The sequence below is a fragment of the Aquirufa aurantiipilula genome (assembly GCF_019923745.1).
Lineage (GTDB): Bacteria > Bacteroidota > Bacteroidia > Cytophagales > Spirosomataceae > Aquirufa > Aquirufa aurantiipilula.
Genome location: NZ_JAANOG010000001.1, coordinates 57,672 through 173,014 on the forward strand (window position 1 = coordinate 57,672; position 115,343 = coordinate 173,014).

Consider the following 115,343-nt stretch of genomic DNA (forward strand, 5'->3'; position numbering starts at 1 on the left):
TTACTTGGAGGGGATTTTTTCATGGCCATTTATTAGCAATTCAAATCCACGTAATAGCTCCAGATCAATGGGAAAATGCCTTATTTCAACAGGTGGCTCATCCAGAACATTTGACCGCAATTCAATTTTATAAGCATTTTCAAGGGAAGTCGATTTCCTCTGATAAAGAAGTGTATGATACCTTGAATTTGCCCTACATCATTCCTGAAATGCGGGAAGGATTTAAGGAATTTGAGTGGTCGCAAAAGTATCAGTCCGAAGAATTGATTCAATATTCCGACTTGAAAGGATGTCTACACAATCATTCCACCTATTCCGATGGTAAAAATACCTTATTAGAAATGGCTGAGGCTTGTCGAGCACAAGGATTACAATATTTTGGTATTGCAGATCACTCTCAATATGCTGCCTATGCCAATGGCTTGAAAGAAGATCGTGTCATAGCTCAGCAGGAAGAAATTGACCAATTGAATGCGCAATGGAACGATTTCTGTATCTTAAAAGGTATAGAAGCTGATATTTTACCGGACGGTTCTTTGGATTATGATGCATCTGTTTTAGCTCGATTTGATTATGTGGTAGCTTCGGTACATGCCCAGTTGGCCATGGATATAGACCGCTCCATGCCCCGTGTCATTAAGGCTATTGAAAATCCTTATACTTCCATATTGGGTCATCCTACAGGTCGACTATTACTTACGCGCGCTGGTTTTCCATTGCATATGGACAAGATTTTAGATGCCTGTAAGGCCAATGGTGTTAGTATTGAATTGAATGCAAGTCCGTATCGCTTGGATTTAGATTGGCGATACATATATGATGCCATGGACAAAGGGATATATGTTTCCATCAACCCTGATGCCCACCAAATTGAAGGCATCAGAGATATGGAATATGGGGTCAAAGTAGGTAGAAAAGGAGGTTTGTTGCGTTCCTTAACCTTGAATGCTTTGAATATACAAGACTTGAAGACCTTTTTTAAAAAGGCTTAGAAGTTTGGTTTCAATAGGTATTTAGCGTAGAATTCATCAATCACGCGAACTGCTTCGGTGGGGGTATCTACTAAGGAAAATAAATCCAAATCTTCTTCATTGATATTCCCTTGAATTATCATGGTGTTTTTTACCCAATCAATTAAACCTTTCCAATAGTCCGTTCCTACCAATACTACAGGAAAACGGCCAATTTTATGGGTTTGAATGAGGGTTAATGATTCAAACATTTCATCTAATGTGCCAAAGCCACCCGGCATAATGATAAATCCTTGTGAATATTTTACAAACATCACTTTCCTGACAAAGAAGAAATCAAAATTGATATTCTTATCGTGGTCAATATAAGGATTGGCAAATTGTTCAAAGGGTAATTCAATATTTAATCCAACGGATCTACCACCTTCAGTTTTTGCTCCTTTATTACCTGCTTCCATGATACCTGGACCACCACCAGTAATAACACCATAGCCGTGTCTTACCAATTTGGCGGCAATTTCTTCTGCAACTTGGTAATAGGGATTGTCTGGTTTTGTTCTGGCTGATCCGAATATGGAAACACATGGACCAATTTTTGAAAGTTTATCAATGCCTTCCACAAACTCACTCATAATCTTGAAAATCCTCCAAGATTCTTCCGATTTTATTTGTGCCCAGGTTTTGTCTCCAAATGCTTTTTTGATTTTTTCTTCTTCGTGCTGCCGATCGTTCTCCAACATAAATTTATTCTTTTGATACTACGCAAATGTAGGATTTATCCGCTTACCTTTGTCAAGAATTTAGAACTAAAATACAAGACAATGAGCTTAACTTTTGCTGTTGGTGGTGATCACGCCGGATTTGATTATAAAAATGATTTGATTGATTTCTTATCTGAAAGAGGAATCACAGTGAAGGATTATGGTACTTTTTCTGCGGATTCCGTGGATTATCCAGATTTTGCTCATCCTGTGGCTTCGGCCGTAGAAAATGGTGAACAGCGTTTTGGATTGTTATTGTGTGGAAGTGCCAATGGAGTAGCTATTACAGCCAATAAGCATCAAGGAATTCGTGCTGGATTAGCATGGAATGTTGAAGTAGCTAAATTAATTCGTCAACATAATGATGCCAATGTTATTTGTTTACCTGTTCGCTTCATTTCTTTAGAGGAAGCAAAAGCTTGCTTAGCAGCATTTATTGAAACCCCTTTTGAAGGTGGCCGCCATCAAGGACGTGTTGGTAAAATTTCTTGCAGCTAATTCTTTTGGTATAGTTTGGGTGAGATTTGTCGATACGACTTCTTCAAACTAGGTAAATAGACACTCAGTTTTTTGATGTTGTTTTCTGCATCGTAAATATAATCTGGAGCGTCTTTTTCAAAATATTCATGAAGTAAAACTACGTTTTTGTATTGATCCAAATTGGAGAAAAGAGGTTTAGCTAAATCCCAATTAACAAAAGGACCAACCATCTGGTTTCCTAAATATTCCTCAATTTGAGGCCCTAAGACCATCAATCGTTGATTTTTTAAAGTTAATGTTGGATCGGGTATGCGCTCACGATCCTTGTTTTTGACTTCTATTTGCACATTGTACCAGGTTCCTGCAATCAATAACCAAATAGCTATTTCTTTTAAAATGGCATTGCTACTTAAATGAAAAATATTTAATCCAAAATAGGCTAGAGCAGGAAGGAAAAATAGCAAATTGATACGAATCAAGGATGGAACGGTCAAGGTTGCCAACACGGCAGTAATGAGCCAAATTAAATTGGTTTGCTGTCCTTTTTGGGCATTGGAACGAATTCTTCTACTACGTAAAACCAACCAAAATCCCCAAATTCCAATGAATAAAGCAGGAGCAAAAACTCCAGCTATTTGAGTGACTTCCAATTGTTCAGGGACCTGAAATTGAAAAGCCGAGCGTTTAAAAACCTGAATCATGAAAGGTAAATTCCCATTGATCGAGAAAAACAAAATATTTAATGAGAAAACCATTAAGAACCCGATGAACATTAAAACAATTTGTCGTAAGGTGATACCCGAATAAAAGAGTAGACTCAACAAAGCCCAAACAAAGAATAAGGAATAACTCAAGTAAAATAAACTAGCAATGGCGATGTAAATACCAATGAGTATCACACGATCATTGACTTGTAAAGTTCTTTGTTGATAAATAATTTCTCGCCATGCCAGCAATAAGAATGTTAAGCCAACTAAAGCAGGTCCAGGTGCTAAAAACTCTAAGGATAAATGAAAGATAATGGCATACATCAAAAAAGGTAAATACCCAATTTGTGGCATTAACTCAAAGCGCTGTATGGTTTGTTGGAAAATATAGCTTTGATAAATTACGATGATGGTAGATAAATAAATATTCCAATGAACAGGAATGGAAAACCATTGCACAATCTGATAAAATAGAGCGGCTAATGGAGCTGTATTGTCGCTAATGTCCTCATAAATCAAAAATCCTTGATTCAGCTTTTGGCCCAATAAATAATTCTTAATCTCCCAAGGAAATGGAGCTAAACCCCATTGCTGGATATAAAATAAACTTATAAGCCAAATTGCTACCAACAAAAGCGTAGGCAAGATGGAATCAGATTTGAAAATTTGGAACATATTTTTGGAACACCGTCCCTAAATTACGGTTAATCCAATTATTATTCTGAAATTTGTGAGATTTTTAGGTAAAGAAAGGAGAAATATGGAAAGCAAGCGTCAACAAAAGTTTGGTCGACAAATACAAAAGGATTTAAGTGATATCTTTCAAAAGGAATTTAAAGAGATTTTTGGAAAAGGTATGGTCACTATTACGGATGTAAAAATGAGCCCAGATTTATCGGCAGCTCGTTGTTATTTGAGCTTTCTTTTAGTAGAAAATCCTCAGGCAATCGTGGATATTTTGGAAGAAAAAACTAAAGCGATTCGCAATGCCTTAGCCAATCGTATTCGCCATCAAGTACGAATCATTCCTCATTTGTCGTTCTATTTAGACGATACTGCTGCTTATGCAGCTAAAATTGAAGCATTATTTGAAGGATTAGTCATTCCTCCAGCTACTGACGAGGAAGATAAATAAATTGTATTCCCTTGAATCTACCCTTATTTGTTGCAAAAAGGTATTTTTTCACCAAGTCTAAGGCGAGTTTTATCACCTTCATTTCCCGTATTTCCATGCTGGGGGTGGGAGTGGAAGTCATGGCTCTAATTTTGATTTTGTCAGTTTTTAATGGTTTAGAAGAATTTCAAAAAGGTTTATTCAAAACCTATGATCCAGATTTAAAGGTCATTTCTACCAAGGATGCTCGATTTACTCTTTCAGCCCAGCAATTAACAGCTGTAAAGTCATTAGAAGGAGTACGCTTTGTCAACCCTATTTTAGAGGATCAAGCCCTAATTCGTTATAAAAACAAGCAATTGGTGGTTCGTTTTAAAGGAGTGGATGAAGATTTTTTGAAGGCTGAGCGCTTAAAAAAACAAGTGGTGGAAGGAGATTATTTTATACAAAATGGAGAGCATGCCTTTGCTGTAGTGGGAATTGGAGTTTTTCTGAATATGGGTATGAGTTTTGAAGATGTATTTACTCCTATCGAAGCATGGTATCCCAACCATCAGGCCTTAAAGCGTTTCACCGTCAACGAACAATCCATACGAAGTAATCGATTTTTTCCTTCAGGTGTGATGGAAGTCGAGCAATCCTTTGATAATCAAATGATTTTAGTGCCACTAGCTTGGATGGAGGAATTGATGGGAGTTGAAAATCAAATTTCAGCCTTGGAAATTATGGTAGGTGATACAGCTGATGAACAACAAGTAAAATCAAAATTGACATCTTTATTAGGTAACTCCTTTCAAGTTCAGACACGAGATGAGCAACATGCCGCCCTTTTGAAAGCTATAAAGATTGAAAAATTCTTTGTTTTCCTCATCATGGCTTTTGTGATGGGAATTGCCTCTTTCACTTTATTTTATGCTCTTTCTTTGTTGGTGATTGAGAAAAAGAAAGACCTTTCCACCTTGTTGGCCATGGGTTTTACCAAAAAACACATGTTTCAAACCTTCTTATTGGTTGGAGTATTGATTAGCTTTTCAGGGGCTATCATTGGCATGATTTTGGGATACGGTTTAGGCTATATCCAACAGGAATTTGGGATCATATCTTTGGGAATACCCAATTCATTGATTGATGCTTATCCCATTCAAATGCGGATAGCGGATTTCTTGCAAACCTCTTTGGTGGTCATCATTATCACTTTTTTAGCCTCCATTTTTCCAGCTAGAAAAGCTGTAGAAATGACTTTTAAGCGTTCGTAGGTGGATTAAATTCCCCTTCCCACTTAGATACCACGCAAGTTGCTACTCCGTTTCCTGCCACTGACGTTACAGTTCTTCCCATATCCAAGAAGGGGTCAACTCCTAATAACAATGCAATTCCTTCTGCCGGTAAATTAAACATGGTTAAGGTTCCTGCAATAATTACCAAAGATGCTCTAGGGACACCTGCTATTCCTTTGGAAGTAATCATCAAGGTCAACAGCATGGTGATTTGTTGCTCTAAGCTTAAATGTACACCATAAGCTTGAGCGATGAATCCAGTAGCAAAAGTCATGTACAACATGGACCCATCTAAATTGAAACTATATCCTAGGGGTAATACAAAACCTACAATTCTGCGACTGCAACCAAATCGCTCTAAAGCGGCAATGGTTTGGGGAAAAGATGCCTCTGAACTAGCGGTAGAAAAGGAAATTAATAAGGCTTCTTTAAGCTCTTTTAATAAGGCCCAATATGGTATTTTATTGAAAATACAGATTAACCATAAAATGACGACCGTAAAAAATAAAAGGCCACCCAAGAAGCATATCATTAAATAACCATAACTAATTAAGATGCTTAAACCTTTATTCGCTACTACAGTAGTCATGGCCGCAAAAACAGCATAAGGAGCTACTTCCATCACATAATTAACCATCTTAAATACAACTTCGGCTAAGTTCTCAAAAACATGAATTAGCTTTTTTCCTGTTTCACCAATCGAGCCTAAAGCAACTCCAAAGAATAAGGAAAAGATGACAATTTGAAGGATTTCATTTTCAGCTAAAGCCTTGAAAAAACTATCAGGGAAAATATGTAATATGAAATCTTCTAATGTCTTTACTTTAGAGGCATCTATGCCTGTGGATGTTCCAGCAGCAGGTTTTGGCCAAGATTGTAAACTTCCCGGTTGGGTGATATTTACAACAACTAAACCCGTAACCAAGGAGAGTAGGGTAGCAAAATAAAAATATCCAATCGTTTTTAAACCAATTCTACCGACAGCTTTAAAGTCACCTAATTTGGCTATTCCCACCACCAGCGTACAAAAAACCAATGGCCCTACTATCATTTTGATTAAGCGCAGGAAAATTTTGGATATCACTTGAAATCGTTGCGCCCATTCATGACTTTCTTCAGGAGAAAAGGAGAGGAAGAAGTATTCTCCTAAAGCGAGTCCTAGGATGAAACCTAAGATGATTTTTTGAGTAAGGCTTAATTTCATATTGTTTAGCGAAGTGTAAGTAAAGACTTATAAAAAGGTTTGCGGTAGGCAATCATTCCCCAAAGTAAGGGATAAAGTAGAATATCTAAAAATTTGGAGGAAGTGGAATAAGTAATCTGATCAATGACCATGGTTTGATTATTGGCCAGTTTTTCCAAAATGTGCTGATGTTTCCATTGTTTTATACCTAAAGGAATGCGTCTTCCTTCATCGATAAAATAGATTTTATCAGCACTTTCAAAATCTTCCGTAATTTCAGAATCCCAATATAAACTAAAAAAGCCCAATTTGATTTCCAATTGGACTAAATCACCTTTTTTACAACCATCAAATCGATTGATGGAAATAGGAGGGAATGGTGGGGATAATTTGGTTAGTAATTCTTTATCAAATAGAGACCAAACATATTCAATAGGTGAATTTATGGGCGTTTGGACTCTAAATGATGGCATAAGGGTGGATTTACTTAATCATATAACTTACAAGACTAAGTAATGTTGAAAAGATGGCTTTAGCCCCTAGAACAATATATTTAGACCAATGACTGCTTTCTTCATTCAATTGTCCATCTTGTTGATTCTCATCTTCTTTTTTCTGGACCTGATTTATCTCTTTTTTTGCTGAGTTAACTAAAGGCTGCTTGAATTGCTTAGTACTATCTATTCCCACAAAATAGGTTTGTGGTCTCATGGCAGAATATTCTACCAATCCAAAACTACTCGTCATGATGTATATCATGAATACTCCCAAAAAATGAATTGATTTTTTCATGGGTTTAGTCTTTTATTTTCTTTTTTGCTGACTCTAATGCTTGATTTTGAAGAATTAAAGCGTCTTCAGTAGCTTTTTGATCTAATTTATTCTGCTCTTGGTTTGCGAGTAACTTCTCTTTTTCCAATTTAGCTTCTTCCAATTTCTTGGTTAATAATTCCGTTTGCTTTTTGTTTGCCTCTAATTCTCTAAGCAACCTCTCTGCAGACTTCGTATTTTTAATCTTTTGACTTGTCAGGTTAGCTAGTTTTTGCTCTTCTTTTCTTACGGCTTCTTCTAAATTGAGAATTTGAATAAAGTCTTCTAACCAAGCAGTAGCTTCTTTGAATTGAGCATGCCCTGTTTGAATGTAGTCATCAGGACCTAGAGCTATTGAAACAAACAATTTTGTTTTATTATTTTCTTCCGAAATTTTAGAGAGCAAGGGGAATGAGTTCTTGGAAATGGATGAAATACGTGTATCAAAACTGTTGATAGCTCCTCCTTTACCGTTTTCAACTCGACCAAATTTCTTCAAATAGTTTTTCCAGCTTTCAATGGCGTATTTTTCCTCTGAACCAAGATAAGTATAAAAGCCTTCTTTTTTTGAACGTTCAATCTCGGTCATGCCTGAAAATATCTGAGCTTGACTAACGAAGGCGCCGAAAACAAATACCGCTAGGAAAAAATACTTAGACATAGGCTTAATTTGTTGAATATAAAGAACAAAGGTAAATTTTTTAGTCAAAATACGAAATCAATTTACTGGACATTTTTCGGTAAGTGCGAAGACATTTTTTTGGTGAACATCTTGATAAGCAAAAAGTGTCCAAGGTCCACCTTCCTTTATCTTCCATTTCTTACGAATTTCTTCAGGACTCATTGGGAAGTTTCTCGTACTAATATTGGCTTTCCCAGAAGGAATATTGGCTTCAATCCACTTTTTATCTGGATTTCCATGGGCTATTACCTGAAATTGCCTTCCAGGAAAAGTAGCTTCTAGTTTAGTGGATGTATACAAATGGGTATTAATTCCCAATTTATGAAGGGTAGTCCCTGCAATTGATTTAAAAAATCCAGCCTTTAAAATTCCCGCATGTGGCTCATACAAGTATTGATCCAAAGTACTATGAGTAATTAAAGCCTCTCGTTCATCACTCAATTTCCCTTGAAAAATCAGACTTTTCGCTAAACTTAATTCATGAACTTCTAGGATAGGGTCCATGTTGGCATCCTTGGACTTAAGAAAAAGTAATTCCTTAACCTCATTTTTCACACAAATGATCCAGACTCGATCTACCCCTTGTAGGCTTTGTATAGCTCGAGTGATATCGAGTAGTGGACTAGTTTTTATTAATAATTGGGTGCCATTTTCAATCAAAGGTAAAAGTTCAATGGCATTGGGTTCGCAATCTTCCAATAAAATCACTTTTTCACCTTTAGATCCCCGTCTGGCTGGATCCAAGTAGATATAATCCCAATCCAAAGGATGCTTTTTCATATAGTCTATCCCGTCACCAAAAACATGTTGAATGGTATCACCTAATAAGACCTGATGATTGTGCTGAGTAATCTGACCTAATTTTTCATCTCTTTCCACATAGGTAAGGGTATTTCCTTTTTTGGCAAATGCCCAGCTGTCGACCCCCATTCCTCCAGTTAAGTCAATTATTTTTCCATGTACTAATCCAGCTTTAAAAAGAGCAGTATCTTCCGACGAAGCTTGTTCAAGGTTTAGTTGGGGCGGGAAAAAGACATTATTATTTGATATCCATGATGGTAATTTGTGCACCAGCTTTTGTCTAGCTTGAATTTGAGGAACTAACTTTTGTAATGAAATACCGTCAATTTGACCTTTTGACAGACTTAACTGATAAGGATCATCTTGAGCATGTTCTTGAATGAATTTGATTTCCTCTTTGGATAGCATCATGCAAATTAAAAGCCTTATGTTAAATTTCCCATCTAAGACGAAAGGAAATCGATTTTATTGTAAATTTATCATCTAATCTATAATCAAAGCCATGAGTAAGTACAGCATCAAACTTAATGGGAAGAAACATCTAATAGATGTAGCTTCTGATACGCCCCTTTTGTGGGTAATTCGTGATGAAATTGGGATGACAGGGACCAAATTTGGATGTGGTATGGGTCTTTGTGGCGCATGCACAGTTTTATTAAACGGAAATCCGATTCGATCTTGTTCAACACCCATTTCAAGCATCAAGCCCGAAGATAAATTGATAAGTATTGAAGGATTGTCCAACAATACAAGCCATCCAGTTCAATTAGCTTGGATCAAAGAACAAGTTCCTCAATGCGGTTATTGTCAATCTGGTCAGATCCTAACAGTGGCCTCTTTATTGGAGTCCAATCCTAATCCAACAGATCAAGATATCGATACTGCCTTGGCAGGAAATATTTGTCGATGTGGTACCTACCAAGACATGCGAAAAGCGATTCATACTGCCGCCAAAATGATGAAAAGCCAATCTAAAACGAAATCCAAATGAGCGCGAACATAAAAAAGCAAACCTCGAGAAGAGATTTTATCAAGATAAGTGCCCAAACGGCAGCTTTTCTTGCTATTGGTTTTGAAAATTTAGCCAATGGAAAAGGGCTTAAAGTCAAGAATTTGGCTCATGAACCTCATATTGGAGTAGAGATAAATCCATATGTACTAATCAATGAATCAGGTAAAGTAACCTTGTTTAACGCAAGACCCGATATGGGCCAAGGAACCTCGCAATCCATTCCTATGTTGATTGCAGAAGAATTGGAAGTTCGCTTAGACCAAGTAGAAATAGTGACATCCGATGGTTCGGCTAAATTTGGCTCTCAACTTTCGGGTGGTTCTTCTTCAGTAAGTACCCGTTACCTACCTATGAGAACCGTTGGGGCTGCTGTGAAAGAAATGCTTATTCAAGCTGCTGCTAACCAATGGCATGTTCCGGTTAGTGCTTGTTATGCCAAAGAGGGGCGTGTATACCAAAAGAATAAATCCATCAGCCTGGGATACGGTGAATTAGTCGCTTCAGCTGCAAAATTACCTGTACCCGCCAATCCTGTATTAAAAAATCCTGCTGATTTTACACAAATAGGTAAATCGATCCCAAGACCGGAAATTCCTTCTAAAGTGAATGGAACAGCTAAATTTGGTATGGATGTGCTTATTCCAGGAATGTTATACGCCAGTATAGCTCATGCTCCAAGTATTCATGCGAAAGTTAAATCCTATCAAGGGGAAAAAGCCATTGCTAGTCCAGGTGTAAAATTTGTTCTGAAAACTGAGCGTAAAATGCCTCACGCTAGTACAGAGGCTGTTGCCGTTTTGGCTGATTCCTATTGGGCAGCATTAAAAGGGAAACGTTTATTGAATATCGAATGGGAAAGTCCTGCTGCCGAAGATATGAATACTGAAAAGTACTTCAATCAATTGAAAGAAGCAGGTAAAAACCCAGGTTTTGAATACAAAGAATCGTTAACTGGAGATGTAAATAAAGCATTTGCAGGAGCCAATAAGGTTATTGAAGCTTCCTATCAAACACCGTTTTTAGCGCATGCGCCCATGGAACCGGAGAATGCTACCGTCTATGTTCAAGATGGTAAAGTGGAAGTTTGGGCTCCAGTACAAGGTCCCGATTCTTTAGTCACTGAGTTAGCAGCCTACCTAGGTATCAAAAAGGAGAATGTTAAAATCAATGTTACTTTTCTAGGCGGTGCTTTTGGTAGAAAAGCCTATTACGATTATGTATTGGAAGCAGCTCATTTATCCAAACAAATCAATGCTCCTGTCAAAGTAGTTTGGACTAGAGAAGATGATACCCAACAAGGTCCATTCCGTCCAGGTATGTTATCTGTCATGAAAGGTGCTCTTGATGCTCAAGGTAAGGTACAGGCTTTTGAACACCGTTTAAATGGTGCCTCTATTTTAAATCAGGTATTCCAAGTTCCTTTAGATAATGCCCCCGATCCTTGGGCAGAAGAAGGTATCAATTTGCCAGATAGCCCTTATGCTTTTCCAAATAGAAGAAATTCTTTCAGTCTAGTTAAAACTAAAATACCCATCCTATGGTGGCGCTCCGTATATGCTTCTACCAATTTATTTGGTCAAGAGTCATTCATAGATGAATTAGCTCATCAAGCAAAGAAAGATCCTTTGGCATTCAGATTAGAAATGCTAGCTGGTTCTCCTCGATTTGTTGGCGTTTTAAAGAAGCTAGCTGAATTGTCGAATTACCAACAATTAAAAGCCCAAGGTAAAGCCGTTGGTATTGCCATTGCCCGTTCCTTTTCTTCCATTTGTGCTCATGCCATCGTAGTAGAAAAACAAGGGAATGGTATCTTGATTAAAAAAGTCTATTCTGTGATTGATTGTGGAGTAGCCATTAATCCAAGAAATATCAAAGCTCAAGTGCAGAGCAACATTACCATGGGATTAACCGCTGCTATTAAGAATGAAATTACGGTAGTGAATGGACAAACCCAACAAAGCAATTTTCATGATTATGCGGTACTCAGACAAGGTGAAATACCTGAGATTGATGTATTCGTCATGTCAAGTAACGAAGCACCTGGTGGTGTAGGTGAGCCTGGACTTCCTCCAGTAGCTCCAGCTTTGTGTAATGCGGTATTTTTAGCTACCGGAAAACGTGTGAGAACATTACCATTTGATATTTCAAATATCTCATGATCGGACTTCTGTTAGCTGCAGGTACTTCTTCCCGACTAGGGGAGCCCAAGGCATTAATTCAATTAGGTCCGAAAACATTAGTTGAAAGGAGCTTGCAGGTTTTGCAAGTTCCTTTTATTGATCATGTCATTCTAGTTCTAGGTGCTGAAAAAGATGCTATTAAAAATGTAATTTCCCATGATAGTGTAGAAATTATGGAAAGCAAAGAATGGGCCTTAGGACAAGGAAATACATTGTCTGAAAGCATGAGAGCTTTAGCATCCCGACAAGAACCTATTCTTGTTATGCTAGTGGATACACCATTTGTTCAAGAAAAACATATTCAAGCTATCGTCAAAGCTCATCTTGCTAACCCTTCTCAAGTCATAGTGTCCTCTTTTCAAGGTCAGTCTTCTCCACCGGTATTGATTCCTTTTCAACATCAACATAAATTATATGATTGGAAAGGGGATAAGGGCTTTGGTCCTTTTTGGAAATCCCATCCTGACATTTGTCAATGGATTTCCTTTGAGGAGGAATACCGAGATTTAGATACGGCAGAGGATAAAAAGTATTGGCAGGAAAATTGGGATAAATAGTCCAAATAAATCGGAATAATCCTGGGCTAATCGTTTCCCTCCAAGCAAAAATTATTACCTTTGTGCTCAATTGTGTGCTTCCAAGCCATTTCTTACATTAAAATTTACATTGTGGAATCCAACGAAAGCTTACCCACCCTCGAAACTGCCAAAAAATTAGGTTTACTTCCAGAAGAATATGATCGTATTCAGGAGATTTTAGGTCGCAAACCTAACTTCACAGAATTGTCCATTTTTTCTGTGATGTGGTCTGAGCACTGTAGTTATAAAAACTCCATTGTTTGGTTAAAAACCTTGCCTAAGGATTCACCACGTATGTTGGCAAAAGCCGGTGAAGAAAATGCTGGTTTGGTTGATTTAGGTGACGGTTTAGGTTGTGCCTTTAAAATTGAATCACATAATCACCCTTCTGCATTAGAGCCTTATCAAGGTGCAGCAACCGGAGTTGGTGGAATCAATCGTGATATATTTACCATGGGTGCTCGTCCGATTGCCCAATTAAATTCATTACGTTTTGGAAATATTGAATTAGCCAAAACTAAGTGGTTAGTAAAAGGTGTAGTGAAAGGTATTGGTGATTACGGTAATGCCTTTGGTATTCCTACCGTTGGTGGTGAAGTGTTTTTTGATGATTGTTATTCTACTAATCCTTTAGTAAATGCTTTTTCAGCGGGTATCTTAAAAGTAGGTAAGCAAGCATCTGCCATTTCTTATGGTGTTGGAAACCCCGTATTCATTGTAGGATCTGCCACAGGTAAAGATGGTATTGGAGGTGCAAGTTTTGCGTCGGAAGATATCACGGCAAAGTCATCAGAAAAATTGCCTGCTGTACAAGTAGGAGATCCTTTCCAAGAAAAATTGTTATTAGAAGCTTCCTTAGAAATTATTGAAGCTGGTTGCGTGATTGGTATTCAGGATATGGGTGCAGCAGGTATTATCTGTTCTACCTCTGAAATGTCTGCGAAAGGAGAACATGGTATGATCATTGATTTATCTAAGGTTCCGACGCGTCAACCGAACATGAAACCTTTTGAAATTCTATTATCGGAATCTCAAGAGCGTATGTTGATCGTTGTAGAGAAAGGAAGAGAGCATGAAGCGAAAAAGATATTTGAAAAGTGGGATTTAAATTGTGAACAAATTGGTGAAGTGACCGACACGAAACGTCTTCAATTCTTCCAAGATGGACAATTGGTAGCGGATGTTCCTGCAGATGATTTAGTATTGGGCGGAGGCGCACCAATCTATCACCGTGAATACCGTGAACCAGCTTATTACCAAGAGTTTAAGAAATTCAAGATAGATTCAGTTCAAGATTTAGAAGCGGGTGAAATCAGTAAAGCATTTGATTTCCTTATGAATCACCCGAACATTGCCTCTAAAAAATGGGTAGCCGAGCAATATGATTCATCTATTGGACGCGCTAATCGTAATACCAATGCACCTTCTGATGCTGCTGTAGTGAAAGTACATGGTTCTAAGAAATCCATTGTTATCACCGTCGACTGTAACTCGCGATATGTGAATGCAGATCCTGAAGAAGGTTGTGCCATTGCCGTAGCGGAGGCCGCTCGTAATATTGTTTGTTCTGGAGGTGTTCCTGTAGCAATCACCAATTGCTTGAATTTTGGTAATCCTTATGTACCAGAAGTATATTGGCAGTTTGTTGGAGCTATCAAAGGTATGAGAAAAGCTTGTTTGGCATTTGAAACTCCAGTTACAGGTGGAAACGTGAGTTTTTATAACCAATCCTCAGACGAAGGTCCAGTATTCCCAACACCAACTATCGGTATGTTGGGTATTTTAGAGGAGGCGAGCCAAAAAATGACTTTAGATTTCAAAGAAGAAGGAGATTTGATCTATTTGGTAGGAGAAAGTGTGAATGACATTGCTTCTTCTGAATATTTATATTCTTACAAAGGTGTAAAAGCTAGTCCTTCGCCTCATTTTGTATTAGAAACGGAACAAAAAATTCAAGGAGGAGTTGCTAGTTTGATTCAACAATCCTTGATTCAATCAGCACATGATTTATCCGACGGAGGTTTATTAGTAGCCTTGGCGGAATCTTCTTTCCCTCGTCAGAAAGGTTTTGCAATCAATTCTGACCAAAATATTCGTCAAGATGCTTTCTTATTTGGAGAAGCTCAAAGTCGTGTTTTAGTATCAGTTGCACCTGAAAAACAGGTAGCATTTGAAGCGCAATTGAAATCACAAACGATTCCATTTAATGCTTTAGGAGTGGTTACAGGTCATGATTTTATCGTTGATGGACAAATTGTCTCTTCACAAGCTTCAGCCTCAGCTTCATTCCATACAGCATTAGAGAAGGCATTGAATTAATCAAAAACAAATAGAAATGAGCCGTTATCTACTACAGTTTTCGTACGATGGCGGCTTTTTTCATGGATTTCAAATCCAACAAAATGCAGTTTCGGTGCAGTCGGAACTAGAAAAAGCATTAAGTACCATAGCTGGAGTTCAGATTGATTTAGTGGGAAGTAGTAGGACCGATACAGGCGTACATGCTCGACAACAATTTGCTCATTTTGATATTTTTGAGGAGGCGAATCAGCCAAAGGTAGATTGGGTTTATCGATTGAATCGTATTCTACCTGCTAGCCTTGCCATTCAAGCAGTATATCAAGTTCCAGATGATTTTCATGCTCGTTTCGATGCTATGGGGAGAATTTACGAGTACCATATAAGTTTAACGAAGGACCCATTTTCTCGAGAATATGCGTATTGGTTTGAGGCACCTTTACAGTTGGATGCAATGAATCAAGCAGCTCAATTATTTTTGAATCACCGAGATTTTCAAAGCTTTTCTAAGGTAAAAACGGATGTTACGACTTTCGATTGTCAAATAACTAGGGCAGAATGGAGAAAAGAAGGTAATCGGTTGATTTTTACGATTCAAGGAAATCGTTTTTTACGCGGTATGGTTCGTGCAGTGGTTGGGACCTTGATTGAAATAGGCTTGGGTAAATGGGACCAAGCAGATTTAATCAGAATTTTAGCTGCTAAAGACCGAAAACAGGCCGGTAGGGCAGTTCCCGCACATGGATTACATTTAATCGAGGTAACTTATCCAGAAATTACGTTCGTTTCCAAATGTTCATCATAACCTCCATCCAAGTGCTGGCTAGCTGTACCTTGATAGTTTTGGCTTTATAATTGATGCTTTTCTGATTGTATTTACTAATCCAAATTTCTTTGAATCCCAATTTTTCTGCCTCAGCAATGCGTTGATCAATACGAGTTACTGCTCGTAGTTCTCCACCCAAACCTACTTCAGAAGCGAAGCAAATGCTGGAATCGATGACTTTATCTTCATGCGAGGAAAGTAAAGACATACAAGCAGCTAAATCCAAGGCTGGATCATCCACTCTGATACCTCCCGTTATATTCAAAAAAACGTCTTGAGTACCAAGTCTAAATCCTCCTCTTTTTTCCAATACAGCCAGCAACATATTCAACCGTTTGGCATCATATCCCGTAGCCGTTCTCTGGGCTGTGGCATAGGATGTTTGCGTAACCAAAGACTGTATTTCAATCAACAGGGGTCTATTTCCTTCTAAAATAGTACCAATAGCGATGCCCGAAGCAGGTTCATCTCGAGATGAAAGCAAGATTTCAGAGGGATTACTCACAGGTCTCAGGCCATTGCCTAACATTTCATAAATGCCTAATTCTGATGTACTACCAAAACGATTTTTGGTAGTTCTTAGAATTCGGTAAATCATATTGCGATCACCTTCGAATTGGAGAACAGTATCGACTAAATGTTCCAGTACTTTAGGACCAGCAATGGAACCCTCCTTGGTGATGTGACCTACTAAAAAGATGGGTGTTCCACTTTCTTTCGCAAAACGCATCAATTCTAAGGCACATTCTCTAATTTGTGAAACAGATCCTGGACCTGATTCTATTTGATCTGAATAAAGGGTTTGAATAGAATCGATGATGAATAAATCAGGCTCTAAATCAACCAAATGTTTAAAGATTTGCTGGGTATTGGTTTCTGTCAAGATGTATAAATCGTGAGAAATGGGTCCTAAGCGGTCAGCTCTTAATTTGATCTGTTGTTCGGATTCCTCACCAGTAACATACAAAATTTTAAGACCTTGAAGAGAAAGGGCAACCTGCAACAACAAAGTTGATTTACCTATACCAGGTTCGCCACCAATTAATACCAAACTACCAGGAACTATTCCCCCGCCCAATACCCGATTGAATTCTTCATCCGAACATTGAAGTTTGGGACTGCTTTCAAAAGTGATTTCTTGCAATAATTTCGGTACAGGAGCCGTTCTATGAGTGCTTTTATTTTTCCAAACTTCAGCAGGATGAATGGTCGTTTCAATGAGTTCTTCCACAAAAGTGTTCCATTCTCCGCATGCTGGACATTTACCTAACCATTTTGGTGAGGATTGTCCACAAGATTGACAAATAAAAGAGGTTTTGGCTTTGGCCACAGAAATATATTAAGAACCCAAAATTACGCTTTGATTTGGTTTTTCCTTTTTTTTCGGAGTAAAAAGGATAATTTTACAAGCTAATTGAATTAAACCGCCCAATCATGAAAAAGTCAATGAAGTTCAGCTTATTGTTTTTGTTCCTTGTAGGAATGATTTTTCAAGCTAATGCTCAATTTGGAGCTAGGAAAGTTACAGGTAGTATATTCCGTTTTGGAATAAAAGGAGGAATCACTTTATCTTCCATTAATGTTGAAAGTATGACTTTTAGAGGAGCTTCAGTTCCCATAAATGATATCATTAATCAGAATTTGGCATTGAAAACAGGTTATGTAGGAGGAGTTTACGCACGTATCGGACGTAAATTATTCATTGAGCCAGAAGTTTTAGTTACTGCCAAAAATGCAGCAATCAATATTACAAGTCGTAACCAGTCCGTAGATGTAGCCTATACTAGTTTAGATGTTCCCTTACTTTTGGGATACAAATTAGGTCCTTTGCATGTATTGGCAGGACCGGTAGCATCTTATAATTTAAATTCAGATAATACCATTGCACAGGCCATTACATCTGTAGCTTCTTCTGTGTCTGTACGAGATGCTGTTTCTAAAGCATACTTTTCTTATACAGTAGGAGGTGGCCTGGATTTGTTAGGATTAACTTTAGATCTTCGCTATGAAGGAAATTTGACAGATTTAGCTAATACGGTGCCTATTCCTGCAGATGTGAATATTTCTCAAAAAGCTAGTGTGTGGCATTTAACCTTAGGTTTAAAAATATTATAATTAACGTTTTATTGAATGAATGAACAAATAAAGGTGATTCAGGATGAAATTGAGGCTTTTGTCATTTCAAATGAATCTGATGTAGAGCAATTCCGAATTCAGTTTGTAGGTCGTAAAAGTCGATTAGCCAGCTTATTTGATGGCTTAAAAGATGTGCCTGCTGAAAATAGGAGAGAGGTTGGACAAGCCTTAAATCAATTAAAGAATCTGGCAGAAAATAAGTTTAATCAAGCTCAGGAATCATTTGCTGATGCAAAATCAAATTTTGTGGTTCCTTCCGATTTGACATTATCAAGTCCTGTTCAGCAAGGAACCATTCATCCATTGACCTTAGTGCGTAGCCGTATATTAGAAATCTTCAATCGCATGGGATTTTCGGTTTCGGATGGTCCAGAAATTGAAACCGACTTTTACAATTTCACTGCCCTGAATTTTCCTGCGAATCACCCAGCAAGAGAAATGCAGGATACTTTTTTTATTGAAAAAGGAGCAGGAGAAATTCAAGATGATGTATTATTAAGAACGCATACGTCCAACGTACAAATTCGCTTGATGCAGCATCAGAAACCGCCTATTCGTTCTGTGATGCCCGGTCGTGTTTACCGCAATGAGGCAATTTCAGCTAGAGCACACTGTCTTTTTCATCAAGTAGAAGGTTTGTACGTTGATGAAAAAGTGAGTTTCAAGGATTTAAAGGATACACTTTACCATTTCGCCAAAGAGATGTTTGGAAAAGATACGAAAGTTCGATTCCGTCCATCTTATTTTCCATTTACAGAGCCAAGTGCCGAAATGGATATTACCTGTTTATTGTGCAAAGGTGAAGGATGTAACGTATGTAAGCAAGCAGGTTGGGTTGAGATAGCAGGTGCTGGCATGGTAGATCCCAATGTATTGGAAAATGTAGGCATTGATTCAAAAAAATACAATGGATTTGCTTTTGGAATGGGTATTGAACGCATCACAATGCTAAAATATCAAATCAAAGATTTACGCTTATTTACTGAAAATGACGTCCGCTTTTTAAAGCAATTCAATTAACAACTCTTAACAGCAAGCTTTTTTTTGACAGGTTGAATCCCTGTACATTTGATTTTAATTTCTAAAATATGATGAATTTTAAACGCTTAAATAACGTAACTGGCTGGATTGTATTTGCCATTGCTTTAGTTACTTATACACTAACCGTTGAACCCACAGCTTCTTTTTGGGATTGCGGTGAATTCATCGCCTGTTCTTATAAATTACAGGTTCCACACCCTCCAGGAGCACCCTTGTTCCTTTTATTGGGAAGAATGTTTTCTCTATTGGCTTTAGGTGATGTTAGTCGTGTTGCCTTTTGGGTAAACATGCTTTCGGTGATTAGCAGTGCTTTGACGATTCTGTTCATGCATTGGACAATCGTGATGATTGGTCGTAAGGTCATCAACAAATCTTTTGAAGAATTATCCAAGGCTGAAACCTATACTTTATTGTTTTCTGGTGTCGTTGGTTCATTAATTTATACCTTCTCGGATTCTTTCTGGTTTTCAGCGGTGGAAGCAGAAGTATATGCTATGTCGTCTTTCTTTACTGCCATTGTAGTTTGGGCGGCTTTCCGTTGGGAATTGGTGGAAGATCGTGCAGAAGCCAACCGCTGGTTATTATTCATCGCATATTTGGTTGGTCTTTCCATTGGTGTCCATTTATTGAACTTAGTAACATTGCCAGCCTTGGCCATTTTATATTATTTCAAACGTGAGGCTAAGCCTACCTATAAAGGTGGTTTTATCGCCATGTTTATTGGTTTAGTCATTTTAGCCATCATTAATTCTGGAATCATTCCTGGATTACCTTCCATTGCATTCAAATTCGAATTATTCTTTGTGAATTCATTGGGCTTGGGTAATGGCAGTGGAGCTTTGTTTTTCTTGTTTCTAATCATCTTGGTAGTGGTTTTAGGAATTCGCTATTCCTATGCCAAGGGCAAAGAGGTTTTGAATATCGCTTTGTTTTCATTTGTATTCTTGATGATTGGTTATTCCACTTATACCGTCGCTTTAGTACGCTCAGGATATAATCCTCCTATTAATGAGAATGACCCAAGCAATATTTTGAATTTCTTGAAGTATTTGAAAAGGGAACAATATGGTGAGCGTTCTTTGCTTTATGGTCCTGTGTACACAGCTGAAATCGAAGAGTTCAAACAAGGAGAGCCCGTTTATAAGCTGAAAGACGGTAAATACGAGGTTTATACCTACAAGCCGGAATATGTTTACCAAAAGGATCAACAAATGTTGTTACCTCGTGTATATAGTAATTCTCCTCAACATGTTGCATTATACCAAGAGATGTTAGGTATTCCAGCCGGTCAAAAACCTAGTTTTGGAGATAATTTACGCTTTATGTTTACACATCAGATTGGACACATGTACATGCGTTATTTGTTGTGGAATTTCTTGGGCAGAGAAAGTGATTATCAAGATGCTTGGGCCATTAATCCTTTCCAGGATTCTTCCAAATTACCTGATAATTTAGCCAACAATAAGGCAAGAAATAACTATTTCTTTTTGCCTCTCATTTTGGTTTTCTTAGGATTTTACTTGTTATACAGTAAAAATGAAAAGGATTTCCTAATCACCATCTTAATGTTTGTTCTTAGTGGAGTAGCTCTGGTGGTGTATTTGAACTCTCCCCCAGTAGAGCCGCGTGAGAGAGATTATATTTATGTGGGATCCTTTTATTTTATGGCCATTTGGGCTGGTTTGGGTGTCATGCAAATTGGGGAATGGTTGACTAAAATTGTTCGTAGCCCACAATTGAAATGGTCTTTATTGGCAGTATTTGGTCTTTCTGCCCCATTAATTATGGCCCAGCAAAACTGGGATGATCATGATCGAAGTGGAAGATACCATCAAATTGATTTTGCTAAAAATCTATTGAATAGTTGCGCTCCCAATGCCATTCTGTTTACGGGTGGTGATAATGATACTTTTCCATTGTGGTATGTACAGGAAGTAGAAGGCTTCCGTACTGATGTGCGTGTGTGTAATTTATCTTTATTGGGAACAGATTGGTACATCGACCAAATGAAGCGTCAAACCTATCAATCAGCCCCATTGCCTATTGATTTAACTAAGGATCAATTCTTGGAAGGTGTTAATGATCAAATTATGTACAATGGCAATCCGAATATCACAGGAATGTCATTACCAGACTATTTGGATTTGTTACACAAAAATGATCCAAGAATTCAGGCACAGACTCAGTCAGGTGATATGATCAATACGTTCCCTTCAGATTCATTGGTTATACCAGTTAATCCAACGGAAATAGCGGCTAGTAAGTGGTTCCCTAAAGAGTTTACTCCATTCTTGAGTACGAGCATTGGTTGGAAGCTTCCAGGTAAAAATATCTTCAAAGGTGAATTGATTCAATTGGAAGTAATTTCTAACAATGCGAAAACAGGTTGGAAACGCCCTATTTACTTTGCATCTACTTTACCTAATGACCAATATTTAGGATTAAAAGAAAGTATGCAGTTAGAGGGTTATGCCTACCGATTGATGCCATTTAAAATTCCAGGGGCCAAAGACGGATTTGTGAATACTAAAATCATGGCTGATAACTTCTTGAATAAAATGTATTGGAGAGGTTTAAATGATGATAAGATTTACTACCATGGAGATTTCTATTTAGGAATTCCAAGCGTAACTGCTCGTTTAGGGGTATATCGTTTAGCAGATCAGTTGATTCGTGAAGGTAATTTACCAAAGGCTAAACAAGTATTGGATTATTTAGACAAAGTTATGCCGAATAAGGTGATTCCATACGATCAATTCTCAGCTAGTTCGGTAGGTTTGTACTTAGAGATTGGTGATGAGGCGAAAGCCTTGAGCATGGCGAACACCATTATCAAACGTAATTCCAAAGCGATTGATTACTATTTCTCGGAAGATAATGTTCGTTCTCATGATCGTGATATTCAAATTGCGTTCTATGAGATGAATCTGATTGTTTCCGCTTTCAAAGAATCCAAAGTGAACCCAGCTAAATACAAGGAGTTGGAAGAAATTTTCAATAAACAGATTACTCGGATCAATGGGTAATACTGTTGATTTTTATGAATCAAAAAAGAAGGGCTTGATTATTCAAGCCCTTCTTTTTTATTTTTGATTATATGCTGGATTAACTAAACATATCTCGAACCTTGTGGAAGAATCCTTTATCTGATTTTCCAGGTTGAGGAGCAAAGTTTTCTGAGCTTCTTAATTTCTCCAAGATTTCAGTTTCTTCTTTGGTCAATTGTTTGGGTGTCCAAATATTCACATGCACCAATTGGTCGCCAACATGGTACCCATTCAATTCTTTGATTCCTTTGCCTTTTAAGCGAAGAATTTTGCCACTTTGAGTTCCTGCCTCTAAATTAATTTTGGCTTTACCTCCAATCGTAGGAACCTCAACAGAGGTACCTAAAGCTGCATCGGCAAAGCTGACATATAAATCATAAATGATGTTGTTGCCATCACGGTGTAAAACTTCATGCGCTTCTTCTTCAATGACAATCAATAAATCTCCAGCAACACCACCGCGAGGAGGGACATTACCTTTGCCATTCATGGAAAGCTGCATATCATTTGATACACCAGCCGGTATTTTGATGGGGATGATCTCCTCTTCCAATACGCGACCTTCTCCGAAACACACATCACATTTGGCCCCAACGCTCTTTCCTTCGCCACTACAAGTAGGACAAGTAGAGGATGTCACCATTTGTCCTAACATGGTTTGCTGTACTCGACGAACTTGACCTGAACCTTGACAAGTTTGACAAGTTTTTAAGTCAGTACCATTTTTAGAACCATTGCCAGAGCAAGTCTTACAAGCTACATGGCGTTTTACTTTGATTTTTTTCTCAACTCCATTGGCGATCTCTTCCAAATTCAACTTAAGCTTAATGCGTAAGTCTGAACCCTTGCGCTGCCGTCTTCCGCCGCCACCTCTGCCACCAGAGAAAAAGCTTCCAAATGGGCTTTCGTCACCAAAGATATCTCCAAATTGAGAGAAGATATCTTCCATGTTCATATTGCCGCCATTGAAACCTCCACTAGCTGCTCCACCCATTCCGGCATGTCCAAATCGGTCATACTGTGCTTTTTTCTGGGTATTGCTTAAGACTTCATAGGCCTCAGCTGCTTCTTTGAATTTCTCTTCTGCTTCTTTGTTATCAGGATTTTTATCTGGATGGTATTTAATGGCCATCTTGCGATATGCCTTTTTAATCTCCTCCTCAGAAGCTGTTTTAGCTACTCCCAATACCTCGTAATAATCTCTTTTTTGAGCCATTTTACTTATTAATTACCAACCACCACTTTCGCAAAGCGGATGACCTTTTCATGTAACGTATATCCCTTTTCAATCACTTCTATAACTTTACCTTTATCAGCATCCGTAGGAGCGGCAAATTGTGTGATGCAATCATGTATTTCTGCATCAAATACCTCGCCTTTGGCAGGTAATTCTTTTAAACCTTTGGCTTGCAATACCGAATTGATTTTAGCAAAAATCAATTGAATACCCTCCGAGATTTCTCCTTCTGGTGCATTGGCTAAGGCGCGTTCGTAATCATCTATGACAGGAAGTAAATCCACGATCAAACCGGCTGATGCGGTTTGGATTAATTCCACTTTTTCTTTGGCGGTACGCTTTCTGAAATTTTCAAAGTCTGAATACAAGCGAAGGTATTTTTCCTTCATTTCTGCCAACTCATCCGTAGGAGTCTCTTGTGTTGCTGTCTCTTCGCTATCTGTCAAATTTTCCTGATTTTCGGATTGGATTTTCTCTTCCTCTAAGTTATTCTCGTTTTCTTTCTTTTTCATAAGGCAAAATTAATACGCTTTCATAGCCACACAAATCATAAGCCAAAAAGTATTTTATGACAGTTTGGCAGAGATAAGGCAACTTTGTAATTTTAGGGAAATGACTTTAGATCCGAAACAAGTTTCTTCCCTGATTAAAAAAAAGGCCTTTGAGGCAGGTTTTTCCTTTTGTGGCATATCCAAGGCAGATTTTTTGGAAGAAGAAGCTCCTCGTTTGGAGGCTTGGTTGAATCAGGGATTACAAGGAGAAATGGCCTATATGGCGAATCATTTTGATAAACGTTTAGACCCTAGAATTTTGGTGGAAGGCTGTCAGACAGTCGTATCTTTAGTGTTCAATTATTACCCCGATCCTGCTTTAGTTCCTCTAAATCATCATTTTAAGATATCTAAATATGCTTATGGTGAAGATTACCATCGGGTGGTAAAGGATAAAATGCAAATTTTGTGGGATGCCCTTCAAGATGATTTAGGTGAGATTTCTGGTCGGATGTTTGTGGATTCAGCTCCTGTTTTAGAAAAAGCATGGGCTAAAAAATCAGGATTAGGATGGATGGGGAAAAACGGCAACTTAATCATTCCTAAGCAGGGGAGTTTTTATTTTATTGCCGAGTTACTCATTGATTTGCCAGCCGAAGTAGATGGACCCATCAAGGATTTTTGTGGTACTTGTACCCGTTGTATTGATGCTTGTCCCACGGAAGCTTTAAGTCCTTATTGGGTAGATGGTTCTAAATGCATTTCTTACTTTACTATTGAATTAAAAGAGGGAATTCCTGCTTCCATGAAATCTGATTTTCAGGATTGGATTTTTGGCTGTGATATTTGTCAGGATGTTTGTCCATGGAACCGTTTTTCCAAACCACATCAAGAACCTAGGTTTGAAGCACATTCAGCCTTTCTCGAGATGGAAAGAGGAGATTGGGAATCCTTGTCAGAAAATGTGTTCAAGGAACTGTTTCATTATTCAGCAATTAAACGCAGTAAGTTAAGTGGTTTACAGAGGAACATTAGCTATGTAAACAAAAAAAACGAGTCATGAATTTCATGACCCGTTTCCACAAAATTAAACCCTAAAGTGATAGTCTTACGATCAGTTCTAGATCAATTTCTTCTGTAGTCTTATAGCTTTCACCAATAAGTGCGGCGGCTCTTCGACCGATTTTTTCAGGTTGATTGGAAAGTACCGTAATTCCTCCTGATAATATTTCTTTGTAACCTTGATCATTGTAGGATATAATCCCCATGTCTTGTCCTAATTTCCAATTTTGCTTATCTGCGTATTTGATGGCCTGAATTAAGTCGGAATCATCCAATGTAAAGTAAACTTCACCTTGGTTTAATTCTTCTCCGTCCAGACCATCCAATACTTTAAAATCCATGTTAATGGATTCACAGAAATCTCCACAGCCATTAATAAATTCCGCATCGAAGTATTCTTCTTCGGTTAATACGAGATTTAAACAACGGTATTTTTGAAACAGGTTTGTATGGTTGGTAAACTCTTGAATGATTTGTGATTTGGGATGACAAACGATGCTTGCATGGGTATTTTGCATGCTTTCAAATTGCTGATCCAATAAGATCAAACGATCTCCCGCAATTTTCTTTAAACATTTAATGTTTTCTTCTTCCTCCTCGATCAAATGTGGCATAATGACATAATAGTGGTAATTACCCAACTGTTGACCTAATATTTCTTGAAACTGTCGTGTTTTGTACTGATATGTGAAAATATCCACCAAGACATTTTTTCCAACAGCCTCATTGAACGAATTGAAAATGGCTTTATTCGTGTCTGTAATTTTTCCTACTAAAAACATCACCTTTGTTTTCAGTTTCAATGAAGAATTAGAGATGAAATATCCTTTTCTAAAAATGGAAGTAATGGCTCCCATTTTGTGTAACTCAGTGTAAGCTCTTTCTACTGTGTCTCGAGATAAATAACATTCTTCTGATGCCTCATTGATGGAGGGTAGACGTTCTCCTGGTTTCAATTCTCCCATCTCAATATCTTGAAGAAGTGAATTAATTAATTGCTGGTATTTCGGCAACTTATTGTCAAAATTTTTGCCAGAAAACGAAACAAATGATTTATTCATAATTTGACTCAGATAAATTGAATAGATGGAGAAGGTTTTGGACAAAAACTAAATTATTTTGTCTTAAAACGTGTCCAAAATTAAGTTTCATTGCTTGGATACTTTAGGACAAATCTTTCATATATCAGGATATATCTTGCAGAATGGGCAATTTGAAAGATTTTTAGGGTAAAATTCCCTTTTAATCAGCCTTTGGACTCCTACAATACAATAGACTTATATTCCAATAAGGGATAAATCAGCTCAGGATTCAGGAATAATTTTCTAATTTTAGTTTTTATTATCTTGTATAATTTATCCTGTGAAACGATTTCTTCGTCTTTTCTTGGCTTTGATTTTATGTGGTAGTCATATCGTAATGGCACAAAGAAGTCAACGCTATGAACGTTTGACGACGGCTTCAGGATTGTCGCAAAGTACCATCTCTAAAATTATTCAAGATAAAAAAGGATTTCTATGGTTCGCGACTTCCGATGGGCTGAATAGATATGACGGAAATAATTTCGTTGTTTTTCGAAGTGATCCATCTGATTCAACCACACTCAGCAGTAGTGATATTTTTACCATGTGTGAGGATGATGAAGGAAATATGTGGGCTGGGACCAGGAATGCTGGATTGAATAAAATCGACTTAGCCACGGGTAAAGTTTATCGATTTAGTAAAGGTCCCAATGGAGAAGATTTTTCATCCATGACCGTTTCATCCATATTAAATTTAGGTAACCATCGGGTGATGGTATCCGCCACTGGTTTGGGTATTTTAATATATGATACCCGCGAAAATAAATTGATTGCCAAAGAGTCTGATGTGAAAAATCCCTTGATGGCAGATGTCGTTCGGATTTATCGGCATTCTAAGGGTTCTATTTGGTTTGGAACCAGAACAGGTCTTTTGGTTTCTCGTTTAGGTCCTCGCTCTTATTTGCCATTTAAATTGGCTGAAAATACGAATACACCTGATTACCGAATACGTGTCATCAGTGAATCATTCAATGGAGATATATTAGTAGGTACCGAGGGGCGTGGTCTTTTTCGCTTTAATCCTCAAAACCAGCACTTTACACGTGTTTTTTATAATGCGCAGAATCCCTTAAGTCGACAAAATATTGTTACCAGTCTGACCAAGGATGCCTATCAAAATTTATGGATAGGGACAGATAATGGTGTTTACGTGTTGAAAAAGGAGGATTTTTCCTCCTATTATCAGATTTCTTCCAATCCTGACCCTGATTTAGGTATAAGTTCGTTTTCAGTGACTAGTTTATTTACCGATGCCAATTTAAATACCTGGGTAGGAACTTGGGAAGCGGGTTTGAACGTTGCATTTTTTCAAAAACCTCGTTTTTCTATTTTAAGGTATAAACCCAATACCTTACAAGGTTTATTGAGTAATAAAGTTACCGCCATTAGTGCTAGTAAAACTGATCCTAATGGAGTTTGGATAGGATTAAATGTAGGGTTATCGTATTTCAATTATAAAACCGGCAAAATTGAACATATCGTCAATAATGCAGGGGTGAATAAACTAAATCCAGTAGCAGATTTTGATGTCAATATATTGCAAGCAGGTTCAGATGGAAACCTCTGGATTGGTGTGTGGGGGCATGGATTAATCAATTTAACTCCACAAAGAAAACAAGTAGCCTATCCATATCAATTGGGAAATCGTGCGGCCAACTTGACAGCAATGAACCTTATGGGTGATAAATTATTGTTAGGTACAGCAGGATTGGGGGTGATTGAATTTGACATAGCCACTAAAAAGTACCGTATACCTTATCCCACATTAGGAATAAAGAATTTTGGTACCAAGAATATTTCCAGTTTATTGATCAATGAGAATAAACAAATTTGGATAGGAACTACTGGTTTTGGTATCTACATCTACAATATTGCCACCAAAGAATTAACCCATATCGATAAAAACGGGTCTGCCAATGGCATTCGTTACAATAACATTACCAAAATATTTCAAGATCGTAATAAGCGGATTTGGGTTTTGACCAATGGTGGCGGATTGCATTTGTTTTTAGGACCAGGAAAAGGATTTAGAAATTTTACAGTTGCAGATGGATTAGCTTCCAATACTTTGAGAAGTATGATGGAAGATCGTCAAGGAAATCTTTGGATAAGTACCAATGGTGGAATTTCAAAAATGAATCCTACTTCCCTTAAGTTTGTCAATTTTGATGAATTGGATGGTCTTCAAGGAAAGGAATTTTTAGCACAAGCTTATGGACAAAATTCTAAAGATTGGTTGTTTTTTGGCGGGGCTAATGGGCTTAATTATATCAAAGCCGATAGTTTAAGGATGAAGATGGATATTCCTCCCATCTATTTAACGGGTTTAAAAATATTTAATAAGCCAGTTAAAGTAGGGGATGAGAATTCACCTTTAGAAAAGGATATCCTTCAAACGAAGCATTTGATTCTTCAGCCAGATCAAACAGTATTTAGTTTGGATTTTGTAGCGCTGGAGTATCAAAGACCCAAAAATAACCGGTACGCCTATTATTTAGAGGGTTTTGATAAAGAATGGAATGAGGTTGGGACACAGCGCTCAGCGACTTACACCAATTTAAATCCAGGTGATTATATCTTTAAAGTAAAAGCCACCAATTCAGATGGCGTTTGGGGTGAGAAACCATATGAATTGAAAATTACTGTTTTACCACCATGGTATCGAACTTGGTGGGCTTATGGAATGTATACACTACTATTTCTAGGTATGGTCTTCGGATTCATGCGTGAAGTTCGAATCCGCGAGGCATTTAAAACGGATTTGAGGATGAAGGAAATAGAAAAAGAGCGTATTCGTGAATTGGAACAGGTCAAGACTCATTTCTTTACAAATATTTCGCATGAGCTAAGAACTCCTTTGACATTGATTATTAGTCCATTAGAGAAATATTTTTTAAATAATACCCAAGCCAACAAGGAACAGAAATCACGAATATTGGCCATATATCAGAATGCTCAAAAGCTCTTACATCTGATTAACCAATTATTGGATTTATCTAAAATTGAGGCAGGAAAACAGCAACCTGTTATAGCCCAGCATGATTTGATTTTACAGGTAAATGGAATTTTACAAGGATTTGAGACCTATGCTATACAAAAACAGATTAAGTTAAAATGGACTGCTCCAGTAGAATCTTTGTTCGTCTATTATGATTCTGATATCATCGAAAAATGTATCAGTAATTTGCTTTCCAACGCATTTAAACATACTCCAGAAGATGGTACTATAGCCATCAAGATGGATTTAATAAAACAGTTTAAAGCGGACTCAGAAGAAGTGCAGGTGGTAAAAATCCATGTGATGGATACGGGTAAAGGAATAGATTCCACACATTTACCTCACATCTTTGATCGTTTTTACCAAGTTCCAGATTCCATAGGACGAGTGGGAACAGGAGTGGGACTTTCCTTATGCAAGGAGTTGATGGAATTACATAAGGGGAATATTCAAGTGACGAGTGAATTAGGGAAAGGAAGTGATTTCTGCATTGATTTTCCTGTTACTAAAAATGATTTTGACCCTTCTTGGATACATACATACGGAATTTTCCCAAGCATTGAGCAAAATGTCGGTTTAAAGAAGGCTGATGAGTTGGAAATAGAACAAGAAAAGCAAATTCTGATGGTGGTAGACGATCACGCTGAAATGCGTTTGTTTATCTCTGATATTTTCAAAAATCGTTTCCAAATCATTCAAGCAGAACGAGGAGAAGAAGCCCTTGAAATGGCATTAAAGTTCATTCCTGATGTGCTCATTACCGACTGGATGATGCCTGGAATGAGTGGAGTGAATTTGTGTAGAGCTTTGCGACAAAATCCAAAAACGAATCACATTCCATTATTGATTTTAACTTCTAAAAGCTCGCATGAAAGCCAGATTGAAGGTATGCAAGCTGGAGCGGATGATTTTGTTTCTAAGCCGTTCAATGCAGATATTTTAGAGATTCGAGTGAATAAATTGCTGGAGACCAAGGAAAGAATGCGAAAAAATTGGCAAAAGCAGATGATTCAACAAGGTTTAACAGAAGGTAAATTACCTGCCTATGAAGATCCTTTCTTACAAAAAGCAACTCAATTGGTTATAGATCATCTTTCCGAGGCAGAGTTTGATGTGGATGATTTAGAAAAGGGATTGGATATGAGTAAAATGCAGTTATACCGAAAATTGAAAAACTTAACTTCATTAGCAGGCAATGAGTTTATACGATCTATCAGACTACAACAAGCCAAATTATTGTTAGAAAATTCCGAGTTTAATATCTCTGAAGTAGCTTACCAAGTGGGATTTAATGACCCTGCTTATTTTACGCGTGCCTTTAAAAAACAGTATGGGAAATCCCCAAAATCATTCATTCAACAAATACAAGATGAAAAATCCTAAGCGTTTATTTTTACTCCTAATACTATTTACTTTGTTAATTTCCTCTTGGGGATTTTTGGCTCATAAAACTTTACAGCAAATATCTATTTACTCGTTACCTGAACCACTAGGAGCCTATTTTTTTGCTAATCAAGAGTATTTAGTTAATCAGTCTATCCGCCCAGATGTTCGTAGAAATGAGGATAAAACCGAAGATGTAAAGCATTATTTGGATATGGATGCTGCCATTTTTGGCCCGAATTATAGAACAGATATTCCTCATGAATTTTCAGCAGCTGTAGCCAAGTATGGCATAGATTCACTTCGTAAAGAAGGTTTAGTTCCTTGGGAAGTAGTTCGAGTTTATGGGCGATTGGTCAATGCCTTTAAAAAAGAAATGAAAGATTCCGTTTTATTTTATGCAGCTGATTTGGGTCATTATGTAGCTGATGCCCATGTACCCTTACACACCACTAAAAATCATGATGGACAATTAACAGGACAAAAAGGCTTACATGCTTTATGGGAAAGTTTAGTTCCAGAAGAGCAATTGCCGCAATATCAATTGGCTAAATTTCAATCAAAACCATTGGTTTATATAGCCAAGCCACAGGACTTTATTTTTGAGATTTTATTGGAATCACATGCCATGTTACCTGAAATGTTTCAAGTAGAAAAGGAAGTGACTGCCGCAGTAGGGCTTGAAAAGAAACACATGCAAGTGGTAAGAAATGGTAGAACTTTGAATTATTATACCAAAGAATTTATACAAGCCTATGGGAATCGTTTAGGTGAAAAGGTACAGGACCGTATGTTAGTTTCTGCCCACCGCGTGGCATCATTTTGGTATTCAGCTTATAAAGATGCTGGTTCACCTAGCTGGGTGGGTTCAGATGCCAAGGTATCTAAGGAATTGATGACAGCATTGCAGGGTGAGAAAAAAGCATGGCTTGCCAATAGCTTGATTGCGGACAAATTATTGATTTCAGTGAAAAATAAAAGAGCAGAGTAGGGTGAAGAAAATTTTGATTATTTCTGATACTCATTCTTATTTGGATCCCAGATTAGAACCTCATTTACAAGCCTGTGATCAGATTTGGCATGCAGGAGATTGGGGCTCAGTTCAGTTAGCCGATGAATTAATCGCTTATAAAAAACCAATCGCTGGGGTGTATGGTAATATAGATGATCGAACCATTCGTAACATGTATCCGAAGATCATACGTTTTCGTTGTGAAGAGGTTAATATTGCGATGACTCATATAGCCGGTGCACCATCTTCCTATAAGCCGGATGCTTATGAGGCATTCTCGAAAGGAATTCCTCAAATATTTGTTTGTGGGCATTCTCATATTTTACAAGTTAAGCGTGATATCAAAAGGAATAACATGCTTTTTATTAATCCAGGAGCAGCAGGGCAACATGGTTTTCATCCCATACAGACAGCTATACAATTGAAAATAGACGGCTCCCGCATATTTGATGTTGAAATCATTCAAATGGAGAGAAATAGAAAAGTACCTAAGGAAATGCTGGAGGAAGGTAAATAAGTGAATTGTCTAAAAAAAGAAAGGTGTAAACAAATGAATGTCTACACCTTATTATATGAACACAGGATTTGGTAATTTAAAAGGCGGAATTAAATATTGTTATGTTTAATTAAGTCTTGACCAAAATCATAATAAAAGAATTTTGTTCTATTTATTACATGACAAAATTCAACAAAAATAACTATTACCCAAAGGTTAATTTATGACAGTTGATGGTAAATATGATACCTTATTTATTAATTGATCTAAATTCTAAGGGGGTAATTCCAGTAGCTTTTTTGAAATATTTAATGAAATTGGTTGGCTCATCAAAGCCGGTAGTAAAGCATATTTCCTTAACAGAAAGGCTTGTAGAGCTTAATTTTCGTTTAATTTCTAGGATGATATAATCATCCAAAAACTCCTTAGCAGTCCTGTTGGTAAATCGCTTGGAAATCTCATTGAGGTGTTTGTAGGAAATATTCATTTTGTCGGCATAATCATTCACATTCCTACTGTGTGGGTAATCATCCTCAATCATATTTTTGAACTTTTCAAACAAATCAAACCCTTGTTTGGAGTTTTGATGTGACTGAATGAGTAAGTTTCTATTGTTTAATTTGTAGAGAATAATCGAAAATAAGGAAGAGATTATTTGGTTTTTAAGCACATAAGGGCTGTAGACATACTCTGTTGCTACCCTTTTGGCATAGTCCATCATGCATTCATCTAATTGATATACAGGATTAAATAGATGGTAATTGAATAATTGAGAAATGTGGAAATAGGTATTAGGGGTAAAATAGTTCAATAGATATTCCTTGGTAAAAAGAAAGAAATGTCCGTGGTAGTCTGATTCAGTATTTAAGGCATGAATTTGATTGGGAGATATAATCAAACATTCGTTTTCCTGTACCAAGAATTCTTTTAAATCCACTTTATGGCGAACAGAGCCTTTGGTAATGATCAATAAAATGAAAAATTCAAGTCGATGAGGAGCAAATGGAGTATTTGGTTCTAAATTAGACCAATCACGCTTAGAAAATTCTTGCAAATCGATGCTCTCAAAACCTTCCATTTTGAGATCTTCTTTAAAGCTTAGTTTAGGTATAAATTTCAATAGTAAAACACATTAAATGATAAAGGAATAAGAAAGGTGCCAAACCTCTCACTATGGTAATATACGAACCTTGTAGCTTTAATTAAATTATTGTGACTAAATATTTAAAATTTTTTCATATTAACAAATGTCAATTTTTCTAAAAAAATTAAATGCTTGGCATTCCTATTTTTTGATTTGCTGACTGAATATCGTATTTCCTTTATCGTCAATAAATTGAAATTCCAATACTTTCGCTTGTATGAAAAATGCCGCAAATCCATTCGTTGATTTGGCGAATTTGGCTTTATCTGTCGCTTTCAAATTTGTTATTTTACTTCCTGCTCCAGAAATAATATGATTCAACTGAGGGCTAAGTTGATTGTATTCCAAATGATGTTCATGTCCGGCCAAATAAAAGTCCACTCCAACTTTTTCCAATAAAGATTGCCATGAGTTGGCTACATGGTTTTTTCTGTCCATCCGAGGGCCAGAAGTTACTAATGGATGATGACCCACGGCTATTTTCCATTGGGCTTTAGAATTAGTCATTAGATCAGTAAACCACTTTTTCTGAGCAATTGTATCTTGTGAAGCTACATTGGTTCTGAATGGTTCATCTTCATCTTGATAATAGCCCAATTCAAAAGGTGAAGTATCTAAAAAAGCGATCAATAATTGACTACCATCTGATAATTTGTATGTTTTGGAATAGTAGCGAGCTGGCATATTCCATCTTCTACTGATTTGAGAATAGTCAATTTCTGCCTGTGGATTACCAGCGTAATCGTGGTTGCCTAAAACCGGATACCAATTTACATGCAGACTATGTCCCACATAAATATCTTCAAAACTACTTTTCCAAGCAGGATCTAAGGTACTTGCCACACCTTTAGGATAAATATTATCTCCAGTAGTGATGATGAAATCTATGTCAGCCTCAGTTCCCGTTATCGCCATTTGTTTGGCAACCTCTTTTTGATGGTATTCACCTTGTCGACCGAAATCCCCCATCACCAAAAAACTGATATCAGCTTTTGGATAGGTTTTGCTAGTTTGAGCTAAACTGATTTGTAAACCAAGAAGAATCAAAAATCCTGATATGCTTATTTTTTTCATACCTCAAAAGATTGAACGTTTTCAAATACACTACCTTTTTGGAACGATTTTAAAATCCAACCTCCACCAACGACATCGTCACCCTCATAGAAAACGGCAGCTTGTCCGGGAGCAATACCAGATACTTCATCGTGGAATTCTACCTTAATTTTACCTTGAAATTGCTCAATTTTGGCCTCAGTTCCAGGATCCTTGTAACGAACCTTAGTTATTGTTTCCAATCCCCCAATGGGTATTTCCGCATATTTTTGCAAGTTTAATTGACCAAGATACATACCGGTGCGATTCAAATCCTCCAATTTTCCAATCACCACTTCATTCGTTTCTTTTCGTATTTCCGTGACAAAAGCTGGAAATCCAAAAGCCTTACCTAATCCTTTACGCTGACCAATGGTATAAAAGGGATAGCCTTCATGTTTACCTATGATTTTCCCGGCTTGATCTACAAAGTTCCCACCTTGTACTGCATCTTCTAATTCTGATAAACGTCTTTTTAGAAATCCTCGATAGTCATTATCAGGTACAAAGCAGATCTCGTAGCTTTCCGACTTATTAACTAAATCCACAAATCCACGTTCTGAAGCCATCTCACGGATTCTTTGCTTGGTTAAATGACCCAATGGTAAAATGGTTCTAGCAAGGCTTTCTTGTGATACTCCCCAAAGCACATAACTTTGATCTTTTAGGGCATCCACTCCTTTGGAAATAACATATCTACCGTTTTCTTGACGTATTTGGGCATAGTGTCCAGTGGCAATGAAATCACAGCCTAGTTGGTCAGCTCTACGCAAAAGTGCATCCCATTTGATGTGAGTATTGCACATGACACATGGGTTAGGAGTACGCCCTTCCACATATTCATTGGTAAAATAATCAATCACGGAATCCCCAAATTCTTCTCGAATGTCCAATATGTAGTGAGGGAATCCCAAGGAGACAGCGATGTGTCTGGCATCGTTGATGGAATCCAATGAACAGCAACCTGTTTCTTTTTTGGTTCCACCTGAGCTAGCATAGTCCCATGTTTTCATGGTCATGCCAATTACCTCATATCCTTGTTCGTGTAGTAAAACAGCTGCGACTGAGCTGTCAATGCCGCCGCTCATAGCGACGAGAACGCGTCCTTTTGTTTCCATATTCAATTCAGGTTCAAAGCCTGCAGAAATTTTTCGCAATTTAGTGATTTATTTCTCCAATAAGTCATTTTTATTTGTAATTCACGTCCTAAAGCGTAGTTTTGCCAATTGTTTTAGAAGAGAATATGATGTTAAAAACACGCGTTAAGGTTTCCTCGATTGATAACCTTTCAGACGCTCGCTATTGTGCTGGTATGGGGGTAGATTGGTTAGGATTTGCCTTACATGACATGCCACTAGATAAATACAAAGAAATAAGAAATTGGTTGAGTGGAGTAGAAATAGTGGCAGAACTTGCTGGGCTTTCAGCTGACCAAATGAAAGAAATTGTTCAAAATTATGCTCCAGATTGGATTGAAGTTGATTCCAGGGCCCAGTTGCCTCGTTTATTGGAATTAGACATTCCCAAAATGATGCGTGTTAATATAGATACCGATAATTTACCCGCTTTATTTGCTACTGCTGCACCTTATATAAACTACTTTTTATTGGTAGCCGATTCTCCAGATTCCTTGCAGGGAATGGAAGCTCAAATAGAAACTTGGGCGGCACAATATCCTGTTATATTGGGATTGGAGTTGCCTGAGGAAGATTTGGAGGAATGGGTAGAACAAAGCTCGATTCAAGGTATTGGTTTGACAGCAGGCCAAGAGGATAGACCTGGTTTTAGGGATTTTACGGATTTAATGAGTATCTTAGAAAAATTAGAAACGGAATAATTCAATCCATTTATGCTACAACGAATTCGCGCAATCGTTCAACAGCTTAAAAGCCTTTTCTGGATAGGATTGGAGCGTTTAACTGCTTTTTTATTGCCCTTATTAGCCCGTATTTTAGGTGAAAAAAAGTATTCTTGGTTAGTAGGCCAAGTGGCCATGACCCATTTTTTTCTACTGACTAAATGGCGTTTAATTGAAGCCTATTACGAAGCCCATGTAGATCGCAGTTCCCCGTATTATCGTCCTATTGTGACCATGTGGAAGGTAGCTGGTAAAGCGGTCATGTACGTTTTGATATATCTTTTTGTCATTGAAACGAATATTTTTTGGTTGACAGGTGAAATGCCGGGGGTAGATGAATTACAAAATCCCAAATTATCCCAAGCTTCCGAAATTTATTCTGCTGACGGAGTTTTACTAGGTAAATATTTTGCCGAAAACAGAACGCCTATACGTGATTATAAATTGCTTTCTCCTTATTTGGTTCAGGCACTTGTAGCGACTGAAGATGCTCGTTTTTATGAGCATACTGGTATTGACTTTCAAGCTTGGGCTGGTGTGGCTGTTGGATTAGTTAAAGGAGGTGATCGTGGGGGAGGAAGTACCATTTCCCAACAATTAGCTAAGAACTTATTCAAAACACGTACCAAGAAAAGTTTTACTAAAACGGGTTTATTTGGTTATATACCGGGGCTCAGTAAATTGATCTATAAATCCAAAGAATGGGTTACTGCCATTAAATTGGAACGCTTTTATACCAAAGATGAAATTATCCTTTGGTATTTAAATACGGTAGATTATGGCAATAATGCCTATGGTATTAAAGTAGCATCGAAAACCTATTTTAACACTTCTCCTGACTCATTAAATATTCAAGAAGCAGCTATTTTGGTTGGACTTCAGAAGGCGACAACCACCTATAATCCAAAGCGTTATGAAGGTAAACCTTTAGAGCAAAATAAAGCTTGGAAGCGTCGTAATGTAGTTTTAGCTCAAATGGTTAAAGCGGGTTATTTAAAGAAAAATTCCTATGATTCTTTGGCAAAAATGCCGATTGAATTACATACCAATGAGGAATCTCCTTATGATGGAACAGGTAATTATTTTAAAGTAGCCATTGCCAAATATTTGAATGAGTGGGCCAAGGCCAATGACATGGAGATTGACTTGTATCGTGATGGTTTAAAAATTTATACCACAATCGATTCAAGGATGCAAATTCATGCCGAACAAGCGGTGGAATCAGGCATGCGTTCCATTCAAAAAACTTTTGACAATCATTGGACAGGCCAAAACCCATGGGTAGATGAACATGGAAAGGAAATTCCTGGGTTCATTGATACTGTGGCTAAACGTACGGAATATTATAAAGCTTTGGTACATAAATATCCTGCTAATCCTGATTCTGTCATGCATTACATGAAAAATGTAAAGCGGAAAATGTGGGTTTATTCTAGGTCTACTTTGGGAGAAGAACAAATGACCATGAGTGCTTATGATTCCATTCAATACTACAAGAAATTCTTACAATCGGGTATGATGACTCTAGATCCCTATACCGGACATATCAAAGCTTGGGTGGGAGGTTTAGACTTTAAGTATTTCAAATACGATCATGTGAAGCAATCCAAGCGTCAACCTGGTTCTACTTTTAAGCCATTTGTTTATACTGCCGCTATTGATGGACCTAAGGATTTGTCGCCATGCTACATGATGACGGATGAACCTTTTGAATTAGAAGTTGAGGAGAAAGGTGAGAAGAAAATTTGGCGTCCTTCCAATGCGGATGGCACATTTTCGTATGCAGCCATGCCGATTCGACGGGCATTAGCTAAATCCATCAACTCCATTACGGCTCGATTAACCAATGAAGTGGGAGCAGATACGGTCATGTATTATGCCCAGAAAATGGGAATTAAGAGCCCCTTGAAAGCTGTTCCTTCCATTGGTTTAGGATCTTTTGATGTTTCTTTATACGAAATGATTGGTGCTTATTCTGCTTTTGTCAATGAAGGTATACATGTGGAACCGATGATTGTCCAAGAGATTAAAGATCAAAATGGTAAAGTCTTACAGCGATTTGATCCTGTTTCATATCGTGTTATTAAAAAGGAATCAGCTCAGTTGGTTCGTTCCATGTTGGAGGGGGTTGTATATGAAGGAGGAACGGGAAGTTCACTACTTTGGAATGAAGGAGAAGTCTTATTGCCTACGAATAATCGATATGCACCAGCATTTGCTGCAAAAACGGGTACCACTTCGAATCATTCAGATGGTTGGTTTATAGGAATGACACACAATTTGATATCTGGGGTCTGGGTAGGTGGAGATGACCGTTCGATTCACTTTCGAACAGGAGCACTTGGGGAAGGTTCAAAAACGGCTTTACCTATTTATAAGCGTTTTATGATCAAGGTGGTAAATGACCCATTATTGGCTAATTATAAACCTGTGCCTTTTGATAAGTTAGATAAACGCGTAGTCAAAAAAGATTTTAATTGTCAAAGTTCGTACAGTACATTGCCTGATTCACTACAAGTCAGTGATTCAGAATTAGATTCACTTAATTCTTTATTAGGCAGTCCAACTGAATCACCTGATACCAATCAACATTCTCCACAATAAGTATGCGAAAGGAAGTCATAGCCGATTATTTCAAAGGTTTGCAAGATTCTATCTGCAGAGGAATCGAAGCTGTCGATGGTGGAAGTAGATTCAAAGAAGATAACTGGAAACGCAAAGAAGGTGGTGGTGGCCGTTCTCGTGTCATTGTGAATGGGAATATCCTGGAAAAAGCGGGAGTTAATTTTTCTGCGGTATTTGGTCCATTGCATCCCAAAATGGTTAAGAGTCTAGATATTAAGGAAGAGGTCGATTTTTTTGCCACTGGGGTGTCGATTGTAATGCACCCAATCAATCCTTGGGTGCCAATCATTCATATGAATGTTCGGTATTTTGAATTAAGTAATGGAGAACATTGGTTTGGGGGAGGAATTGATTTAACACCCCATATCATTATTCCAGAGCAGGCAAAATGGTTTCATGAGCAAATTAAGGCTGTTTGTGATCGATTTGATAAAACGTATTACCCGAAATATAAAACCTGGGCTGATGATTATTTCTTTAATACTCATCGTGAAGAAACACGTGGAATTGGTGGGATATTTTTTGATTATATCAAGGCTAAAACATTGGAAGAGAAATTAGCCAATTTTGAGTTTGTAAAAGCTGTCGGGGAAGCATTTGTTCCTATCTACAGTCATTTGATGGAAGAAAATGCGATTCGTCCTTTTGGAGAAGCCGAAAAGGCATTCCAATTACTTCGTCGAGGAAGGTATGTGGAATTTAACTTAGTTCATGATCGAGGTACAAAATTTGGTTTAGAAACCAATGGAAGGACAGAATCAATTTTGATGAGTTTGCCTCCATTAGCTAGTTGGGATTATATGCATGATTATTCGGATTATCCCTTGGGACTAGAAACACAGAAATTGTTAGTAAAAGGAGTGGATTGGGTATAAAATCCTTTAACTACTCTTCATAGAAAAAGCCGTTAGAATTATATTCTAGCGGCTTTTTGCATTTATTTTTATGATTTTAATGGGCTAAATTTCTAGCTTTCTTTTTCCCAAACTACGCTAATACCTTTAGGTGTCATTAATAAAATACGTGTTGGTGAAGGTAATAATACTAATCTGGCACCTACGGCAGGATTTTCAATCCATTCTACTTCCACGCCTTCTTTCTTTCCAATTTCAATTTCACCGTCTTCCGTTTCTACAAATTTTTTGGCTAAATAGGCTGTAGGCAAAAGAACGTCAGATTCAGGGCAATGCTTGATATGAACTTTCTCAAGAATTTCTTCCAATTGATCTCCGTATTTTTCATTAAAATCATCTTCTAAATCGTGTAGGATTTCTTCTACGTCATCATAACTTTCGTCTGAATAGTTCAATTTAGAGAGTTCTAAGCGTTTTTCTAAGATGGCAATCATTGCCGCGTCAATCGTATTCATGAAGTATTTTCTATTTTTTTGTAAAGATAGGCCTTAAAATGTATTTCCTAAACATGATTTTCATGAAATGGATTGACACGGAGAAAATTTGGGTTGAAATGTAATTTTCCTCTTTGAATCAACAAGCCTGAAGCAAAATTATTGGTATACAGAGATCCTGTTCCTAGTCCCTGAGGAATTTGAGGTGAATATTCTGCGGTAAATTGGGCAATAGCTTGTAATCCAATGTTAGATTCCAAGGCAGAAGTAATCCACCAGCCCATTTGACGTTTTTCTGCAGCTTGAATCCAATCATGGCTAGCTGAAAATCCACCAACAAGGCTGGGCTTAATAATGATGTATTGTGCGGGTATTTTATCTAATAATTGATTTTGTTGATCTTCACTTTCCAAACCAATCAATTCCTCATCCAAAGCGATGGGTAAAATGTTTTCTTGGCATAAATCTGCCATTGCATTCCAAAGACAAGCACGTATCGGTTGTTCAATACTATGAATATCCAATTTGGCTAATTGCTCTAATTTGTAGGCAGCTTCCTTGGGACTAAAAGCCCCATTCGCATCTACTCGAATAAGTAGTTTTTCTTTGGGAAATTGACTTCTCAAATTTTTCAAAATGGCTAATTCTTGGTCAAAATCAATTGCTCCAATTTTTAATTTTAGGCAGGTATACCCTTGGGCTATTTTCTCTTCGATTTGATCTTCCATGAAATCAGGTTTTCCCATCCAAATCAAGCCATTGATGGGAATCGCCATTTTTCCTAGGCTAAATTCATTCTTAAAAAAGATTCCATTTTTAGCTTGTATGTAATCAACAACTGCCATTTCTATGGCAAATTTATAGGAGGGGTAGCCTAATGGAAGATGGGAAATAAATAATGGTAACTCTTCAAGAGTTTCAGGAAAATACTCCCATTTAGCGCTCTTAATGTATTTTTCGAATCCCGCCAATCCTTCTTCTTCAAATTCTGGACTAAGTCCTCGCAAAGGACCTGCTTCTCCTATTCCTATTTGAGTGGGGTTTTTCTTATTCTTAATTTGAATGAAATACGAATTTTTTTCAGTCAATACGCCTCTAGAAGTACCGGCTTCAAAGTGAAATTGTAAGGAATGTTTTTGGTAAGAAACGGATATATCAAACATAGCTGCAAGTTATTATTTTCTTGGCTGTTTTGCCGCCTCGACGATTCTTTTTAGCTTTAAACTTGATATGAAAAATGTAATCACCTGGTTTCCTGCATTGCTTTATGGAATCATCATTTCTATTCGTAATGCATTTTATGATTGGGGATGGTTTAAATCGCATCATTTTGATCAACCCAAAACAATAGTGGTGGGTAACTTGGCTGTGGGAGGTACTGGTAAAAGTCCATTGGTATCTTACTTGATTCAGCATAAAAGTTGGAAAAAATCATTGGGTATATTAAGTAGGGGTTATGGACGTGTAAGCAAGGGTTTTCGATGGGTTGAGCGTGATTCCACAGCAGCTGAGGTGGGAGATGAGCCATTAACCTATAAAACAACTTTTCCTGATATTCATATTGCTGTCTGCGAAAGTAGGGTGGCAGGGATTGAACAAATGGTCAATCAAATTCCTGAGATCGAGACGGTTATTTTAGATGATGCATTTCAGCACCGTGCTTTGAAAGCGGATTTCAATATCATTTGTACCACTTTTGATCAACCATATTTTAAAGACCATTTGATGCCGATGGGTCGATTAAGAGAATGGAGAGAAGGGATAGAAAGAGCTGATGTGGTGCTTGTAACTCGTTGTCCAAGCCATTTGAGCCAGCAACAAATGGAATATGTAAAATCAGAAATTCCCAAACCTGTATTCTTTGCTTCGATTCGATATGGTAATCCCAAAGGTATTCAAGAATTCAACCAAATTTCATGGCATGCCTTTGCAGGTATTGCAAATCCGATCTTGTTTTTTGAACAAGTAGATAAATTAGGCGTCTTGAAAAGCACACAATCATATCCAGACCATTATCGTTTTACTCAAGCTGAACTGCAGGAATTGAATACTAAGGCTACTAAAATGGCAGAGAATGAGGCATTTATTACCACACACAAGGATTATGTTCGCTTTCAAGCTGTTTTTCAGGACTTCCCTGTACTAGCTAAAAAACTGACCTATTTACCTATGGAGATGTATTTTTTGAAGGGAGAGGTAGAGTTTTGGAGCTTGATGAATCAAAGCTTAACAAAATAAATTCCTTATTTTAAGCTACCTTTGCGGCGATGAAACATCGGTTAAACTTACTTTTTGTTATTTCTTTTTTGCTTCCATTTTCGATTTGGGCACAAGTTTTGACGCCTGGAACGAATTCTACTTTTCCCGGAACGCAAAATCCCAATGATCGAAATGGTTTCCCAAATCCCGCTACTCAAACTAATCAAGGTAAAAGTAAAGGGCCTCAAAAAAGCGGTCGTGCAGCTTTAGATGATTCAACTAAACAAGTATATGGCCCTAATACCATGTATTTTGTACACGAATCGGATGTGGTGAATTCGCGAGAAATTAAGCGGAGAATAGATACCACACTCACTTTGTTTCAACGCTATTTATTTCAAGAGAAAAGCGGTTTTTTAACAGCTAATTTAGGAAATGATGGAACTGCAGCCAGACAGGTGTTTTTTCAATCGCCAGGTACTTTAGGTACTCAATTGGGATATTCGGTTTATTCCCCTTATGCTTTTCAATCAGAACAAGTGCGGTATTTTAATTCCAAATCGCCTTATTCTGAAGTGGAATATAACCTAGGTGGAGGAGGTCAGACTCGTTTGAATTTTAATTTTGCTAGAAATGTAGATTCTCTTTGGAATATTGGGATTGCACTTCAAAGGATGGTGGCAGATAAAGTTTTAACGGATGCTGCATTTAAATCAGGAGAGCAAAGTTTGTTGGGTCAATGGGGTTTATTATTACACACGAATTACCAATCAAAAAACAAGAAATATCGCTTATTGGGGCATATAAACTATTTTGATCAAGGAACGAATGATCAAGGTGGGGTAAAATTATCCAAAGTGTTGACAGCTGATGAAGCTTTGAAATACATAGATAATACAGCTATTTTGTCCAATTCTCTTTCTCAATCCAATGATAAATTCATCAAATTTCATGTTTACCATGAATATGTAGGTTGGAAAGGTTTACAATTATTCCAGGCAGTGGATGTGGAAAATCGTACAGTAAAGTTCAGAGACAAAGCATTTCAACAGTCTTTGGTCGATGGTTTTTACCCAAGAACCTACATTCAATACATTCAAGCACCAGCAGAGGATTCCTTATACAATGAAAATCAATGGTCTTCTTACAGTCATCAAACGGGCTTAAAGGGTATTTACAAACAATTTGTATACCGTACCTATTTAAAGCAACGCTTTTGGTCCGTTTATAATCCATTGAATGAGAGTAAATTAGATAGATTTGAAAATTATGTTGGATTGTGGATTAATCAATCTTTTAACCAAAATATTGATTTTACAGCAGAGGGAGAATATTTATTAGGATCGGATTATCGAATAAAAGCCAGTTTTCAATCTCCATTTTTTCAAGTAACTGCACAAAGAATTTCCTACAGTCCAAGTGTGGCTCAAAACTGGGTTTATAATACCTCGTATAGATGGAAAAATGATTTTGCCAATATTTCCATGGATGAAATTTCAGGTGCTTTGCACTTGAAGTCGAAATATGTTTATTTCAAACCTGGATTAACAATTCAGCGGATTTCGGATTGGGTTTATTTTGATTCATTGGCCACACCAACTCAAACTAAATCAGATATTGGTGTTTTTAGAACTACTGTGGATTTGGGTGGACAATGGAGGAAATTTTCTTGGTTTACGAAGCTGTATGCCAACACGCAAACTGGTCCTAATCTAATACGAATGCCTAACTTATTGATTGATGCTAATTTAGCTTTGGATGTACAGTACAAAAAGTTATTGTATGTTCAATTTGGAATAGATATACATCATCAATCTGCTTACTTTGCTGATGCTTATCAACCAGCACTTCAGCAATACCATCTTCAGAATAATTATCAAGTCCCTGCTTTTGTGCAGCTTGATCCATATGTTTCCCTACGTATTAATCGAGTTCGATTATTTTTCAAAATGTCTCATGCCAATTATGGCCTTTTGAACAACAATTATTATACGGCTTATCTTCATCCAGCCATGTCCCGTGTTTTTGGATATGGGGTAAAATGGCTCTTGTTCGACTAGAGGATCGTTGAGCCTTGGGACAGTTGAGCCGAAGCAGTGCTTCGGCTTTGGGATCGTTGAGCCTTGGGACTGTTGAGCCGAAGCAGTGCTTCGGCTTTGGGATTGTTGAGCCTTGGGACCGTTGAGCCGAAGCAGTGCTTCGGCTTTGGGATCGTTGAGCCTTGGGACTGTTGAGCTGAAGCAGTGCTTCGGCTTTGGTATCGTTGAGCCTTTGGACCGTTGAGCCGAAGCAGTGCTTCGGCTTTGGGATCGTTGAGCCTTTGGACCGTTGAGCCGAAGCAGTGCTTCGGCTTTGGCTTTTATCTGGTTTTTGATATTCTGATAGTCGGATTTTTTTTTGATATGTTATGGCGCTTTTTTTGTTGTAGAGGTCTGTTTTTTACAGATATATACAGTCAAAAATCATATCTATGCCACCAATAAAACCAAGAAAATTTCGGAATAAATATAGAGTAGATACGACTCGAAAGACCAATTGGGACTACAGAAGGCCTGGTGCTTATTTTATTACTATTTGTACCAAAAACAGGGTTCATTATTTTGGTAAAATTGTTAAAAAACATCCATTATTCGATTCTGAAATGCAATTGAGTGAATTGGGTAAATTGGCAGAAAAATTTTGGATCGAAATACCTTTACATTTTCCATTTGTAGATTTAGGGAATTTTGTCATCATGCCAGACCATTTACATGGAATGTTGATTATCAAAAATATTTCTGATACTTTGTCCATAAGGATTCCATCAAATAAAGAAACATTCCCTTCCAATTCTAATGTCTTGGATATAAACATAGTAAATAATGAAGGACCTTTTCAAAAGATAAATGCATGTCCAAGAAAAGCATTTATGTCTTCCATTTCCCCTAAATATGGATCTATATCCTCTATTATTCGCTCATATAAATCTGCGGTGTCAAAATACGCACACAAGATTGATGCCGAATTTTCTTGGCAATCGAATTACCACGACTATGTTGTTCTTACTAAAAAAGCATTTGATAATATGCAGGAATATACTCGTAATAATCCCAAAAATTGGAAAAAAAAGAGTGTGCGCCAAATTCCTCGTTCGGGCTAATCGAATTTCTGTTTTTTCATATTTTACCTACATTTTCAGCACAACAAGCTCCCGTTTTTTCATTAGATTTACTCTGTTTAAAATCTATTGCAAATGACATCAATTTCTCGTCGTGAATGGGTAAAAGGAATGGCACTAGTCACATTAGGAAGCGTGGCTTTTTATGACCTTTCTGCCCAAACGAAACCTATTTTACCTACCTCTTGGAAACCAATCGAGTGGACTAAGGATCAAGATCAATTATTAAGTGATTGGGTAGGGATTATCATACCCGAATCAACTATCCCTGGAGCTGTCAGTTTAGGAGTTCCAAGCTTTGTAAAAACCATGTTGGATGATTGCTATGAGCCAACGGCTCAGGATGCATTTCGCAAGGTATTAAATGGTTTTAGAACATCTTTGGAGACCTATGTGAAAAAACCCTGGACTCAAGCTAACCAAGCAGAAAAAGAGCAATTCCTTTTTGCTATGGCTCATGGTAATCTAGGTGCTGATGCGCAAAATGCTATGTCTACTTTAAAGGGATTAACCATTCAAGGCTATACTTCTTCTGAAGAAATCATGGTCAAATACTATCATTATGTCATGGCGCCGGGCTTTTTTAACGGTTGTGCTCCAGTCAAAAAATCATAAGTTTTATTTCGATGAATTATTTAACGAATGCCGAAAAGCGCACCTATGGTGCTATTGTCATTGGGTCTGGAATGGCCGGAGGTTGGGCTGCCAAAGAATTTTGTGAAAAAGGAATTAAAACCCTTGTTTTAGAAAGAGGAAGAAAAGTAACCCATAATGAAGATTATCCCACTACTTTAATGTCACCTTGGGAATTTCCCCATCGTGGTCGATTGACAGATGAAGAAATCAAAGAAAATCCCATCATTTCTAAATGTTATGCTTTCCGTGAGGATGCCAAGCATTTTTTTGTGAAAGATAAAGAGCATCCATATGAGCAGGATAAGCCATTTGATTGGATTCGTGGTTATCAAGTAGGAGGTAAATCGCTCTTATGGGCTAGACAAACCCAGCGTTGGTCTCAATTGGATTTTGATGGCCCAGCACGAGATGGTTTTGCAACTCCGTGGCCCATTACCTACAAAGAATTAGATCCATGGTATTCTCATGTGGAAAAATTTGCAGGTATTTCTGGGAATAAGGATGGCCTAGATGCACTTCCTGATGGAGAGTTTTTACCTCCTCACGAATTGACTTGTGTAGAAAAACACTTTCAAAAGGAAATTAAACGACTGTATAATGACCGCCATGTGATTATTGGAAGGTGTGCTCATTTAACTCAACCTCAGGATATTCACGACCAACAAGGACGAGCGCAATGTTTAGGTAGAAATTTATGCCAAAGAGGATGTCCTTATGGCGGCTATTTTTCAGCCAATGCGTCTACTTTACCTTGGGCTGCCAAAACAGGAAATATGACATTACGTCCTGACTCTGTGGTACATTCCATCATCTATGATGAGAAGAAACAAAAGGCAGTAGGTGTTCGTGTAGTGGATGCACATACCAAAGAAATGGTGGAATATTTTGCTAAAGTGATTTTTGTTACCGCAGCCGCTTTAAATACCAATTTGATTTTGTTGAATTCTACTTCACATCGTTTTCCCAATGGCTTGGGTAATGATTCTGGCTTATTGGGTACACACATTGCTTTCCATAACTATCGTGCCTCTATTTCTGCGGAATATGAGGGTTATTTGGATTTTAAAACAGAAGGAGGGCGCCCTAATTCAGGTTATATCCCTAGATTCCGAAATTTGTACAAGCAAGAAACCAATTTCTTACGCGGCTATGCGGCGGGAATGAATGCTGGTAGAGGTTCAAGTAGCGATCGGGAAGGCTTAGGTGAGAGCTTAAAAAATTCGCTGTTGAATCCAAAGATGAACCAAATGTGGTATGCTGGTTCACACATGATGGGTGAGACGATACCAAAAGAAAGTAATAAAGTGACACTCGATAAGCTTAAAAAAGACGAGAATGGCATGCCTATTTTGCATGTAAATGTGGCTTATGACGATAATGATGATAAAATGGTGCAGGATTTCATAGATCAATTTACTGAAATGTACACCAAAGCTGGCTTTACCAATATTCACCACCGAGATACCAAACAAGCACCAGGTTTGGATATCCATGAAATGGGAGGTGTCCGTATGGGCGCCGATGCGAAAACGTCTCTTTTGAATAAATGGAATCAAATGCATCAAGTGAAAAATGTATTTGTGACTGATGGAGCATGCATGACTTCAACGTCTACTCAAAATCCTTCTTTAACCTATATGGCTTTTACGGCAAGAGCCGTAGATTATGCTGTCAAAGAAATGAAAAAGGGAAATCTGTAAGATAGCATGAAATCATTTTTAAGGAAAACTGCGGAACATCTCATAGCTCAACATGGCTTTGATGAACTGAGGGAAGTCGCAATCGTGATGCCTTCCCAAAGAGGTGCGCTTTACCTTAAAACACAATTAGCTCAATTGGGAGAAAGACCTTTTATTTCCCCTAAAGTGATGACCATTGAGGAATTTGCCTTACAAATGACAAATTCTGAACTGATTGACCCTATAACTTTATTGATGGAAGCTTTTGCTTGTTTCAAAGAAGTAGATCAACAAGTTGATTTTGATCGATTTGTTTCATGGGGACAACTGATGCTAAAAGATTTTGATTTACTTGATTTATATCTAGTAGATCCAGTTCAGTTGTTTTCTTTTTTGTCGGAGGCCAAATCCTTGGAACGATGGGGAAATGAATATGGAGAAGAACAACCTGAAAAATTCATTACTGAAAATACCAAAGCCTATTTTAAGCTTTACGATCATTTATTAGAAGTATTTATTCGTCTTAAAAGTAGGTTGGAGTCCTTGGGTTTGGTGTACCGAGGAATGGCATATCGTAGCCTTGTTGAAAATTTAGAACAAGGAAAAGGATTAGCGAAAAACTTCAAGAAAATCTATTTTGTTGGGTTTAATGCACTTTCAAAAGCAGAGGAGGAAATTATTCAAACTTTGCTAAAACAAGGTTTGGCAGAGACTCTTTGGGATGCAGATGAATACTATGTCAAAAATAAATTTCATCGGGCTGGAAATTGGTTAAGAAATTATTCTCATCCTGTTTCTCAGGACTATTTATCCCGAGGACCTTTTCAATGGATGGAAAAGCATTTGCTTGAAGATCCTAAAAAAGTTCAAATTATTGGTCTTGCCAATCCTTCTGCCCAAGTTTATGTGGCTATGGACGCCATTAGAAAATGGGCACATACCTATGGTGACCAAGAGCAAGTAGCCTTAGTGTTAGGAGATGAATCGCTTTTGGATCAAGTAACTCAATATATTGGTGAGTTTAAAGATCGATTGAATATCACCATGGGTTTTTCCATAAAAAAGACTCAAATATTTTCATTGATTAATTTATGGTGGGATTTGACCAAAAGAGCTGTTGAAGGTCGATATCCAACTGCATATTTACTAACGCTTTGGCAGCATCCTTTGGTACAGTTATATGCCCAATATTGGTCTAAGCAGAAGCAAATTACTACCAATGAATTACTGGTGTCCAAACTTGGTGCTGATAACTTATATATATCCTTTGACGAAGTTAGAGCCCTGAAAATTCCCCTGCTTAATCATATTTTAGTGAAGGCAAACGATGATTTTTCCGTGATATTAGCGCATATCAAAAGTTTCATTCATCAAATTATGTTGGCTTATCCCCGAAATGAATGGGATGAGCAAGCTGAGGCAGTTCAGCAAGCATTTGATGTGTGTGAAACGCTAGAATCATCTATTCAAGATAGATTCCCGATTTCTTATTCTAGTGGAAAGATTCTATTGATGCAATTATTGCAGCAGCAAAAACTAACCTTTGAAGGCCCTGATCATAGTTCCAGAACCTTGCATGTCATGGGTTTATTAGAAACGCGAACCCTGGATTTTGATCGAGTAATTGTATTGTCATTGAATGAAGGATCCTTGCCAGGAACAAGAAAACGAGAAAGCCTAATTCCTACGGACATAGCTAATATGTCGTATTTTTCATTACCCACTTTCACGCAAGCAGACGCAGTTACTTCCTACCACTTTTATCGTTTGTTGCAAAGAGCACAAGAAGTAATACTCTGCTACGTGCAACCTTCCGAAAAATCAAGTATCAAGGAAATGAGTCGTTTCATCAAACAGATACGATTCGACTGGAAAAAGAAGAATCCTCAATTGGTGTTGGAAGAGCCTGTTTTGGAATTAGGTAAATCTGATAAAAAGAGAGAAGAGCATGTGACAAGTATTGAAAAAACGGGAGAGATGCGTCAAAAGATCAAGGAAGTTCTTTTGAAAAGGGGATTGTCTGCCTCTTCAGTTTCGATGTTGGTGACCTGTTCCATGAAGTATTATTTTTCTCAAATTGTGGGTTTACGTGACGACAAACAGAGTGATGACGATATGGGGGCTGATGTTTTTGGTACTTGGATTCATAAAGTATTGGAATTAATCGATACAGAAATCCAAGAACAGCATGGAGGAAGAATGGATCAAGTGGATTGGTCAGATAAAATGCTTCATTTGGAAGATTATTTGAATCGAGCCATTCGTGAAATCGAAAAAGAAAAAGGGGTATTTGAATTGGAAAAAGGTTTCAATTATGTTTTGAAGGAAGTTGCGAAAACGATATTGGAAAATTATTTGCTAGCATCTCAACAATGGGAAAATGAGCCCATTGAACTTTTAGTAGTAGAGGGAAGTTTAGAAACACAGGTAGGAATATCAGTTGATGGAGAAGTTTGGCCAGTGAAAATGAAAGGTAGAGTAGACCGAATGGATCGCTTAGGAGCCAATATTATTCGAATTATTGATTATAAAACAGGTAAAGTAGAGAAAAAGGATTTGAAAATCGGGGATGACTTAATGTCTGAATTAACCTCCGAGGATATCAAAGAAAAGTTATTTCAGTTGTGGTTATATAAGTTTTTATTGGGAAAGGAGTTATCTAAACCACAAGAAGATCGAGTAGAATATTTGAAACAAATTCATGCTCCTTCCGTACAGATTCAGCCTGGAATTATATCCTTTAGGAATTTATCAGCTGCGGTTTTGACAGAGAATATCGAGTTTAGTGAACATCAATCTTTGGAAGATTTTTTAAAGGAATCAGAAAAATTGATTGCACATTGGGTTCATCGTTTACTAGATCCTTCAGAGCCATTTGAGAAAACGGCAGATTTGGAGGATTGCCAGTATTGTGACTTCAAGGGGATTTGCCGCCGGGAAGTCTAATGTAAAATTTCTTTAAGGAAATAAATGCCTTAAATTTGCTATTTCATTGACACATTTAGAATAAAATTATGACATTTCAAGACATCAACGATCGTATTGCCACTATGGCCGCACAAAAAGGCGGATTAGGCGTTTCATTTAAGTTTGCTTTTCCAGAAGGTATCATTGTTGTTAAAAACGATGGTTCAGTCACCAATGAAAATGAAGAGGCTGATTGTACTATTTCTGCTACGGTAGAAAATTTTAGCAAAGTGATGTCGGGCGACTTAAACCCGATGATGGCTGTCATGACAGGAAAAATCAAGATTTCTGGTGATATGTCTGTTGCCATGAAATTACAAAACTTGCTATAATGGATTTTAAGGATACGATTATTGCCCTAGCTACTCCTTTAGGGGTAGGTGCTATAGGTGTCATCCGCTTGTCGGGCGACCAAGCTATAGCCTGGGTGAATGACGTTTTTCCTACTAAAGATTTATCTAAACAAGCCCCGCATACTCTACATTACGGACGTATTGAATCCGAAGGAAGAGTGTATGATGAGGTGGTGATTAGTTTATATAAAGGCCCTAAGTCGTATACCAAAGAGGATGTCATCGAGATTTCTTGTCATGGTTCGCCCTATATACAAGAAAGTATCATTCAATTATTTGTGGAAAAAGGAGCTAGATTAGCTAGGGCAGGGGAATTTACACAGAGAGCCTTTTTGAATGGAGCATTTGATTTAGCTCAAGCTGAAGCCGTTGCCGATGTTATTGCCGCTGACTCAGCCGCAGCTACTTCTGCTGCCTTGCATCAATTACGGGGAGGTTTTTCACAAGAATTGGCTGCTTTGCGAGAGGAATTGATTCATTTTGCATCATTGATTGAGTTGGAGTTGGATTTTGGTGAGGAGGATGTGGAATTTGCGGATCGACAAGATTTAGAGGATTTAGTCAATAAGCTATTAGATAAAGTGAGACCCTTGGTAGCTAGTTTTAAGGCAGGAAATGCCATTAAAAACGGCGTAGCTACTGTAATAGTTGGAAAACCCAATGCAGGGAAATCCACCTTGTTAAATGCCTTATTGAAAGAGGAAAGAGCCATTGTGTCTGATATTGCTGGAACTACTCGGGATAGCTTAGAAGATGAATGGGTATTAGGCGGCATTCGATTTCGTTTGGTGGATACAGCAGGATTACGAGATACTACAGATGTTATAGAAGCACAAGGAGTTCAACGAACTCAGGCTTGGGTGAAGAAGGCTCAAGTGATTTTGTATGTGGTGGATGTGAGTGAGGATAAGCCAGAGGACATACAAGCCACTTTATTAGAAATGGCTGAATTAGATATACCCTTGATTTTGGTATTAAACAAAGTCGATGAGAACCAGCCAGCAATTAACGATTGGGAAGCAATGGGTTTTCCCACAGTGGCTATTTCAGCCAAATTCGGGCAAGGATTGATGGATTTTGAGCAAATATTATTGGATGTGGTGGGTTTGAATCAAGTGTCCAACTCAGGCACGATGGTTACCAATTTGCGGCATTACGAGAAATTGAAACAAACTCAGGAAACTTTGGAAGAGGTTTTAGCTGCTTTAAAATCTAATTTAACGGGAGATTTAATTGCTCAGGACTTACGTTATGCCTTACATCACTTAGGCGAAATCACAGGAGCCATCTCCAACGACGACCTATTGAAAAACATCTTTGGGAAGTTTTGTATCGGAAAGTAACTATCATATATAGTTATAATTAAAATCAAGCATGCTGAAGTACGTTTCGAAGGATTGATTTTAAAGTACGCTTTGTTTTGCCTGTTCCATACTGCTGCGTATACTTCATCAACGCATCAGCATTAAAACTACGTACATTGTGCGGCAGTTTATCTAGTGCTTGGGATTGGTCTTCAGCAAGGTTGTCCAAATTGTTTAGTAAATCAACAAGCAAATATTCTCTTGAGATATTTTTAGGAAAAGAGGATTTTAGTTTGAATTCAAATGTCTTACCATTTAGTTGAAACTCGCCTTTGCGCTTATGGTTGTAAACCCATATGGTATTATAAAGCTGTGTTAGTCCTAGCCCTAGTGAATTAAAACTATTTGGGGATACCAAAATAAAATCTTCGTCCTTCAGAAAACATTCTATTACCTGGCGGTCATCCGGGGGGACAGCCCCAAATTTTGATTGTTTGGGCGCGTAATACAATCCTTGGTTGAGTTTTATCAATGTTCCATCTTTTGTGAGCTGTGCCAAATGCCTATCTATGGCCGTGGAATAATATTCCAGGTCAGAACGGCGATATATCTCACCTTGCTTTATATGTTGACGGAGTAAATTCATTGCTCGGATACAAAGTTAGTGAGTTTTTTAGAAATGCATGCAAAAAATGGAAAAATTCATGCAAATTACCAATCCTCACCCATCTCATTCATCCTCGCCACCTGTTTAAGCATTGTTTGGATGTCATCCTGATAGCTTCTAATTTTTGGAATTTCAGGAACATGCATCAGGCCTTTTACTTCGGTTACGGCAAAGTGATTCCGTTTATTGATTCTAACGGGTTTAAGTTTTCCGGCTTTAATATAATTGTCGATGGTGCGGCGACTTACTCGAAGCATACGCATGGCTTCGAATGTATCGATCCATTTCGTTAAAAAGGAATCAACTGGATTCTTTAAAGATTCAATCTCGGATTGCAAATTAGCAATCATGGATTTCATTTCAAGAAATTGCTCCATCAGCATTTCATTGGTGATATTTTTCGTAGTTACCGCTTCCATTGTGCACTAAATTATTTTTATTTTTTCGAAAGAAAAAGTGTCTGGACAATTTGATACGCTATGAGACGCAACTTTAGACTCGTCTAGACTATTTTAGAATTTCGAACGGTTCAAATATGCAAAAAGTCAATGTAGTGCTGTTTACGTTTGTCGTTAGTTGTAGCTCTTTGTCGCTCTTTGTATATATAAAGCGATATAAATAGCTTTAGTTGGCTTTGTTTGGAATCTTTTTATGATTAATTGAATTCGCCAGTTTTTTGATTGCTAATTTTTTCTTTCACTTTATCCACCAAATAATATACCATCGGCACTAAAAATACAGTTAAAACCAAAGAAGAAATTAAACCTCCGATAATTACCCAGGCCAGTCCGTTTTTCCATTCTGCTGCTGTTCCGCTGCCTAATGCTATGGGCAACATTCCTATTGCCATGGAAAAAGTCGTCATTAAGATTGGGCGCATACGTTCTTTGCCTGCAGTAATCAATGCCTCTTTGAAATGTTTTCCATCTGCTTTCAGTTGATTTGTAAAATCCACAATTAAGATGGAGTTTTTTGTTACCAATCCCATTAGCATAATCAAACCGAGCAAAGCAAATAAGCTCAAATTACTTAGTGATAAATTCAATGCTAAAAATGCTCCGATTGCGGCAACTGGTATGGCAAACAGGGCAACAAATGGATAAATATAACTGTCGTACAAGGCAACCATAATCAAATAAATGAGTAAAAATGAAACCAACAATACAGAGCCTAAAGCCCCGAAACTGTCGTTTTGCCGTTTAATATCACTTCCCCAAGTCATTTGTATGCCATTGGGTAAGGGGTTGTTTTTGAGATATGACACGACATCGTCAGCCACAGTTCCCGAAGGTCTGCCGAGTGCATCGGAAGTTAATGTAACGGCAGGTTGTCTGTCTTTTCGTTCTAAAAGCGAAGGCGAATTATCTCTTTCAATAGTTGCAAACTGCGAAACTTCAATTGGCACACCCATTGGATTGACAATATTCAAATTATTAATATCATCATAATTTTGACGGCTGAACTTATCCAACCAAATCCGTACAGGATATTCTGTTCCGTTTTCCGTTAAAGTGGCATCGTCATTTCCTGTAAAAGCGGTACGCAAATTCATTCCCACATAAGCCATGTTCAATCCTAAACGCTGCATTTTGTCTTTGTCAGGAATGACTTTTAATTCAGGGCTTCCTGCTTCTACCGAAAGCCGCACATTATCTGCTCCAGGTATTTTTTCAATGACTGTTTTTAAGTCATTACCTGTCTGCATTACCTGGTCTAAGTCGCTTCCGCTTAATGTAATTTCTATCGGTGCAGAACGTGGAATTAAGCCTAATGTTATCATTGAAAAATTGATGCCTGAATATTCTTTTTGCAAATCAGTTCGCAATTTTCGCATAAAGGTTTCAGTAGAAAGATTATTTGTTTCTTTCTTGGATTTTAGCTGAATAGTAAATTCGGTTTTATTGGCAGAACCAACTCCCAAACTTCCGATACCTGTGCTTGGTCCGCCTACATTGCTGAAAACAGTTGAAACTTCGGGTTGCTTCAAAATATAGTTTTCTATTTTTTCTGAAACCAAATTGTTTTGCTGAATGGAAGTACTTTTATCAAACTCTAATGCCAAACGGAATTTCCCTTGGTCGCCTGTGGAAATCAGTTCCTTTCCAATAATTCCCTGTTTCATCATTGCTGCCGTCCCTACGAACAGCAACAAAACAAATCCTGTAAAAATGAGTTTGTGATGTAAAACCCAATTCAATGTTCTGCCATACCAATTGATAAATTTGTCTAACTGATGTTCAAACCAAAGCAAAAAACGGTTGAAGATATTAGTCGGCTGCAAATCTTCTTTTTTCCCGATGCGTGAAGCCAGCCAAGGCGTTAAAGTAAAACCTACCAATAAACTTGTAAGCGTAGATGTGATAACCACTACCGAAAATTGTTTGAGCATATCGGCAACAAAAACCTGTAAGAATAAAATCGGCAGAAACACAACCACATCAACCAATGTAATAGACAATGCCGAAAAACCGATTTCCATTCTTCCGTCCATAGCTGCCGTTCTTTTTTCTTTACCCATATCCAAATGACGTTGGATATTTTCTAAAACTACGGTAGCATCGTCCACCAAAATACCGATGATTAAAGACATTGCAAGCAAAGTCATCAGGTTGAGCGTATAACCCAAAAGCCACATCACGGCAAAAGCGGTAATTAAGGAAGTAGGAATGGCAACCAAAACAATCAATGAGTTTCTGAAACTTCTCAGGAAAAGTAACATTACCAACGACACTAAAATAACGGCTAAAATCAAGTCAAACACTACCGAGTTAACGGCTGCTATGGTGTTATCGGTGCTGTCGTCCGTAACTACAAATTTTACATCTGCATTGGCATTTTGTTTTTCAATGGACTGAAATTTTTCCCTAATCAGTTTTGAAACATCAACGGCATTGGCATCACCTTGTTTTTTTATCATTAAGCCAATACCGTTTTTACGGTTGTAACGGCTATACGAAGTAATTTCTTTAATGCCGTCTGTTACTTCCGCAATATCTTTCACATAAACAGGACTGTTTGGAAAAGGCATTGCGACCTGAACATTCTTTATGTCCGTAATGGTGTTGAACTTTCCTACCAAACGTACCGAATTATTTTCTGTATCGGTTTGCAATTTTCCGGCAGGTAAATCAATCCCCGAACGATTGACAGCTTCCACTACCTGATACAAAGAAATTTTATAGAGCTTCAATTTTTCTTTGTCCACCTTGATTTGAATTTCCCGTTCTTCTCCGCCTAAAATGGTTATCTCTGCCACTCCTTTTAGCTGTTGGATTTGTGGCAGGTAATCGTCTTTCATTTTTTGATAAAACACTGTCGGCTCTAAATTGCTGGTTGCACTAACCGACATTATCGGCAAATCATTAGGCGACACTTTACTCATTACAGGGTTTTGAATATCGTTAGGCAAGTCCTTTCGGATATTGTCAATGTAGCGTTGAGCGTCCTGCATTGTTTTGTCTAAATCTGTTCCGTATTTCAGATTGGCAATAATGATTGAAGCATTGGGTAATGATTTGGTAAGCAAATAATCTACGCCCTCCAGATTAGAAAGTGCATCTTCAATTTTTCGGGAAACGGAAGTTTCCACTTCGTTGGGTTCTGCACCGGGATAAACGGTTCTGATAACCACAACAGGCTGATTAAAATCGGGCATCAGTTCATAGCTCAAATTCTTGTAGCCGATAATTCCCAGCAGGGCAAATACGCTGAAAAGTACGATAATCAGCGAGGGACGTTTGATTGATATTTCTGTAATATTCATTTTCGCTGATTTTATTTAATCGTAATATTCGCTCCGTCAAACAGATTGATAAAGCCATTCGTTACCACAATATCGCCTGTTGCCAATCCGCCTGATACAATCGTTCTATTGCCGATATTTCCTGATATGGTTATCGGTTGCAATACGGCTTTTCCGTTTTTTATGAGATATACTTTTGCTTTTCCATTTTCTTCTGTAATGGCAGATGTCGGAATAAGAATACCTTGTTCTTGTTTGGTTTCAGAAAGATTTACTTTGCCGAACATTCCCGATTTTATGGTTAAGTTTTTGGTGTTGGCAACCTGAAACTGTATTGGGAAACTATTGCCCAGATTGGCTTTGCTTCCTATCATTGAAATTTTGCCCGATAGGGAAATGTCGGGATAAACATCAGCATTGATTTTGTAGGTTTGATTGTTTTGGAATTGCACCAAATCATTTTCGGGAACATTAACCGTAAAACGTAAAGTGCTTATATCCGTAATTTGTAGCAACGGAATACCCGGTGCTGCAAAACCGCCCTCCTCATTGAGCTTGGCAGTTACCACACCGTTGAAAGGTGCTTTTATGGTGGTTTTACTGATTTGTTCTAATAAAGTTGCTTTCTGAACTTTTGCAGATTTCAATCCCAATTTTGCCTTTTCCAACTGCACCCCCTGAACGGCATCGGCTTCCGTTAAAATGGTGTATCGTTTTACATCGTCTTCCAAACCCTCAATCTGCACTTCAACCGTTTGCAGTTGTAATTTCAATAACGAATTATCCAACTGAATAAGTGTTTGTCCTTTGCTTACACTACTTCCAACATCTACCAAAACAGCATTGATTTTTCCTTGTATATCCGCACTGATTTTTGTTTCCTTATTCGGCTCAAAAGTACCTGTATAAGTATTTGCATCATCAATAGTCTGCAAACGAATGGTGTCAGCATTTACAGTAATAGGTTTTTCTTTGTCATATTGATACACCTTGCTTTCGGTGGTTTCTTTATTGTTTTTCAACTTAAAAAACACAAGTGCAATTACCGCAACCAAAGCAATTATCCCGATTATTTTTTTCCAATTCATATTCCTGATTTTTTATTCGTTATTTTAATTCTTAATTGTTCCTGCCAGCTTTTTTAGCTCCAAATCCGCTTTCAGAAAATCTATGACAGCATTTAGGTAATTTTGTTGTGCTTCACGAAGTGCATTATCAGCCAATAAAACATCGGTAAGTATTGCCGTACCTTGCTTTTGCTGTAAAATTGTTTGCTCATAAATCGTTTTCGCTAAAGCAATTTGATTTTCGGTATTGATGATGGTGGATTGAGCAATTGTTTTTTGTTGGATGGCATTTTCAACTTCCATATCATTCTTTTCAATGATTAATTTTGATTGCAATTCATTGTTGGTAATCTCCAATTTCTTTTGATTAATTTTTAGCTGTGTCACTGTTCCATTAAATAGTGGATAGCTCAGTTGCACTCCTGCAAATCCAATTGGGTAGAATTTCAAAAAATTGTTAGGCTTTTTATCATAGCCAAAACCTGTTGTTCCGTAAGAAGCAATTAAGTTTAGCGAAGGCAGAAATCTCGACTGGTTCAATGTCTTTAAATCACTATGAAGCAGTTGGTTTTGTTTTTGGATAATTTTTAAATCCAAAATATTTCTTGTATTACTTTCTAAAGAAACTTTTTGTTGAATTTCAGAAACAACAGAAATATTTTGCTCAAATGAAATTCCCATATTCAATTTCAATGCATTCAAGACCTGAATAAGTTTGTAGTTTACATTTTGCCTTTGCGTGTTGAGTTGTTCGGCTTGCAGTTTTACTTTGCTCACATCGCTACCTTTAGCCAAAAGTTGATCTTTCAAGAGTTCCATATTCTTTAGTAGCTTTCCGGTATTAGCAATATTACTGTCCAAAAAAGCCAAATGATGTAAGATAATTTGAGCATTGTAATACAATGTGGTAATATCAAACAGAACCTGTTCTGCCGATTTTTGAAAATGCAATTCTGTAAGTTCTTTAGCAATTTGTGTGCTTTGTATCGCTCCATAAATCTGTGGATTATACAAAGGCATAGCCAACTGCACATTGGCGTTAATGTTGTGCGGAACACCAAATTGCAAATCTCTGAATTGACCTTCCGGAGCTTGCGGATTGAGTGCATTCATCGGCATTAGCTGTGTAGGTAATTCCATAAAATATTTGTAATCGGTATTGGCGGTAACTTTCGGAATGAGATTAGCTTGTGCTTCTTTTTTTCGTTGTTCGCTGATAGATATGTTATTGCGATTGATTCGCAAAGTTTTGTTATGGACCTGTGCCGTATCAATACATTGTTTCAGTGTCCAAACCTCTTGGGCTCGAGCTACATTCCAACCAAATAAAACGATCAGGCCCAATATGAGTTTGTGAGTATTCACTAACATAGCAAGTTAAATTTTTTTTTTAATTTTCAATCATTTTTAAAATTCCATCTAATACCGATTTGCCATCTTTAACTAGATTAGATTTATGTCCCGATAATTTCCATTTCAGCACAGTCATTCTCATTCCACCAATAATGATGGTTGTAAGGGTAGAAGCTCCAATCAATTTATTGTATTGTCCTTTTTCTTGTCCTTTTTTAATGTTTTTAGAAACAAAGTCCTGCATCATATCCATAATTTCAGCCACTTTAGAACTCAAACTTTCATCAAAATGGAAAATGCTTTCTGCAAAAATTACACTCACAATAGCAGGTTTGTTAGTAAAAGTTTGTAGCTGAGAATTAAAAATGGCCCTTAATTCATCAGCAATAGTGTCAGTTGTTTTAAAAGAAAGAGCCTGAATACGGTTTTTCATTTCTTTTTTAAAGTACTCCAACAAACTCAATAAGATCTCATTTTTACTTTTAAAATGCCTGTAAAGGGCGGGCTCAGACAAACCTATATCCTCCGCCAATGTTTTAATGGTCAAATTCTGAATACCATAATTTGAAATGCGGTTGGTAGCCGCTTCCATTATTTCTATTTGCCTGTCTGTAAATTCTTGCATACTGGACTAATTCGTTTTTATGTTAGTTAGTATTCACTCACAAAGATAAACAACATTTTCAAACAAACAAGCAATATTCAGAGAAAATAAATAGTCGCTCTTGAATTTTTATTGGCTTTATATGTATTGAAATTTATCTGAAGCAAATACGCAATTGCTCAAAAGCTCAATGGCTCATTGCATTAAATTTTGCGCATTTGAAGGCAACAAAACAAGAAGTAGTGATGATGTAGCTAGAAGAAAAAAACGACAACAAAATACAAGTATCAAAAATTTAATTTATCTTCGTTTTATCGTTCTTTATTGTTGCTGATTTGTAACTCAAGAAAGTCGAAATTTGATGAGTAGTTGCTCATTTGTTGCTCGAAATACTTCTTGAAAGTCACTGTTTACAAGGGTTTCAGCGTTTTTTGTTTCTTATCGTTTCATGTATCGGGAAGTAATTTCATTTTATAAATTCCCGCTGCTTGGTAAATCTATACTAATTTTAATACTTGCAGTATAGTTTTAGGATTCAAATTATTATTCCATAGATTATGCAAAGTAGCGATATCATATTTTACAGCACTCCAACGGGCCATGTGAATATTGAAGTAGTTTTTAATAACGAAACCTTTTGGCTTACCCAAAAAGCCATGGCAGAATTATTTGGAGTAAAAGTACCAGCCATTAGTAAGCACTTAACTAATATTTATGCTGAAGGAGAATTAACTTCATCTACCACTATTTCCAAAATGGAAACTGTGGTAAATAGAGGTTTTAGAGGTGTAGTTTCTGAAAAATTAGATTTTTACAGTTTAGATGCCATTATAGCTGTAGGCTATCGAGTAAATAGCTTTCAGGCGACCCAATTTCGCATTTGGGCTACCCAAACCCTTAAAGAGTTTATAATCAAAGGCTTTGTGTTAGACGATGAACGTTTGAAACAAGGCAAACGCATTGGCAAAGATTACTTTGATGAACTCTTGGAACGCATCCGTGAAATTCGTGCTAGCGAAAGGCGCTACTACCTTAAAATTACGGACATTTATGAGCAGTGCAGTATAGACTAAAATAAGGATGCAGAAATAACACAATTGTTTTTTAAGACAGTTCAAAATAAATTACATTGGGCTATTACAGGCAAAACAGCAGCCGAACTAATAGCACAAAGAGCCGATACCAGTAAACCTAATATGGGTTTAACCACTTGGAAAAATGCACCCACAGGCAAAGTATTAAAAGGTGATATAAGTACAGCAAAAAACTATATGCAAGAAAAAGAAATAAAAGAGTTGGAACGTATCGTTACCATGTATTTAGATTTTGCCGAATTGCAAGCCGAAAGACAAATTCCAATGAATATGTCAGATTGGATAACCAAGTTGGATGCTTTTTTGCAATTTAATGAATATCAAATACTCAACGATGCTGGGAAAGTAAGTCATGAAGTAGCAATGAAACTGGTAGAAAAAGAGTTTGCCAAATTCAGGGTACTTCAAGATCAAAACTATGTAAGTGATTTTGAAAATCAAGTTAAAAAAGTAATTAACCCAACAAAATCTACTATTAATAAAAATTTGTGATGATATATAATTTTTAAATAATTGAATTAGTTTGCTTTAAAGTATAAATATATGTCCAGAATCAGCACCTATGTCAATTTTCCAGGAAATGCAGAAGCAGCATTTCTTTTTTATCAATCCATTTTCAAAACAGAATTTGTGAATGGAATTCAACGATTTGAGGAATTGCCCGTTGATGTGAATCAACCTCCAATTCCAGAATCCATCAAGCAGCAGGTTTTACACATTGAATTACCTTTAATTAATAATCATACCTTAATGGCGAGCGATGCTCCGGCTGAACTGGGTTTTACTGTTAGTACAGGAAACAATATGCATATTTGCGTAGAACCAGATAGTAAAGTAGAAGCTCAACGAATTTTTGATGGCTTGTCAGATAATGCTGTCATCACCATGCCCATTCAAGATATGTTCTGGGGAGCTTATTATGGTACCTTAATCGATCAGTTTGGAATCAATTGGATGATTTCGTTTACTGCTAAATAGCCAAGCGACTTGACCATTTTTATTCCAAGAAAATAGACTCATGCAATTTATCACCATTCGGTTTTTACATTTGGAGGGTTTTGTTCAAAAGCTTAAAGCATTTGCTTTGATGGGTAAAATAAGGAATGAACCTTGGAAAGCATCTGGCTTACTATTTGCCAAACAATTAGGCACTGGAGGAGGAAAGGGTTTTTCTATTTGGCCAGATTGGGGTACTTACGCTTTTTTGGGCCTTTGGGATAGTGAAGAATCCGCACAGCAATTTTTTGAACAGGATGAACGATGGCGTAAATTTTCAGGATTAAGTCATTCGATTTCAGGATGGGATGCCACACCATGGAAAGGGCATGGTACTTGGAATAATTTACAACCCTTTGACTTTGAAGATGATCAAGAGCCTTGGAATGGTCCAGTGGCCGTTATTACACGTGCTAGTATTCGTCGTTCACAAGCTCTTCGTTTTTGGATGAATGTGCCATCCTCTAGCCGGGGGATTGAAAATCAAGCAGGGCTTATCTATGCCAAAGGAGTGGGAGAGGTGCCTTTATTCGAACAGGCTACCTTCAGTCTATGGGAAAATGTTCAAGCTTTAGATGCCTTTGCTTACCGTTCCCGTTCTCATGCACCTATGATTAAAAAAACACGGCAATATCAATGGTATTCAGAAGAGATGTTTGTAAGGATGAATACTAAGAAAATTATAAATTATAAGTTATGAATTATAAATGAATCGTTAATTCAAAATGGAATAGATCCATTACTACTCTACCATTTACAATTATCTATCTCCTATTAATAATCCTTAACCCGAAATCTATAATTTATAACCTATAACTTATAATTTTACCTTATTGCTTCCACACCTCTCGTTCTAGTTCGTATACGAATCGCATCTTGGACATCATAGATGAAAATTTTACCATCTCCTGTATTTCCTTCTGAGGCATTATCTAAAATAACATCAATGCATTTTTCAAGGTTTTCGTCGCTTACAACGCAAATAATCATCACTTTGGGAAGTAAAATCAAAGACTTCTCTGTACCACGGTAAATCTCTGAATAGCCTTGTTGTAATCCTGCTCCACGTACTGGAACTACCGTCATACATGGTATATTGGCATCTATAAGCCCTTTTTGAATGGCTTTTAACTTAGATGGCTTAACGATCGCTTCTACTTTTTTCATGTGTTTGTTCCTTTCAGCTTATTCAAATGTGGTATATGACTCTACTCCAAATTCCACAGCATCAATACCAGCAGATTCTGCTTTGTAACTTAATCGGATACCGATGGTGCTTTTTAGTAACTTAAATATCGCGAATGTCGCGCTAAAAGAAAAGATACTGATAATTCCAACTCCCATCAATTGAATCATCAATTGTTCACTTTGTCCCGTTGTAAATAATCCATTTTTCTCGGAAAAAAGGCCAACGGCAACTGTACCAAAAAATCCATTGATACCATGTACGGCAATTGCACCCACCGGATCATCGATTTGCATTTTGTCGATTAATACAACAGCCACATCCACTAATATACCGGCTACAAATCCAATGACTAAAGCACTTTCTGGACTTACCACATTACATCCAGCTGTTACAGCTACTAATCCTGCTAAAACCCCATTGATAACCATCGTTATATCCACTTTCTTATAGCGTAAAAAAGTATACAACATGGTTGAAATACCTCCCATGGCTGAAGCTAAAAAGGTGTTGGTAGCTACTGATCCAATTAGATCCCATTTACCAACGGCGGCTAAGGTAGAACCAGGGTTAAAACCAAACCAACCAAACCAAAGTAAAAAGGCACCTACTGCAGATAATGTTAAATTATGTCCAGGAATAGCATTGATACTGCCATCCTCATTGTATTTTCCAATTCTTGGACCCAAAACAATAGCACCAGCCAAAGCAGCAAAACCTCCCATGGCATGTACAGCAGCAGAACCAGCAAAATCGTTAAATCCCTTGAGTGCAAACCAGCCTTGTGGATTCCAAACCCAATGTGCGACAATAGGATATAAAAAAGCACAAAAAATGGTTACATATATAGCATAAGCCCACATTTTCATTCTTTCTGCTACCCCTCCCGAAACAATGGAAATAGCCGCAATGGCAAATCCCATTTGAATAAACCAAAATAATTTATTGGAAATGGTGAGTCCTAAACCTAAATCTCCTAAATTGATTCCGAAATCGAATAAACCTGTTCCGTAGGCAATACCAAATCCTACTACATAAAAGGCTATTCCGCCAAACATGATGTCGATCATGACCTTGGCAATGATACTAACTGCGTTTTTTGAACGGACAAAGCCTGCTTCTAATAGAGCAAAGCCTCCTTCCATTTGAAAAATGAGCGCTCCACAAAGGGCCACCCAGACAGTATCAATAGCATGTGTAAGTTCGACTTGCTGAGCCGCAAGAGAAATGGTGTTATTCATGATTTTGTTTCTGTTTTTAACCTTATTTCTGCGAAATTATATTAAAATTTCGAAAACGACCTTATTTTTTAACCTTTAAAACAAAAATTTTACATTTTTTACCTAAAATCTATTTAAAAATTATGTTGAAATTAAAATGTATTGCATTGGCAGTTTTTCTTCTGCAAGGCTTTAGCGTGTCTCTTACAGCTCAACAAGCTCACTTGATTCCGATTCCAGTTAAAGCTGAATATCCGCAAGGATTTTATAGTTTACCTAACCGAATTATCATTGCCGCTCCTAAATCAGAAGCGCTACAAGCCACGGTTAAAAACTTAACCGATCGATTGGAAAAGACAGCTATGCGTAAGGTTCAAATGCTTTGGGATGCTAGTTCACAAGCAGATTTGGCTCAAATTCGTTTGATATTATCAAAACAAGCTAATCCTACTCTAGGGAATGAGGGTTATACTTTGGCAGTAAATGCTAGAGGAATTGTGATAACTGCCAATAAACCTGCTGGTCTATTTTATGGAGTTCAGAGTTTATTACAATTAATGCCCAAAGAAATAGAGGCTAAACAAACGGTCATTAAGCAAACTTGGAAAGTTCCTTTTGCTCAAATAACGGATTATCCTCGTTTTGCTTGGAGAGGTTTAATGCTCGATGTAGCTAGGCACTTTTTTAATAAAGATCAAGTAAAGCAGTTCATTGATGAGATGGTGGCATATAAATACAACATTTTGCACTTCCATTTAACTGATGATGAAGGCTGGAGAGTAGAGATTAAATCTTTCCCTAATTTGACCAAAAAAGGAGCTTGGAATGTACCCAAAGTAGGTCGATTTACGGAGTTCTCTAAACCAGAACCCAATGAACCACGTACTCAAGGGGGATTTTTCACCAAAGATGATATTAAGGACATTGTGGCATATGCCAAAGATCGTTTTGTGAATGTCATGCCAGAAATTGATGTTCCTGGACACTCTATGGCTGCTATTGCTTCTTATCCTGAACTTTCATGTACTCCAGAAGCCGTGAATTATCAAGTGATTTCAGGTGAGCCTTTTATTGATTGGTCACATGGACATGCCGTAGCTTTGCAAGACAATACCTTATGTCCTGCTAATGAAAAAGTCTATACTTTCTTGGATAAAGTATTCACCGAAGTAGCCGAAATGTTCCCATTTGAATACATCCACATGGGTGGAGATGAATGTCCTAAAAATTATTGGGAGAAGAATCCTCAAATTTTAGCCATGATGCAGAAGGAGAATCTAAAAACACCTCAAGAAGTTCAAGCCTTTTTCACCCGTAGATTGGAAAAAATCATCACTTCCAAAGGGAAAAAAATGATGGGTTGGGATGAGATTTTAGAAGGAGGGGGCTTGCCTAAAAATACGGCTGTCATGTCTTGGAGAGGTATTGCTGGCGGAGTTCAAGCTGCTAAAGATGGTCATGAAGTGGTTATGACCCCTAACAACCATGTCTATGTGGATTTAATGCAAGGTGATGCGGCCATAGAACCTCCTGTATATGAGACAGTTCGCTTACGGGATTCCTATGCATTTAATCCGGTTCCTGAAGGTGTTGATGCTAAATTAGTTAAAGGTGGTCAGGCCAATTTATGGTCGGAGCAGTTATTTACTTACCGTCATTTGCAATACATGCTGTTTCCTCGTGCTTGGGCCGTTTCTGAAGCTTTATGGTCTCCGCAGGAAAACAGAAATTGGGATAATTTTGTAAGCCGTGTAGAGCATCATTTTGATCGTTTTGATCAGGCAGAAAAGAAATATGCACCCAGTATGTATGATGCAATTATCCAGGTTGGGAAAAATGAACAAGGTCAAATGTGGGTAGAACTTAGTACAGAAGTCAACCCTTTATCAGTTCATTATAGTTTTGATTACTCATATCCAGATAATTTTTATCCAGCTGCTTCAGGTAAAGTAATCATTCCTAAAGATGCCTTGGTGATGCGCATGATTTCTTACAGAGGAAAAGATAAAGTGGGTAGAATGATGTCAGTATCTATTGAAGATTTGAAAAAACGTTTAAAGAAATAAAATCATGAAAAAAATACTTTTCCTTGTATGTGCCCTTTTGATTAGTATAGGGGTATTTTCACAAGCTAAATTTGAAAAAAGAGAAGTCGCTTTTGGCCCAGACCAGACTTTGCCTTATCAAATTCTTTATCCTTCCAATATGGAAAAAGGTAAGAAATATCCCGTTATTTTGTTTTTACATGGTGCGGGTGAACGAGGAAGTGATAATGAAAAACAGTTGACTCATGGTTCAAAACTGTTTTTGGATTCTAATAATCAATCTACGTATCCTGCGATCATTATTTTTCCACAGTGTCCAGCTAATTCGTATTGGTCAACGGTCAAAATTGATCGTAATACCAAACCAACAACTTTTGTATTTGAATATCCTAAAGAACCCAATTGGCCATTAGCTGCGGCTGTCGGCATAGTTAAAAGTTTAGTCAAGGAAAAAGTGGCTGACAAGAAGCGCTTGTACATCATGGGACTATCCATGGGGGGAATGGGCACTTTTGAGGCTATTTCTAGAAATCCAAAAATGTTTGCTGCAGCGGCACCTATTTGTGGAGGAACTGACTTACATTTTGTGAAAAAGTATGCCAAAAGATTACCATTGTGGGTATTTCATGGAGATGCGGATGCCGTTGTACCTGTTCGTCATTCTCGTGAAGCGGTTGCAGCTTTAAAAGAAGCAGGAGGAAATCCAAAGTACACTGAATATCCAGGAGTCAATCATAATTCTTGGGATAATGCCTTCAAAGAACCAGAGTTATTTTCTTGGATGTTTTCGCACAAAAAATAATTAAATTATGCTATTAAGCATCTTATTATACCTCCAGGTTGCCTTATTACCTGGAGGTATTTTTAATGTATCTGGGGCATCAACGGCCTCAACAACAAACTATTTATTGGTGAAAAAGGGCTATGTAATGTCCTATGACGGAGTGCAAGGGAAAGCAAATTGGGTAGCTTGGACCTTAAGTGCAACTGATATCGGAGATGTGCCAAGATCCAATCGATTTAAGCAAGATGAAGACTTGCCCAGGCAGTTTAAAAGGATTGATGCGGATGATTATAAATACAGTGGATACGACCGTGGTCATTTGTGCAATTCAGAAGATCGATCCTCCAGTTTCTATCTCAATACGGAAACCTTTCTGATGTCGAACATGATCCCCCAGACTCCTGAATTAAATCGGGGTCCATGGGAGCGTTTAGAAGCCTATTGTAGAAAATTGGCTAAAAGAGGACAAAAACTAACCATTTATGCTGGAGGAATCGGAGTAATAGATAAAATTGGGAATGAAGTAGTAATCCCTAAATATTGTTGGAAAGTGGTTATCAGTCCCGACAAAACTTGGTATCTCTTATTTCCTAATTCGCATGATTTACACCCCAATTGGCAAACCTTTGCCACTTCTAAAACGACCTTGGAAAAAATGACAGGATTACGATTCCCTTAGGGTTTCAATGCCCATTCTATCAATTTTTTGGCAGCTGGGAAGTTTTCGTATTCCAAAGGTATGCGGCGGTTATTGGTGTATTCATTGTAAATCCAAGGATCTCCCAAGGCAAATACTTTTCCTTTACCAACTTCTGCCATGGCCATTACACAGTATCCGTTGAGATCTTCTAAGGATTTGGCAGGACCAGAAAGCTTGATAGTTGAAATCTCTTTGATGTAGATTTTTTTCAATCCTTTGAAAACTGGATTGTTGGCTGATATATTCAAGGTTCCTTGATGCCAGTTTTTACCTTGTACCATGTTTAAATTGGGTCCAACAAACTCCATTCCAAAGCGTTTTGCTAATGTGTTGAATTTCGGTATCTCGCAATTGGTGGTATCATTGGCCAACAAAATTAAAGTGCCACCGGCTTTCACCCATTTCTCTATTTCATCTGCATCTTGAGAACGCATATAGTTGGGCTTAGCGGTTTCTTTTTTACTATCTGGATCCACAATGATGTAAACCTTGGCTCCAGCTAAGTTTTTAATCGTAGGTGCTTGAGCTAAACTATCAATTTTAGCCCCTAATTGTTCTGTTTGGACTCCTAATAATTGAAATCCTGAATCTTTTCTGTCTTCCCAAGTATAATGGAAACGCTCCATGTTCCCTTGTTTGTTTTTTCGGAATTCATGATTGAAGTAATAATCTAAAACTACTTTTTTACCTTTTCCAATGCTTAATTCTTTAGCAATTTCCATTTCTAAAGAAGCCATAATGAATGGACCAGCACCCTTTAAATCATCCGTTTTTAAGGGTTCCGACATGTAATAAGCAAAACTGCCATCGCGGTAAGGAGTACCCCCTAATCCACCTACACTCACTGTTTTTTCTAGATGTATAAAACCCTGAGCATCTTTTGTGATGAATTTTTCGAGAATGGAAGCATAGGCTTTTTGGGATGCAGCCAAATATGCAGAGGGGAGATAGCCCTTGCGAACCCCCTTCGCAAAGGCGTATACGTACATATTGGCACATGATGCCTCCAAGTAATTCCCTTTTTGAGTACCTAATGTGGGTAATTGATACCAAAGTCCAGTGGATTGATCTTGAACCTTAACTAAGGCTGCGCTTAATTCATTCAATTGTTTGATCAACATATTTCTTTTTGGGTGCTGCATCGGGAAATAGTCCAATACATCCACTAGAGCCATAGCATACCAACCCATTGCACGTCCCCAAAAGTTGGGAGAAAGCCCCGTTTGCTTACTCGCCCAGGCTTGTTTTCGCTCATGGTCATATGCATGATACAAAAGTCCCGTTTTAGGATCTTTTGCATTTTTATACATCAATTCAAACTGTAGAGCGATATCATCCCAATTATTTTGATGAAAAACTTGGCTGTATTCGGCATAATATGGCTCAAGCATATATAAACCATCTAACCACATTTGATCCGGATAACGATCTTTATGCCAAAATCCACCTTCTTTAGTTCTAGGTTGTTTACTAATTTGCAAGCGTAATTGGTCTGCGGCTATTTTATATTTTTCATCACCCATTTCCTGATAAAGAGAAAGTAGAAGTCGCCCCGTGGTGATATTATCTGAATTGAACTCCGAAAATTTATAGGTACGTATATCTCCTTTATCGTTAATAAAACTATTGATGTTTTTCTGTAAGTATTGAAAGTAAGTTGCGTCTCCTGTTCTCTGGTGCACATTTTCAAGCGCTTTTAAAAACAATCCTTGTTCATAATCCCATGTGGCAGGCTTACCTATTTTTACTTGAATGGAATCATGATGGGTATGCATCAATGATTGTGCCATTTGAATCGAATAAGGGATGTTTTGTGCCGATATAGGAACTAAAAAAACATAGCAAAGTATACCTAAAAGCGCTTTTTTCATATTAACGTAGTTCAGTAATTTCAGAAAAATCCATGTCTGTATAATCTTTATTTTCACCCGCCATTCCCCAAATGAAAGAATAGTTTTGTGTACCTGCACCGCTATGAATAGACCATGGAGGGGAAATCACTGCTTGGTGATTTTGAACCCAAATATGTTTTGTTTCTTTCGTTTCACCCATTAAGTGTAAAACTGCTTGTCCAGGTTTTACATCAAAATATAAATAGACTTCCATTCTACGATCATGCACGTGGGCTGGCATGGTATTCCAGATGGATCCTGGTTCTAATATGGTTAAGCCCATAACCAATTGACAAGATTGAATACCATCGTGGTGAATGTATTTATAAATGGTTCTATGATTGGAATTTTCTAAAGAACCTATATTCACTGTTACCACATTTTCCCGGTCTAATTTTTCGTTCGGGTAGGTAGCATGTGCTTGTGAAGATAGCAAATAAAACTGCGCTGGCTCGCTGGCTGAAGCCGAACTGAAACTAACATCTTGAGTTCCTTTACCTAAATAAACTGCACTTAGTTTAGATATTTCAAAGCTTTGTCCATCAGCTTTCACCGTACCAGCTCCTCCCACATTAATAATGCCTAATTCTCTTCGCTCCAAGAAAAAATTGGCTTTCAATTTTTCTGGATTAGGTAATTTGATTTCACCTAAAACCGGCATTGCTCCACCAATAATCATACGATCGTAGATGGAATAGGTTAAATGAATTTGATTCGCTTCAAATATATGTTCAACCAAAAAATGGTCCCTTAGTTCTTGATTAGTAAAGGTGGATACTTCTTTTCTACTCGCCTCAAATCGATAGTTCATGTGCTTAATTTTTAGTTTAGAAAGAGAGGATAGACAAAATTCTACTCAAATTGCAGCTATCTTTAAGCGCAATTTCTAACGGCATGACGGTATATCCTATTAATTTCTTTGATGACGTGTCCTCTTTTTTCAAGGAAATTGAGTTAAAGGTAGAGATAGCTTTGGATAAAGCGCCTAATACATATTATTTACCAGAGTTATCCTTATTTGTTCAATGCTATTCCTTGAAAGACTTTAAAGAAGCGAAAACGCATTCTGATGCAGAAACATGGCAAAAGGACTATTTGCAATTGACTAGTGGAACCATTGAATTCATTCGGATTTGGGAAGATATTTGGTATCTACATAGTTCCTGGATTAAACAATATTTCACTCATCGAAAACAAAAAAGTGCCTCTATTTTTGCTCGAGATTTACGTGCCGTGGATATTCACAAAGAAATAGCAGATCAATTTTTAGAAAAAGAGCATCTTTTAGGAAAAGTTCAAGCCAAAAAGTTTATTGGATTAGTCGTACCTCCGCATCGTCAATTTAGGAACATATCCAGTGAATACATTGTCGGGGATCAAAAATTGGTTGGAGTTGCTGCATTTGCTAAGCCTATGATCATGAAGGAAGCGAAACTGGAAGGTCAACTTTCAGGTGAACTAATTCGTTTTTGTTCTATTTTAGGAACAAGAATCGTGGGTGGTTTGAGTAAGGTACTTCTCCATTACCAACAAGATGAAAAGGTGAATAATATCATGACTTACATCGATTTGGAATGGAATCGAGGTAAAGGATATCAATCTATTGGATTTCAAGAAGTACAATTGACTCAGCCGATTTTATATAATTTGAATGACCAAGGTGAACGAGTGATTTGTCGAACTTGGGAAGAAGCTACAGTTTGTACAGCAGGAAATAAAAAGCTTCGTATCTATTTCCCAGAAAATTGACGCAATTTTGTGAACTTATTATTTGTAAGTTGACTCTTTAATTTTTTCTATTTGTCATGTCACTTCCTCTTATCACTCTTCTAGGACCTACTGCAAGTGGCAAAACAGCTTTGGCAGTTGAATTGGCCAAAAGAATAGGAGGGGAGATTATTTCAGCAGATTCTAGACAGTTGTATCGTCGTTTAGATATTGGAACAGGTAAAGATTTATTGGAGTATGGTGAAGGAGAAAATGCGGTGGAATACCACCTTATTGATGTGTTGGATGTAGGAGATACTTATTCAGTAGCACATTTTCAGAAAGATGTCTTTGATGCTTTAAAGAATATTGATGTAAAGCAAAAATATCCTATTTTATGTGGTGGTACGGGTTTATACATTGACGCTGTTTTATCTAGTTATCAATTTTCTAAATTACCTCCTTTTTTAGATTCACCTTTGGAATTGGATCGTCCAAGCATCGTTTTTGGATTACAACCCTCCTGGGATATTCGAAGAGATAATTGTTCGAAAAGGTTTTATCAACGTTTAGAAGAAGGGATGATTGAAGAGGTTGAAAATCTGTTACAAGATGGTATAAAGCCTGCAGATTTGCGTTGGTTGGGTTTGGAGTACAAATGGTTAACGGATTTTCTAGAAAAGAAAATAAGTAGGGAAGAGTTAGAAAAAGGCCTGGAAGTTGCCATTCATCAATTTGCCAAAAGGCAAATGACATTTTTTCGTAAAATGGAGCGTTCGGGCATTGATATTCAATGGATTCCTGAAAATTTAATGCGGTCAGAAGCAGTCGATTGGATGATTTCTCAATTAATTTTTAAGGATTTTTTGCCAAAGGACTTGCTTAAAATCGAAAAAAGGCCTTAATTTGCATTCTCAATTTGAGACAGAGGGTTGTCAGAGTGGTCGATCGAGGCAGTCTTGAAAACTGTTGGCTGTTACAGGCCCGGGGGTTCGAATCCCTCACCCTCTACCAAAAGCGCAAAGAAATTTGCGCTTTTTTTGTTTAATAAGCTATTGATTTTTCTAGCCTTCATAAACTAAAGTATTGGAATTTAAGATTGGTAAACTTGAGTTAAGTAGTAAAATTTATTGAGGACATATTTCTCCGCCTCCCAAGAAATTCATATTTATGTAGTATTTTCATAGCATGAAATTATACATTGTTCCTACGCCCATCGGTAACTTAGAAGATATCACTTTAAGGGCTATTCGGATTTTAGGCGAAGTGGATGGTATTTTGGCTGAAGATACACGCAATACGGGTCAATTATTGAAACATTTAAATATCAATAAACCATTATTTGCTCATCATGCACATAATGAGCATGCTGGAGTAGCTGGAGTTATAAAAATGTTGTTAGCAGGAAAGTCAATGGCATTGGTCTCCGATGCAGGAACCCCAGGAATCTCAGATCCTGGATTTTTATTGGTCAAAGCTTGCGTAGAACAAGGAATAGAAGTGGAGACATTACCAGGAGCAACGGCCTTTGTGCCAGCATTAGTCAATTCAGGATTTCCATGTGATCGATTTATTTTTGAAGGATTTTTGCCGCATAAAAAAGGTCGACAAACACGTTGGAAAGCCATTGCTGAAGAAGATAAGACTGTTGTATTATATGAATCTCCTCACCGAATTGTGAAAACGATGGAACAGGCTGTAGAGTTTTTGGGGGATTCTAGACAAGTTATGCTTGCCAGAGAATTATCTAAAATGCACGAGCAAATGATACGAGGGACAACTGCTGAAGTATTATTGTATTTAAATCAACATCCTGATAAAGTTAGAGGTGAAATGGTTTTAATTATCGCAGGTAAATAAGCTTTTATGAAGTATTTGTACATATTGTTACTGAGCTGTTTGATGCATACAGTATGGGCTCAAAATAAGCTGAGTGCAGAATCTCGAGTTTCTTTGGTAACCATTGCACCTGGAACAGAATTGTATTCTTTTTTTGGGCATACGTTAATTCGAGTGTATGACCCAGCCACAGGTTTGGATAGGGCATATAGCTTTGGGACTTTCGATTTTCAAACAGAAAATTTTTATTGGAAATTTTTGAAGGGCACTTTGCCTTATTCTTTGTCGTATAATAACATGTCCGACGTGTTAAATTACTATTCTCAATATGAAAATAGGACGCTAAGAGAACAGGTTTTAGTTTTGAATGAGGATCAAAAGAATCAAATCTTTCAAGCTTTAGAAAAGAATTATTTGCCTGAAAACCGATATTATCAATACAAGTTTTTTTATGATAATTGCGCCACACGCATTCGTGATATATTTGAACATGCAGCACCTGGAGCATATCCATGGGCTACCATGTCTCGTTTAGAAGGACTTTCATACCGAGATTGGATGAATCGATATTTGCCTTCTGCCGCCTGGGTAACTTTTGGTATGAATTTGGCTTTGGGATTACCTTCTGATGTCACAGCGGACGCTTCGCAATCCTGTTATTTGCCCGATAATTTAGAAATCGCTACCGCCCAAGCTATGCTTAATAAGCAAAAATTGGTTGAAGCTTCTTTCACCTTGTTTGAAGCTCAGCCAAATCCTTCAGGCAGTTTTGATATATTGGGACCTATACCTGTATTGTTGGCGATTTCGCTGGTCCTAGTGATTTTATCATTGCGTTTTTCACATAAAAAAGGCCTGCTTTATGGCATGGATATAGTCCTTTTCTTTATTTATGGATTATTCGGAATCTTAATATTCTTTTTGGCTACGGCTACAGACCATGAAGTGATGTCCAACAATGTGAGTTGCTTCATATTATGGCCTATACATTTCCCATTGGTCTTTTGGTTTGCAAAAAATCATAGGGATGGATTTTGGCTTAAATATGTCAGAATTGCCTTTATTGTAGCATTCATAGCCAGTCTAATTTCAGGTTATCTATTTTATGGTCTATTCATTATAGCCTTACCCTTATTGGTTCGTTTATTCTTTTTGTCCCGTTTTAATTCCAAATAGCCTCCATGAAAATCATTGAATTGAGAAGTGATACGTTTACATTACCTACTCCAGGAATGCGCGATGCTATGTTTTCGGCTCCTTTAGGGGATGATGTATTTGGAGAAGACCCGAGTGTATTGGCTTTAGAATCGAAATTGGCTCATATGTTTCAAAAAGAAGCTGCTCTGTTTTGTCCTTCTGGCACTATGAGTAATCAAATGGCCATTTCGGCTACTGTTTCTAAAGGACAAGAAGTGATTTGTGATGAGCTTTCTCATATCTATCTATATGAAGGCGGAGGTATCATGGCTAATGCTGGAGCGTCAGTTAAATTATTAAAAGGAGACCTAGGAAGATTAACTAAAGCTCAAATTGAAGCAGCCATTTCTCCAGATGATATTCATGCTTGTGAGAGTGCCATGGTCAGTTTAGAAAACACGGTAAATAAGGGAGGCGGAAGTGTTTATAGCAGTGAAGGTTTAGAAGAAATTTCAAATTTTTGTCGATCGAAAGGAATTCCGCTTCATTTGGACGGAGCTCGTATATTTAATGCTATGGCTGTAACGGGTCAACGTCCATCTCAATTTGGAGCTTGGTTTGACTCCATTTCGATTTGTTTATCCAAAGGTCTGGGTGCACCTGTTGGATCTGTTTTGGTAGGGGATACAGCCTTTATAAAAAAAGCTAAAAGAGTTAGAAAACGATTAGGAGGAGGTTGGCGACAAGCCGGAATGCTTGCTGCTGCAGGTATTTATGCCTTGGATCATCAAGTGGAAAGGCTGCAAGAAGACCATCAACGAGCGCGGTCAATTTCGGAAATATGTTCCACTTTAGATTGGGTTGTAGATACATTGCCCGTTGTAACGAATATTGTGATTGTCAAAATAAGTAAGGGTTTAAATTCCTCTTCTAAAGTGGCCGAATTAGCTTTAAAAGGAATTAAATGTGCACCTTTTGGTGCTGAATACATTCGATTTGTCACACACTTGGGGTTTGACGATGAAGATTTAAATCATTTTGAAAAAGCCATCAAGGCTTAGCTCTTTCCTTTTCTTTGTCTTTATCTTTTTGATTGAGTAGAATTGTTGATTCATTGACTTTTTTCATCAAATAGATAAGTAAAACGATGCAAAGAAAAGCCCTTAAAATGTTTCTTCATCCAGGGAAAGAGGCTGAATACAAAAAACGACATGATGAAATTTGGCCTGAATTGGCAGATTTATTGAAGTCCGTAGGTGTCCAAAATTATTCAATTTTCCTAGATCCAGACAATTGCGTGCTATTTGCTTATTTAGAGGCTGAAGATTTGAGCCTTTTAGATGATTTACCCCAATTGCCAATCATGCAAAAATGGTGGGCCTATATGGCAGATATCATGGAAAGCAATCCAGATAATTCCCCTAAAGCGGTTGAAATACCCTCTGTTTTTTATTTAGCTTAATCTTTTACCGATGAGAATTACGAATTCCTTACCAAGTTTACTGTTACTGGTTTTTGTTGGATTTACTACTTTAGCTAAACCCAACAAAAAGTTGATTTTGTCTCAGATGCATTTGGCAAATAGCTATTTTAAACAAAAGTGGCCTAATGTGGGACAAGTAATTGTCAGCCCAGATCGAACTCGTCCTTCCAATATATGGACCAGAGCTGTCTATTACGAAGGATTGATGGAAATGTATAAGCTGAATCCCAAAGAAGCAGATTTGAAATATATGACAGATTGGGGCGTATTTCATCAATGGGGATTGCGCGATGGTCTCAAAACTCGAAATGCTGATAATCAAGCCTGCGGTCAGGTTTATCTAGATTTATTTGATATGCAAGGTGATTCAGCGAGAATAAAACCTATAAAAGCGAATATAGATAACATGTTGGCCAGCGATAAAGCAGATGATTGGTCTTGGGTAGACTGTTTGCAAATGAGTATGCCGGTTTTTGCCCGACTTGGTACTCGTTTTCATGATATGCGCTATTATGAAAAAATGTATGATTTATATGCATTTACTAAATACAAACATGGAGGTAAAGGGCTTTATAATCCACAGGAGCATCTTTGGTGGCGAGATAAAGATTTTGTTCCTCCATACAAAGAGCCCAATGGGGAAAACTGCTATTGGTCTAGAGGAAATGCATGGGTCTATGCAGCTTTAATTAGAACGTTGGAATTTATGCCAGAAAATGCTCCACACCGTGCAGAATACATACAAGATTTTAAAGATATGTCGGAAGCTTTACTTCCTTTGCAAAGAAAAGATGGATTTTGGAATGTGAGTTTAAAGGATGAAAGTAATTTTGGAGGTCCCGAATTAACGGGTACTGCATTATTTGTTTATGGCATGAAATGGGCTTTGAGGAATGGAATATTACAGGATAAAAAATACCACAAAGCAGCAGATAAAGCTTGGGATGCAATGAGCAAATGTGTTCATCCAAATGGTTTTTTAGGATTTGTTCAAGGTACCGGGAAGGAACCGAAAGATTCCCAACCAGTAACTTTCAATTCTGTCCCCAACTTTGAAGATTTTGGCTTAGGTTGTTTTCTTTTGGCAGGTTCCGAAATGTTAAAATCAAATTAATTCTATGTTTTCTGATTTTTTTTATAATTTTAGCGCCAACTAAATTATATCAATATGAAAAAAACTATTATTGGGGCTCTTGTTGGAGGCTTAATTATCTTCTTTTGGCAAGCGGCCTCTCATGTGGCATTCAATCTGCATGAGCCTTCTCAAATGTATACTGCTAGTCAGGATACTGTATTGAATGTGTTGACAAAACACCTCAAAAATGAGGGAGGATATATTTTACCACGTATGGAGAATGAGCAAGATATGGCTCAAGCTGAAGAATTTGCAAAAAAAGCAACGGGTAAACCATGGGCTAGAATTCAATACTACACGGACTACCAAATTTCCATGCAAGACAATATGATTCGAGGATTGGTGGTTGATATCTTCTTGGTATTATTAGTTATTTATCTGATCAAGCAATTTAAAACAGCTAAAATGCGTGATATTTTAGGACTGTGTTTAGTGCTTGCTATTCTAGTATTTACCAATTCTCCTTATACCCAACATATCTGGTATCCGGTATTTGATTTGAGAGCTGAACTAATTGACTTACTTGTTTCTTGGGGCCTTTGTGGATTATGGCTTGGATGGTATTTGCCAAGAAGAGTCGAGTGAGGGATGTAGAATGAAGAATGAAGAATGTAGAATGAAGAATGTAGAATGTAGAGTGAAGAAAAGCTAAGCAATTCTACATTCTTCATTTTACATTTATTTCGCTGGAGTAATAACCAAATTTCTGTATTCAACTGGACCGTGGTCACCTTGAATCATAATTGGCCCTGCCTCTCCTTCGTTGCTATCTAAAGCACCACCAGTAATTCCAGGAATTTCAGCTTTGTAGATTACTGTTTTACCATTTAAAGTAACGGTAATATTACGGCCAACTAATTCAATGTCGTAAGTTTGCCATTCTCCTGCCTCTTTGGCTACATTTTCTAATGGTGCAATAAAGCCATAAACAGCACCTAATTGATCTTTGGCTGGTTCCAAACCTTTGCTATCAGCTACTTGAATTTCATATCGACCGCGTAAGTAAAGACCACTATTGCTTTCTTTTGGTACACGGAATTCAGCATGTAATTTAAAATCTTGGAAAGTTTGGACCGTACGTATATTGGCACCCGTTCTTGGACTTTTCATAATTCCGTTTTCAGCTACCCATTGGTTATCTGGGCCTAAGGTTTGCCAGCCATCCATGTTTTTGCCATTGAAAAGACTAATAGGTGTTCCCCATACTGGAGCTTTTTCTCTCCATAATTTAGGAGCTCTAACTCCTAGAATACGGAATTTCTCACCCAAAGGAGTGGTTAAGGTTCCCATTAATTTATCATCTTTTAATTCAGCTTCTAACATCAAGTCTTTTTCTGAATTCTCCCATTGTGGGGGAATGCTAAAAGAAATAATATTGTTGGCAAAATTAACTTTTGAAATTGGACGAGAACTGCCTCCATCTCCTACAAAATGCCCAGTTAAGGTTTTTAAACCAGAATGTGTCACTTCTAACCAGGCTGGTGTTGTTACATTTCTTTTAGTAATGGTGATATCCCATCTACCTTCTACTACAGAATGCCCGGCTGGAACTTGTGCTAGGGAATTAAATGATATACCAACTATAGAGAGAAGGAATGAGGTTTTAATGAATTGAATGAATCTTTGTTTCATAGTAAAATTGAGTATTGTTTGAACAATGAATTTACGATTTTTTCATTGTTATCATTCTGAAATTGGATAAAATATGAAGTCATATCGGTGCTATCCTGATTCACAGAATGGAGAAAATCAGACTTCCTTAGTTCTCGGGTTTTCTTGAATTTTTTGGTGTCAATTTTTTAATAATTATCAAATTGATAAAATAGGACCTTTTTTATATCAAGATTGGTCGTCAGAATACCAAGTTTAATCGACTTACTAACTCAATACTCATGTAGGCTATTTCGTGTATGAGTATAAAATTTTAGCTTTACCGACATATTAATTCCGTGTTTACATGAATCAAGAAAAATACAGTAGGTATCAATTCCTAAAATCCATTGGTTTCAAAGGTTCCGCCCTAATGGCCATTTTGGCAGCTTGTACACGTAAAGAAGATGCTATTTTAGAACCACTCATTGTCAATAAAAATGGTCAACAAGTAACTTCTTTGGATAGTACTAAAGCCACTCAAGTAGCAAGTAGTACAGGCTCAGCAGCTGGTAGTACTAGCGGTAGTTCTGGTTCTACTTCGGGTAGTACAAGTGGTAGTACAGCAACATCGGGAACCTTAGTGGGTAAAATAACGACAGACGAGTTGAATGCCATTAAAAGCTATGTGTTAAAATTGGACCTGGCTTCCACCACAGCCAATGCCTTAAAAACCGCAGGAGGATATATTATTTCAAGTGGAACAGTTGTAGCTTGTGTTTCTGCTGGTGAATATGTAGCAGCAAAAAACCTTTGCACTCATGAACCCAAGCAACGAATAATTTTCAACAGAACGGAGTACTATTGCACCGATCACGGTGCACGTTTTTCATTGGCAGGTCAAGGTTTAAATTCCTTAGGAAGTCGAGGATTAACTATTTATAAAACAGCGAATGATGGTAAAACACTTGTAATATTTGCATAATCTTATGACCTTATTATTTCATATATTTTTGAATTTATTGGTTTGGGGCAATGATTTTTCAGTTGCTCAACAAAATGCCAAACAGCAACATCGTTTAATTTTATTAAATTTTTCGGGTTCAGATTGGTGTGGACCCTGTATCAAATTGAAAAAAGATGTATTTGAATCTTCTGAATTTACAGCCTTCGCTGAGAGCAATCTAGAATTAATTCGTGCTGATTTTCCTCGGTTAAAAAAGAATCAATTGGCTAAAGACCAACAAGCAAAAAACGATGCTTTGGCCGAAAAGTATAATAGTTCAGGTAAATTTCCTTTGACTGTTTTGCTGAATGATCAGGGTAAAGTTTTGAAAGAATGGGAAGGATACCAACCTTCACTTTCTAAATTTTTAGCTGAAATCAAACAATTCCGTTAATCGAATGCCTCTTTTTAAAAGAACTGATTTATTGATGGGTAATCGATTTGATCTGGCGCTTGTTGGATCTCATGATGATGAAGCAATGGCAGCTTTGGAAAAGGCGGTACATGAAATTCAACGAATTGAACAGTTGCTCAGTACCTATCGTCCTGATTCCCAAACAAATCGAATCAATGAACAAGCAGGGATTTCTCCTGTAGTAGTAGATCAAGAGGTATTTGATTTGATACAACGGGCACAAAGAATTTCTGATTTAAGTCAGGGGGCTTTTGATTTGACTTATGGTTCATTGGATAAAAGTCTTTGGAATTTTGATCAAGAAATGACCTCATTGCCTAGTCCAGATAAGGCAAAAAAATCAGTTCAGTTAATTGATTATCAACTAATTGAATTGGATTCTAATCAGAGGAGTGTTTTTCTAAAGAAAAAAGGAATGAGAATTGGTTTTGGTGGTATTGGGAAAGGCTATGCGGCAGATTGTGCCAAGACTGTGTTACAAGGCTTAGGTTTTCAGCATGGCTTAGTGAATGCTTCGGGTGATTTGTGTGCTTGGGGAAAAAATGAAAATGGTAAATCTTGGTCCATTGGCATTGTTCACCCAGATAATCCTGACCGTATAATCGCCGATTTTGCTCTGAATAATTCAGCTGTAGCAACCTCTGGTAATTATGAAAAATTTGTCATGATTCAAGGCCTGAAATATTCCCATACCATTGACCCACATACGGGTTATCCCATTCAAGGGATTAAGAGTGTGACAGTTTTTGCTCCATTCGCTGAATTGGCTGATGCTTTAACTACTCCATTAGCTGTCATGGGCGTGTCTGTTGGTTTGGATTTAATCAATCAAATACCTGGTTTAGGTTGTGTTATCATTGACGACAATAATCAGATATTTTACTCAGATAACATTCAGCATGCCTCAATAGGTTTATTACATTAAAATAACAATATGAAAAAATACCATTGGATTGGGTTATTTCTAGGGATTCTTTCGCAATCATGTACTTCGGTTAAGGAGTTTCAGAAAAGCAGAATCAATGATTCGGAGATGGAATTGTCATCTAGAAAATCAGAAAAATTTGAGCAAAGTTTTTATCTCTATCGGGAAGGGGCTTCAGGTGCTAATGGTGGAAAGAGTGGAGGAGGATGTGGTTGTAATTAATCGAATGTCATGAAGAAAGTAATTTTAAGTATAGGACTATATTGTTCATTATTACAAGGGGTGCGTGCTCAAGAGTATTTGACATTCAATCCCAAAAACTTGACTACACGCTCTTCCGATAGTTCTTCGAATTATCAGAAAAGAACGATCAAATTTGAAGAAGCCAATATTGTCAGTGGGTACTATTTCCAAAATGGAAATAACTCGGCTATAACGGGTGGAATAGGAACTGAGCGATTGACAGATTTTGCTAATTCATTTGAATTACGTTTTTCAAAATTAGATCGATATAACCGATTACATAGTTTCACGGCGGATATGAATGTGGATTTTTATTCCTCCGCTTCTTCCGATAAAATTGATCCATTGACGATTTCCTCCGCATCGAAAAAGGATACGCATATCTATCCAAGTTTATCTTGGTCAGTGAAAGATGATGTTTTGAGAACAACTCATGGTTTCAGCTATTCTTATTCTACAGAATACGATTATAAATCACATGGGTTTAATGCCTTTATTACCAAACTTTCCAAGGATAAAAATCGAGAATTCTCGATTAAAGGAGGCGCTTTTTTGGATACTTATATGGCTATTTTACCTTCGGAATTAAGGCCATTGACTTATCCTTCTGGGTCAGAAGGTGATAAAAGGGGAATTGCGTATAAACCTAGAAACTCCTACAATGCATCGTTTTCTTTGTCGCAGGTTATTAACCAACGTTTACAAGTAATGGCCATCATTGAGCCAAGTTATCAAGAAGGCTTATTGAGTACTCCCTTTCATCGGGTATACTTTACCAATGGAAATGAAACAGTTGAAAAATTGCCAGGAACTCGATTTAAATTGCCGGTTGGATTGCGATTGAGTTATTTCGCAGGAGATAGAACGGTTATTCGTGCTTTTTATCGTGCTTATGTAGATGATTGGGGAATGACAGCACATACGACTAATTTGGAAGTCCCTTTTAAAATTACTCCATTCTTTTCCATCAGTCCATTTTACCGCTTTAATTCACAAACGGCAGTGAAATACTTTAAAGCATATGCCCAGCATCAGCCTTCAGAAGTATTTTATACTTCTGATTATGATATTTCTAGTTTTACGAGTCAGTTCGTAGGAATGGGTATACGCTTGGCCCCTCCAGGTGGTATTGCTGGATTATTGAACTGGAGTTCCTTAGAAGTTCGATATGGCTATTATTCAAGGTCCAATGGCATGTATGGCCATAGTATTTCAGCACATATTAAGATTAAATAAAAAAAATCTCCCAGCAATGGGAGATTTTTTTGTGGAGTCGGAGGGATTCGAACCCTCGTCCAAACCTAGCGAACAATAGCTTTCTACACGTTTAGCTGTGATTATTTTTCGATCAAAAGCGGGTTCACATCAGACCCAAACTCTCAACTTATCCTCTGGATACTAACAAGCCCGTAGAGAAATTCGAACTTATCGACTCTGCATGTCGACGCTCAGATGCCCTCCTCGGCAGAGTTTGGAGAAGGCTGAACGATGGCAAATTGATTAATCTCTAAGATTAAGCAGCCATGGCATACTGTGTATTGCCAGTTATAATTCGAAGGTTTTTTTAACAGGAAATGCCTACAACTCCCGACGTGCTTACCACCGACCGACATAAGCTGTCAAAACCGGTCGACCCCATTATTGGAATACAAAGGTACAACATTAAACAGCCCATTGTCAAGGAATCGGTAATTCTGTACTTTGTTTTATTTCATCCATTACAAATAAACTATTGATGTGGGCCACTGTGGGCAGTACAGCCAACTTCTCTTGATAGAATCTGTTGTAGCTTTCTACATCCGAGCTAACAACCATTAAGTAATAATCAAAGTTCCCTGAAACTAAATGACAAGATAAAACTTCTGGAAAAGCCTGTATGGCCTGCTCAAATTCTTTGAAGTTCTTTCTGTTTTGTTTTTCAAGAGTGACTTGACAATGTACCAAGAGGCCTAAGTCTAGCATTTTCCGATTGAGTAATCCCACATAGGACATGATATACCCATCTTTTTCCATTTTCCTAATCCGATCATGCGTAGGAGAAAGGGATAAATTGACCTGTGAGGCTATTTCTTTAAGCTTCTTTTGCCCATTTCCTTGTATGATTTTTAAAATCTTTAAATCAAGTGCGTCTAAATTGAGTTTGGATGCCATAATTTTTTCGGATTTACGTTAATAGGAAGTTAATTTATAGAATATTTTTCTACATAAACGCATCTGGCAGAAATAATTCCTTTTTTATTCATGATATGCATAAATATTTTTTGTCTTATTTATATTTGCAGTGTATTATACTTCATCAAAGGTAACGGCCAGCGAATTATTTCGTTGGCCGTTCTTTTTTCAACAAGCTAACATCTAGTATCATGATCATTGGCGTCCCTAAGGAAATTAAAAATCAAGAGTTCCGTGTAGGTCTAACACCTGCAGGAGTTCAATCGTTGGTGGCTCAAGGTCACCAAGTGTATGTTCAAAGCCAAGCTGGAATAGGTTCTGGTTTTTCGGATGAGTTTTACATGCAAACAGGTGCTTCCATTCTTCCTGATGCTGCTTCCGTTTATGCAAAATCTCACATGATCGTTAAGGTCAAAGAGCCCTTAGCTCAAGAATATCCTTTGATTCAGCCCGGGCAAATATTATTTACATATTTTCATTTTGCTGCATCGAAAGAATTGACTCAGGCAATGATTGATAGCAAAGCAATTTGTATTGCTTATGAAACAGTGGAATTACCTGATAGAAGTCTTCCCTTATTGACACCTATGTCGGAAGTCGCAGGAAGAATGTCCATTCAAGTAGGAGCTTACTTTTTGGGTAAAGCTCAAGGGGGGAAAGGTAAAATGCTAGGAGGAGTTCCCGGTGTAAAACCCGCAAATGTGGTCATTTTAGGTGGTGGAGTAGTAGGAACACAGGCTGCCAAAATGGCGGCAGGTCTTGGAGCAAACGTTACTATTTTGGACACGAATCTAACTAGATTACGTTATTTAGAAGATGTATTGCCTGCCAATGTGTCTACTCAGTATTCTACGTCCTTGGCTATTCAGGAATGTTTACCTCAAGCAGACTTAATAGTAGGAGCGGTACTTTTACATGGCGCCAAAGCACCGCATCTCATCAAAAGAGAAGATTTAAAGCGGATGAGTCCAGGAACGGTGTTGGTGGATGTAGCAGTTGATCAAGGTGGATGTATTGAAACTTGTCGACCAACAACCCATGAAAACCCAGTATTTGAAATAGATGGAATTCTCCATTATTGCGTGGCTAATATGCCTGGGGCAGTGCCTCAAACATCTACTTTAGCTTTGACACAAGCTACTTTGCCTTATGTACAACAAATAGCTAGGGAAGGATGGAATTTGGCATGTAGCAATAATCAAGCTTTAGCTAATGGACTGACTATTTATGAGGGTAAATTGCAAAATCCAGCTCTAGCTATTTTGTTTGATTTATAATTACCAGATTTTTATTCCCTGTATTCTATATAATTCCAATTGTTGTAGGTTCACTTGATAATCAAACTGAGCCTGCATCAATTGGGATTCTTCTAAAATGGATTCTGCTTGATCTAATTCTATTCGGCGAATCAATCCCTGCTTGAAACGTGTACTAGCTAAATCTAGGGCATATTGAGCTTGTGCAACTACCTCTTTCTGTGTAGCAGCTTTCTTTACGTAATTTTGGTGATTTAACTGTGCTTGTCTCCAATCAGTGCCTAATTTTTCCTGAGCATCTTCCAATTGAAAAGCGATTCGCTCCTTTTGAATCGTAGCTAATTCTGTTTGATAAAAGGCTCTTTTGCCTGCGTAAATAGGAATGCTTAGTTTCAATCCCAAGACACTGTTCACTTTAAAATCATCTCCAAAGGAAGGAGTTTCCCCATTAATTCTGGGAACATATCCATTTTTTAAACCTAATGTAGCTAAACCAGCCAGGGTAGGGGTATTTTCCGATTTGGCTAATTCTATACTTTTATTGACAATTTCTTCTTGAGCTTTTATTTGTGTAATCTCTGGATTGGTAAATGACTCAATGGGTTTCGCGGTTTGTGCTTGCCAGATTTGAGGATTTTCTACCAAATAAGCTTCCGCATTAGCCCCCAATAAAGTACTTAGATAATCCAACATTCGAGCCACTTGATTTTCCGATTCTAAAATTTTACTTTCTTGATTCGCTATTTTTACCTGTTGGCTTATTTTATCATACTCAATAGCTTCACCTAAGGCTAGTTGTTTTTGAATGATTTGGAAATTACTTTCTAAACGTTTCAATTGAGATTTTTGAACTTGAATGGCTTTTTTATTGAAGATGATTTGTTGATATAAACTTGCAATCTGAAAGCCCATTTGGAATTCTTGTTGCTCAATCTGAGCTTGACTTAATTGTGTTTCTAAGCGAGTTTTTTCAATGGCCATCGCATTTCTTCCCCAATCATACAATACATGGTTGACAACGAATTGGGAATTGTAATTCATGTTAGGTTGAAATTGTAAAGTTGAATTAGCTCCACCAAAATTAAAACTAGCTTTTGCCACAGGATCAATTCGCGTCACGCCAATTTCGGCTCCAATGATTGGCTTTCCATATGATTCTTGGATTTGAGTTTTGACCTGACCCATTTTTATCAGGTTTCTTTGACCTTTTAAGACAGGTGAATGCTGTAAAATCCCTTGAATTAATTCAGGAAGACCTTTAGTTTGAGCAAGTAGAGAACTGCTCAACAAGGTATAGGATAGTAGTAGGATATATTTTTTCATATAATTAATGGGCCTCTTCACTGGCTTTCATGATTTTTTCTAATTCTGCTTTGGATTTCTTTGGCGTTCGCAATAGCCATAAGAATGGAAGTATACACATGAATAATATGGATACTAATCTGAAGGTGTCCAAATAGGCCAAATAATAGGCTTGCTTGTTGACCATCGCATCTAATTGTCGATATGCTGCCTCTCCACTGCGAACAAAATCCCCTGTTTTTTGCATCATGTTCTGAGTTAATCCTTGTATTCTTTGTTGGAACAATGGATTTTCCACTTGAATGTTGGCTAATAAATCGGTTCTATGTTGGGCAGCTCGATGTGTCGCATAATTGTTGGCTACAGCAATACCAAAGGCACCACCCAATTGACGAATCATATTACTTAAGGCAATTCCTGCTGGGTATTCAGAAGGTTTTAAACCCGCTACAGCCTGATTTATCAATGGCATTTGCAACATAGCGACGCCCATCATTCGTAATAAGTGCATAGGGAAGAAATCCCATCGGCCCATTTCTGGGGTAGCTGAACCACCAATGAATCCAAAAATGATGAAAATACAAATACCGACTCCCATCACAGGAATGGGTTTTCCTCCCAAGGAGAGATATTTGGCAATCATTGGGAATAAAATGACACCCAGCAGGGTTGGATACATTAAGGATAATCCTGTTTCAGTAGAGCTTAATCCATTGATGCGCTGTACCATGATAGGATAAATGAATACCGAAGTAAATAATCCAAAGCCACTGACTAAATTAAAAACAGTACTCATCGCGAATACCTTATTTTTAAATATTTTTAGGTTGATTACCGGATGCTCTGTGGTTAATTCGCGCCATATGAAACCTATTAGACCGATGGCACACAAGCCAGCCATGGTATTGATGGTTCTCGATTCAAACCAGTTTTCTGATTCTCCTTTTTCTAAAATATATTGAAGATTCCCAATTCCTAAGGTTAGTAATGCGATACCGATGTAATCGATTTCCATACTTTTTCTGTGCTGTCCTTCCCCTTCCTTGCGATCTATGAAAACGATGGTCAAGATAGTAGCTAAAATACAAACAGGAATATTAACATAGAATATATCATTCCATTCATAATTATCCACTAAATAGCCTCCTAAAACGGGGCCTAATGATGGACCAAGAATGATACCCATTCCAAAAAATCCAGAAGCTATGGGACGATCTTCAACTTCAAAGGCATCAAATAAGATTGCTTGAGAAGTAGACAATAAAGCTCCTCCACCTATACCTTGAAAGAATCGCCAAAAGACCAATTCCCATAAACTATCACTCATCCCACAGAAGTAAGAGGCTATACCAAAGAGAATCATGGAGCCTAAATAGTAGTTTTTTCTACCAAAATATTCTCCTAAAAATCCCGTCATGGGTATAATGATCACATTGGCAATCGCATAACTGGTGATCACCCAAGCAATATCTTCAATGGTAGCCCCTAGATTACCTGCTATCTGGTTGAGGGCCACGTTGACAATCGTGGTGTCCAACAACTCCATGACAGCTGCGGTGATCGTCGTAAGTACGATTATGATCTTTGCGAATCCCTTAGGCCTTTGCATTGTATTAGTTTATAGGAACTGATACATCCAATGATAAACCTGCACGTAAAATATCTTTGTATTTATCGGCATTCAAGATTTCAATTTTTACAGGGATTCGTTGAGTTACCTTAACAAAGTTTCCTGATGCATTATCTGGAGGTAGTAATGTGGTTTTTGCTCCTGTTGATTCAGAAATGGATAAAATACGACCTTTCAAGGTGATATTGGGGTAAGCATCAATTTTTATTTCAGCTTCCATACCAACCTTTAATGATTCTACTTGAGTCTCTTTGTAATTTGCTACAACCCAATAGCGACTATCATCCATGATGGTCATTAATGGCTGTGAAACTTGGATAAATTGACCAGGCTCAACCGATTTTTTGCCTATTTTTCCATCAGCTGGGGCATATACTTTATTGTAACTTAATTTTAATTTTTGTTGTTGAACCTTAACTTTTTTAAGCTTTAGGGCTATTTCAGCTTTATGTAAGGTAGCTTGTAATATACCTATTCTTGATTGTGTACTACTCAAATCGGCTTTAGCTCCTTGGTATTTTACGGCGCCTTGTTCAGCTAAATCCTGACTATCAATCAATTGCTGCCGTGTTATTGCTTTGGCAGATTCTAAAGCTGCATTTCTTGTAACATCTCTAGTATACTTATTGTAGGCCAATTCAGCTGATTTAACCAGGCTTTGTTGCGCTTCTATGCTTTTCTTTAAATTCGACAAATTTGCTTTTGCACTTTCAATATCTGACTGTGCTTGTTCTACCTCCACTTGCATTTCTTCGAGAGCTAAAGCTGCCTCATCTGAATCTATTTCTAAAATGGGTTGACCTTTTTTTACTTGATCGTAATCATTTACATAAACTTTTTTGACAAAACCTGCCATTCTAGGTAATACAGGTATGAAATAAGCCTCTATTTGGGCATTATCTGTATCTTCATGAGAAGTTGCATACTGGTATTTTTTATAACCGAAAAAGCCTCCTATGAGTAAAATTACCCCTAATATGATTTTAGGGAGATGAGATTTTGGTTTTTGTTGAGTAGACATCGTACGTTTTTTAGTGTTGCAAAGTAAAGAAGCATTTACAATAAAGTCAAGTTAGTTGACTATTTATTTATTTTTTGTATTTTTGCGAGATAGAAAAATCGAAAATGGATACAAATACCCCAATAGATTATTCCAACCACATGTTTTTGTCAAGGCTTTTGGTAAAGTCTTATCGCATTGTACAATCAATGAATGGCACTTTTTTAAGAAGTTTAGGCTATGCAAACTTCAAAATAGGTCATATAATTGTTTTAATGAATCTTGCTGAACAGGGAGTTACTACGACTGATTTGGCCAAAAAAGCGAAAGTGAGTAAGCAAGCTATGAGTAAGTTGGTGAATGAATTAATCCAAGAAGGTTACCTCATTTCACATAATCATCCTCAGGACTTACGCTCATCTCTCTTATTTTGCACAGAGAAAGGTAATCAATTTTTGGAAGATTTGATGAAATCAAGAGCTCATATCGAACAAAAATTTGCTGAAATAATAGGGCAGGAGCGCTTGTTAGAACTTAATCAATTGTTATCTGAAATCGTTTCTCATTATGATGATCTGGAGAGTGTAGATTCCATTAATGATAAGATAGCTGGCACTAAAATTTAATTTAGGGGAAAAATCGTTCATGAAAATTGACTAAAAATAGTTCATGAGTAGCTCGGGTAATGGCTGTATATAACCAGCGTATGTATTCTGCATCAATTTGTTCTTCTTTCAAATACCCTTGATCTACAAAGACAGCTTTCCATTGTCCCCCTTGTGATTTATGGCAAGTTAAAGCATAGGCAAACTTAACTTGCAAGGCATTTAAAAAAGGGTCTTTTCGAATGGCTTCCATTCTTTCCTTTTTCTTGGTTATATGGGCATAATCCTCACAGACAGAGTCATATAGTTTTTTGTTGGAATCTTTTCCCAAGGCAGATTCTGCCGAATGTAGGGTATCTAGCAATATTTTTGCCTCTACTTCTGGATGATCCTCATAATCACATAAACGTAGACTTACGTTCAGAAATCGAAAACCATGCATATCTTCTTGCTTCTTGATTTTCATCACTTCCACAAAATCACCATTGGCTAAAAAGCCAGCAGGAGAATCTTCATCTAACCAATGATAATTATTTCGCACAATCATCAATAAATCGCCGCTACTAATTTCATCCTCCTGATATAATATACATCTCCGAACGAATTCATTGTATTGAACCGCACTTTTATTGGATCTGGTGAGTAAAATGGTCTCTTCTTTCCCAAATTTCCGATAAGCATATTGCATCCCGTCCTCAACTTTTTCTCCTGACATTTTAAAAAAATCCTTGAAGGATTTGGTATTAAATTGAATTTGGTGAGAAGATTGATTCAATAATTCTCGAAGATTGGTGGCATTGTATAAAATTCCGGAGTGTATATCTTGTCGCATGACATCCGTTAATTCATGGTCCATCACCTCCATATGAAATTCACTGCTGATGTAATCTTTAGAAAGAGCTGGTGAGAGGCTTTTTCCCACAGGAGGTAATTGTGCAGTATCACCTACAAAAATCAACTTGTTTCCTGTATGTCCATTTTCTGGATTAGTAAAAACGTATTCAATTAGATCCGTTAATAAACTATTGGTACCAAAATCGGATTCATCCGTAATCATGGACGCTTCATCCACGATGAAAACCGTATTGGTAGCATAGTTATTCATTCGCTGAAAAACTAAAGCTCCTGAGTTTGGATTACTGACTTGTCGGTATATTTTTTTATGGATGGTAAATGCCTTTTTCTTAGCATAATTAGCCATGACTTTAGCTGCTCTACCTGTCGGGGCTAGCAATTGTGTCTTGTACCCAAAGTTGGCAAGAATTTTAATCAAGGTAGAAATAACGGTTGTTTTTCCGGTACCTGCATAGCCTTTTATGATAAAGGTTAGGGCGCCCCATTCATCTTTATTCACAATAAAATCATTCAATTTCTGAAATAAAGCTGTCTGTGAGGGTGTAGGCTCAAAGGGGAACTTTTGATGCAACAGAAAAGAAGGACTTTTGGAAGGATTCATGTCTTAAAGAAGACACAATTTACACAATTGCATCGGGAAGCAAAAGCGCATGTTGATCTGAAAGTGGCCTAAATACATTGATGAGGCAGATATGGCTGTAATCACTTAACTCCGTTTCCCAAATGTCTATTTCTTCCAATATTTTTTCATCAATTAATCTTCTTCTTGTGGTTCCCCAGTGAAGAGGCTCTTTAGGTGTAAACCATTTGTCACCTTTTTTAAAAGCTAAATTGGCTATACTGGAATCTTGTAATTTTCCCTGTTTAGAAAATATAATATCATCCGCTTCTGGATGTTCAGCAACTTTTTTTAGTAAATGAGATCTGTCAGCATACTTGTATTGATATTCGTAATCACCTGTATTGACAATTGCTAATCGCTTGATATTTTTTTCTTGATAAGCAATGAACTCGTGAAATTCCCATTGTGTACTGTAAACCAATCGTGCCCGAAAACTACCTTGTTGAGGAATCTCTACATGAGCTAAATAGTCATAAATATTTAAAATTGGCGACGTTGGATAGAAATTTTGAAAAACATCATTGATTCTTTTTTGATGATAATCTAGATGAAGCAATTCGCCATCCAAAACATGAACTGTCTCTAAAAATGTGGGCATTTTTTAAATAGGTAGGTAAACTTTTTGGATTAATTCTAAATATTCTTTTTCTGGATCTGAGAATACAGTAATTCCACCTCCACTTTTAAATACAAGCTTTTGGTTAATTTTTTCTATAAATCTAATTAAAACTCCTGATTCTAAGGATGTTCCATCAAATTTACCCATTATTCCTGTATAAAATCCACGATCATAGCTTTCTGCTTTTTCAATGATTTCCATCGTGGCAAGTTTAGGTGCACCAGTTATGGAGCCAGCAGGTAACATGGCCTTTAAGATACTGCCTAATTTATTTCTGAAATGAGGCATCAGTTCGCCTGAAATCAAAGAGGACATTTGCCATAAATCTTGACTATGCGTTTTGATTTGTTCAATGTATTGGTATTTCTCTACTTGTATAGGAAATGCTACTCGACTGATATCATTGCGAATTAAATCTACTATTGTTGCATGTTCTGCTTGCTCTTTTGCATCTATTCGTAGATCTTCCGGATGGTTTTTTTCATTGACGACTAAGGTCCCTTTCATAGGAAAGGCTTGAATTCTATTGTTTTCAATGTGTATGAATGGCTCGGGAGAAAATACGACTAGTGTGTCCTGTATGAGTAATTTATACTTAGCCTTAGCGTGGATATATATATCTTCTAATCCAAGGTTGGTTTCAATAGGAGTAGGAAAGGTTAAATTGACCAAGAAGGAGTCACCTCGTTTCAAACCAGCTTGAACTTGGTAAAACTTAGCTAGGTAATCTTTATAACTCAAAGGGGATTTTTCAAATTGTACCTCACCTGAATAGGTATGGCTTGGGTAATTATTGAATTCTACGGATATACCCCATTTTTTTGCTTCTTCTTCACTTCCACACCAAACTTTCTCACCCTTATAATCGCATATAAAAACAAAAGGACGTCCCTCCAATCCCCACTGATCCATGCTTACCACAGCTTGATCTAAGGAGATAAAAGGGATGTCCTTCATAGGAGTATTAAATGTATTGTTGAGCAGCTTTAATTACTTGCGGTATTCCTTGTGGGTTTTGTCCACCGGCAGTTGCCAAAAATGCTTGTCCACCACCGCCACCTTGTACTTCCTTGGCTAATTCACGAATAATTTTACCCGCATCGATTGATTTGCTAGCAACTAATTCTTTAGAAATGGCTAGTGCCAAGCTGGCTTTCCCATCAATTTCAGACAATAATAAGCAAAACAAATTCTGATGTTCATTACTCAAATCAAATGCTATATTTTTTAAGGCATCCGCATGTGGAACTTCTACTTGTTGGATCAAATAGAGTAATTCTCCTTTGCCTAAAATTTGTTGTGTTAACTCAGCTTTCAATACCTTAATTTCATTCGCTTGGTATTGGGCAATGGTTTTTTGTAAGCTAGAGTTTTGTTCAATTAAACTTGCTACAGCTTTAATAATGTCTTTGGGAGCCTTCAAAAGCTCATTTATTTGATCCAATTGATCAGCTTGTTGACTTAATAATTCAAATGCTTTTTGCGATGTAACTGCTTCAATTCGTCTAACTCCTGTGGCTACTGAACTTTCAGATAAAATTTTAAATAATGCGATTTCACCGGTAGAATTCACATGAGTACCACCACATAATTCTACTGAATAAGTTGGGTCAAAAGTAATTACACGTACAAAATCACCGTATTTTTCGCCAAAAAGAGCCATAGCACCTTTTTCTTTTGCTTGTGCAATAGGTACATTTCTTTCTTCTAATAAGGGAATATTCTCCGCAATTTTGGCATTCACCATCTCTTCAATTTGCTTCAATTCCTCATCTGTCACTTTTTGGAAATGAGAGAAGTCAAATCGTAATAATTGCTCATTGACTAAACTACCTTTTTGTGCTACATGCTTACCTAAAATTTGTTGCAAGGCTGCTTGCATTAAATGGGTAGAACTGTGGTGACTTGTGATGGCTTTTCTTCGGCTTTCGTCGATTTGTGCCACTACCTCTTCCTCATGTGCTACTTCTTCAATGCTGGCGTCTGTTGTCCAATGAACAATTAAATCATTTTCTTTTTTGGTATCAGTAATGACAATACTCTTTCCTGATTTTTTGAAGAACAGAGTTCCTGAATCACCTACTTGTCCACCTGATTCTGCATAAAATGGAGTACTTTCCAACACAATTTTATATTGGATTCCGGCTTTGTTCTGTACTTTTTGATATTTCACTACACGAGTAGTCCAAGTAGCATGATCATATCCTACAAAAGATACTTCATCACTATCAAACAGGATGACCCAATCTTCAGCACTTGCTCCCGCATCCTTTCTAGAACGATTCTTTTGGGCATTTAGGGCTTGTTGGAATCCAGGTTCGTCAATATCCATGCCTTTTTCACGGGCTATTAATGCTGTTAAATCTACTGGAAATCCGTAAGTATCATTTAGTTCAAATACATCTTCACCCGTTAAAATTTGTGTTCCTTTGGCTTGAGTATCTTCCATTAATTTATCTAAACGAACCAATCCTGTAGATAGGGTCCTTAAAAAAGATACTTCTTCCTCATAAATAACCTTGGCAACAAATGCTTCTTGTGAAATAAGTTCATCAAAAACACCTTTAAACTGTTGTGCCAAAAGTGGAATTAATTCATACATAAAAGGCTCTTTAAAGCCTAAATATGTATATCCATAACGTACGGCACGACGTAAAATGCGACGAATCACATAACCAGCTTTGGCGTTGGATGGTAATTGTCCATCCGAAATAGAAAATGCAATAGCACGAATATGGTCGGAGATGACACGCATTGCAATGTCCGTCCATTTGTCTTGACCATAGGCTATGCCGCTTTTTTGAGCTAAATGTTGTATGCTTCCTTGGAATACATCTGTATCATAATTGGATTGCTTCCCTTGAATTGCCATGCAAAGACGCTCAAAACCCATACCTGTATCCACATGTTTGGATGGGAGAGAAACAAGAGAACCATCTGCCATGCGTTCAAACTGCATGAATACATTGTTCCAAATTTCAACTACCTGAGGATGATCAGCATTAACTAATGATTTACCGGGAATACGGTCAACTTCATCTTGATTTCTTAGGTCGATATGGATTTCTGAACAAGGACCACATGGACCTGTTTCACCCATTTCCCAGAAATTATCTTTTTTGTTTCCTAAAATGATTCTTTCCTCACCAACTATCGCTTTCCAAATATCAAATGCCTCTTGATCAAATGGAACACCATCTTTGGCATCTCCTTCAAATACGGAAACATATATACGCTCTTTAGGTAACTTGTAAACTTCAGTCAACAATTCCCATGACCAAGCCAAGGCTTCTTTTTTGAAGTAATCGCCAAATGACCAGTTACCTAGCATTTCAAACATGGTATGGTGGTAAGTATCAAAACCTACATCTTCCAAGTCATTATGTTTTCCAGATACACGAAGACATTTTTGTGTGTCAGCAATTCGTTTCGAAGGAGGAGTGCCATTACCCAAGAAAAAATCCTTGAATTGTGCCATACCTGAATTATTAAATAATAAAGTAGGGTCATTTTTGGCTACTAATGGTGCCGATGGCACAATTAAATGTCCTTTCGATTGGAAAAAATCTAAAAAATGCTGGCGGATCTCCGTTGACGTCATTGGTTTAATATCGAAATTATGGGTAATTTTATTTCTTCCTGATTTTTTAAATCAAAGGAAGTGCAAAATTACGTGATTTTATTCGAATTCTTGATTTTGCTGTAGAACAAGGTTTTAATTTATTCGATGGAACAATTTAGTAAGCAGTATTATTCAATTTCAGAGGTTGCCGAGATTTTCAAGGTGAAAACTTCTAAATTGAGGTATTGGGAAACTCAATTTCCACATTTGATGCCGAAACGTCGATCAAGCGGTATTCGTAAATACACACCAGAGGATATTGAAAAGATTAAAGTGCTCATCCAGCTAATCGATGAAAAAGGCTTAACCATTGAAGGTGCCAAGCAAGCTATCAATCATAGGGGTGAGGCAAAAAATGTCAATACACCCTTAATTAATCAGTTAACTGAAATTCGACAGTTTTTACAAGGTCTACGCGAGGATTTGGGCGAATGATTTTATTCTTTCGGGAAATGTTTGATCTAAAGCCCGATGGAAGAAGAAAAAGTATTCCAAATTGCCCTTAGTTTAGTACCGCAAATAGGTATCGTCAATGCTCGACGGTTAATTTCTTACCTAGGTTCAGCCCAACAAGTTTTTCAATCCTCAACTTCTGCTTTACAGAAAGTTCCTCATATTGGTCCCCTGATTGCCCATGAAATTAAAGTCAATCAGGTTTTGGAAAAAGCGGAAAAGATTTACGCTGATTGTCAAAAAGAACAAATTCAACTATTTTTTTACTTAGATGAGGCATATCCACATCGTTTGAAACAATTATATGATGCTCCTTTACTGTTGTATTTTAAAGGGAATGCTAACTTTCAACATGATAAAGTGATGGCTTTGGTGGGAACTAGAAAAGCTACGGAGTATGGACGTGAAATGACCTACCAAATTGTTAAAGATGCCCTAGATGATGATGTATTATTTGTCAGTGGCTTAGCATATGGAATAGACATAGCTTTACATCAGGCATGTATTGAATTGAAAATACCTACTATAGCTGTATTGGCAGGTGGTTTTCAATGCATTTATCCTTCTTTACATATTAAATATGCTCATCAAATGATGGATTTGGGCGGTATTTTATCAGAACATCCATTTCATCAAAAACCGGATCCTCGATTCTTCCCCTTACGAAATCGGATTATTGCAGGTATGTCGGATGCAACTATTGTAGTAGAAGCAGCTGAAAAAGGAGGAGCCTTAATCACGGCAGAATATGCGAACAACTACCATAGGGATGTATTTGCTGTGCCAGGGAATTTGCAAAAGGTTTTTTCTGAAGGCTGCAATCGTTTGATTCTCAAAAACCAAGCAACAATTTACACCGATTGGCACACTTGTAAAGAGCAATTAAATTGGCAATCCAATCCAGATAAAATTGTCAAAAATAAAAGCTTGTTGTGGAGTAGACTGACAGAAGATGAAAGTCAAATTTTATCCTTATTGCACCAAGAGAAAGTATTGGCTTTGGATGAAATTGCGTGGAAATTACAAAAGGGGGTTAATCAACTGGCTATGCTCTTATTGAACTTGGAGTTTCAAGGTTTTATAAAAGCATGGCCAGGACATCGATATGGACTAAAATAACCTATTTACGCCATTCACTAGGGTTGATTCTCCAATCTTGTAAAGTCATTAATTGAGTTTCAGTAACGTGATTAAGTTTTACGGCTTCATCAATTAATACATCGTAATTACTTAAAGTGATACAAGGAATACCATGATTTTTGAAATTATCTTCAGCAATCTGGAAACCGTAAGTAAAGATGGCAACCATTCCTAAGACCTCAGCACCAGCTTCTTGTAAAGCAGCGGCAGCTTTTAATGAACTTCCTCCTGTAGAAATCAAATCTTCTATTAAAACTACTTTTTGACCTTTTTCGATATGACCTTCAATTTGATTACCCATGCCATGCTTCTTAGGCTCTGGACGAACATAGCAGAAAGGTAGGTCTAGATAATCAGCCACTAAAGCTCCTTGTGCAATCCCAGCGGTAGCTACTCCTGCGATGATTTCAACATCGGAAAAATAGGCTTTAACAGCGGCGGACAAACAATTTTTAATGTAAGTTCTGACTTCAGGATATGAAAGAGATATGCGATTGTCACAATAAATCGGTGAATTCCATCCAGAAGCCCATTTAAATGGTTGATCAGGTCTAAGTTGAATCGCTTTGACGCTTAATAAATGTTGGGCAACTTCTTGTGAAATGGTAAAATCAGGCATAGAAATTTGTTTCAAAGATTATATGTACAAAAATAGTTTATTCAAGTTATCTTTCATTATTTAATTCTATTTTTGCCAACTTAAATTCTGAATTCCGCACATGATACTGTTTATTGACGACCGTCCGATTCGCATTTACAAGGAATCAAAAAAACACGCCATTCCCATGGGTGATGAATTTGAATTGGTGATCGACGCTCGTCTACAGCCGGTGCGTTTGGCAGATTTCAAAGGCCATACATGTATATTGAATTTGACTTTGGATCAAATGGAGAAGTTGATTCATGGTTTACATCAAAAACCAGGTGCTACTTTTGATTCCGTGTATATCTTAGTGAAGGATATAAAACCTTTCAAGCAACGAATTTTTGGTATGTATCAATTACTCGAAGCCGCAGGGGGAGTGGTACAAAATTCGGAAGACAAAGTCCTGTGGATGTTGCGTTTAGGTAAATGGGATTTACCCAAAGGGAAATTAGAGAAGGGGGAGAAATTTAAAAAAGCTGCCGTTAGGGAAGTGGAGGAAGAATGCAATGTAAAAGCCATTTTAGAGCAAAAACTTTGTACAACATACCATACCTATACTCACAAGAATCAAAGAATTCTAAAAAGAACTAAGTGGTATTTAATGAGTTCAATTGGGAATTCTAAATTAATTCCCCAAAAAGAGGAAAATATTGAAAAAGTAGAATGGTTAGGAACGGCAGCCATGAATAAAGCTATGACAAATACATATAGTTCGATACGTTATGTCATTCACCGTTTTCAATTACTTTGTTCTTCTTCTAAATTATAAGGTAAATACTGGTTGATTGAGCTACCATAACGGTGTAAATCCCGAATGATGGTTGAACTAATCGGTGCTAGATGGGGAGAAGTAATTAGGAATACTGTTTCTAATTCTTCGTTGATATGTCTGTTTACCTGAGAAATTGAGTTTTCATATTCAAAATCTGTAGTATTTCTTAAGCCTCTGATAATAAATCTTGCACCAACCTCGCGGGCTACAGTGGCTGTAAGATTTTGATAAGTCACTACTCGAATGGGTTTTCCTTCAAATGTTTTTTCAATGGCTTCTTTCATTTTTTCCAATGAAAAATAGCGCGCCTTGCTTGAATTATGACCAATACCAATCACTATTTCGTCGAATAGAGCAAGTGCCCTCAAAACGATATCTTCATGACCTTTGGTAAATGGATCAAAAGAACCTGGGAAAAAAGCTGTTCTATGCTTCATGAGAAAAGATTGGAGTGTAAATCTTAAAGGTATTTAATTCCTCAGCTAAGTTGGCATCTACTTCCCCCAGCCAGTGAATACTGCTTGAATTCCATTTTATTAAATAGCTATCTCGGATCGAATGAATATAAAAAGCTAATTCAGTAGCTTTTGAAAAAGGATAAACATTGGCTAAGGTCAATATTCCGGATTTCCTAAGAACTATACAAGCGTGATTTTGATGGATAGAAATGCTTAATCCATTATCTTGAGATTGAGTGATAAGCTTTTCTAAAATGTGCTGGTAAGAAATTTGGGCTAGAGGAAACCAAAAACTTAATAAATCCTTCCATTCACTTGGGATTAAAAAAAGTAAATTGGCAGCTTCAGAAGGTATTTTTTGTACTTGAATCTCCTGTCCCACCAAAGTATCTTCACCTAATGCTTTTTCTAAAAATCCGATTCGATAGATGGGGCTATCGTATTTTTGAGGTATGAGTAAAAAATGTTGATGACAAATATGTACATGAATATGGCTTACTTGTGAGGGTAAGATGCCTTTTTTCTCCCAAAAATCTTTTTGAATTTTAGCTGACTTATTCCAATCTATATGTGCTTGTTGAACTCCTAGCGCATCATTGAAATCTAATCCTCCATCATGTAAATACACATGTAGTGAGTTTAGGGAGTAAACGGAAGTAGCATTATTCAAATTTTCCAAAGCATTTGCTAGGTATAGAGGTCGAAATTGCAAAAAAAATATGGGATAGGAATAAAAATATTCATTTTTTTCTAGTCTCAAAATGAGTAATTTTGCGCCTTATTTAATTAATTACGCTATGTTGCAGGTGTCTAATGTTTCCCTAAGATTTGGGAAGAGAGTGTTATTTGAAGAGGTAAATATCAAATTTACGGAAGGAAACTGTTATGGTTTAATCGGCGCTAATGGTGCTGGTAAATCTACATTTTTAAAGATTCTTTCTGGTGAGATAGATTCTCAGACAGGAAGTGTTAGCATGAATCCTGGAGAGCGAATGTCGATTCTTAAGCAGAATCACTTTGAATTTGAAGAATTTCCAGTACTTCAGACGGTTATTATGGGCAACAAACGCTTATATGACATTATGTTAGAAAAGGATGCCATCTACATGAAGGAGGACTTTACCGAAGAAGATGGAAATAAAGCGGCTGATTTAGAGGCGGAATTTGCGGAATTGAATGGTTGGGAAGCCGAATCAGAAGCTGCAACATTGTTAAGCGGTCTTGGGATTAAAGAAGAAATTCATTATTCTTTATTAAAGGATATTAACGGATCGGAGAAAGTGAAGGTGCTTTTGGCACAAGCATTATTCGGTAATCCAGATATTTTATTGCTGGATGAGCCTACTAACAACTTGGATATAGATTCCATTATGTGGTTGGAAGGGTATTTACAAAATTTCAAAAATACGGTGATTGTTGTTTCTCACGACCGTCACTTTTTAGATAATGTGTGTACGCACATTGCTGACCTTGATTTTGGGAAAATTCAATTATACGGTGGAACATATACTTTTTGGTATGAATCATCACAATTGGCCGCCAGACAACGTACTGATCAAAATAAGAAGACAGACGAAAAGCGGAAGGAGTTAGAAGAATTTATTCGTCGATTCTCAGCAAACGTCGCTAAATCTAAACAAGCTACAGCACGTCAAAAAATGTTGGATAAATTACAAGTGGAGGATATCAAACCTTCGTCACGTAAATATCCATTCATTAATTTTAAGCCTGAGCGTGAAGCCGGTGACCAGTTGTTGAGTGTAGAAACCTTGTCCTATACTACAGAGGAAGGAAATGTTCTATTCTCCAATTTATCTTTTACCATCAATAAGGGAGATAAAGTAGCCTTTTTAGCTAAGGATTCTTTAGCCATTACGGCTTTGTTCGATATTTTAATGGGAGAAAGAAAAGCAAGTTCAGGTGATTTTAAATGGGGTGTTACCACGACACAAACCTATTTGCCTAATGATAATGCGGCCTACTTCAAAGATGATTCTTTGAATTTAGTGGATTGGTTACGTCAGTATTCTACCGAGAAAGATGAAAGTTTTATTCGTGGTTTCTTGGGTCGTATGTTGTTTTCTGGAGATGAGGCATTGAAAAAATGTACAGTAATTTCTGGAGGTGAAAAGCAGCGTTGTATGTTTTCTAGAATGATGTTATCTGGTGCCAATGTGCTTTTATTTGATGAACCAACCAATCACTTGGACTTAGAATCCATCACGGCTTTGAATAATGGTATGATTGAATTCCCTGGTACTATTTTATTTACTTGCCACGACCATCAATTAACGAACACTGTGGCAAATCGTGTTATTGAACTTGGTGCTAAATCTTGTCTGGATAAATTAATGACCTATGATGAGTTTATCACCGATGGTACCGTAAAATCTCAGCGAGTTAATTTGTAAGTAAAAACTTATCGGATTGGTTAGTAGGGAACGCTCAAATTAGTATTGTCAATTTAGTGTTGTCAACTTAGATTTGTCAGCTTAGATTTGTCAACTTTTTAAAAGTTGACAAATCTTAAAGTTGAATGAAATGATTCAAAATATAAGTTAATAATTCTCTAGAACTAATATTTAAAAACGAATTATACTCGACAAAACTACCTGTTTTGTTTGATTTTTTTAATCTAAGTAATTGATAATCAATATCAATTACTTGGATTTTTTCACTTTCATATTTACAGCATCCCATTCTATAGGTTTACCAATTTCAACTGAGGTATTACATAAAACCGATGGCCCAGCAGCTCTTAATCCAAAAGAAGCATCTTCAAATACTGGTTTTCCTGTTCTAATGGAATCAAAGAAATTGGTAAAATGATCTAATCGGTCATCATATCCTTGAGGAGCATTGAATTCAATTTCGTCCAATACTTTCATTCGTCTATCATCCGGACTATACTTGGCATTGTAATCAGCTAACATAGCGTCTTGCATCGCTTTAGGGAAGCTTTCCAAGGAATCATAACCTCCCATACTAGCTACTTTGGCACGTTTAAAATGCTTGATTTTTATGCCACGATTTTTGACCTCAATGACGCCTTCAGTTCCTATTAAACGAGTTCCCTCACTACCACCTGCTCCATCGGCCAAATTGACACGGGTCATAAATTGAAAGGCATTGTGGTTCTCCGTTTTACCATAAGTCATAAAGCCTGTCAATAAATCATAGGCATCTCGTCCATCCTTCCAATAATTCAATGCTCCTTGAGCATATATTCTTTCTGGACCCAATGAATTTGTAACCGTATGTAAGCCTGTCACATTGTGAACAAATAAATCACCAGCTACTCCTGTACCATATGCTTTATAATTTCTCCAGCGGAAAAAACGAACGGGATCAAAGGCCACCTTGGGGGCATCTCCTAAAAACATATCCCATGAAACAGTTTGTAAACTAGCATCTGTCGGTATGGAATATTGCCATGCTCCATTGGCTGAATTTCGATCTGTATACGCTTCTACATAGGTAATTTCACCAATAGTTCCTTGTTGATAATATTTGCGAGCCTCCTGAAATACCACCGAACTTGCTCGTTGAGAACCCACTTGTAATACTTTTCCACTCGCTTTTTGAGCAGCTACAACAGCTAAACCTTCTTCCACATGATGTACCATGGGTTTTTCGCAATACACGTGTTTACCTGCTTTCAGCGCATCAATGGTGATATGATCATGCCAATGATCACTGGTACAAACTAAAACGGCATCAATATCCTTTCTAGCCAAAATTTCCTTATAATTTCTAGTGACAAATAGATCTTTACCCCATTTTTCCTTTGCACGATCTAATCTACCTTGGTATAAATCAGCCACGGCCACTAACTCTACACCTGGTACTTTTAGGGCAGTGGTGGTGTCATAATGGCCAATAATACCGGATCCAATCAATCCTATTCGGATGGTATCATTTGGACTAACTTTGATTTTTTCTAAAATCTGAGTCAATGGTCTTTCATCGGCCCCAAGCAAAGGAATTCCTCCCAATAGGAGAGAGGTACTTGCACTTAGAGATTGAATAAATTGGCGTCTACTTTTTTCCATGTGTTTGTAGCTTTATGTGTTTTCCAAATTACAAATTATCTGGAAATAAAAAACCCTAATCTAACCTGCAAAGGAAAAATTAGGGTTCTTGGAAAATTCGAAATCAACTTATAGAATAAATCGAGTCGATAAGAAGTTAGATTGCTGGTTTTCAACAATTTGGTTCACAATATCCTTATTTGCTTGTGTTGCTTTTGTTGCAACTACCGTACGAATAGAGAAGGAACGCAAAGCTGCCGTCACAGAAAGTGTACCCTCAGCAGAATCTTTACGACCTGTAAAAGGGAATGAATCTGGTCCACGTTGACATTGTGCATTAATATTCACACGGGAAACTTGATTCACCGTTTCATCAATCAAAGCTGAAATTTGATTTGGATCTGTTCCGAAAATAGCTACTTGCTGTCCGTGTGATGATTCATGTATATAATCAATAGGTACATTGATGTCATCAAATGGAACAACTGGAACTACTGGACCAAACTGCTCCTCTGACCAAACTTTCATTTTCTTATTTACCGGATACAATAATGCAGGGAAAAATAACGATTTGGCATTTTCTCCACCGTGTTTATTCAACACTTTAGCACCGTGTAATTTTGCATCCTCAATCAATTCCTTCAAATAAGCTGGTTTGTTCGGCTCAGGAAGTGGCGTTATTTGTACACCTGGATCCCAAACCATACCAACTTTGATTGCTTCAATTTTTTCAGCTAATCCCTTATTGAAAGCATCCGCTAAGCTGCTATGTACAAAGATGATTTTGATGGCAGTACAACGTTGACCATTGAATGATAAAGATCCCAGTAGACATTCGTTGATTGCATTGTCCAATTGAGCGCTTTCAGTTACAATCGCTGCATTCTTCGCATCCAGTCCTAAAATGGCACGTAAACGATTCACCTTAGGGTGCATTTTCTTTAATTTATCCGCCACTTTAGATGAACCAATTAATGTTAACACATCAATTTTACCTGATTCCATTAATTGAGGAATGATCGAATTTCCACGACCATACAACGTATTAATTACGCCAGCAGGGAATGATTCTCTAAATGCTTCTAATAATGGATAGTGTAATAATGTACCGTGTTTCGGTGGTTTAAATAAAACCGTATTACCCATAATTAACGCTGGAATTAAGGTAGTAAAGGTTTCATTTAATGGATAGTTAAATGGTCCCATACACAATACTACTCCAAGAGGCGAACGACGAACTTGACCAATAATTCCTTCTTCAATTAAGAAAGTAGAAGAATTTCTATCAATGTCTTTTAATGCTCCAATGGTATCATAAATGTATTGAACTGTTCTGTCAAATTCTTTTTGTGAATCAGTTAATGATTTACCAATTTCCCACATCAATAATTTAACAACTTCGTCACGCTTCAAAATCATCTTTTGTGTGAATTTTTCCACACATTCAATGCGTTTGTCTACGGACATCGACGGCCATTCACCACGACCATTGGAGTAGGCTTTTACACCTGCATACAGCACTTCCATCGCGTCTGTAGCATCGGTAATAGGATATGATCCAATGCGTTTAGGCTCAAAACCTTTTTCAGACTTGATGTAAATGGGAGACCAAACATCTTGTGTTTTGCCTTTCCATTGGCGCATCTCTCCATTCACTAAATATTCTCTTTGTTCGATCGGTTTGACCAAATCATATTCTTTCGGAATTTCTCCTTCTTTGGGAAACAGTTTTTCTAATTCACTCGATTGCATAGGTTGTATTTTTATGGTCGCAAATTTCAGCTATTTGAACTATTCAAAGAATTCATGGCATGTATTATTTGAATAGTAATACTATTTTATGAAATTATTATAAATAATCTAAAATAGCTATTGGTTAATTTCTGAATTCAAGGGATATTTTCTCCTGATTCGATTTATCTGAAATCGCTTTTGATCTGTAAAACTAGCCTCATGTAGTTGACTGAATTCGTAAAGCCAGGTAGAAAAGAGTTCGATGTCATTGCTTCTAAAAGCCAAAGCATCAATTTTTTTACTGATTAAATAGGTCTCAAATTCCATTTCTTGTCCAGTTTTTTCTTAAACTCAATAATACCACCAATGCAATACTAGCTAATAATCCCGCAATGAAAAAGGGGAGTGGTATCATTTGGCTTAAACCTTTATATAAATATCCTGAAAGAAATGCTCCTATGCCAATACCAATCTCTAAAGCAATGTACATAGTAGCCATGGCGCGTCCCATATGATTTTTATGGGCTAAATCTGATGTCCAAGCTGCCAAAGTGGGAGTGGAAAATCCAGAAGAAATACCAAATAAAATGGCAGAGATAACCATTGTAATTTCATTTACTGGAAATGCCAAAATGAACATTGAAATCACCAAAAAGAAACTGGAAATGATTAATATAGGTATCCTACCATGTATGTCAGAGCTTTTTGAAAAGAAAAATCGAACGCCAATAGAAGCAATGGTGTAAATCGTAAAATATAAGCCCTTGTTATGCCAACCAACCAATTTGGTCGTATCAGGTAATAGCGTAAGTACAGCACCATAGGAAAATGACATCAAGACCATGATCCAAAATACTGGTATCACTTTTGGCTCAAAAACATCGCTCCAATTTATTCGAAATAATTTTAACGAAAATTTACTTTTCATGCTTTTGGGTAAAGTTTCTTCCAACTTCATTAAAATAATAATAGAAGCTAGGGCAAATAAGGAAGAAACATAAAACATGGGATCTAATCCAATTGAATTAGATAAAGCAGAACCTATACTTGGGCCAATAGACATACCTACGGCTGTAAAAATCCCCAAAGTTCCCTGTGCTTCACCTCGACGATTTTCGGGTATAATGTCTGCCACATAAGCAGCGGTTGCAGTGGGTTTGGTGCCTGTTGACATCCCATGGATAAAACGTAAAAATAAAAACGCCTGTACGGTATGCACCATGGGGTATATTCCTCCACAGACAAAACAAACGATAGATCCAAAGGCCATGACAGGTACGCGACCAATGTGGTCAGTTAGTTTGCCAGAAAATGGCCTACTGAGGCCAGCAGTTAGCGTGAATAGTGCGATAATGTATCCAATGTATTCACTTCCTCCCATGGATGCCAAATAATCGGGCAATTCAGGAATAATCATGGAAAAACTGGCCGCAAATAAGAAGTTACTAGTACATAATAACCAGAAAGGAATCGTATAGATTTTTTCCTCTTGAATTCCCATGTTAAATCTCCTCCTCTATGATGGTGTCAATTTCTTTTTTATTCAATCCCATCAAAAAGGCAGGTAATAAAATTAAATTACAAATCATGGCCATCAATAAGGTTATGGAAACCAAAATTCCCAATGCTTGGGTTCCCTTGAACGTAGAAGCTGTAAATATGAAGAAACCAAAAAACAAGATCATAGCCGTGTAAAACATAGATACACCTGTTTTTTGTATAGTGATTTGCACAGCACGTTTTACATTGAGCTGATTTTTTAGCCATTCTTCCTTATATCGAGTTAAGAAATAAATAGTCCCATCACTGGAAATACCAAAGGCAATCGAAAAGATTAGAATAGTACTAGGTTTCAAAGCAATGTTAAAGTATCCCATCAAACCTGCTGTGATTATCAGTGGAATCAAACTAGGTAGGGTAGAGATAATCACCATTTTCCAGGAACGGAATAAAAATGCCATTAATAGACATATTAAAACAATAGCTGTTATAGTACTCTCAATTAAGTTTTTCTGTAGATATTCCGTGTTAAACGAATTTATAACAGAATTTCCCGTCACATCAGCTTGATATGCATTGGGATTATCCTTGGGTAAAATTTCGCCAGTCTCTGCATCTGTTCTGAAAATACTATCAATCTTGGGCTGCAGTATTTGATACAACTCTTTGGTTCTGACAGTACCAGCATCAGCCATTTGATAGGAGATTCGAGTATGTTGTTTTTCTTGGTCAATGAATCCCGCAAATAGATTACTTTTTCCTGATAAACTTGATTGAAAGTCTTTCAATTTATTCAATTCATCAATACCAGGTAGAGTGAAATATTTTGGATCTCCACCGCGATACACTTGATACAAATACTTAGTTGCCGTTAAAATAGAAAGTCCAGCCGTAAATTCAGGATATTTGGCCATCAGCTTTTCCGTTCTTTTCATTTTAGACAAAATTTCTGGACTTAAAGCTTTCCCCGGACTTTTTGCATCCACTGAAATTTCAAAAGGGATAATTCCATGAAAATGCTTTTCAATGAATTTCAAATCGGAATAAATCGCATTCTCTCTAGGTAAATCGTCAACGATAAACCCAATAGCCTTAATTTGTAATAATCCATAGACCGAGATCATTAATAAAATAGTCACAGTTCCATATATGGATTTTCGATGATTTAAGACCCAATTTTCAATACGAATTAATATTAAATTAACTCGCTTTGACTCAAAATGGGCTAAGTCCTTAGGTCTGGGAGGAGCTAAGAAGCTAAAGAAAATGGGAATTAAGAGTAAGGATAATAAAAAAGTAAACATGACATTGACTGATGCCACAATCCCAAATTCCACCAATAATCCTGAACCCGTAAAGCTAAAAACACCAAAACCAATGGAAGTAGTCAAATTGGCTAAAAACAAGGTTCTACCTACTTTAGAAGCACTTTCTTTCAATGAAAAAAGCTTGTCTTGAGTTTGTATATAGGTCTCATGGTATTTATTTAACAAGAAAATGACATTAGGGATACCAATCACCACAATTAGCGGTGGGATTAAACCAGATAGCAATGTGATTTTAAATCCAAGAAATACGATGGTCGCAAGTGATGCAAGGATTCCTATCAATATCACAATCAGGGCAAAAAACACCACTTGTATGGATCTGAAAAAGAATAACAAAATGAGTGAAGTCACTAAGATGGCTAAGCCTAGAAAAAATATCAGTTCTTTGGTTACCTGTGAGGTATATTCCGTTCGAATAAAAGGCATTCCAGAGAAATGAATATCTCTTTTCATTTTCAAGCGGTAATCTTCTCCTAATTGCTTGATTTTCTTAACTAAAGTGATTCTTCCTTTATCATTAATTGTCCTTTGGTCTAAGGTAATTAGTAATAAATGTACCTTGTAATCATCTGTATATAAGAAGTTTGTAAAAATAGGTAATCGACTAATCTTACTTTTTAAGGTATCCAAACGCTCCTGAGTGGTTGCTAAATTTGAATCCCAAATGGTTCTAGTTTTGAACTTTTTGTCTGTACTGTCGATGTAGACCTCTGGAAGATTGGATAAAGATAAAATGTTTTTAATCCCCGATAATTGCTTGATTTCTAAACTAAGATTTTTCCATGCATCAAATTCGACGGGAGTAAAAAGCTGTGGGTTTTCTAAACCAATCACCATGACATTTCCGTCTTCACCGTATTTTTTTTTGAATCCTTCATACAGTTGAAAACGCTCATCTGTTTTAGGTAAAATTTTAGCTAATTCATAGCTTAATTGAATTTGTGAAGCCTTGTAAATGAGTCCTGCGGTAAGTAGGGTCATTACCAGCAAGATGAAAATTTTATGTTTTAATATATTGGATCCAATCCAATCCCAGGCGTTTTTCATGTTTATGCGTTTTGAGTCAATGCTTCGGCAATCAGCAAATCCTCGGGGGTTGTAATTTTTATGTTGGAATAATTTCCTTCAACAAGTTGAATATCTATGCCCATTAATTCCACGACACTGGCATCATCCGTAAAAAAATCTTGATATTCTTGTTGAAATGCCTTCTTTAGAATTGAAACTTCAAATATCTGTGGCGTTTGAATTAATTTAATGTGATTTCGATCAAGTGGGAGATATACATTTTCCGCATTATCCCATTGACGAACAGAGTCCTTGCTGGAAACAGCTAATACGGCATTACCATGCTTTTGAGCATGCTGATATGCCTGTTGTATACAAGTAATGGATACCAGTGGCCTGACACCATCGTGAATGGCAACAAGTGCTTGTTGATTTTCTAGAATTGCTTGAATACCTTGTTGACTCGAATGAAAGCGTGTCTTGCCTCCTTCCACTAATTGATGTGGACAATCTTGGAGGATTTCTGGATGTTCTTGACAAAGTCCCTGCCAAGTAGAAAATTGATTCTGAGGTAATACTAAAATCAATTCAATTTCAGCATCCGCTTTTTTGAATTGTAAAAGGGTATGGTATAAAATGGGTTTGCCTTGAAGGAGCAAAAATTGTTTAGGAACGGCACTTTTCATTCGCTGTCCAGTACCTCCGGCTACAATAATGGCATATTTCTTCAAAACAAACCCGATTTTTATTTAGATGATTAACATAACATCACCATAACTGAAGAAACGGTATTTCTCTTTAATGGCTTGTTGGTATGCCTCATGAATTAATTCATATCCACCAAAAGCTGAAGTCATCATCAATAAAATCGACTCAGGTAAATGGAAATTTGTTAATAGGGCAGTAGGAATTTTAAATTCGTAGGGAGGGAAAATGAATTTGTCCGTCCAGCTATTGATAGGTTTTAAATGTCCACTAGCTGAAACAGAAGATTCCAAGGCTTTCATGACCGTAGTTCCTACCGATAACACATGTTTTTTGTTATCAATAGCTTGATTGACATAATCACAAGTATCTTGATTGATGATAAAATGTTCAGAATCAGTTTTGTGTTTGGTCAAATCTTCCACATCCACTTGGCGGAATGTTCCTAGCCCAACGTGTAAGGTAATAGGAGTAAATTGAGCACCATTCAATTCCATTTTTTTCATAATGATCTTTGAGAAGTGCAAACCTGCAGTTGGAGCAGCCACAGCACCTACGTGTTCAGCGTAAATGGTTTGAAAACGCTCAGCATCTTCAGGAGTAGCCTCTCTCTTAGAACGAATTTCTTCTGGAAGTGGTGTTTCTCCTAATTCGTGAATAGCTGCCATTAAAGCATCATGGTCACCATCATACAAGAAACGAATTGTTCTACCACGAGAAGTGGTATTGTCAATGACTTCAGCAACTAAGTCAGAATCACCAAAATATAATTTATTTCCAACACGAATTTTACGAGCAGGATCTACCAAAACATCCCAAAGGCGATGCTCACGGTTTAGTTCTCTCAATAAAAAAACTTCGATTTGAGCACCGGTTTTTTCCTTATTACCATACAATCTAGCTGGAAAAACTTTGGTGTTGTTAGTTACTAATACGTCTCCTTCACCGAAGTAATCAACGATATCAGTGAATTTCTTATGTTCAATGGTCTTGTTTTTTCTATTTACAACCATCATGCGAGCGTCTTCGCGGTTATCTGTTGGATGTAAGGCAATTAAACTTTGTGGTAAATCAAATCTGAATTCAGATAATTTCATTCGTATGGGGTTTGAAAATGAAAAACGTTGAATTATTAACGAAAAAAAATAATTCAATCGTTCATTTATTTTTTGAAAAAAAAACAATTTGCAAATATACACTTTTCAAGGGGGGCTTGTCAAGCTAATTTTTTGAAACAATCAAAAGCTAAGGAAGTTAAACTAATGTATATTGAACATTATGAATGAAATTTCTGTCTTTTGGTTTCGCCGCGATTTGCGTATAGAAGATAATGCTGGCCTTTTTGCTGCTTTAAGTGGTCCTTATCCAGTCTTGCCCATTTTTATTTTTGATCCATCTATTTTGGATAAATTAGAAAATAAAAAAGATGCACGAGTGGAGTTTATTCATGCGGCACTCACACAATTGAAAAGTGAAATCCAAAAAAGAGGTGGCGACCTGTTGATTTTACATGATAAACCGCTTCATGCTTTTCAAAGTTTGGCCCAAAAATTCTCTATCAAAAAGATTTATACCAATCATGACTATGAAAGCTATGCTATTTCTAGAGATGATTCAATAAGGCAATGGGCTGAAAGTCAAAATATGTTGTTTGAAAGCTTTAAAGATCAAGTCATTTTTGAAAAAAATGAAGTTTTAACAGGCCAAAATACGCCTTATACTGTATTTACACCATATTCACGCAAGTGGAAAGAAAAGTTGGCTAATTCTGAATGGAAGCAATTTGAATCAGAGAATTTGACAAACTATATCCCAGCTTCCTTTGAAATACCGAGCTTACGTCAACTGGGTTTTGAAGAGTCGGGTCTATCATTTCCTTCTTTGATTTTTTCTGACGATTTAATCCGTGAATATCAAATAAAGCGAGATTATCCTGGATTAGATGCCACATCCCATGTTTCAGTTCATTTGCGCTTTGGAACTATTTCCATTCGTAAACTTTTAAAAAGAGCCCTTGGGAAATCCGAAACCTGGTTAAATGAATTGATTTGGCGTGATTTCTATTTTAATATCACCTTTCATTTTCCTCATATTGGGCAAGGCTTAGCATTCAGAAAAGAATATGATCGGATGCATTGGCGCAACAATGAACAAGAGTTTGACGCTTGGAAAAATGGCCAAACTGGTTATCCCATCGTTGACGCAGGAATGCGAGAATTGAATCAAACGGGATTCATGCACAACCGTGTACGTATGATTGTGGCTAGTTTCTTAGTGAAACACCTTTTAATTGATTGGCGCTGGGGTGAAGCGTATTTTGCTGAAAAATTATTGGATTTTGACTTTTCTGCCAACAATGGCGGTTGGCAATGGGCAGCAGGTTCAGGATGTGACGCTGCACCTTATTTCAGAGTCTTTAATCCATATCTACAAACCCAGAAGTTTGATAAGGAATTAAGTTATATAAGAAAATGGGTACCTGAGTTTCAAGAGTTTCATTACCCTAAACCAATTGTAGATCACGAATTCGCCAGAAAACGCGTATTGGCTGCTTATAAAGAAGCCTTAGGGTAAAGCAGTATAAATGGTTTTGCCCGCAATTTTGTAATCTTCTAAATCGATGCTCAAGAATCCTATCTTTAGGTTTACTTCCATTTTGAAAGGAATTTGGTAATTATCTTGACTAATCCATAATCGGATAGCATCCTTGTCTTGAAACAAATTATTTTTAGGTAATACCAATGAAGTACGTATACAGTTTTTACTTCCAAACTTGCTGTCCACTTTCTCAAAGCCCTTTACAATACACCAAACTTCATAAATCTGTCCATCTACCAATATCTTAGCACTCATTTTCTGACCAATTTCTAATTCCTGTAAGTTCTTTTTACGTAAAAAGTAATATCCAGAAATTAAATCCAACATGGAGCTTGAAATAGAAAGACTTTTATCTTTTGGAGTATTTTGAGGAGAAGATATCTGTGCTATTCCTTTGTCGTGGTAAAAATCAATTACCTCTTGCTTCTTATATCGACCTTCCCGCTTATTCATTTCGGCCTTGATAGGTAATAAAGTACTTGGATCCATGTAGGATACCCATACATCTAAAAGTGGACTGAACACATTGAATATGCCCACTGTTTTCCCTTCAATTTCGATTTTTCGAGTTGGAATCTGACGAATGGATCCCAAATTAGGACTGCTTTTTATGTTAGCTTCTGCTGCATTAATAAATCCTAAGTGAATTCGGTATTTTAAATTTTCTCCACCTAAAAGTACATCCTTGTCTTGTGCTTTTAAGTTGATGGATAGGCAAAATAATAAAAAGGAAAAGGTAAAATTAGATGTTTTCAAAGGGTTGAAGGCTCATTTTCCGGCAAGATAAGTATTAAAGAAATAAGAGCACAGAATATCAAGTAATTTGATTAAATATTAGTGGCTATTTCCTATTTTTGTTTAGCTAAATACAAATCAAAATAAGTAGAAGCTTCAAATACAATTTTATCAATCAACATACCATGGCAAAACAAGCGAGCGAAGCTCAAGGCTTAACATCTGAGAAATTAAAAGCCTTACAAACCACTCTAGAAAAATTAGATAAAGCGTATGGAAAGGGTACCGTTATGCGCCTTTCAGATAGTAAAGTCATGGATGTACCTGTTATTTCTACAGGTTCATTAGGTTTAGATTTAGCCTTAGGGATTGGGGGAGTACCAAGAGGAAGAGTTGTGGAGATTTATGGTCCAGAATCTTCAGGTAAGACGACTTTAACTTTGCATTGTATTGCTGAAGCTCAAAAGGCTGGAGGTATAGCCGCATTTGTGGATGCAGAACATGCATTTGATCGTTCGTATGCAGAGAAATTGGGAATCGATACCCAAAATTTATTAATATCTCAGCCAGATAATGGCGAGCAAGCATTGGAAATTGCAGAACATTTAATTAGTTCAGGTGCCATTGATATCATCGTTATTGACTCGGTGGCAGCTTTGGTTCCTAAAGCGGAAATAGAAGGGGAGATGGGAGATTCTAAAATGGGTCTACAAGCTCGCTTGATGTCACAAGCTTTGCGTAAGTTGACAGGAACCATTAATAAAACAGGTTGCTGCTGTATTTTTATTAACCAATTACGTGATAAGATTGGCGTAATGTTTGGAAGTCCAGAAACAACTACAGGTGGAAATGCCTTGAAGTTTTATGCTTCTGTACGTTTAGATATCCGAAGAGCTGGTCAAATCAAAGAAAGTGCAGATTCTATCACGGGTAATCGTACGCGTGTGAAAGTAGTTAAGAACAAATTGGCACCTCCCTTTAAAGTAGTAGAATTTGATATTATGTACGGCGAAGGTATTTCTAAAGCCGGTGAAATATTGGATTTAGGTGTTGATTTAGGCGTAATTGATAAGTCAGGGTCCTGGTTTTCATATAATGGAAATCGATTAGGACAAGGTCGAGATGCAGTTAAAGATTTAATTAAGGACAATCCAGAACTAATGGATGAGTTGGAAGCCAAGATCAAAGAAAAAGTGAAAGGCGATGATTCGGTCTTATTAGATAAAGAAGGTGGCGCAGAAGAATAAGTAGGCAGAATTAAAGAAAATTGTTTCCTATAAAAAAAGTCTCTCGATAATCGGGAGACTTTTTTAGTTGGCGTTAAGATTAAATCGGTTGAACAGTTTTTTAACTGTTTTTTCAACTGTTTTATCTGTTTCCATAGCTTCAGAAATAGATTGTACTGCATGAATAACAGTACTATGGTCTCTACCTCCAAAATGATATCCAATAGACTTTAAAGGGAGATTGGTCAATTCCTTTAACATATACATGGCTACTTGACGAGGAAATACATTCTCTTTCTTCCGGCATTTACCTTGTAAAGTGCTTAATTCAACCGAAAAATGATGCGTTACAGCTTCAAGAATATTTTCAACACTTAATTCTTTTTCTTGCTCATTGACAATGCTCTTCAAAGTTGCTTTTGCCAAATCCAAATCAATTTCTTTTCGAGTTAAAGAAGCTTGTGCCATCAAAGAAATAATAACACCTTCAAGTTCTCTTACATTCGTTTGAATGGAATGAGCAAGGTATTCAAGTACTTCAAAATCAATTTGAATACCATCATCTTGTAATTTTTTTTGAATAATGGCAATACGCGTTTCAAAGTCAGGCTGTTGAAGATCTGCTGTTAATCCCCATTTAAATCGACTTAATAATCGGTCCTCCATACCAGCTAAATCACGTGGTGCACGGTCAGATGACAAAATGATTTGCTTTCCTGATTGATGCAAGTGGTTGAAGATATTAAAAAACGTTTCTTGAGTCTTTTCTTTTCCTGATAAGAATTGAACGTCATCTATAATAAGGACATCTACTTGTAAATAGAAATTGGTAAATGCTTCGATGGAATTATTCCGAATGGCATTGACAAATTGATTGGTAAATTTCTCCGTAGATACGTAAAGAACAAATTTTTCAGGAAACTGCTGCTTGATTTCATTTCCGATTGCTTGAATCAAGTGTGTTTTGCCTAATCCTACTCCACCATAAATCATTAATGGGTTGAATGAAGTCAAACCAGGTTTATTAGCAACAGCCATTCCTGCAGCTCTCCCAAGACGATTACAGTCGCCTTCAATGAATTTATCAAAAGTGTACTTAGGAATTAAATAGGAATCTAATTCTAATGAATCCAGGTTTTTAAACTGAAAAGGGCTTTTCGCTGCTTGACTGTTAGTAAATTCTTTACTTGGATTCTGTTGATTTGTCGTTGGTAAGTTAAAAGATAGCGGAGGATTTTTTCGATCCCCTTTATCTACTATAATGGAGTATTCCAGCATACCTTGTCGACCAATGGTATGATCAATCGCTTTTCTCAAAGAAGAAACAAAGTTATCTTCTAACCATTCGTAGAAAAATTGAGAAGGTACCTGAATTGTAAGCGTATTATTCTGAAATTTTAAAGGAACAATTGGGCTGAACCAAGTCGTGAAACTTTGCTCAGAAATATCATCACGGATGATATTCAAGCATTTATTCCACAATTCAGTTACTTCAATTTGCATAAACTATTCCTTTTTTTTAGGGTCAAAAATTCCTCGTTGAAGTATTGGCCATAGAAGACATACTTCAAATGTTTTAAATTTCAAATAATGGTTTGGGTACCTAGAGAAACGATAAAGCTTCACTAAAGCGGGGAGACAAAAATAGTAAAATTCAAGGTCGTTCCAAATCTAAAAAAAAATATTTTCAACTTATTTTTAGTAAAAAAAGTGCATTAAAATTTGGAACTAAAAATTGTTCAATTTTTATGAACTCCTGATGTGTTTTGGCTTGAAAAAATATAAGAAAAAAAAATAAAAATTTTTTGAATCAAAAACGTAGTTATTTAAACAAGGTCTAAATTTGAATAAGTAATTATTGTATTAAGTATCTGTAAATCAATACGTTGTATTTATTCTGGATGATTAGCTCTAATAATTGCGATTTTAAGGTTTATACAATTACACGTAAATACTTAGGGATAATTTTAATGGTGTGATTGAATTCTTTTGTACGTAAATTTTCCCCATCCATGTGATATAAAGTGCCAATAGGAACGCTGAATTCATATCTTTGGCAAGATTGTATCTTTACTTTTTTATGTTGATTGATATTTTTTAAAAATAGGCTAATTCCAAGTTGGGCTGATTCCCAAATAGTTAGAGGTTTTACCTTGACAACTTCAAAGTTTCCATCTTGCAAATTTGAATAAGGTGAAATGTAGGCATTATTGCCAAACTGATTTGCATTGGCAAAGGTCATGGAGAATATATCCTCTTGGATTGAGTTTGAATCTTGTATTTTTAGAGATTGATAGGTCAATATGGATTGAAAAGACGACTTGATGTAAGTTAATAGTCCCCGTTTTTTTCCTTTTGCAAATTGATGGGCGACATAAGCATCAAATCCAATCCCAGCAGTACAAAAAAAAGCATCTTGATTCCAATAAGCGACATCTATTTGAACTTCATTCCCCTGTGTGGCTTGTT

At 37.1% G+C, this 115,343-nt stretch carries 100 protein-coding genes, 1 tRNA gene, 1 other RNA gene and 1 pseudogene (2 of these 103 cut by a window edge); 55 read left to right on the plus strand and 48 right to left on the minus strand.

Annotated elements, in window-relative coordinates; all coding sequences use genetic code 11:
* On the plus strand, positions 1-992 hold the 3' portion of the coding sequence (locus G9H60_RS00240; protein WP_223142128.1) for a helix-hairpin-helix domain-containing protein. 676 nt of this gene lie to the left of the window's left edge; 992 of the gene's 1,668 nt are visible here — the last part of the coding sequence; its start codon lies off the left edge, out of view; the stop codon is at positions 990-992.
* Here the strand turns inward: G9H60_RS00240 and G9H60_RS00245 are convergent.
* Positions 989-1,711 carry an LOG family protein gene (locus G9H60_RS00245; RefSeq protein WP_223142129.1) on the minus strand — a complete coding sequence of 241 codons (723 nt, stop codon included), beginning with the start codon at positions 1,709-1,711 and terminating at the stop codon, positions 989-991. The genes G9H60_RS00240 and G9H60_RS00245 overlap by 4 nt on opposite strands.
* Before the next feature lie 81 nt (positions 1,712-1,792).
* Between G9H60_RS00245 and rpiB the strand changes: the two genes are divergently transcribed.
* Positions 1,793-2,230 carry a ribose 5-phosphate isomerase B gene (gene rpiB / locus G9H60_RS00250; RefSeq protein ID WP_223142130.1) on the plus strand — a complete coding sequence of 146 codons (438 nt, stop codon included), beginning with the start codon at positions 1,793-1,795 and terminating at the stop codon, positions 2,228-2,230.
* On the opposite strand, the gene G9H60_RS00255 is transcribed toward rpiB, so the two are convergent.
* Entirely contained in the window at positions 2,227-3,594 is a 1,368-nt protein-coding gene (locus tag G9H60_RS00255; RefSeq protein ID WP_223142131.1) for a hypothetical protein, read from the minus strand. The genes rpiB and G9H60_RS00255 overlap by 4 nt on opposite strands.
* Before the next feature lie 85 nt (positions 3,595-3,679).
* On the opposite strand from G9H60_RS00255, the gene rbfA reads away from it, so the two are divergent.
* Both rbfA and G9H60_RS00265 read left to right on the plus strand, forming a co-directional pair.
* Positions 3,680-4,054 (plus strand): 30S ribosome-binding factor RbfA, encoded by a 375-nt coding sequence (gene rbfA / locus G9H60_RS00260; RefSeq protein ID WP_223142132.1) that lies wholly within the window; start codon positions 3,680-3,682, stop codon positions 4,052-4,054.
* An 11-nt stretch (positions 4,055-4,065) separates the two neighbouring features.
* Complete coding sequence (locus G9H60_RS00265; RefSeq protein WP_223142133.1) at positions 4,066-5,289, plus strand: ABC transporter permease; 1,224 nt, start codon at positions 4,066-4,068, stop codon at positions 5,287-5,289.
* On the opposite strand, the gene G9H60_RS00270 is transcribed toward G9H60_RS00265, so the two are convergent.
* From G9H60_RS00270 to G9H60_RS00290, 5 genes are read right to left on the minus strand one after another with little or no spacing between them, the layout of a single operon-like run.
* The gene (locus G9H60_RS00270) at positions 5,276-6,514 is read right to left on the minus strand and encodes a dicarboxylate/amino acid:cation symporter (protein WP_223142134.1); all 1,239 of its coding nucleotides are present in this window, start codon (positions 6,512-6,514) and stop codon (positions 5,276-5,278) included. The genes G9H60_RS00265 and G9H60_RS00270 overlap by 14 nt on opposite strands.
* A 5-nt stretch (positions 6,515-6,519) precedes the next feature.
* Positions 6,520-6,966, minus strand: a complete 447-nt coding sequence (locus tag G9H60_RS00275; RefSeq protein WP_223142135.1) for an SRPBCC family protein — start codon at positions 6,964-6,966, stop codon at positions 6,520-6,522.
* 10 nt (positions 6,967-6,976) lie between these two features.
* Positions 6,977-7,285, minus strand: a complete 309-nt coding sequence (locus G9H60_RS00280; protein WP_223142136.1) for a hypothetical protein — start codon at positions 7,283-7,285, stop codon at positions 6,977-6,979.
* Between the two features lie 4 nt (positions 7,286-7,289).
* Positions 7,290-7,964, minus strand: coding sequence for a hypothetical protein (locus G9H60_RS00285; protein WP_223142137.1), 675 nt, complete (start codon positions 7,962-7,964; stop codon positions 7,290-7,292).
* Between the two features lie 57 nt (positions 7,965-8,021).
* Positions 8,022-9,197, minus strand: coding sequence for a class I SAM-dependent methyltransferase (locus G9H60_RS00290; protein ID WP_223142138.1), 1,176 nt, complete (start codon positions 9,195-9,197; stop codon positions 8,022-8,024).
* 91 nt (positions 9,198-9,288) lie between these two features.
* Between G9H60_RS00290 and G9H60_RS00295 the strand changes: the two genes are divergently transcribed.
* The 5 genes from G9H60_RS00295 (at position 9,289) to truA (ending at position 15,659) form a co-directional block, all read left to right on the plus strand.
* The gene (locus G9H60_RS00295) at positions 9,289-9,777 is read left to right on the plus strand and encodes a (2Fe-2S)-binding protein (protein WP_223142139.1); all 489 of its coding nucleotides are present in this window, start codon (positions 9,289-9,291) and stop codon (positions 9,775-9,777) included.
* A complete protein-coding gene (locus G9H60_RS00300; protein WP_223142140.1) occupies positions 9,774-11,957 on the plus strand; it encodes a xanthine dehydrogenase family protein molybdopterin-binding subunit in 2,184 nt (727 codons plus the stop codon). Before G9H60_RS00295 ends, G9H60_RS00300 begins: the two co-directional genes overlap by 4 nt.
* Positions 11,954-12,535, plus strand: coding sequence for a nucleotidyltransferase family protein (locus tag G9H60_RS00305; protein ID WP_223142141.1), 582 nt, complete (start codon positions 11,954-11,956; stop codon positions 12,533-12,535). The genes G9H60_RS00300 and G9H60_RS00305 overlap by 4 nt, the downstream gene beginning before the upstream one ends.
* Before the next feature lie 111 nt (positions 12,536-12,646).
* A complete protein-coding gene (gene purL, locus G9H60_RS00310) occupies positions 12,647-14,875 on the plus strand; it encodes a phosphoribosylformylglycinamidine synthase subunit PurL (RefSeq protein WP_223142142.1) in 2,229 nt (742 codons plus the stop codon).
* A gap of 16 nt (positions 14,876-14,891) precedes the next feature.
* A complete protein-coding gene (truA, locus tag G9H60_RS00315; RefSeq protein WP_223142143.1) occupies positions 14,892-15,659 on the plus strand; it encodes a tRNA pseudouridine(38-40) synthase TruA in 768 nt (255 codons plus the stop codon).
* Here truA and radA read toward each other — a convergent pair.
* Positions 15,631-17,010, minus strand: a complete 1,380-nt coding sequence (gene radA, locus G9H60_RS00320; protein WP_223142144.1) for a DNA repair protein RadA — start codon at positions 17,008-17,010, stop codon at positions 15,631-15,633. The genes truA and radA overlap by 29 nt on opposite strands.
* A 104-nt stretch (positions 17,011-17,114) precedes the next feature.
* On the opposite strand from radA, the gene G9H60_RS00325 reads away from it, so the two are divergent.
* The 3 genes from G9H60_RS00325 (at position 17,115) to G9H60_RS00335 (ending at position 21,883) form a co-directional block, all read left to right on the plus strand.
* Positions 17,115-17,795, plus strand: a complete 681-nt coding sequence (locus tag G9H60_RS00325; RefSeq protein WP_223142145.1) for an outer membrane beta-barrel protein — start codon at positions 17,115-17,117, stop codon at positions 17,793-17,795.
* Positions 17,796-17,810: 15 nt separating this feature from the next.
* Positions 17,811-18,836, plus strand: coding sequence for a phenylalanine--tRNA ligase subunit alpha (gene pheS, locus G9H60_RS00330; protein ID WP_223142146.1), 1,026 nt, complete (start codon positions 17,811-17,813; stop codon positions 18,834-18,836).
* A gap of 68 nt (positions 18,837-18,904) precedes the next feature.
* A complete protein-coding gene (locus tag G9H60_RS00335; RefSeq protein WP_223142147.1) occupies positions 18,905-21,883 on the plus strand; it encodes a glycosyltransferase family 117 protein in 2,979 nt (992 codons plus the stop codon).
* 79 nt (positions 21,884-21,962) lie between these two features.
* Here G9H60_RS00335 and dnaJ read toward each other — a convergent pair whose 3' ends face one another.
* Positions 21,963-23,120, minus strand: a complete 1,158-nt coding sequence (dnaJ, locus tag G9H60_RS00340) for a molecular chaperone DnaJ (protein ID WP_223142148.1) — start codon at positions 23,118-23,120, stop codon at positions 21,963-21,965.
* A gap of 8 nt (positions 23,121-23,128) precedes the next feature.
* The gene (locus G9H60_RS00345) at positions 23,129-23,653 is read right to left on the minus strand and encodes a nucleotide exchange factor GrpE (RefSeq protein WP_223142149.1); all 525 of its coding nucleotides are present in this window, start codon (positions 23,651-23,653) and stop codon (positions 23,129-23,131) included.
* A 100-nt stretch (positions 23,654-23,753) separates the two neighbouring features.
* Between G9H60_RS00345 and queG the strand changes: the two genes are divergently transcribed.
* The gene (queG, locus tag G9H60_RS00350) at positions 23,754-24,695 is read left to right on the plus strand and encodes a tRNA epoxyqueuosine(34) reductase QueG (protein WP_223142150.1); all 942 of its coding nucleotides are present in this window, start codon (positions 23,754-23,756) and stop codon (positions 24,693-24,695) included.
* A 31-nt stretch (positions 24,696-24,726) separates the two neighbouring features.
* On the opposite strand, the gene G9H60_RS00355 is transcribed toward queG, so the two are convergent.
* The gene (locus G9H60_RS00355; protein WP_223142151.1) at positions 24,727-25,755 is read right to left on the minus strand and encodes a GntR family transcriptional regulator; all 1,029 of its coding nucleotides are present in this window, start codon (positions 25,753-25,755) and stop codon (positions 24,727-24,729) included.
* Between the two features lie 301 nt (positions 25,756-26,056).
* Here G9H60_RS00355 and G9H60_RS00360 point away from each other — a divergent pair, with 301 nt between their 5' ends.
* From G9H60_RS00360 to G9H60_RS00370, 3 genes are read left to right on the plus strand one after another with little or no spacing between them, the layout of a single operon-like run.
* Complete coding sequence (locus G9H60_RS00360; protein ID WP_223142152.1) at positions 26,057-30,157, plus strand: hybrid sensor histidine kinase/response regulator transcription factor; 4,101 nt, start codon at positions 26,057-26,059, stop codon at positions 30,155-30,157.
* Positions 30,144-31,148, plus strand: a complete 1,005-nt coding sequence (locus G9H60_RS00365; protein ID WP_223142153.1) for a zinc dependent phospholipase C family protein — start codon at positions 30,144-30,146, stop codon at positions 31,146-31,148. Before G9H60_RS00360 ends, G9H60_RS00365 begins: the two co-directional genes overlap by 14 nt.
* Position 31,149: 1 nt before the next feature.
* Positions 31,150-31,686 (plus strand): metallophosphoesterase family protein, encoded by a 537-nt coding sequence (locus G9H60_RS00370; protein WP_223142154.1) that lies wholly within the window; start codon positions 31,150-31,152, stop codon positions 31,684-31,686.
* Between the two features lie 229 nt (positions 31,687-31,915).
* Here the strand turns inward: G9H60_RS00370 and G9H60_RS00375 are convergent, their stop codons facing one another.
* The 3 genes from G9H60_RS00375 to mnmA all read right to left on the minus strand — a co-directional run bounded on the left by G9H60_RS00375 (position 31,916) and on the right by mnmA (position 35,019).
* Positions 31,916-32,743, minus strand: a complete 828-nt coding sequence (locus tag G9H60_RS00375; RefSeq protein WP_223142155.1) for an AraC family transcriptional regulator — start codon at positions 32,741-32,743, stop codon at positions 31,916-31,918.
* Between the two features lie 207 nt (positions 32,744-32,950).
* Positions 32,951-33,883: a metallophosphoesterase gene (locus G9H60_RS00380; protein ID WP_223142156.1), complete on the minus strand. Its 933-nt coding sequence runs from the start codon at positions 33,881-33,883 to the stop codon at positions 32,951-32,953.
* Positions 33,880-35,019 (minus strand): tRNA 2-thiouridine(34) synthase MnmA, encoded by a 1,140-nt coding sequence (gene mnmA, locus G9H60_RS00385; RefSeq protein WP_223142157.1) that lies wholly within the window; start codon positions 35,017-35,019, stop codon positions 33,880-33,882. Before mnmA ends, G9H60_RS00380 begins: the two co-directional genes overlap by 4 nt.
* A 125-nt stretch (positions 35,020-35,144) precedes the next feature.
* Here mnmA and G9H60_RS00390 point away from each other — a divergent pair, with 125 nt between their 5' ends.
* Genes G9H60_RS00390 through hemF form a run of 3 tightly spaced genes read left to right on the plus strand, consistent with a single transcriptional unit; the run spans position 35,145 to position 39,259 of the window.
* Positions 35,145-35,738, plus strand: a complete 594-nt coding sequence (locus tag G9H60_RS00390) for a beta/alpha barrel domain-containing protein (protein ID WP_223142158.1) — start codon at positions 35,145-35,147, stop codon at positions 35,736-35,738.
* A 12-nt stretch (positions 35,739-35,750) separates the two neighbouring features.
* On the plus strand, positions 35,751-38,363 hold the full coding sequence (locus tag G9H60_RS00395; RefSeq protein WP_223142159.1) for a transglycosylase domain-containing protein: 2,613 nt from the start codon (positions 35,751-35,753) through the stop codon (positions 38,361-38,363).
* 2 nt (positions 38,364-38,365) lie between these two features.
* A complete protein-coding gene (gene hemF, locus G9H60_RS00400; RefSeq protein ID WP_223142160.1) occupies positions 38,366-39,259 on the plus strand; it encodes an oxygen-dependent coproporphyrinogen oxidase in 894 nt (297 codons plus the stop codon).
* Positions 39,260-39,351: 92 nt separating this feature from the next.
* Here hemF and G9H60_RS00405 read toward each other — a convergent pair whose 3' ends face one another.
* Both G9H60_RS00405 and G9H60_RS00410 read right to left on the minus strand, forming a co-directional pair.
* Positions 39,352-39,753 (minus strand): hypothetical protein, encoded by a 402-nt coding sequence (locus G9H60_RS00405; RefSeq protein ID WP_262899901.1) that lies wholly within the window; start codon positions 39,751-39,753, stop codon positions 39,352-39,354.
* A gap of 47 nt (positions 39,754-39,800) precedes the next feature.
* The gene (locus tag G9H60_RS00410) at positions 39,801-40,895 is read right to left on the minus strand and encodes an o-succinylbenzoate synthase (protein ID WP_223142161.1); all 1,095 of its coding nucleotides are present in this window, start codon (positions 40,893-40,895) and stop codon (positions 39,801-39,803) included.
* Positions 40,896-40,962: 67 nt separating this feature from the next.
* Here G9H60_RS00410 and lpxK point away from each other — a divergent pair, with 67 nt between their 5' ends.
* The 8 genes from lpxK to mnmE all read left to right on the plus strand — a co-directional run bounded on the left by lpxK (position 40,963) and on the right by mnmE (position 52,066).
* Complete coding sequence (gene lpxK, locus G9H60_RS00415) at positions 40,963-41,970, plus strand: tetraacyldisaccharide 4'-kinase (protein WP_223142162.1); 1,008 nt, start codon at positions 40,963-40,965, stop codon at positions 41,968-41,970.
* Between the two features lie 29 nt (positions 41,971-41,999).
* Positions 42,000-43,991 (plus strand): putative porin, encoded by a 1,992-nt coding sequence (locus G9H60_RS00420; protein ID WP_223142163.1) that lies wholly within the window; start codon positions 42,000-42,002, stop codon positions 43,989-43,991.
* A 410-nt stretch (positions 43,992-44,401) separates the two neighbouring features.
* A complete protein-coding gene (locus tag G9H60_RS00425) occupies positions 44,402-45,070 on the plus strand; it encodes a transposase (protein WP_223142164.1) in 669 nt (222 codons plus the stop codon).
* Between the two features lie 93 nt (positions 45,071-45,163).
* Positions 45,164-45,703, plus strand: coding sequence for a gluconate 2-dehydrogenase subunit 3 family protein (locus G9H60_RS00430; protein ID WP_223142165.1), 540 nt, complete (start codon positions 45,164-45,166; stop codon positions 45,701-45,703).
* Between the two features lie 11 nt (positions 45,704-45,714).
* Positions 45,715-47,424: a GMC oxidoreductase gene (locus G9H60_RS00435; RefSeq protein WP_223142166.1), complete on the plus strand. Its 1,710-nt coding sequence runs from the start codon at positions 45,715-45,717 to the stop codon at positions 47,422-47,424.
* Between the two features lie 6 nt (positions 47,425-47,430).
* Positions 47,431-50,349, plus strand: coding sequence for a PD-(D/E)XK nuclease family protein (locus G9H60_RS00440; protein WP_223142167.1), 2,919 nt, complete (start codon positions 47,431-47,433; stop codon positions 50,347-50,349).
* 68 nt (positions 50,350-50,417) lie between these two features.
* A complete protein-coding gene (locus tag G9H60_RS00445) occupies positions 50,418-50,702 on the plus strand; it encodes an SCP2 sterol-binding domain-containing protein (protein WP_223142168.1) in 285 nt (94 codons plus the stop codon).
* Positions 50,702-52,066, plus strand: coding sequence for a tRNA uridine-5-carboxymethylaminomethyl(34) synthesis GTPase MnmE (gene mnmE / locus G9H60_RS00450; protein ID WP_223142169.1), 1,365 nt, complete (start codon positions 50,702-50,704; stop codon positions 52,064-52,066). Before G9H60_RS00445 ends, mnmE begins: the two co-directional genes overlap by 1 nt.
* A gap of 25 nt (positions 52,067-52,091) precedes the next feature.
* Here the strand turns inward: mnmE and G9H60_RS00455 are convergent, their stop codons facing one another.
* The 6 genes from G9H60_RS00455 to G9H60_RS00480 form a co-directional block, all read right to left on the minus strand.
* Entirely contained in the window at positions 52,092-52,673 is a 582-nt protein-coding gene (locus G9H60_RS00455) for a hypothetical protein (protein WP_223142170.1), read from the minus strand.
* Between the two features lie 65 nt (positions 52,674-52,738).
* Positions 52,739-53,113: a helix-turn-helix domain-containing protein gene (locus G9H60_RS00460; protein ID WP_223142171.1), complete on the minus strand. Its 375-nt coding sequence runs from the start codon at positions 53,111-53,113 to the stop codon at positions 52,739-52,741.
* A gap of 236 nt (positions 53,114-53,349) precedes the next feature.
* A complete protein-coding gene (locus G9H60_RS00465) occupies positions 53,350-56,457 on the minus strand; it encodes an efflux RND transporter permease subunit (protein ID WP_223142172.1) in 3,108 nt (1,035 codons plus the stop codon).
* Positions 56,458-56,468: 11 nt separating this feature from the next.
* Complete coding sequence (locus G9H60_RS00470; protein WP_109322763.1) at positions 56,469-57,524, minus strand: efflux RND transporter periplasmic adaptor subunit; 1,056 nt, start codon at positions 57,522-57,524, stop codon at positions 56,469-56,471.
* A 24-nt stretch (positions 57,525-57,548) separates the two neighbouring features.
* On the minus strand, positions 57,549-58,874 hold the full coding sequence (locus tag G9H60_RS00475) for a TolC family protein (protein WP_262899902.1): 1,326 nt from the start codon (positions 58,872-58,874) through the stop codon (positions 57,549-57,551).
* A gap of 19 nt (positions 58,875-58,893) precedes the next feature.
* Positions 58,894-59,481 carry a TetR/AcrR family transcriptional regulator gene (locus G9H60_RS00480; RefSeq protein ID WP_223142173.1) on the minus strand — a complete coding sequence of 196 codons (588 nt, stop codon included), beginning with the start codon at positions 59,479-59,481 and terminating at the stop codon, positions 58,894-58,896.
* Between the two features lie 734 nt (positions 59,482-60,215).
* On the opposite strand from G9H60_RS00480, the pseudogene G9H60_RS00485 reads away from it, so the two are divergent.
* From G9H60_RS00485 to G9H60_RS00495, 3 genes and pseudogenes are all read left to right on the plus strand, one after another.
* Positions 60,216-61,046: pseudogene (locus tag G9H60_RS00485) on the plus strand (virulence RhuM family protein).
* A 51-nt stretch (positions 61,047-61,097) separates the two neighbouring features.
* A complete protein-coding gene (locus G9H60_RS00490) occupies positions 61,098-61,532 on the plus strand; it encodes a VOC family protein (protein ID WP_223142174.1) in 435 nt (144 codons plus the stop codon).
* A gap of 40 nt (positions 61,533-61,572) precedes the next feature.
* Entirely contained in the window at positions 61,573-62,250 is a 678-nt protein-coding gene (locus tag G9H60_RS00495) for a spheroidene monooxygenase (RefSeq protein WP_223142175.1), read from the plus strand.
* A gap of 125 nt (positions 62,251-62,375) precedes the next feature.
* Here the strand turns inward: G9H60_RS00495 and G9H60_RS00500 are convergent, their stop codons facing one another.
* Positions 62,376-62,717 carry a P-II family nitrogen regulator gene (locus G9H60_RS00500; RefSeq protein ID WP_130925100.1) on the minus strand — a complete coding sequence of 114 codons (342 nt, stop codon included), beginning with the start codon at positions 62,715-62,717 and terminating at the stop codon, positions 62,376-62,378.
* A gap of 18 nt (positions 62,718-62,735) precedes the next feature.
* Positions 62,736-63,977, minus strand: coding sequence for an ammonium transporter (locus G9H60_RS00505; protein ID WP_109322771.1), 1,242 nt, complete (start codon positions 63,975-63,977; stop codon positions 62,736-62,738).
* 122 nt (positions 63,978-64,099) lie between these two features.
* Between G9H60_RS00505 and G9H60_RS00510 the strand changes: the two genes are divergently transcribed.
* From G9H60_RS00510 to G9H60_RS00520, 3 genes are read left to right on the plus strand one after another with little or no spacing between them, the layout of a single operon-like run.
* Positions 64,100-66,022, plus strand: coding sequence for a beta-N-acetylhexosaminidase (locus G9H60_RS00510; RefSeq protein WP_262899903.1), 1,923 nt, complete (start codon positions 64,100-64,102; stop codon positions 66,020-66,022).
* A gap of 4 nt (positions 66,023-66,026) precedes the next feature.
* Positions 66,027-66,803 (plus strand): carboxylesterase family protein, encoded by a 777-nt coding sequence (locus tag G9H60_RS00515; RefSeq protein ID WP_223142176.1) that lies wholly within the window; start codon positions 66,027-66,029, stop codon positions 66,801-66,803.
* Between the two features lie 7 nt (positions 66,804-66,810).
* On the plus strand, positions 66,811-67,464 hold the full coding sequence (locus tag G9H60_RS00520; RefSeq protein ID WP_223142177.1) for a DNA/RNA non-specific endonuclease: 654 nt from the start codon (positions 66,811-66,813) through the stop codon (positions 67,462-67,464).
* Here the strand turns inward: G9H60_RS00520 and G9H60_RS00525 are convergent.
* The gene (locus G9H60_RS00525) at positions 67,461-69,356 is read right to left on the minus strand and encodes a glycoside hydrolase family 88/105 protein (protein ID WP_262899904.1); all 1,896 of its coding nucleotides are present in this window, start codon (positions 69,354-69,356) and stop codon (positions 67,461-67,463) included. The two genes, G9H60_RS00520 and G9H60_RS00525, sit on opposite strands and share 4 nt — an antisense overlap.
* A gap of 1 nt (position 69,357) precedes the next feature.
* The gene (kduI, locus tag G9H60_RS00530) at positions 69,358-70,188 is read right to left on the minus strand and encodes a 5-dehydro-4-deoxy-D-glucuronate isomerase (RefSeq protein ID WP_223142178.1); all 831 of its coding nucleotides are present in this window, start codon (positions 70,186-70,188) and stop codon (positions 69,358-69,360) included.
* A gap of 83 nt (positions 70,189-70,271) precedes the next feature.
* On the opposite strand from kduI, the gene G9H60_RS00535 reads away from it, so the two are divergent.
* The 9 genes from G9H60_RS00535 to G9H60_RS00575 all read left to right on the plus strand — a co-directional run bounded on the left by G9H60_RS00535 (position 70,272) and on the right by G9H60_RS00575 (position 77,263).
* The gene (locus G9H60_RS00535) at positions 70,272-71,126 is read left to right on the plus strand and encodes a hypothetical protein (protein WP_223142179.1); all 855 of its coding nucleotides are present in this window, start codon (positions 70,272-70,274) and stop codon (positions 71,124-71,126) included.
* 56 nt (positions 71,127-71,182) lie between these two features.
* Positions 71,183-71,989, plus strand: coding sequence for a tRNA (adenosine(37)-N6)-dimethylallyltransferase (locus tag G9H60_RS00540; protein ID WP_223142180.1), 807 nt, complete (start codon positions 71,183-71,185; stop codon positions 71,987-71,989).
* Between the two features lie 21 nt (positions 71,990-72,010).
* A tRNA-Ser gene (locus tag G9H60_RS00545) sits at positions 72,011-72,098 on the plus strand.
* A 174-nt stretch (positions 72,099-72,272) separates the two neighbouring features.
* On the plus strand, positions 72,273-72,944 hold the full coding sequence (rsmI, locus tag G9H60_RS00550) for a 16S rRNA (cytidine(1402)-2'-O)-methyltransferase (protein ID WP_223142181.1): 672 nt from the start codon (positions 72,273-72,275) through the stop codon (positions 72,942-72,944).
* A 6-nt stretch (positions 72,945-72,950) separates the two neighbouring features.
* Positions 72,951-74,099, plus strand: coding sequence for an Lnb N-terminal periplasmic domain-containing protein (locus G9H60_RS00555; protein ID WP_223142182.1), 1,149 nt, complete (start codon positions 72,951-72,953; stop codon positions 74,097-74,099).
* 5 nt (positions 74,100-74,104) lie between these two features.
* Entirely contained in the window at positions 74,105-75,121 is a 1,017-nt protein-coding gene (locus tag G9H60_RS00560; RefSeq protein WP_223142183.1) for a threonine aldolase family protein, read from the plus strand.
* 86 nt (positions 75,122-75,207) lie between these two features.
* Entirely contained in the window at positions 75,208-75,522 is a 315-nt protein-coding gene (rhaM, locus tag G9H60_RS00565; protein WP_223142184.1) for an L-rhamnose mutarotase, read from the plus strand.
* A gap of 10 nt (positions 75,523-75,532) precedes the next feature.
* Positions 75,533-76,657 carry a glycoside hydrolase family 88/105 protein gene (locus tag G9H60_RS00570; protein WP_223142185.1) on the plus strand — a complete coding sequence of 375 codons (1,125 nt, stop codon included), beginning with the start codon at positions 75,533-75,535 and terminating at the stop codon, positions 76,655-76,657.
* A 54-nt stretch (positions 76,658-76,711) separates the two neighbouring features.
* The gene (locus tag G9H60_RS00575; RefSeq protein ID WP_223142186.1) at positions 76,712-77,263 is read left to right on the plus strand and encodes a hypothetical protein; all 552 of its coding nucleotides are present in this window, start codon (positions 76,712-76,714) and stop codon (positions 77,261-77,263) included.
* Positions 77,264-77,356: 93 nt separating this feature from the next.
* Here the strand turns inward: G9H60_RS00575 and G9H60_RS00580 are convergent, their stop codons facing one another.
* Entirely contained in the window at positions 77,357-78,310 is a 954-nt protein-coding gene (locus G9H60_RS00580) for a 3-keto-disaccharide hydrolase (RefSeq protein WP_223142187.1), read from the minus strand.
* A 325-nt stretch (positions 78,311-78,635) separates the two neighbouring features.
* On the opposite strand from G9H60_RS00580, the gene G9H60_RS00585 reads away from it, so the two are divergent.
* From G9H60_RS00585 to G9H60_RS00605, 5 genes are read left to right on the plus strand one after another with little or no spacing between them, the layout of a single operon-like run.
* Complete coding sequence (locus G9H60_RS00585; RefSeq protein ID WP_223142188.1) at positions 78,636-79,253, plus strand: Rieske (2Fe-2S) protein; 618 nt, start codon at positions 78,636-78,638, stop codon at positions 79,251-79,253.
* 4 nt (positions 79,254-79,257) lie between these two features.
* A complete protein-coding gene (locus G9H60_RS00590) occupies positions 79,258-79,668 on the plus strand; it encodes a thioredoxin family protein (protein WP_223142189.1) in 411 nt (136 codons plus the stop codon).
* 4 nt (positions 79,669-79,672) lie between these two features.
* Positions 79,673-80,614, plus strand: coding sequence for an FAD:protein FMN transferase (locus G9H60_RS00595; protein ID WP_223142190.1), 942 nt, complete (start codon positions 79,673-79,675; stop codon positions 80,612-80,614).
* 9 nt (positions 80,615-80,623) lie between these two features.
* Positions 80,624-80,836, plus strand: a complete 213-nt coding sequence (locus G9H60_RS00600; protein ID WP_223142191.1) for a DUF4266 domain-containing protein — start codon at positions 80,624-80,626, stop codon at positions 80,834-80,836.
* A 9-nt stretch (positions 80,837-80,845) separates the two neighbouring features.
* Positions 80,846-82,093 (plus strand): DUF3570 domain-containing protein, encoded by a 1,248-nt coding sequence (locus tag G9H60_RS00605; protein ID WP_223142192.1) that lies wholly within the window; start codon positions 80,846-80,848, stop codon positions 82,091-82,093.
* 29 nt (positions 82,094-82,122) lie between these two features.
* On the opposite strand, the gene ssrA is transcribed toward G9H60_RS00605, so the two are convergent.
* Together ssrA and G9H60_RS00615 are read right to left on the minus strand one after the other, a co-directional pair.
* Positions 82,123-82,494, minus strand: a transfer-messenger RNA (tmRNA) gene (ssrA, locus tag G9H60_RS00610).
* A 40-nt stretch (positions 82,495-82,534) separates the two neighbouring features.
* Positions 82,535-83,008, minus strand: coding sequence for an Lrp/AsnC family transcriptional regulator (locus G9H60_RS00615; protein WP_223142193.1), 474 nt, complete (start codon positions 83,006-83,008; stop codon positions 82,535-82,537).
* Between the two features lie 212 nt (positions 83,009-83,220).
* Here G9H60_RS00615 and ald point away from each other — a divergent pair, with 212 nt between their 5' ends.
* Positions 83,221-84,306 (plus strand): alanine dehydrogenase, encoded by a 1,086-nt coding sequence (gene ald / locus G9H60_RS00620; RefSeq protein ID WP_223142194.1) that lies wholly within the window; start codon positions 83,221-83,223, stop codon positions 84,304-84,306.
* On the opposite strand, the gene G9H60_RS00625 is transcribed toward ald, so the two are convergent.
* From G9H60_RS00625 to G9H60_RS00635, 3 genes are read right to left on the minus strand one after another with little or no spacing between them, the layout of a single operon-like run.
* Entirely contained in the window at positions 84,307-85,608 is a 1,302-nt protein-coding gene (locus G9H60_RS00625) for a TolC family protein (RefSeq protein WP_223142195.1), read from the minus strand.
* A gap of 4 nt (positions 85,609-85,612) precedes the next feature.
* Positions 85,613-87,196, minus strand: coding sequence for a DHA2 family efflux MFS transporter permease subunit (locus G9H60_RS00630; RefSeq protein WP_223142196.1), 1,584 nt, complete (start codon positions 87,194-87,196; stop codon positions 85,613-85,615).
* A gap of 4 nt (positions 87,197-87,200) precedes the next feature.
* Positions 87,201-88,238, minus strand: a complete 1,038-nt coding sequence (locus G9H60_RS00635) for an HlyD family secretion protein (protein ID WP_223142197.1) — start codon at positions 88,236-88,238, stop codon at positions 87,201-87,203.
* 104 nt (positions 88,239-88,342) lie between these two features.
* On the opposite strand from G9H60_RS00635, the gene G9H60_RS00640 reads away from it, so the two are divergent.
* Positions 88,343-88,843 carry a MarR family winged helix-turn-helix transcriptional regulator gene (locus G9H60_RS00640; RefSeq protein WP_223142198.1) on the plus strand — a complete coding sequence of 167 codons (501 nt, stop codon included), beginning with the start codon at positions 88,343-88,345 and terminating at the stop codon, positions 88,841-88,843.
* 1 nt (position 88,844) lies between these two features.
* Here the strand turns inward: G9H60_RS00640 and G9H60_RS00645 are convergent, their stop codons facing one another.
* The 4 genes from G9H60_RS00645 to alaS are packed head-to-tail and all read right to left on the minus strand — an operon-like array spanning position 88,845 to position 94,519.
* Positions 88,845-90,278, minus strand: coding sequence for an ATP-dependent DNA helicase (locus G9H60_RS00645; protein WP_223142199.1), 1,434 nt, complete (start codon positions 90,276-90,278; stop codon positions 88,845-88,847).
* Positions 90,279-90,297: 19 nt separating this feature from the next.
* A complete protein-coding gene (locus tag G9H60_RS00650) occupies positions 90,298-90,897 on the minus strand; it encodes an aminotransferase class IV (RefSeq protein WP_223142200.1) in 600 nt (199 codons plus the stop codon).
* 3 nt (positions 90,898-90,900) lie between these two features.
* On the minus strand, positions 90,901-91,875 hold the full coding sequence (locus G9H60_RS00655; RefSeq protein ID WP_223142201.1) for an aminodeoxychorismate synthase component I: 975 nt from the start codon (positions 91,873-91,875) through the stop codon (positions 90,901-90,903).
* Positions 91,876-91,882: 7 nt separating this feature from the next.
* Complete coding sequence (gene alaS / locus G9H60_RS00660; RefSeq protein ID WP_223142202.1) at positions 91,883-94,519, minus strand: alanine--tRNA ligase; 2,637 nt, start codon at positions 94,517-94,519, stop codon at positions 91,883-91,885.
* A 126-nt stretch (positions 94,520-94,645) separates the two neighbouring features.
* On the opposite strand from alaS, the gene G9H60_RS00665 reads away from it, so the two are divergent.
* Together G9H60_RS00665 and dprA are read left to right on the plus strand one after the other, a co-directional pair.
* Positions 94,646-94,975, plus strand: coding sequence for a MerR family transcriptional regulator (locus G9H60_RS00665; protein ID WP_223142203.1), 330 nt, complete (start codon positions 94,646-94,648; stop codon positions 94,973-94,975).
* A gap of 36 nt (positions 94,976-95,011) precedes the next feature.
* Positions 95,012-96,112 carry a DNA-processing protein DprA gene (gene dprA, locus G9H60_RS00670; RefSeq protein ID WP_223142204.1) on the plus strand — a complete coding sequence of 367 codons (1,101 nt, stop codon included), beginning with the start codon at positions 95,012-95,014 and terminating at the stop codon, positions 96,110-96,112.
* 1 nt (position 96,113) lies between these two features.
* On the opposite strand, the gene pyrE is transcribed toward dprA, so the two are convergent.
* Positions 96,114-96,752, minus strand: a complete 639-nt coding sequence (pyrE, locus tag G9H60_RS00675) for an orotate phosphoribosyltransferase (protein ID WP_262899905.1) — start codon at positions 96,750-96,752, stop codon at positions 96,114-96,116.
* A 100-nt stretch (positions 96,753-96,852) separates the two neighbouring features.
* On the opposite strand from pyrE, the gene G9H60_RS00680 reads away from it, so the two are divergent.
* Positions 96,853-97,548, plus strand: coding sequence for an NUDIX hydrolase (locus G9H60_RS00680; RefSeq protein ID WP_223142205.1), 696 nt, complete (start codon positions 96,853-96,855; stop codon positions 97,546-97,548).
* Here G9H60_RS00680 and coaD read toward each other — a convergent pair.
* Both coaD and G9H60_RS00690 read right to left on the minus strand, forming a co-directional pair.
* Positions 97,518-97,988 (minus strand): pantetheine-phosphate adenylyltransferase, encoded by a 471-nt coding sequence (coaD, locus tag G9H60_RS00685; RefSeq protein WP_223142206.1) that lies wholly within the window; start codon positions 97,986-97,988, stop codon positions 97,518-97,520. The genes G9H60_RS00680 and coaD overlap by 31 nt on opposite strands.
* The gene (locus G9H60_RS00690) at positions 97,978-98,688 is read right to left on the minus strand and encodes a DUF3822 family protein (protein ID WP_223142207.1); all 711 of its coding nucleotides are present in this window, start codon (positions 98,686-98,688) and stop codon (positions 97,978-97,980) included. Before G9H60_RS00690 ends, coaD begins: the two co-directional genes overlap by 11 nt.
* Before the next feature lie 118 nt (positions 98,689-98,806).
* Between G9H60_RS00690 and G9H60_RS00695 the strand changes: the two genes are divergently transcribed.
* Entirely contained in the window at positions 98,807-100,420 is a 1,614-nt protein-coding gene (locus tag G9H60_RS00695; protein WP_223142208.1) for an ABC-F family ATP-binding cassette domain-containing protein, read from the plus strand.
* 249 nt (positions 100,421-100,669) lie between these two features.
* Here the strand turns inward: G9H60_RS00695 and G9H60_RS00700 are convergent, their stop codons facing one another.
* The 6 genes from G9H60_RS00700 to queA all read right to left on the minus strand — a co-directional run bounded on the left by G9H60_RS00700 (position 100,670) and on the right by queA (position 109,412).
* Positions 100,670-102,061, minus strand: coding sequence for a Gfo/Idh/MocA family protein (locus G9H60_RS00700; RefSeq protein ID WP_223142209.1), 1,392 nt, complete (start codon positions 102,059-102,061; stop codon positions 100,670-100,672).
* A 108-nt stretch (positions 102,062-102,169) separates the two neighbouring features.
* A complete protein-coding gene (locus tag G9H60_RS00705; protein ID WP_223142210.1) occupies positions 102,170-103,792 on the minus strand; it encodes an NADP-dependent glyceraldehyde-3-phosphate dehydrogenase in 1,623 nt (540 codons plus the stop codon).
* Positions 103,793-104,090: 298 nt separating this feature from the next.
* Positions 104,091-105,275, minus strand: a complete 1,185-nt coding sequence (locus G9H60_RS00710; RefSeq protein ID WP_223142211.1) for an MFS transporter — start codon at positions 105,273-105,275, stop codon at positions 104,091-104,093.
* Between the two features lies 1 nt (position 105,276).
* Positions 105,277-107,649 carry an efflux RND transporter permease subunit gene (locus G9H60_RS00715; protein ID WP_223142212.1) on the minus strand — a complete coding sequence of 791 codons (2,373 nt, stop codon included), beginning with the start codon at positions 107,647-107,649 and terminating at the stop codon, positions 105,277-105,279.
* 2 nt (positions 107,650-107,651) lie between these two features.
* Positions 107,652-108,341 carry a 2-C-methyl-D-erythritol 4-phosphate cytidylyltransferase gene (locus tag G9H60_RS00720; RefSeq protein ID WP_223142213.1) on the minus strand — a complete coding sequence of 230 codons (690 nt, stop codon included), beginning with the start codon at positions 108,339-108,341 and terminating at the stop codon, positions 107,652-107,654.
* Positions 108,342-108,359: 18 nt separating this feature from the next.
* Positions 108,360-109,412 carry a tRNA preQ1(34) S-adenosylmethionine ribosyltransferase-isomerase QueA gene (gene queA / locus G9H60_RS00725; RefSeq protein WP_109322812.1) on the minus strand — a complete coding sequence of 351 codons (1,053 nt, stop codon included), beginning with the start codon at positions 109,410-109,412 and terminating at the stop codon, positions 108,360-108,362.
* A 181-nt stretch (positions 109,413-109,593) separates the two neighbouring features.
* On the opposite strand from queA, the gene G9H60_RS00730 reads away from it, so the two are divergent.
* A complete protein-coding gene (locus G9H60_RS00730; protein ID WP_223142214.1) occupies positions 109,594-110,889 on the plus strand; it encodes a cryptochrome/photolyase family protein in 1,296 nt (431 codons plus the stop codon).
* On the opposite strand, the gene G9H60_RS00735 is transcribed toward G9H60_RS00730, so the two are convergent.
* The gene (locus tag G9H60_RS00735) at positions 110,881-111,669 is read right to left on the minus strand and encodes a DUF3108 domain-containing protein (RefSeq protein ID WP_223142215.1); all 789 of its coding nucleotides are present in this window, start codon (positions 111,667-111,669) and stop codon (positions 110,881-110,883) included. The genes G9H60_RS00730 and G9H60_RS00735 overlap by 9 nt on opposite strands.
* Positions 111,670-111,833: 164 nt before the next feature.
* Here G9H60_RS00735 and recA point away from each other — a divergent pair, with 164 nt between their 5' ends.
* On the plus strand, positions 111,834-112,895 hold the full coding sequence (gene recA / locus G9H60_RS00740; protein WP_223142216.1) for a recombinase RecA: 1,062 nt from the start codon (positions 111,834-111,836) through the stop codon (positions 112,893-112,895).
* A gap of 63 nt (positions 112,896-112,958) precedes the next feature.
* Here the strand turns inward: recA and dnaA are convergent, their stop codons facing one another.
* Together dnaA and G9H60_RS00750 are read right to left on the minus strand one after the other, a co-directional pair.
* The gene (gene dnaA, locus G9H60_RS00745; RefSeq protein WP_223142217.1) at positions 112,959-114,377 is read right to left on the minus strand and encodes a chromosomal replication initiator protein DnaA; all 1,419 of its coding nucleotides are present in this window, start codon (positions 114,375-114,377) and stop codon (positions 112,959-112,961) included.
* Between the two features lie 430 nt (positions 114,378-114,807).
* Positions 114,808-115,343, minus strand: the 3' portion of a protein-coding gene (locus tag G9H60_RS00750; protein ID WP_223142218.1) for a diacylglycerol/lipid kinase family protein. The gene runs 316 nt beyond the window's last position; the window shows 536 of its 852 coding nt (coding positions 317-852); the start codon falls outside the window, past its right edge; it ends in the stop codon at positions 114,808-114,810.

Coding starts and splice junctions, on each gene's coding strand:
- G9H60_RS00245 (WP_223142129.1), bottom strand. CDS start 1,711: ATGTTGGAGAACGATCGGCAGCACGAAGAAGAAAAAATCAAAAAAGCA.
- rpiB (WP_223142130.1), top strand. CDS start 1,793: ATGAGCTTAACTTTTGCTGTTGGTGGTGATCACGCCGGATTTGATTAT.
- G9H60_RS00255 (WP_223142131.1), bottom strand. CDS start 3,594: ATGTTCCAAATTTTCAAATCTGATTCCATCTTGCCTACGCTTTTGTTG.
- rbfA (WP_223142132.1), top strand. CDS start 3,680: ATGGAAAGCAAGCGTCAACAAAAGTTTGGTCGACAAATACAAAAGGAT.
- G9H60_RS00270 (WP_223142134.1), bottom strand. CDS start 6,514: ATGAAATTAAGCCTTACTCAAAAAATCATCTTAGGTTTCATCCTAGGA.
- G9H60_RS00275 (WP_223142135.1), bottom strand. CDS start 6,966: ATGCCATCATTTAGAGTCCAAACGCCCATAAATTCACCTATTGAATAT.
- G9H60_RS00280 (WP_223142136.1), bottom strand. CDS start 7,285: ATGAAAAAATCAATTCATTTTTTGGGAGTATTCATGATATACATCATG.
- G9H60_RS00285 (WP_223142137.1), bottom strand. CDS start 7,964: ATGTCTAAGTATTTTTTCCTAGCGGTATTTGTTTTCGGCGCCTTCGTT.
- G9H60_RS00290 (WP_223142138.1), bottom strand. CDS start 9,197: ATGATGCTATCCAAAGAGGAAATCAAATTCATTCAAGAACATGCTCAA.
- G9H60_RS00295 (WP_223142139.1), top strand. CDS start 9,289: ATGAGTAAGTACAGCATCAAACTTAATGGGAAGAAACATCTAATAGAT.
- G9H60_RS00300 (WP_223142140.1), top strand. CDS start 9,774: ATGAGCGCGAACATAAAAAAGCAAACCTCGAGAAGAGATTTTATCAAG.
- G9H60_RS00305 (WP_223142141.1), top strand. CDS start 11,954: ATGATCGGACTTCTGTTAGCTGCAGGTACTTCTTCCCGACTAGGGGAG.
- truA (WP_223142143.1), top strand. CDS start 14,892: ATGAGCCGTTATCTACTACAGTTTTCGTACGATGGCGGCTTTTTTCAT.
- G9H60_RS00325 (WP_223142145.1), top strand. CDS start 17,115: ATGAAAAAGTCAATGAAGTTCAGCTTATTGTTTTTGTTCCTTGTAGGA.
- pheS (WP_223142146.1), top strand. CDS start 17,811: ATGAATGAACAAATAAAGGTGATTCAGGATGAAATTGAGGCTTTTGTC.
- G9H60_RS00335 (WP_223142147.1), top strand. CDS start 18,905: ATGATGAATTTTAAACGCTTAAATAACGTAACTGGCTGGATTGTATTT.
- dnaJ (WP_223142148.1), bottom strand. CDS start 23,120: ATGGCTCAAAAAAGAGATTATTACGAGGTATTGGGAGTAGCTAAAACA.
- G9H60_RS00345 (WP_223142149.1), bottom strand. CDS start 23,653: ATGAAAAAGAAAGAAAACGAGAATAACTTAGAGGAAGAGAAAATCCAA.
- queG (WP_223142150.1), top strand. CDS start 23,754: ATGACTTTAGATCCGAAACAAGTTTCTTCCCTGATTAAAAAAAAGGCC.
- G9H60_RS00355 (WP_223142151.1), bottom strand. CDS start 25,755: ATGAATAAATCATTTGTTTCGTTTTCTGGCAAAAATTTTGACAATAAG.
- G9H60_RS00365 (WP_223142153.1), top strand. CDS start 30,144: ATGAAAAATCCTAAGCGTTTATTTTTACTCCTAATACTATTTACTTTG.
- G9H60_RS00375 (WP_223142155.1), bottom strand. CDS start 32,743: ATGGAAGGTTTTGAGAGCATCGATTTGCAAGAATTTTCTAAGCGTGAT.
- G9H60_RS00380 (WP_223142156.1), bottom strand. CDS start 33,883: ATGAAAAAAATAAGCATATCAGGATTTTTGATTCTTCTTGGTTTACAA.
- mnmA (WP_223142157.1), bottom strand. CDS start 35,019: ATGGAAACAAAAGGACGCGTTCTCGTCGCTATGAGCGGCGGCATTGAC.
- G9H60_RS00390 (WP_223142158.1), top strand. CDS start 35,145: ATGATGTTAAAAACACGCGTTAAGGTTTCCTCGATTGATAACCTTTCA.
- G9H60_RS00395 (WP_223142159.1), top strand. CDS start 35,751: ATGCTACAACGAATTCGCGCAATCGTTCAACAGCTTAAAAGCCTTTTC.
- hemF (WP_223142160.1), top strand. CDS start 38,366: ATGCGAAAGGAAGTCATAGCCGATTATTTCAAAGGTTTGCAAGATTCT.
- G9H60_RS00405 (WP_262899901.1), bottom strand. CDS start 39,753: ATGAATACGATTGACGCGGCAATGATTGCCATCTTAGAAAAACGCTTA.
- G9H60_RS00410 (WP_223142161.1), bottom strand. CDS start 40,895: ATGTTTGATATATCCGTTTCTTACCAAAAACATTCCTTACAATTTCAC.
- lpxK (WP_223142162.1), top strand. CDS start 40,963: ATGAAAAATGTAATCACCTGGTTTCCTGCATTGCTTTATGGAATCATC.
- G9H60_RS00420 (WP_223142163.1), top strand. CDS start 42,000: ATGAAACATCGGTTAAACTTACTTTTTGTTATTTCTTTTTTGCTTCCA.
- G9H60_RS00425 (WP_223142164.1), top strand. CDS start 44,402: ATGCCACCAATAAAACCAAGAAAATTTCGGAATAAATATAGAGTAGAT.
- G9H60_RS00430 (WP_223142165.1), top strand. CDS start 45,164: ATGACATCAATTTCTCGTCGTGAATGGGTAAAAGGAATGGCACTAGTC.
- G9H60_RS00435 (WP_223142166.1), top strand. CDS start 45,715: ATGAATTATTTAACGAATGCCGAAAAGCGCACCTATGGTGCTATTGTC.
- G9H60_RS00440 (WP_223142167.1), top strand. CDS start 47,431: ATGAAATCATTTTTAAGGAAAACTGCGGAACATCTCATAGCTCAACAT.
- G9H60_RS00445 (WP_223142168.1), top strand. CDS start 50,418: ATGACATTTCAAGACATCAACGATCGTATTGCCACTATGGCCGCACAA.
- mnmE (WP_223142169.1), top strand. CDS start 50,702: ATGGATTTTAAGGATACGATTATTGCCCTAGCTACTCCTTTAGGGGTA.
- G9H60_RS00455 (WP_223142170.1), bottom strand. CDS start 52,673: ATGAATTTACTCCGTCAACATATAAAGCAAGGTGAGATATATCGCCGT.
- G9H60_RS00460 (WP_223142171.1), bottom strand. CDS start 53,113: ATGGAAGCGGTAACTACGAAAAATATCACCAATGAAATGCTGATGGAG.
- G9H60_RS00465 (WP_223142172.1), bottom strand. CDS start 56,457: ATGAATATTACAGAAATATCAATCAAACGTCCCTCGCTGATTATCGTA.
- G9H60_RS00470 (WP_109322763.1), bottom strand. CDS start 57,524: ATGAATTGGAAAAAAATAATCGGGATAATTGCTTTGGTTGCGGTAATT.
- G9H60_RS00475 (WP_262899902.1), bottom strand. CDS start 58,874: ATGTTAGTGAATACTCACAAACTCATATTGGGCCTGATCGTTTTATTT.
- G9H60_RS00480 (WP_223142173.1), bottom strand. CDS start 59,481: ATGCAAGAATTTACAGACAGGCAAATAGAAATAATGGAAGCGGCTACC.
- G9H60_RS00490 (WP_223142174.1), top strand. CDS start 61,098: ATGTCCAGAATCAGCACCTATGTCAATTTTCCAGGAAATGCAGAAGCA.
- G9H60_RS00495 (WP_223142175.1), top strand. CDS start 61,573: ATGCAATTTATCACCATTCGGTTTTTACATTTGGAGGGTTTTGTTCAA.
- G9H60_RS00500 (WP_130925100.1), bottom strand. CDS start 62,717: ATGAAAAAAGTAGAAGCGATCGTTAAGCCATCTAAGTTAAAAGCCATT.
- G9H60_RS00505 (WP_109322771.1), bottom strand. CDS start 63,977: ATGAATAACACCATTTCTCTTGCGGCTCAGCAAGTCGAACTTACACAT.
- G9H60_RS00510 (WP_262899903.1), top strand. CDS start 64,100: ATGTTGAAATTAAAATGTATTGCATTGGCAGTTTTTCTTCTGCAAGGC.
- G9H60_RS00515 (WP_223142176.1), top strand. CDS start 66,027: ATGAAAAAAATACTTTTCCTTGTATGTGCCCTTTTGATTAGTATAGGG.
- G9H60_RS00520 (WP_223142177.1), top strand. CDS start 66,811: ATGCTATTAAGCATCTTATTATACCTCCAGGTTGCCTTATTACCTGGA.
- G9H60_RS00525 (WP_262899904.1), bottom strand. CDS start 69,356: ATGAAAAAAGCGCTTTTAGGTATACTTTGCTATGTTTTTTTAGTTCCT.
- kduI (WP_223142178.1), bottom strand. CDS start 70,188: ATGAACTATCGATTTGAGGCGAGTAGAAAAGAAGTATCCACCTTTACT.
- G9H60_RS00535 (WP_223142179.1), top strand. CDS start 70,272: ATGACGGTATATCCTATTAATTTCTTTGATGACGTGTCCTCTTTTTTC.
- G9H60_RS00540 (WP_223142180.1), top strand. CDS start 71,183: ATGTCACTTCCTCTTATCACTCTTCTAGGACCTACTGCAAGTGGCAAA.
- rsmI (WP_223142181.1), top strand. CDS start 72,273: ATGAAATTATACATTGTTCCTACGCCCATCGGTAACTTAGAAGATATC.
- G9H60_RS00555 (WP_223142182.1), top strand. CDS start 72,951: ATGAAGTATTTGTACATATTGTTACTGAGCTGTTTGATGCATACAGTA.
- G9H60_RS00560 (WP_223142183.1), top strand. CDS start 74,105: ATGAAAATCATTGAATTGAGAAGTGATACGTTTACATTACCTACTCCA.
- rhaM (WP_223142184.1), top strand. CDS start 75,208: ATGCAAAGAAAAGCCCTTAAAATGTTTCTTCATCCAGGGAAAGAGGCT.
- G9H60_RS00570 (WP_223142185.1), top strand. CDS start 75,533: ATGAGAATTACGAATTCCTTACCAAGTTTACTGTTACTGGTTTTTGTT.
- G9H60_RS00575 (WP_223142186.1), top strand. CDS start 76,712: ATGAAAAAAACTATTATTGGGGCTCTTGTTGGAGGCTTAATTATCTTC.
- G9H60_RS00580 (WP_223142187.1), bottom strand. CDS start 78,310: ATGAAACAAAGATTCATTCAATTCATTAAAACCTCATTCCTTCTCTCT.
- G9H60_RS00585 (WP_223142188.1), top strand. CDS start 78,636: ATGAATCAAGAAAAATACAGTAGGTATCAATTCCTAAAATCCATTGGT.
- G9H60_RS00590 (WP_223142189.1), top strand. CDS start 79,258: ATGACCTTATTATTTCATATATTTTTGAATTTATTGGTTTGGGGCAAT.
- G9H60_RS00595 (WP_223142190.1), top strand. CDS start 79,673: ATGCCTCTTTTTAAAAGAACTGATTTATTGATGGGTAATCGATTTGAT.
- G9H60_RS00600 (WP_223142191.1), top strand. CDS start 80,624: ATGAAAAAATACCATTGGATTGGGTTATTTCTAGGGATTCTTTCGCAA.
- G9H60_RS00605 (WP_223142192.1), top strand. CDS start 80,846: ATGAAGAAAGTAATTTTAAGTATAGGACTATATTGTTCATTATTACAA.
- G9H60_RS00615 (WP_223142193.1), bottom strand. CDS start 83,008: ATGGCATCCAAACTCAATTTAGACGCACTTGATTTAAAGATTTTAAAA.
- ald (WP_223142194.1), top strand. CDS start 83,221: ATGATCATTGGCGTCCCTAAGGAAATTAAAAATCAAGAGTTCCGTGTA.
- G9H60_RS00625 (WP_223142195.1), bottom strand. CDS start 85,608: ATGAAAAAATATATCCTACTACTATCCTATACCTTGTTGAGCAGTTCT.
- G9H60_RS00630 (WP_223142196.1), bottom strand. CDS start 87,196: ATGCAAAGGCCTAAGGGATTCGCAAAGATCATAATCGTACTTACGACG.
- G9H60_RS00635 (WP_223142197.1), bottom strand. CDS start 88,238: ATGTCTACTCAACAAAAACCAAAATCTCATCTCCCTAAAATCATATTA.
- G9H60_RS00640 (WP_223142198.1), top strand. CDS start 88,343: ATGGATACAAATACCCCAATAGATTATTCCAACCACATGTTTTTGTCA.
- G9H60_RS00645 (WP_223142199.1), bottom strand. CDS start 90,278: ATGAATCCTTCCAAAAGTCCTTCTTTTCTGTTGCATCAAAAGTTCCCC.
- G9H60_RS00650 (WP_223142200.1), bottom strand. CDS start 90,897: ATGCCCACATTTTTAGAGACAGTTCATGTTTTGGATGGCGAATTGCTT.
- G9H60_RS00655 (WP_223142201.1), bottom strand. CDS start 91,875: ATGAAGGACATCCCTTTTATCTCCTTAGATCAAGCTGTGGTAAGCATG.
- alaS (WP_223142202.1), bottom strand. CDS start 94,519: ATGACGTCAACGGAGATCCGCCAGCATTTTTTAGATTTTTTCCAATCG.
- G9H60_RS00665 (WP_223142203.1), top strand. CDS start 94,646: ATGGAACAATTTAGTAAGCAGTATTATTCAATTTCAGAGGTTGCCGAG.
- dprA (WP_223142204.1), top strand. CDS start 95,012: ATGGAAGAAGAAAAAGTATTCCAAATTGCCCTTAGTTTAGTACCGCAA.
- pyrE (WP_262899905.1), bottom strand. CDS start 96,752: ATGCCTGATTTTACCATTTCACAAGAAGTTGCCCAACATTTATTAAGC.
- G9H60_RS00680 (WP_223142205.1), top strand. CDS start 96,853: ATGATACTGTTTATTGACGACCGTCCGATTCGCATTTACAAGGAATCA.
- coaD (WP_223142206.1), bottom strand. CDS start 97,988: ATGAAGCATAGAACAGCTTTTTTCCCAGGTTCTTTTGATCCATTTACC.
- G9H60_RS00695 (WP_223142208.1), top strand. CDS start 98,807: ATGTTGCAGGTGTCTAATGTTTCCCTAAGATTTGGGAAGAGAGTGTTA.
- G9H60_RS00700 (WP_223142209.1), bottom strand. CDS start 102,061: ATGGAAAAAAGTAGACGCCAATTTATTCAATCTCTAAGTGCAAGTACC.
- G9H60_RS00705 (WP_223142210.1), bottom strand. CDS start 103,792: ATGCAATCGAGTGAATTAGAAAAACTGTTTCCCAAAGAAGGAGAAATT.
- G9H60_RS00710 (WP_223142211.1), bottom strand. CDS start 105,275: ATGGGAATTCAAGAGGAAAAAATCTATACGATTCCTTTCTGGTTATTA.
- G9H60_RS00715 (WP_223142212.1), bottom strand. CDS start 107,649: ATGAAAAACGCCTGGGATTGGATTGGATCCAATATATTAAAACATAAA.
- queA (WP_109322812.1), bottom strand. CDS start 109,412: ATGAAATTATCTGAATTCAGATTTGATTTACCACAAAGTTTAATTGCC.
- G9H60_RS00730 (WP_223142214.1), top strand. CDS start 109,594: ATGAATGAAATTTCTGTCTTTTGGTTTCGCCGCGATTTGCGTATAGAA.
- recA (WP_223142216.1), top strand. CDS start 111,834: ATGGCAAAACAAGCGAGCGAAGCTCAAGGCTTAACATCTGAGAAATTA.
- dnaA (WP_223142217.1), bottom strand. CDS start 114,377: ATGCAAATTGAAGTAACTGAATTGTGGAATAAATGCTTGAATATCATC.